This is a genomic window from Flavobacterium sp. HSC-61S13, assembly GCF_024171535.1.
Classification (GTDB): Bacteria; Bacteroidota; Bacteroidia; order Flavobacteriales; family Flavobacteriaceae; genus Flavobacterium.
Window position 1 is genome coordinate 57,672 of record NZ_JALJZV010000005.1, and the last position, 115,343, is coordinate 173,014.

The 115,343-nt window shown below is 37.1% G+C and carries 88 protein-coding genes, 3 tRNA genes and 2 other RNA genes (1 of these 93 only partly in view); 44 read left to right on the top strand and 49 right to left on the bottom strand.

Annotation, left to right across the window (positions count from 1 at the left end; translation table 11 throughout):
- The 3 genes from L1275_RS06385 to ffh all read right to left on the bottom strand — a co-directional run.
- Window positions 1-1,322: the 5' portion of a DNA mismatch repair protein MutS gene (locus L1275_RS06385; RefSeq protein WP_253470981.1), read on the bottom strand. It extends 451 nt beyond the left edge of the window; 1,322 of the gene's 1,773 nt are visible here — the first part of the coding sequence; its start codon is at window positions 1,320-1,322; its stop codon lies beyond the left edge, outside the window.
- 97 nt (window positions 1,323-1,419) lie between these two features.
- Window positions 1,420-2,307: a bifunctional 5,10-methylenetetrahydrofolate dehydrogenase/5,10-methenyltetrahydrofolate cyclohydrolase gene (locus tag L1275_RS06390; protein ID WP_253470983.1), complete on the bottom strand. Its 888-nt coding sequence runs from the start codon at window positions 2,305-2,307 to the stop codon at window positions 1,420-1,422.
- A gap of 82 nt (window positions 2,308-2,389) precedes the next feature.
- Window positions 2,390-3,727 (bottom strand): signal recognition particle protein, encoded by a 1,338-nt coding sequence (ffh, locus tag L1275_RS06395; protein WP_253470985.1) that lies wholly within the window; start codon window positions 3,725-3,727, stop codon window positions 2,390-2,392.
- Window positions 3,728-3,936: 209 nt separating this feature from the next.
- On the opposite strand from ffh, the gene L1275_RS06400 reads away from it, so the two are divergent.
- The 3 genes from L1275_RS06400 to L1275_RS06410 all read left to right on the top strand — a co-directional run bounded on the left by L1275_RS06400 (window position 3,937) and on the right by L1275_RS06410 (window position 6,636).
- Window positions 3,937-4,083, top strand: coding sequence for a hypothetical protein (locus L1275_RS06400; protein WP_253470987.1), 147 nt, complete (start codon window positions 3,937-3,939; stop codon window positions 4,081-4,083).
- Window positions 4,084-4,392: 309 nt separating this feature from the next.
- Window positions 4,393-6,084 carry an RluA family pseudouridine synthase gene (locus L1275_RS06405; RefSeq protein ID WP_253470990.1) on the top strand — a complete coding sequence of 564 codons (1,692 nt, stop codon included), beginning with the start codon at window positions 4,393-4,395 and terminating at the stop codon, window positions 6,082-6,084.
- Window positions 6,085-6,207: 123 nt separating this feature from the next.
- The gene (locus L1275_RS06410; protein WP_253470992.1) at window positions 6,208-6,636 is read left to right on the top strand and encodes a DUF5684 domain-containing protein; all 429 of its coding nucleotides are present in this window, start codon (window positions 6,208-6,210) and stop codon (window positions 6,634-6,636) included.
- A gap of 71 nt (window positions 6,637-6,707) precedes the next feature.
- Here L1275_RS06410 and L1275_RS06415 read toward each other — a convergent pair whose 3' ends face one another.
- The 6 genes from L1275_RS06415 to L1275_RS06440 form a co-directional block, all read right to left on the bottom strand.
- Window positions 6,708-7,277 (bottom strand): hypothetical protein, encoded by a 570-nt coding sequence (locus L1275_RS06415; protein WP_253470994.1) that lies wholly within the window; start codon window positions 7,275-7,277, stop codon window positions 6,708-6,710.
- 276 nt (window positions 7,278-7,553) lie between these two features.
- Entirely contained in the window at window positions 7,554-9,224 is a 1,671-nt protein-coding gene (locus tag L1275_RS06420) for an MBOAT family protein (RefSeq protein WP_253470996.1), read from the bottom strand.
- The gene (locus tag L1275_RS06425; RefSeq protein ID WP_253470998.1) at window positions 9,224-10,612 is read right to left on the bottom strand and encodes a GDSL-type esterase/lipase family protein; all 1,389 of its coding nucleotides are present in this window, start codon (window positions 10,610-10,612) and stop codon (window positions 9,224-9,226) included. Before L1275_RS06425 ends, L1275_RS06420 begins: the two co-directional genes overlap by 1 nt.
- 19 nt (window positions 10,613-10,631) lie before the next feature.
- The gene (locus L1275_RS06430) at window positions 10,632-12,074 is read right to left on the bottom strand and encodes a hypothetical protein (protein WP_253471313.1); all 1,443 of its coding nucleotides are present in this window, start codon (window positions 12,072-12,074) and stop codon (window positions 10,632-10,634) included.
- Window positions 12,075-12,133: 59 nt separating this feature from the next.
- Window positions 12,134-13,912 carry an arginine--tRNA ligase gene (argS, locus tag L1275_RS06435; RefSeq protein ID WP_253470999.1) on the bottom strand — a complete coding sequence of 593 codons (1,779 nt, stop codon included), beginning with the start codon at window positions 13,910-13,912 and terminating at the stop codon, window positions 12,134-12,136.
- A gap of 247 nt (window positions 13,913-14,159) precedes the next feature.
- A complete protein-coding gene (locus L1275_RS06440) occupies window positions 14,160-14,810 on the bottom strand; it encodes a metallophosphoesterase (protein WP_253471002.1) in 651 nt (216 codons plus the stop codon).
- Window positions 14,811-15,296: 486 nt separating this feature from the next.
- Here L1275_RS06440 and L1275_RS06445 point away from each other — a divergent pair, with 486 nt between their 5' ends.
- Window positions 15,297-16,259, top strand: a complete 963-nt coding sequence (locus L1275_RS06445) for an alpha/beta fold hydrolase (RefSeq protein WP_253471004.1) — start codon at window positions 15,297-15,299, stop codon at window positions 16,257-16,259.
- 85 nt (window positions 16,260-16,344) lie between these two features.
- On the opposite strand, the gene L1275_RS06450 is transcribed toward L1275_RS06445, so the two are convergent.
- Window positions 16,345-16,737 (bottom strand): heavy-metal-associated domain-containing protein, encoded by a 393-nt coding sequence (locus L1275_RS06450; RefSeq protein WP_253471005.1) that lies wholly within the window; start codon window positions 16,735-16,737, stop codon window positions 16,345-16,347.
- A 370-nt stretch (window positions 16,738-17,107) separates the two neighbouring features.
- Here L1275_RS06450 and L1275_RS06455 point away from each other — a divergent pair, with 370 nt between their 5' ends.
- Window positions 17,108-17,299: a cold-shock protein gene (locus L1275_RS06455; RefSeq protein ID WP_219294169.1), complete on the top strand. Its 192-nt coding sequence runs from the start codon at window positions 17,108-17,110 to the stop codon at window positions 17,297-17,299.
- Window positions 17,300-17,360: 61 nt separating this feature from the next.
- On the opposite strand, the gene L1275_RS06460 is transcribed toward L1275_RS06455, so the two are convergent.
- From L1275_RS06460 to L1275_RS06490, 7 genes are all read right to left on the bottom strand, one after another.
- On the bottom strand, window positions 17,361-17,999 hold the full coding sequence (locus L1275_RS06460; RefSeq protein ID WP_253471007.1) for an alpha-ketoglutarate-dependent dioxygenase AlkB: 639 nt from the start codon (window positions 17,997-17,999) through the stop codon (window positions 17,361-17,363).
- Between the two features lie 91 nt (window positions 18,000-18,090).
- Entirely contained in the window at window positions 18,091-18,945 is an 855-nt protein-coding gene (locus L1275_RS06465; protein WP_253471010.1) for a methylated-DNA--[protein]-cysteine S-methyltransferase, read from the bottom strand.
- A 486-nt stretch (window positions 18,946-19,431) separates the two neighbouring features.
- Window positions 19,432-21,018 (bottom strand): ABC-F family ATP-binding cassette domain-containing protein, encoded by a 1,587-nt coding sequence (locus L1275_RS06470; RefSeq protein WP_253471012.1) that lies wholly within the window; start codon window positions 21,016-21,018, stop codon window positions 19,432-19,434.
- 232 nt (window positions 21,019-21,250) lie between these two features.
- Window positions 21,251-21,877 carry a pyruvate dehydrogenase gene (locus L1275_RS06475; RefSeq protein ID WP_253471014.1) on the bottom strand — a complete coding sequence of 209 codons (627 nt, stop codon included), beginning with the start codon at window positions 21,875-21,877 and terminating at the stop codon, window positions 21,251-21,253.
- Between the two features lie 84 nt (window positions 21,878-21,961).
- Window positions 21,962-22,555, bottom strand: a complete 594-nt coding sequence (locus tag L1275_RS06480; protein WP_253471016.1) for an HPP family protein — start codon at window positions 22,553-22,555, stop codon at window positions 21,962-21,964.
- A gap of 231 nt (window positions 22,556-22,786) precedes the next feature.
- A complete protein-coding gene (locus tag L1275_RS06485) occupies window positions 22,787-24,733 on the bottom strand; it encodes an OmpA family protein (protein WP_253471018.1) in 1,947 nt (648 codons plus the stop codon).
- A gap of 14 nt (window positions 24,734-24,747) precedes the next feature.
- Window positions 24,748-25,680, bottom strand: coding sequence for a type IX secretion system membrane protein PorP/SprF (locus L1275_RS06490; protein WP_256499806.1), 933 nt, complete (start codon window positions 25,678-25,680; stop codon window positions 24,748-24,750).
- A gap of 826 nt (window positions 25,681-26,506) precedes the next feature.
- On the opposite strand from L1275_RS06490, the gene L1275_RS06495 reads away from it, so the two are divergent.
- Window positions 26,507-27,106, top strand: a complete 600-nt coding sequence (locus L1275_RS06495) for a DUF5034 domain-containing protein (protein ID WP_253471020.1) — start codon at window positions 26,507-26,509, stop codon at window positions 27,104-27,106.
- 15 nt (window positions 27,107-27,121) lie between these two features.
- On the opposite strand, the gene L1275_RS06500 is transcribed toward L1275_RS06495, so the two are convergent.
- From L1275_RS06500 to L1275_RS06515, 4 genes are all read right to left on the bottom strand, one after another.
- Window positions 27,122-27,199 (bottom strand) — tRNA-Val (locus L1275_RS06500).
- Window positions 27,200-27,264: 65 nt separating this feature from the next.
- A tRNA-Val gene (locus tag L1275_RS06505) sits at window positions 27,265-27,339 on the bottom strand.
- Window positions 27,340-27,412: 73 nt separating this feature from the next.
- Window positions 27,413-27,487, bottom strand: a tRNA-Val gene (locus tag L1275_RS06510).
- 82 nt (window positions 27,488-27,569) lie between these two features.
- Entirely contained in the window at window positions 27,570-28,787 is a 1,218-nt protein-coding gene (locus L1275_RS06515; protein ID WP_253471022.1) for a folylpolyglutamate synthase/dihydrofolate synthase family protein, read from the bottom strand.
- Between the two features lie 145 nt (window positions 28,788-28,932).
- Between L1275_RS06515 and L1275_RS06520 the strand changes: the two genes are divergently transcribed.
- Together L1275_RS06520 and L1275_RS06525 are read left to right on the top strand one after the other, a co-directional pair.
- Window positions 28,933-29,643, top strand: coding sequence for a MotA/TolQ/ExbB proton channel family protein (locus tag L1275_RS06520; RefSeq protein WP_253471317.1), 711 nt, complete (start codon window positions 28,933-28,935; stop codon window positions 29,641-29,643).
- The gene (locus tag L1275_RS06525) at window positions 29,624-30,019 is read left to right on the top strand and encodes a biopolymer transporter ExbD (RefSeq protein WP_253471023.1); all 396 of its coding nucleotides are present in this window, start codon (window positions 29,624-29,626) and stop codon (window positions 30,017-30,019) included. Before L1275_RS06520 ends, L1275_RS06525 begins: the two co-directional genes overlap by 20 nt.
- A gap of 165 nt (window positions 30,020-30,184) precedes the next feature.
- Here L1275_RS06525 and L1275_RS06530 read toward each other — a convergent pair whose 3' ends face one another.
- The 3 genes from L1275_RS06530 to L1275_RS06540 form a co-directional block, all read right to left on the bottom strand.
- A complete protein-coding gene (locus tag L1275_RS06530) occupies window positions 30,185-31,099 on the bottom strand; it encodes an energy transducer TonB (protein WP_253471025.1) in 915 nt (304 codons plus the stop codon).
- 69 nt (window positions 31,100-31,168) lie between these two features.
- A complete protein-coding gene (locus L1275_RS06535; protein WP_253471027.1) occupies window positions 31,169-32,395 on the bottom strand; it encodes a Glu/Leu/Phe/Val dehydrogenase dimerization domain-containing protein in 1,227 nt (408 codons plus the stop codon).
- A gap of 87 nt (window positions 32,396-32,482) precedes the next feature.
- Window positions 32,483-33,553 (bottom strand): anhydro-N-acetylmuramic acid kinase, encoded by a 1,071-nt coding sequence (locus L1275_RS06540; RefSeq protein ID WP_253471029.1) that lies wholly within the window; start codon window positions 33,551-33,553, stop codon window positions 32,483-32,485.
- A 280-nt stretch (window positions 33,554-33,833) separates the two neighbouring features.
- On the opposite strand from L1275_RS06540, the gene L1275_RS06545 reads away from it, so the two are divergent.
- Window positions 33,834-34,973 carry an acyl-CoA dehydrogenase gene (locus L1275_RS06545; protein WP_253471031.1) on the top strand — a complete coding sequence of 380 codons (1,140 nt, stop codon included), beginning with the start codon at window positions 33,834-33,836 and terminating at the stop codon, window positions 34,971-34,973.
- A 104-nt stretch (window positions 34,974-35,077) separates the two neighbouring features.
- On the opposite strand, the gene L1275_RS06550 is transcribed toward L1275_RS06545, so the two are convergent.
- Window positions 35,078-35,440, bottom strand: coding sequence for a helix-turn-helix domain-containing protein (locus L1275_RS06550; protein ID WP_253471033.1), 363 nt, complete (start codon window positions 35,438-35,440; stop codon window positions 35,078-35,080).
- Between the two features lie 135 nt (window positions 35,441-35,575).
- On the opposite strand from L1275_RS06550, the gene L1275_RS06555 reads away from it, so the two are divergent.
- Window positions 35,576-36,448: an SDR family oxidoreductase gene (locus L1275_RS06555; RefSeq protein WP_253471035.1), complete on the top strand. Its 873-nt coding sequence runs from the start codon at window positions 35,576-35,578 to the stop codon at window positions 36,446-36,448.
- An 83-nt stretch (window positions 36,449-36,531) separates the two neighbouring features.
- Here the strand turns inward: L1275_RS06555 and L1275_RS06560 are convergent, their stop codons facing one another.
- Window positions 36,532-37,008, bottom strand: coding sequence for a hypothetical protein (locus tag L1275_RS06560; RefSeq protein ID WP_253471037.1), 477 nt, complete (start codon window positions 37,006-37,008; stop codon window positions 36,532-36,534).
- A gap of 529 nt (window positions 37,009-37,537) precedes the next feature.
- On the opposite strand from L1275_RS06560, the gene L1275_RS06565 reads away from it, so the two are divergent.
- Entirely contained in the window at window positions 37,538-39,973 is a 2,436-nt protein-coding gene (locus L1275_RS06565; protein ID WP_253471039.1) for an ATP-binding protein, read from the top strand.
- Here L1275_RS06565 and L1275_RS06570 read toward each other — a convergent pair.
- The 4 genes from L1275_RS06570 to ffs all read right to left on the bottom strand — a co-directional run bounded on the left by L1275_RS06570 (window position 39,970) and on the right by ffs (window position 49,544).
- A complete protein-coding gene (locus L1275_RS06570) occupies window positions 39,970-41,358 on the bottom strand; it encodes a sigma-54 dependent transcriptional regulator (protein WP_253471319.1) in 1,389 nt (462 codons plus the stop codon). The two genes, L1275_RS06565 and L1275_RS06570, sit on opposite strands and share 4 nt — an antisense overlap.
- 434 nt (window positions 41,359-41,792) lie before the next feature.
- Window positions 41,793-44,096: a BamA/TamA family outer membrane protein gene (locus L1275_RS06575; RefSeq protein WP_253471041.1), complete on the bottom strand. Its 2,304-nt coding sequence runs from the start codon at window positions 44,094-44,096 to the stop codon at window positions 41,793-41,795.
- Entirely contained in the window at window positions 44,089-49,149 is a 5,061-nt protein-coding gene (locus L1275_RS06580; protein ID WP_253471043.1) for a translocation/assembly module TamB, read from the bottom strand. The genes L1275_RS06575 and L1275_RS06580 overlap by 8 nt, the downstream gene beginning before the upstream one ends.
- A gap of 296 nt (window positions 49,150-49,445) precedes the next feature.
- An RNA gene (gene ffs, locus L1275_RS06585) (signal recognition particle sRNA small type) lies at window positions 49,446-49,544 on the bottom strand.
- Window positions 49,545-49,631: 87 nt separating this feature from the next.
- Between ffs and L1275_RS06590 the strand changes: the two genes are divergently transcribed.
- Window positions 49,632-50,711 (top strand): glutaminyl-peptide cyclotransferase, encoded by a 1,080-nt coding sequence (locus L1275_RS06590; RefSeq protein ID WP_253471045.1) that lies wholly within the window; start codon window positions 49,632-49,634, stop codon window positions 50,709-50,711.
- 107 nt (window positions 50,712-50,818) lie between these two features.
- Here the strand turns inward: L1275_RS06590 and L1275_RS06595 are convergent, their stop codons facing one another.
- Window positions 50,819-51,463 (bottom strand): response regulator transcription factor, encoded by a 645-nt coding sequence (locus L1275_RS06595; RefSeq protein ID WP_253471047.1) that lies wholly within the window; start codon window positions 51,461-51,463, stop codon window positions 50,819-50,821.
- A gap of 365 nt (window positions 51,464-51,828) precedes the next feature.
- On the opposite strand from L1275_RS06595, the gene L1275_RS06600 reads away from it, so the two are divergent.
- Window positions 51,829-52,323, top strand: a complete 495-nt coding sequence (locus tag L1275_RS06600) for a hypothetical protein (RefSeq protein WP_253471049.1) — start codon at window positions 51,829-51,831, stop codon at window positions 52,321-52,323.
- Window positions 52,324-52,390: 67 nt separating this feature from the next.
- Here the strand turns inward: L1275_RS06600 and L1275_RS06605 are convergent, their stop codons facing one another.
- The 3 genes from L1275_RS06605 to dnaK all read right to left on the bottom strand — a co-directional run bounded on the left by L1275_RS06605 (window position 52,391) and on the right by dnaK (window position 55,560).
- Window positions 52,391-53,065, bottom strand: a complete 675-nt coding sequence (locus L1275_RS06605) for a DUF2461 domain-containing protein (protein ID WP_253471051.1) — start codon at window positions 53,063-53,065, stop codon at window positions 52,391-52,393.
- Window positions 53,062-53,541, bottom strand: coding sequence for a DNA-deoxyinosine glycosylase (locus L1275_RS06610; RefSeq protein ID WP_253471053.1), 480 nt, complete (start codon window positions 53,539-53,541; stop codon window positions 53,062-53,064). Before L1275_RS06610 ends, L1275_RS06605 begins: the two co-directional genes overlap by 4 nt.
- 129 nt (window positions 53,542-53,670) lie before the next feature.
- On the bottom strand, window positions 53,671-55,560 hold the full coding sequence (gene dnaK / locus L1275_RS06615; protein ID WP_253471062.1) for a molecular chaperone DnaK: 1,890 nt from the start codon (window positions 55,558-55,560) through the stop codon (window positions 53,671-53,673).
- Between the two features lie 271 nt (window positions 55,561-55,831).
- Here dnaK and L1275_RS06620 point away from each other — a divergent pair, with 271 nt between their 5' ends.
- The 12 genes from L1275_RS06620 (at window position 55,832) to L1275_RS06675 (ending at window position 67,747) form a co-directional block, all read left to right on the top strand.
- A complete protein-coding gene (locus L1275_RS06620; RefSeq protein ID WP_253471064.1) occupies window positions 55,832-57,253 on the top strand; it encodes an L-serine ammonia-lyase in 1,422 nt (473 codons plus the stop codon).
- A 69-nt stretch (window positions 57,254-57,322) separates the two neighbouring features.
- On the top strand, window positions 57,323-58,141 hold the full coding sequence (gene panB, locus L1275_RS06625; RefSeq protein ID WP_253471066.1) for a 3-methyl-2-oxobutanoate hydroxymethyltransferase: 819 nt from the start codon (window positions 57,323-57,325) through the stop codon (window positions 58,139-58,141).
- 164 nt (window positions 58,142-58,305) lie between these two features.
- A complete protein-coding gene (locus L1275_RS06630) occupies window positions 58,306-58,998 on the top strand; it encodes an RluA family pseudouridine synthase (RefSeq protein ID WP_253471068.1) in 693 nt (230 codons plus the stop codon).
- Between the two features lie 443 nt (window positions 58,999-59,441).
- Window positions 59,442-59,969 carry a c-type cytochrome gene (locus L1275_RS06635; protein WP_253471070.1) on the top strand — a complete coding sequence of 176 codons (528 nt, stop codon included), beginning with the start codon at window positions 59,442-59,444 and terminating at the stop codon, window positions 59,967-59,969.
- Between the two features lie 55 nt (window positions 59,970-60,024).
- Window positions 60,025-61,989 (top strand): Sec-dependent nitrous-oxide reductase, encoded by a 1,965-nt coding sequence (gene nosZ / locus L1275_RS06640; RefSeq protein WP_253471072.1) that lies wholly within the window; start codon window positions 60,025-60,027, stop codon window positions 61,987-61,989.
- A gap of 15 nt (window positions 61,990-62,004) precedes the next feature.
- Entirely contained in the window at window positions 62,005-62,640 is a 636-nt protein-coding gene (locus tag L1275_RS06645; RefSeq protein WP_253471074.1) for a hypothetical protein, read from the top strand.
- On the top strand, window positions 62,609-63,049 hold the full coding sequence (locus L1275_RS06650; RefSeq protein ID WP_253471076.1) for a nitrous oxide reductase accessory protein NosL: 441 nt from the start codon (window positions 62,609-62,611) through the stop codon (window positions 63,047-63,049). Before L1275_RS06645 ends, L1275_RS06650 begins: the two co-directional genes overlap by 32 nt.
- A 44-nt stretch (window positions 63,050-63,093) precedes the next feature.
- Window positions 63,094-64,332 (top strand): nitrous oxide reductase family maturation protein NosD, encoded by a 1,239-nt coding sequence (locus L1275_RS06655; protein ID WP_371923451.1) that lies wholly within the window; start codon window positions 63,094-63,096, stop codon window positions 64,330-64,332.
- The gene (locus L1275_RS06660) at window positions 64,319-65,023 is read left to right on the top strand and encodes an ABC transporter ATP-binding protein (protein ID WP_253471078.1); all 705 of its coding nucleotides are present in this window, start codon (window positions 64,319-64,321) and stop codon (window positions 65,021-65,023) included. Before L1275_RS06655 ends, L1275_RS06660 begins: the two co-directional genes overlap by 14 nt.
- A 5-nt stretch (window positions 65,024-65,028) precedes the next feature.
- Window positions 65,029-65,811 carry an ABC transporter permease subunit gene (locus L1275_RS06665; protein WP_253471079.1) on the top strand — a complete coding sequence of 261 codons (783 nt, stop codon included), beginning with the start codon at window positions 65,029-65,031 and terminating at the stop codon, window positions 65,809-65,811.
- Between the two features lie 178 nt (window positions 65,812-65,989).
- Complete coding sequence (locus L1275_RS06670) at window positions 65,990-66,850, top strand: neutral zinc metallopeptidase (protein ID WP_253471081.1); 861 nt, start codon at window positions 65,990-65,992, stop codon at window positions 66,848-66,850.
- Window positions 66,851-66,964: 114 nt separating this feature from the next.
- Window positions 66,965-67,747, top strand: coding sequence for a hypothetical protein (locus L1275_RS06675; RefSeq protein ID WP_253471083.1), 783 nt, complete (start codon window positions 66,965-66,967; stop codon window positions 67,745-67,747).
- On the opposite strand, the gene L1275_RS06680 is transcribed toward L1275_RS06675, so the two are convergent.
- Entirely contained in the window at window positions 67,748-69,283 is a 1,536-nt protein-coding gene (locus L1275_RS06680; protein ID WP_253471085.1) for a YifB family Mg chelatase-like AAA ATPase, read from the bottom strand. It lies immediately after the preceding gene.
- A gap of 356 nt (window positions 69,284-69,639) precedes the next feature.
- Between L1275_RS06680 and L1275_RS06685 the strand changes: the two genes are divergently transcribed.
- The 3 genes from L1275_RS06685 (at window position 69,640) to L1275_RS06695 (ending at window position 75,545) form a co-directional block, all read left to right on the top strand.
- Complete coding sequence (locus L1275_RS06685; protein WP_253471087.1) at window positions 69,640-70,791, top strand: efflux RND transporter periplasmic adaptor subunit; 1,152 nt, start codon at window positions 69,640-69,642, stop codon at window positions 70,789-70,791.
- A 46-nt stretch (window positions 70,792-70,837) separates the two neighbouring features.
- The gene (locus L1275_RS06690; protein WP_253471089.1) at window positions 70,838-73,990 is read left to right on the top strand and encodes an efflux RND transporter permease subunit; all 3,153 of its coding nucleotides are present in this window, start codon (window positions 70,838-70,840) and stop codon (window positions 73,988-73,990) included.
- Between the two features lie 88 nt (window positions 73,991-74,078).
- Complete coding sequence (locus L1275_RS06695; protein ID WP_253471091.1) at window positions 74,079-75,545, top strand: efflux transporter outer membrane subunit; 1,467 nt, start codon at window positions 74,079-74,081, stop codon at window positions 75,543-75,545.
- 138 nt (window positions 75,546-75,683) lie between these two features.
- On the opposite strand, the gene L1275_RS06700 is transcribed toward L1275_RS06695, so the two are convergent.
- Complete coding sequence (locus L1275_RS06700) at window positions 75,684-77,543, bottom strand: ATP-binding cassette domain-containing protein (RefSeq protein WP_253471093.1); 1,860 nt, start codon at window positions 77,541-77,543, stop codon at window positions 75,684-75,686.
- A 160-nt stretch (window positions 77,544-77,703) separates the two neighbouring features.
- Window positions 77,704-79,305 carry an ABC transporter substrate-binding protein gene (locus tag L1275_RS06705; RefSeq protein ID WP_253471094.1) on the bottom strand — a complete coding sequence of 534 codons (1,602 nt, stop codon included), beginning with the start codon at window positions 79,303-79,305 and terminating at the stop codon, window positions 77,704-77,706.
- Window positions 79,306-79,398: 93 nt separating this feature from the next.
- On the opposite strand from L1275_RS06705, the gene mtaB reads away from it, so the two are divergent.
- Window positions 79,399-80,736 (top strand): tRNA (N(6)-L-threonylcarbamoyladenosine(37)-C(2))-methylthiotransferase MtaB, encoded by a 1,338-nt coding sequence (gene mtaB, locus L1275_RS06710; protein WP_253471096.1) that lies wholly within the window; start codon window positions 79,399-79,401, stop codon window positions 80,734-80,736.
- A gap of 144 nt (window positions 80,737-80,880) precedes the next feature.
- Here mtaB and L1275_RS06715 read toward each other — a convergent pair whose 3' ends face one another.
- The gene (locus L1275_RS06715; protein ID WP_253471098.1) at window positions 80,881-81,162 is read right to left on the bottom strand and encodes a GNAT family N-acetyltransferase; all 282 of its coding nucleotides are present in this window, start codon (window positions 81,160-81,162) and stop codon (window positions 80,881-80,883) included.
- Between the two features lie 233 nt (window positions 81,163-81,395).
- Between L1275_RS06715 and L1275_RS06720 the strand changes: the two genes are divergently transcribed.
- Both L1275_RS06720 and L1275_RS06725 read left to right on the top strand, forming a co-directional pair.
- On the top strand, window positions 81,396-82,073 hold the full coding sequence (locus tag L1275_RS06720; RefSeq protein ID WP_253471100.1) for an alpha/beta hydrolase: 678 nt from the start codon (window positions 81,396-81,398) through the stop codon (window positions 82,071-82,073).
- Entirely contained in the window at window positions 82,048-82,953 is a 906-nt protein-coding gene (locus L1275_RS06725; RefSeq protein WP_253471103.1) for a lytic transglycosylase domain-containing protein, read from the top strand. The genes L1275_RS06720 and L1275_RS06725 overlap by 26 nt, the downstream gene beginning before the upstream one ends.
- Before the next feature lie 72 nt (window positions 82,954-83,025).
- On the opposite strand, the gene L1275_RS06730 is transcribed toward L1275_RS06725, so the two are convergent.
- The 3 genes from L1275_RS06730 to L1275_RS06740 form a co-directional block, all read right to left on the bottom strand.
- Complete coding sequence (locus tag L1275_RS06730; RefSeq protein WP_253471105.1) at window positions 83,026-89,661, bottom strand: choice-of-anchor J domain-containing protein; 6,636 nt, start codon at window positions 89,659-89,661, stop codon at window positions 83,026-83,028.
- A gap of 437 nt (window positions 89,662-90,098) precedes the next feature.
- On the bottom strand, window positions 90,099-90,614 hold the full coding sequence (locus L1275_RS06735; RefSeq protein WP_253471107.1) for a DUF2892 domain-containing protein: 516 nt from the start codon (window positions 90,612-90,614) through the stop codon (window positions 90,099-90,101).
- Window positions 90,615-90,761: 147 nt separating this feature from the next.
- Window positions 90,762-92,801: an LTA synthase family protein gene (locus L1275_RS06740; RefSeq protein WP_253471109.1), complete on the bottom strand. Its 2,040-nt coding sequence runs from the start codon at window positions 92,799-92,801 to the stop codon at window positions 90,762-90,764.
- Between the two features lie 507 nt (window positions 92,802-93,308).
- Here L1275_RS06740 and rpmH point away from each other — a divergent pair.
- Both rpmH and carB read left to right on the top strand, forming a co-directional pair.
- Window positions 93,309-93,470 (top strand): 50S ribosomal protein L34, encoded by a 162-nt coding sequence (rpmH, locus tag L1275_RS06745; protein ID WP_007136275.1) that lies wholly within the window; start codon window positions 93,309-93,311, stop codon window positions 93,468-93,470.
- A 136-nt stretch (window positions 93,471-93,606) separates the two neighbouring features.
- A complete protein-coding gene (gene carB, locus L1275_RS06750) occupies window positions 93,607-96,459 on the top strand; it encodes a carbamoyl-phosphate synthase large subunit (protein WP_253471111.1) in 2,853 nt (950 codons plus the stop codon).
- Window positions 96,460-96,816: 357 nt separating this feature from the next.
- On the opposite strand, the gene L1275_RS06755 is transcribed toward carB, so the two are convergent.
- Genes L1275_RS06755 through L1275_RS06765 form a run of 3 tightly spaced genes read right to left on the bottom strand, consistent with a single transcriptional unit; the run spans window position 96,817 to window position 101,754 of the window.
- The gene (locus tag L1275_RS06755; protein ID WP_253471112.1) at window positions 96,817-97,542 is read right to left on the bottom strand and encodes a hypothetical protein; all 726 of its coding nucleotides are present in this window, start codon (window positions 97,540-97,542) and stop codon (window positions 96,817-96,819) included.
- Between the two features lie 55 nt (window positions 97,543-97,597).
- Window positions 97,598-100,057, bottom strand: coding sequence for a carboxypeptidase-like regulatory domain-containing protein (locus L1275_RS06760; RefSeq protein WP_253471114.1), 2,460 nt, complete (start codon window positions 100,055-100,057; stop codon window positions 97,598-97,600).
- Window positions 100,058-100,068: 11 nt separating this feature from the next.
- Window positions 100,069-101,754 (bottom strand): M23 family metallopeptidase, encoded by a 1,686-nt coding sequence (locus L1275_RS06765; RefSeq protein WP_253471116.1) that lies wholly within the window; start codon window positions 101,752-101,754, stop codon window positions 100,069-100,071.
- Between the two features lie 186 nt (window positions 101,755-101,940).
- Between L1275_RS06765 and L1275_RS06770 the strand changes: the two genes are divergently transcribed.
- From L1275_RS06770 to rny, 4 genes are all read left to right on the top strand, one after another.
- Window positions 101,941-102,231 (top strand): hypothetical protein, encoded by a 291-nt coding sequence (locus L1275_RS06770; RefSeq protein WP_253471323.1) that lies wholly within the window; start codon window positions 101,941-101,943, stop codon window positions 102,229-102,231.
- 12 nt (window positions 102,232-102,243) lie between these two features.
- Window positions 102,244-102,537 carry a cell division protein ZapA gene (locus L1275_RS06775; protein ID WP_253471117.1) on the top strand — a complete coding sequence of 98 codons (294 nt, stop codon included), beginning with the start codon at window positions 102,244-102,246 and terminating at the stop codon, window positions 102,535-102,537.
- Window positions 102,538-102,592: 55 nt separating this feature from the next.
- Window positions 102,593-102,700: non-coding RNA, 6S RNA (gene ssrS, locus L1275_RS06780), on the top strand.
- Window positions 102,701-102,750: 50 nt separating this feature from the next.
- Window positions 102,751-104,316 (top strand): ribonuclease Y, encoded by a 1,566-nt coding sequence (gene rny, locus L1275_RS06785; RefSeq protein ID WP_253471119.1) that lies wholly within the window; start codon window positions 102,751-102,753, stop codon window positions 104,314-104,316.
- 107 nt (window positions 104,317-104,423) lie between these two features.
- Here the strand turns inward: rny and L1275_RS06790 are convergent, their stop codons facing one another.
- The 3 genes from L1275_RS06790 to L1275_RS06800 all read right to left on the bottom strand — a co-directional run bounded on the left by L1275_RS06790 (window position 104,424) and on the right by L1275_RS06800 (window position 106,291).
- A complete protein-coding gene (locus L1275_RS06790) occupies window positions 104,424-104,570 on the bottom strand; it encodes a tyrosine-type recombinase/integrase (RefSeq protein ID WP_371923447.1) in 147 nt (48 codons plus the stop codon).
- Between the two features lie 82 nt (window positions 104,571-104,652).
- Window positions 104,653-105,588: a site-specific tyrosine recombinase gene (locus L1275_RS06795; RefSeq protein WP_253471121.1), complete on the bottom strand. Its 936-nt coding sequence runs from the start codon at window positions 105,586-105,588 to the stop codon at window positions 104,653-104,655.
- A gap of 103 nt (window positions 105,589-105,691) precedes the next feature.
- The gene (locus tag L1275_RS06800; protein WP_253471123.1) at window positions 105,692-106,291 is read right to left on the bottom strand and encodes an outer membrane beta-barrel protein; all 600 of its coding nucleotides are present in this window, start codon (window positions 106,289-106,291) and stop codon (window positions 105,692-105,694) included.
- Window positions 106,292-106,464: 173 nt separating this feature from the next.
- Between L1275_RS06800 and L1275_RS06805 the strand changes: the two genes are divergently transcribed.
- From L1275_RS06805 to L1275_RS06835, 7 genes are all read left to right on the top strand, one after another.
- Complete coding sequence (locus L1275_RS06805; protein WP_253471125.1) at window positions 106,465-107,019, top strand: porin family protein; 555 nt, start codon at window positions 106,465-106,467, stop codon at window positions 107,017-107,019.
- 77 nt (window positions 107,020-107,096) lie between these two features.
- The gene (gene aroQ, locus L1275_RS06810) at window positions 107,097-107,516 is read left to right on the top strand and encodes a type II 3-dehydroquinate dehydratase (RefSeq protein ID WP_253471127.1); all 420 of its coding nucleotides are present in this window, start codon (window positions 107,097-107,099) and stop codon (window positions 107,514-107,516) included.
- Window positions 107,517-107,523: 7 nt separating this feature from the next.
- Entirely contained in the window at window positions 107,524-110,013 is a 2,490-nt protein-coding gene (locus L1275_RS06815; protein WP_253471129.1) for a DUF5686 and carboxypeptidase regulatory-like domain-containing protein, read from the top strand.
- Between the two features lie 477 nt (window positions 110,014-110,490).
- On the top strand, window positions 110,491-111,108 hold the full coding sequence (locus L1275_RS06820) for a porin family protein (RefSeq protein ID WP_253471131.1): 618 nt from the start codon (window positions 110,491-110,493) through the stop codon (window positions 111,106-111,108).
- A gap of 82 nt (window positions 111,109-111,190) precedes the next feature.
- The gene (locus L1275_RS06825; RefSeq protein WP_371923448.1) at window positions 111,191-111,829 is read left to right on the top strand and encodes a porin family protein; all 639 of its coding nucleotides are present in this window, start codon (window positions 111,191-111,193) and stop codon (window positions 111,827-111,829) included.
- A gap of 55 nt (window positions 111,830-111,884) precedes the next feature.
- Window positions 111,885-112,538, top strand: a complete 654-nt coding sequence (locus L1275_RS06830) for a porin family protein (protein ID WP_253471135.1) — start codon at window positions 111,885-111,887, stop codon at window positions 112,536-112,538.
- A gap of 63 nt (window positions 112,539-112,601) precedes the next feature.
- Window positions 112,602-113,234 (top strand): porin family protein, encoded by a 633-nt coding sequence (locus L1275_RS06835; protein WP_253471137.1) that lies wholly within the window; start codon window positions 112,602-112,604, stop codon window positions 113,232-113,234.
- Window positions 113,235-113,324: 90 nt separating this feature from the next.
- Here L1275_RS06835 and murA read toward each other — a convergent pair whose 3' ends face one another.
- Both murA and L1275_RS06845 read right to left on the bottom strand, forming a co-directional pair.
- Window positions 113,325-114,632 (bottom strand): UDP-N-acetylglucosamine 1-carboxyvinyltransferase, encoded by a 1,308-nt coding sequence (gene murA / locus L1275_RS06840; RefSeq protein ID WP_253471139.1) that lies wholly within the window; start codon window positions 114,630-114,632, stop codon window positions 113,325-113,327.
- Window positions 114,633-114,642: 10 nt separating this feature from the next.
- Complete coding sequence (locus L1275_RS06845; RefSeq protein WP_253471141.1) at window positions 114,643-115,338, bottom strand: DUF4290 domain-containing protein; 696 nt, start codon at window positions 115,336-115,338, stop codon at window positions 114,643-114,645.
- Window positions 115,339-115,343: the final 5 nt, after the last annotated feature.

Below are 115,343 nucleotides of genomic sequence, written 5' to 3' on the forward strand. Positions count from 1 at the left end.
AAAATCAGATTGACCCCTACCGTTCTTAAAAAAGTACTTTTACCCGACATATTTGATCCCGTTAGTATCACAAAACGCTGATTCGTAAAATCAATATCGTTTGAAACTCGCTTAGAAGCATCAATCAACGGATGCCCCAGATCTTTAAAATTCATTTTACCTTCCGTATTCAATACTGGAAAACAATATCCTCTATTGTTGTACGAATAATTGGCTAAAGCATTTAAAGCTTCCAGTTCTCCTATAGCATCGAGCCACTTGGGAACAGCAGGGGCATGTTGTTTTTTCCATTTCAGCAATCCGTTTAAGACGTGAATATGATATTGAAAAAATCCGTTAAACACAACCATCACAAAAACATTAGCAATGGTATTGATTTTTTCAAAGTAAGCCGAAAGTTCTTTTAATTCTTGACTAACACTGCGTTCACCTTCCGTAAAAAGAGCCACAAACCGCTGCAACTTAGCACCCTTAAATTCACTTTTTTCAATTTTACGAATGATCAAACTGTAGTTTTGAATTGTTTCATGTATTTTATCGGCTCCAACTATTTCTTTCTGAATATCTCGCGTTTTAGAAGTCGCTAAAATCAGATTGGCTGTAAACAACAGCGAAACCAAATATCCCCAAAATGTATGTTCGAGTAACCAAGTGCCAAGTATAGCAATAAGCAATAAGGCAGGCACAGCAAATGATGCGATAAGACGAACAGTTGATAGCGTTTCGGCACTATTACTTGCCCAATGCTTAATTTTCTCGTATTCATTAGCATGAATAGGTGCCATTTTAGATAGTGCACTGATATTTTGACGCCATTCAATTTGTGTCGAAAGTTCTTTAACCGCTTCCTGATTTTCAAGTATCTCTTTAGGTGTTAATACCTGATTTAGCAAGCCTGCCAACTGAAATTTCCCAACATAAGATGCCGTTCTATTTAAAAACTGAAATAGCGATTGCGCTCCAAAAATATCCAGATCATAGGCATAGGGATGTTGTTGTTGTAAAAACTCCTTGCCGTCGTCAAATGGTTTCTTTTTATCTCTTAAAAAGCCGATTTCCTCTTCATTGAGTTCCATCAAAGCTTGATGATACCTCATCTTCCACGACATACTCATGTGTATGCGCATCAGTATAATAAAAAACACGACCAAACCTAACACCACCCATAGATAACTTGATTGTTCTGTGCTTAGAAATTTATAAAACAAATAGATTATCGCGAGTACCACGACGAGTCTAACAGTACCAACAATACGATACTTTTTTCTTAAAAGGTGAAATTGAGCAGCAAACTGATCGAAAAATTTTTGATATAAATCCATGGATATACTCTTGGTTAACAACTACAAATTACATCTAAAAAAAACCATCCTCAAAGAATTAAGGATGGTTTTTCATATATTGGATTTGATTTTGTGTTTATTGTTTCATCAACGCACGTCTTTCTCTGGCCAAAAGCGTATTTTTCAACAGCATTGAGATGGTCATCGGTCCTACTCCACCGGGAACTGGTGTAATAAACGACGCTTTTTTACTGACGTTCTCAAAGTCGACATCACCCGTGATTCTGTATCCACGTGGAGCAGTTTCATCGGGAACACGAGTAATACCCACATCAATAATGACAACATCGTCTTTTACCATTTCGGCTTTTAAGAAATTAGGTACTCCCAATGCTGAAATAATAATATCTGCTTGTGAGGTTATCTGAGTGATGTTTTTAGTATGACTATGCGTTAAGGTCACTGTCGAGTTTCCAGGAAAACCTTTTCTTCCCATTAAGATACTCATCGGACGACCCACTATATGAGATCTACCGATAACTACCGTATGTTTACCTTGGGTATCTACATTATATCGTTCTAATAGTTCCAAAATTCCAAATGGAGTAGCGGGAATAAAAGTCGTCATATCCAAAGCCATTTTTCCGAAATTTTCTGGATGAAAACCATCGACGTCTTTACTTGGATCGACTGCCATCAAAACTTTTTGGGTATCGATTTGTGGTGGCAAAGGCAATTGAATAATAAAACCGTCTATATCGTCGTTTTCATTTAATTCTTGAATTTTCGCCAACAGTTCTACCTCAGAAGTAGTTCCCGACATACGAACCATAGTCGATTCAAAACCGACCCGTTCACACGCCTTAACTTTACTTCCTACATAAGTTAAACTAGCTCCATCGTTTCCTACGATTACTGCGGCTAAATGAGGCACTTTCTCCCCTTTTTCGACCATCTTAGAAACTTCGGCTGCAATTTCATCTTTGATATCGTTAGATACCTTATTACCGTCTAGTAGTTGCATTGATATAAAATGTTATGTGTTGTTGTCTAAAATAAATAAGGTTTAAACTTCGTGTTGAACCTTAAACCTTATTTAGTATATATTATTGCATTCCTTTTAAATTCCCCATCATTCTCATCAGATTTTTGCCTTTTGCCCCTTGCATCATCTTCATCATTTTACTCATTTGGTCGAATTGTTTTAACAATTGATTGACTTGTTGAATATCTGTTCCTGATCCTTTGGCAATACGCGCTTTTCTCTTAGCGTCTAATAAAACGGGTTTAGTACGTTCTTCTGGAGTCATCGAGTGGATAATCGCCTCGATATGTTTAAAAGCATCGTCTTCGATGTCTACATCTTTTAATGCTTTTCCCACACCGGGAATCATTCCAACCAAGTCCTTCATATTACCCATCTTTTTGACTTGCTGGATTTGAGAAAGGAAATCGTCAAAACCGAATTCGTTTTTAGCGATTTTCTTTTGGATTTTTCTTGCTTCTTCCTCGTCATATTGTGCTTGTGCACGTTCTACCAAGGAAATAACGTCTCCCATTCCCAAAATACGATCAGCCATACGATCTGGATAGAATACATCAATAGCATCCATCTTCTCGCCTGTACCGATAAATTTAATCGGTTTGTTGACCACCGACTTAATTGATATTGCAGCACCACCACGGGTATCTCCATCTAATTTCGTTAGGATAACCCCATCAAAATTCAAACGATCGTTAAATGCTTTTGCCGTATTTACAGCATCTTGACCTGTCATAGCATCTACTACAAACAAGGTTTCTTGCGGTTGAATGGCCTTGTGTACATTGGCAATCTCGGTCATCATTTGCTCATCAACAGCCAAACGTCCTGCCGTATCGACAATAACAACATTAAAACCATTTGATTTCGCGTATTTGATAGCGTTTTGAGCAATCTCAACCGGATTCATATTTCCCTCTTCGGTATATACTTCTACACCGATTTGTTCTCCTACAACCTGCAACTGATTAATCGCCGCTGGTCGGTAGATATCACAAGCCACCAATAAAGGTTTTTTATTCTTCTTAGTTTTTAAGAAATTGGCTAATTTTCCAGAGAAAGTAGTCTTTCCTGAACCTTGTAAACCCGACATTAAAATAATAGAAGGAGTAGCCGACAGGTTGATTCCCGCAACATCACCACCCATCAATTCAATTAACTCGTCCTTTACGATTTTAATCATTAACTGCCCCGGTTGTAGGGTCGTTAATACATCTTGTCCTAAGGCTTTGTCCTTAACTCTACTGGTAAAATCCTTGGCAATTTTAAAATTGACATCGGCATCCAATAATGCTCTACGCACTTCTTTTAAGGTATCGGCAACGTTTACTTCTGTAATCTTTCCGTGCCCTTTAAGTATATGAAAGGCTTTATCTAATTTATCGCTTAAATTGTCAAACATGAGTGTATCGTTTAATACTGAATCGACAAAGATAATATAAACTACTAAAGGCGCAAACGGCTCTATCATTAAAGTTTAGACTAAAATCACTTTATTTTTTAATTTCACTTGAATTTCAGTAAACAGTAACCAGTAATCGGTAATCAGTTTCGGGATTCGGGATTCGGAATTAGGGAGTTTCGATAAAATTATCCGTTTTGTATCAAATTATGGCTAATTCAACTATTTACTTTAAAGCATATATGCATCAAAAAGCCTATATGCCCATTCGCACATACGCGTATTCGCCCTTACACGTATCTTCTAAACCCATGCACCTATCAGCCCATGCGCCCATGCGCGTATCTGCACATTAGCACCAAAAAGCATATATGCCCATTCGCACATACGCGTATTCGCTTTATCACGTAAAAACGGATCAACCTTTCAACTTATCTGCTTCTAAAGCCTATATGCCTATTCGCACATACGCGTATTCGCCTTTACTCGTATAAAAGGATCAGTACCTACTTTTAAGCCTATTCGCCCTTGCACGTATCTTCTAAGCCCATGCGCCTATCAGCCTATCAGCGTATAGACGTATAGACGTATCTGCGTATAGACGTATCTGCATATAGACGTATTCACATATTTCGTCGTATTTTTGTCTTTTCAAAAACTTTATTATGAATGTGACTTCACTTGATCCATCCGCTATATGGCATGACTTTCACACAGACCTCACTAGTTATGATCTACCGAGCCAATTTACTTTTCCGTTTTATTACGAACCCCATCCTATAGCAAAATTGGCAGCATCCGAATTGCAGCGGTTTTTGATGGCGGAATGGAATCAGGGAACAGTCAGTGATTCATCTGCTAACGAAATATCCACGGGCAAAATGTTTGGAGTATTAGTCGTTCGAAATCGCGACAATAAATTGGGGTATCTTACCGCCTATTCCGGCAAATTGCCGAAGGGGAAAAACCAGCTGCAATTCGTTCCCCCCATTTTTGATTTATTTGCGCCCGACAGCTTCTTTTTAAATGGAGAGCGAGAGCTCAATCAAATCAATAAAGACATAGAAAATTTACAACAAAACGCAGATTTTCTATTTTTAAAGAAAGATTACGCCTTCGAACAACAAAAGGCGACTAAAATCATAGAGGCTAAAAAAGCACAATTGCGCGATTTAAAAGCCAAACGGAAGTTACAACGTTTGGAACAAGAGGTATTGCTTTCTGCGGAGGAATACTTGATCTACAATGATGACTTGATCAAGCAAAGTTTGCGAGACAAGCACGATTTGAATGTCTTAAATGCTGATTTAGCTTTACAATTATCTGTTCTTTCAGATCAAATTGTAGAATTGGAATACCCGATCAATCAATTAAAGGAGCTTCGAAAACACCGGTCTAATGCTTTACAACAGCGTCTATTTGATCAATACAACTTTTTAAATGCGCGCGGAGAATTAAAAAATGTGGTAGATGTTTTTAAAGAAACCGCTTTACTTCAGCCTCCCGCAGCTGCTGGTGATTGTGCAGCACCGAGATTGTTGCAATATGCTTATCAAAACGATTTACAACCCATTGCCTTAGCGGAATTTTGGTGGGGAACTGCTCCGAAATCTGAAATTCGTAAACACGGTTACTTCTACCCGGCTTGTCGTGGAAAATGTGAACCGATATTATCGCACATGCTTCAGGGATTAGATGTTGAAGACAATCCGTTGTTGGTTAACCCAGCACTAGGCGTGTCTTTGGACATCATTTACGAAGATGACGTCATGGTGGTTGTAAACAAGCCCGCAGAATTCTTATCGGTTCCCGGTATTTACATTCAAGACTCGGTTTATCAACGCATGAGAGCGCGATATCCCAAAGCGACCGGTCCACTTATCGTTCATCGATTAGACATGTCTACTTCCGGCTTGTTAGTCCTAGCCAAAAATAAAGAAGCTCACCAACATTTACAGTGCCAATTTATCAAACGAACGGTAAAAAAACGCTATGCGGCATTATTAAACGGCTCCATATCCAATGAAGAAGGACTGATTGATTTACCGTTGCGTGTAGATCTCGATGATCGGCCGCGGCAATTGGTCTGTTATGATTATGGAAAACCTGCCCTGACCAAATATCAGATTATCGAAAGCAGGGCGACACACACGCTTATTCACTTTTGGCCCATTACAGGCAGAACGCATCAATTACGGGTGCATGCCGCTCATTCTTTAGGACTGAATTGTGCGATTTTAGGCGATGACCTTTATGGACAAAAATCTGATCGCCTTTATTTGCATGCTGAATCTCTAGAACTCATACATCCCGTAACAGGTGAAAAACTGCACTTTGAAATAGCATCCAATTTTTAAAAAAGCCCTATTTCATCCTATTATGCTGTTTATATACATTTTTTTTTAATATTTTAAGAGCACTTAATATATTTTTGCATTAATTTTATAATTAAATTTTATTCAATAATTTAAATTCATATTATGGACGACCAAATTTACACTAACTCGGAGATGAGTACAGCGGCGGCAGCCGGAGGAATGTTGTTTTTTATTATTTATTTTGCAATTATCATTCTGTTGATTGCTTCTTTATGGAAGATTTTCGTAAAAGCCGGTAAACCGGGCTGGGCTGCTATAGTACCTATCTACAATACCGTAATTTTATTGGAAATCATAGGAAAACCATTGTGGTGGATATTCTTGTTCTTTATTCCTGGAGTAAACCTTGTCATTGGAATTTGGACTATGAACTTGCTCGCTAAGAGTTTTGGAAAAACAGAAGGTTTTACGATTGGAATGATTTTCCTACCTTTTATTTTCTACCCTATTTTAGGTTTTGGCGATGCCGTTTATGTTGGTCCTGCTGGATCAGATGGCAACACCCCAAATCAATTGACCGACCGGGTTTAAACGGTATTTGAACAAATCAAAAAGCGAGCAGAAAATTTTCTGCTCGCTTTTTTTATTTTAAAAGGTTGTTATTATATTTTTTTTTCTAAAAACTCCCCTAATTTCTTAGCTGTCATAGCATAACATTCAGAAATCATAATATTCCGATGCATAGCCATGGTTTTTCCCTCCGCTTTATCCATACCGATAACCAACACAACATTTTTAGGATTCTCCGTTTCAATAAAGACTAATTTAGAACTTAAGAGAGCCATTTTCACACCTGGAGTTCCCGGATCCAACCATTCCGATTCAACAACTAGAGTGTATTTTGCTTGGGGGTTATTGGAAAAATTAATTTTGCTGTTTTTATTGATACTAGCAAAAAACTTATTGGGAAAATTCTCGTCTTTCTGTTGCTGCCACGTTTTGTAAAAATCCTCATCAGGATTTTTCTTTCGCACATCTTCGTCTCTTTTCTTAAGGTAAGCATTTTCGGATATCTTATGTTTAGTTACTTTAAGATTCGAATAATCAAAAGTCACATTGACCTCTGTCTGATCTTTTAGAAATTCGAAACTTCCCGCTTGCAATTTTTGTCCATAAGTTGTACAAAACGACGATACAAGTAATAGTACAGTGATAAAAATATTGTTTTTCATAAAAAACACTTAAATAAGTTAATTGATATAAGTATACACAAAATACATTGGGACAAACATAAATAAAATATACAAAAAAAACATATCTTCATACATTTACCTTCCCTAAATCTATAAAAATATTGACCAATGCCCTTAAGATAAATAAATCAAAAACGACTTCAGCTGATCAAAAGTACCTCAAGGTTAGGAAGCTGTTAAAACCAAAACGATTCGTTGTTGACTTACGCCAATAACGAATCGTTTTGATATAGAATAAAATATTTTAAATTCGATTTAAAACTGGAAATATATAAACGGTTGTGGACCCGCCGCGGCTGTTGCGAAAACAACCCAGAAAATAAATCCTAATATCGCGGCCTTTATCAACATTGGCATTTTGTCAAATAATGAACGAACACCACCCATCCAACTTTTAGGTATAAAATGCCATACAAAACCAATCGCAATTAGTAAGAACACGTTTTTATAACTGATGATGATGGTTTGCCATTGTTCTAAATCCCAAGTTAGGTTTCCAATATTATAGATAACATTTAAAGCTGTGTCAAAATCTTTTGCTCTAAAGAAAATCCAACAAAAAGCTACAAAATGAAAGGTCAAAATTACCGATACGATATTCCATACCCCTAAGCTATTCACCACTCTAGTCCCTTTTTTAGATGGAAACAACTCATCAATCGTTTTATGTATCGCTAGAGCAATTCCGTGAAGAGCACCCCAGATGATAAAACGCATACTAGCTCCATGCCATAGTCCTCCCAACAACATAGTCGTAAAAAGGTTGAAATTGGTAAATAAGGTTCGTTCCTTGTTCTTGGACAATAAAATAGTCAATAGAAAAACAACGACGGAAGTTATAGCGATAGCTAAAGGAACGACGGTTTCATCATAATAATAGATCCCCCATCCAAGTATTCCAACGAAAAACAATCCAGGGAATAAGAAACCTGCAAAAGTTCCCTTTCTATTACCTCCTATTGAAATATACAAGAAGTCTTTTAACCAAGTTGACAACGAGATATGCCAACGTCTCCAAAACTCCGTAATCGATGCTGATTGGTAGGGCACGTCAAAGTTAATCGGTAAACGATACCCTAACAACAAGGCGATACCAATGGCCATGTCGGAATAACCCGAGAAATCACAATAAATCTGGATCGCATAACCGTAAGTAGCCATCAAATTCTCAAATGCGGTATAACTGTTTGGCGAGTCAAAAACACGATCGACAAAATTTACAGAGATATAATCTGAAATTACAGCCTTTTTAAGTAAACCACCAATGATTAAAAACAGTCCTTCATTGACATACTCTCTTGAAATATGTAGGCGTTGATAGATCTGAGGAATAAAGTCCTTGGCACGTACAATGGGTCCTGCTACTAATTGCGGAAAAAAAGATATAAAGAACAAATAGTCAACAAAACTCTTTGTCGGTTCGATTTCCTTTCTATACACCTCGATGATATAGCTGATCGATTGGAAAGTAAAAAAAGAAATTCCCACTGGTAAGATAATATCATTGAGATGATAACTACTTCCCGAGGCAAGATTAAAACCGTCTAAAATAAAATTGGTGTATTTAAAATACCCCAGCATCCCCAAATTAACTAAAACACTGATTGTCAATAAGGTTTTTTTCTTAACCAGACTCTTTTCTCGATAAATGATATTTGCTAAATAATAATCTATAATAGACGAACCTACTAGAAGTAAGAAAAACATACCACTCGATTTGTAATAGAAAAAGAGTGAGAATATAACTACATATATCAACCGCAGATGAAAGGTTTTTCTGATACCTATATAAAACAAATAGAATACAAGAAACATTCCGAGGAATAAACCCGAATTAAACAATAGTGGTTCCTTTGGGTTAAAAGAAAACCATTTGATGACATCAGCCATCGTGAGGACAGGCAAACTAAAATCGAGTATGGACATTAATTCTTATGAGAAATTTTAAAATTTTTAAAAGCTTCAAGTAGTGCATTTGCAAATAATTCACCTTTGTATTCGTAACCCGATTTGGAATAGTGAACATAATCTCTAGAAACCAAACCTTTATCATAATTTTCGTTTACACTATTGATTCCTCCCAATATGTGAAACACATCCCAAACAGCATATTGCTGGGCTACGGCATCCTCTATAATGGAATCGGCATAGCCTTCAGAAAAACTGTTAGGTATTTTCTTCTGAAACAAAGAAGGTGGCGGCGTTGTGATTAAAATAGTCGCCCGCGGGTTATCTTTTTTGATCTCGTCGATAAAAAAGTTCATTTGCTCTTGATAATTTGCCGTTCCCATTTTATCAAAAGCTTCATTAGTACCTAAAGAGATCACCACCAAATCCGGTTTCAATCCCTTTACTTGATTAAAAAATAAGGTATACTTATTATAATCGGAAAATTTGGCACCATTCACTCCAATGCTATGATATAAAATCCCCGCTTGATCATTTTCAAAAACCAATCCGTTTAAATTATAATTTTCCGCCTTTTTATTAGGCAACAAATAAATTTTAGACAAGGCTGAGGAATTGGTGTATTCGCGATACAAATTTTTATCCACTGTTTCAAGTGGAATAAATTCCGACCTAGCGATAGCTTTTGTTTCAACGAGATTTGACGGAATATACAATACTTTTCCCGCGTGAATCAGATTTCCTTTTAAGCTGTTGGCTTTTTTGATTTGCTCTAAGGTTACTCCATATTTTTTAGCAATCGTTCCAATGGCTTCCCCTTTTTTAATTCTGTGATTAATTTTCTGAGGCACCTTTTGCTCTACCATAATCGTTTTTGAAGCGGTGGCTACGTCAAAAATATCGTCATTACCGGGCGTAAATATTTTCATCTTGGTAAATTGATACTTCGAATCGCGCACATTAATCTCGAGAACAAAATCATCCTTCTTAGACGATAATGCAATTCCACTTAATCCTACTGACGATCCGTTTAACGGATAAATATTGCGATAACTGGTCCAATCAACATTCGACGAATACTGAACAAATGCATTGCCATTAGTCTTTGCTAACTTATACGGAAAAGAAAAGCCCAAACCACCATTTCCAAATTCACCTTGGAGTATTTCCCTGATTTTACCCGTAAATAAATCCGCTTGAATATGAGAATCCCCGATATGAACAATATTGATTTTACCTTTTTTGCTCGTTTCTAATTCGGAAAGCTTTTTGAAGAACGATTTTAAAACGGTTTCATTCAAAATTATGTTTTCGGCATGTTTGACCGAATTCAAGCTATCTGACTCTTCCTTCACGGCACTAAGCACTTGCTCTTGAGACCAACTCAACAGACCGCTTAGTAACATGCATAGGACAACTAATTTTTTAATGAACATTTACACTATCTTTTCTTTTTATTTTAATCGTATCCTTGGCTTTAGGTTTGGCTTTAACTGCAGCAGGTTGTTCTGAGTGCACAACTTCAGTTCTAGCCTTTTTATAAGCCTCATACCCTTCTTCTAACTGTTTAAAAATCAAATTAGAGATTTCTTTAGCTCCTCTATGATTAAAATGCGTATAGTCTTTATTGGCTTTGGCTGGTACTTCATCGGCCCATTTGACCATAGAACCATCCCCACCCATCAATTGATATAAATTGACAAATCCCGCTTGGTTTGAAATCGCGTATTTACGTTGCGCATTCACCAAGGGCACTACAGCCGAATCCGTTTGCATCGTTAAATCATACTTTGTTGCCTTATCCGCGGTCGAAATCACTAATATAGTTGCCGCTGGAAAGCAATTTCTCAGGTTTTCAACTACCCTACTCATCTGACGTTCGTACCAAGAATAATTATAAGAACCGTAGTTTAATACGTTCGTTCCGTAATGCAAAATAATCAATTGATACGGTATCTTTTGCTGAAACTGATTCATTAAACTCGGTTTAAAAGTAGATAAAGGCAAACCGGAATTTCCGCGATTCGAAAAATTATCTATATGTATTCCTTGTTGATCATCAAAATTAAATCCGTAAAACGGTATAGAATCGGTATGTATAAAATCTGCTTTAAACGCTTTTAGGTTCCCTTCAGACAATACGAGTGTATTGAGTTCATTAACCGGATTCAACTTTTTATATATAGTATCCTTGCCAACAATCATACGCAATTGTCCTCTACCATTATTAGATCTTCCATAAAACAAGGTCGGACGATTTAAGGAACCAAGATGCATCAATGCGGACGACTTATAACGCACCCAAGTGCTATTTATGGTGTCTTTAGTAAAAAACACATGTCCATTAACACCAAAAGGTTTTATTGGCTTTTTTACATTCAAATAGGATTGGGTTTTCCAATTTGGCGAAAATTGATGAGATACAGAGCTTCTAGATCCTGCGGACTCCGAAGTAATCGATACAAAACCAACTCCTTCACCGCCATATTTATTTTGGAAATTCTTACGTAAGTCTTGAACAATCATATCTCCATCGGTCATCGAATCGCCATAATACGCTATTCTAACCTTTCCTTTTTGTTCCATCTCTAATTGATACAACTTTTCGTAAAAGGTTTTCATATATGCAAATCCTCTAAACGTAGATGCTGGTTCGTCGGATTCGATCATCGAAAATCCCCCCAGACTATCCACTGCCAAAGAGTCAATTTCAGGATGAGCTATTTTTTTGTTGTGAGCGTCTTTTTCTTCTTGAATTGCCTCTAAAAGCAAACTATCCACTACGATATATTTGTTTTTAACTTCGGATTCTTTGAAGATTTTCTTTGGTAGATAAGTTTTAAAAACCAAGAAAAAACCAGTCGCCATTATTGCAATGGCGAATGATTGAAATGCATACGATTTAGATATCTTCACACTAATAAAAGTTACATGCGATCTGGAACGGCAATTCCCAATAGAGAAAAACCATTTTTTATAATTGTTCCTACTTTCTGAGACAATTGTACTCGGAAAACTTTTAAATCTTGGTCTTCTTCACCCAAGATAGGAATGGTTTGGTAAAAAGAATTGTATTCTCTAACCAACTCATAGATATAATTAGCTAGTAAAGCTGGACTGTGAGATTTTCCTGCATTTTGAATGACTTCTGTAAAAGATTCTATCAATTTCAAAAGCTCTTTTTCTTTACTATCTAAAGCAATATTTTCTACTTTATAAGAATAATCAAAGTTTGATTTTCTTAAAATAGATTGGATACGCGCGTAGGTATATTGGATAAACGGACCTGTATTTCCAGCAAAATCGACAGATTCCTCTGGATTAAACAATATTCGTTTTTTTGGATCTACCTTTAATATATAATATTTTAAAGCTCCTAGCCCTATGGTCTTGTATAAGCTTTGTTTTTCCTCTTCAGAATATCCTTCTAATTTACCCAATTCCTCAGATATTTGTTGAGCGGTATCCGTCATTTCTTGCATCAAATCGTCGGCATCAACAACAGTTCCCTCTCTACTCTTCATTTTACCAGATGGCAAATCAACCATACCATAAGATAAATGGAACAAGCTGTCAGCCCATTCGAATCCCAGCTTTTTAAGAATCAAAAACAACACTTTAAAGTGGTAATCTTGCTCATTACCAACAGTGTAAACCATTCCTCCAATATCATTAAAATCTTTAACACGTTGGATAGCTGTTCCGATATCTTGGGTCATATAAACCGAAGTACCATCACCACGCAAGACTAATTTTTCGTCTAAACCTTCAGCGGTTAAATCAATCCAAACCGACCCGTCTTCTTTTTGAAAGAATACACCATCTTTTAAACCGTTTTCCACCACATCCTTACCCAACAAATACGTATCGCTTTCGTAATAGTTTTTATCGAAATCAACACCCAAATTTTTAAAGGTTATCGCAAAACCATCATATACCCATTGGTTCATTTCCTTCCACAAGGCTATAACTTCTGGTTTGCCAGCTTCCCAATCCAATAACATTTGTTGTGCCTCCAAAATAATCGGTGCCTCTTTTTTTGCTTCGTCTTCTGAACGACCTGATTGCATCAATTCAGCGATCTGTTCCTTATAAACCTTATCAAAGGTTACATAGAAATTACCCACCAATTTGTCGCCTTTCAACCCAGTGCTAGCAGGAGTTTGTCCGTTTCCGAATTTCTGCCAAGCCAACATCGACTTACAAATATGTATTCCCCTATCATTTATGATTTGAGTCTTATAAACTTTTCTACCTGATGCCTTTAATATTTGAGCAACAGAATATCCCAATAGATTATTTCTAACATGACCTAAGTGCAAAGGTTTATTGGTATTTGGCGAACAATATTCTACCAATACCGCTTTTTCATCTACTAAGGTCGATTGAAAACCAAAACGCTCTTCGTCTTTAATCTCATTGAAAAAATTCAAGTAAAAAGCATCTGTGACTACTAAATTTAAGAAACCTGAAACCACATTAAAACGCTCAATTTCCTTTGCGTTTTCTACTAAATACTCGCCAATCTTAGTTCCAATTTCAACAGGATTCCCTTTAATCACTTTTAAGAATGGAAAAATCACCACTGTTGTATCTCCCTCAAACTCCTTTCTCGTACCTTGAAATTCAATTTTATCAATAGTAACCCCATATAGAGATTGTACTGCATTTTCGATTTGAGGAATTAGAATCTGATTTAATGTCATTGCTTATTAATTTTAAGGAACAAAGATAATTGTTATTTCAGTATTTTTTTACTTTTATAGGGATATAATTACAGTCGGCTCAGTATACCTATTAATCCAAGAAAAAGGAAGGTTTTAAAAGAAAGGTAGCGTTAAAATTTTTAGTTTTTAACAAGGAGTAGATCAACTGTTTCTATTTCAAAAACGATTAAAATAAGTAAACACCCTGAAAAATCAAATGCAAGCTATCCGTAAAATAATATTGTAGTTACTCGATATCTCGACAATCGGTTTTGATATGAACTTCTTCAAGAATTTTTGCCGTTTGCGAAACCTTTAAACCCGTTAAACCATACCCATAGCATGCAGCGGTATCTATATTCCAAGAATTCGACACAGGGGTATAATACGCTTGATTCACTTTTAGAGGAGTATGTCCATGAATCTGTAGTTTCCCAATATTTTTCAACGGCTCCCTATTCCACAAAACACTAGAAGGATGTGCCTCTTCAAACGGCAAAGGCGTATGAGATATCCCAGCATGAGTCACAACCAAAAAATCTGTTTCAAAAACTAAGGGACGCTCTTTTAACCATGTAATCCACGAAACGATATCGAGCTGATGCGATTTGATTTCATCTAAAGTTTTTTGACCGCATTGCCGAACCCAATTATCATTAAAAGCCACTTCAACGTGTTCTATAATCTCGGCTTCATGATTTCCTTTTAGAAAAACCGTGTTATGAGGAAAATCGCTCGAAAGCTTTCTACATTCCTCAACGACGCGAACACCGTGATTTCCTCTATCAATAAAGTCACCAACACAGATCAATATTTCTGTATCCCGATTCCAGTGCTTTAAAATTTCTAAAAAGGTAAAATAACAGCCGTGTATATCGCCAACTATAAAATAATTCATCTGTGAGTATTTAAAAAACAGCAAAGATAATTATCTTTTAAACACGAATTTTAATGTACTATCGGATTAAACATCTGGTTTTTTTTTCTAATTCACTTTTACACATCGTCCCTTCTACCTTCAATTCGGCGTTTAATCGGCTGTTATAACTTTCCACATTTCCAATCAATCCTTATTTCCAGCATCCGAATACAAAAACCCCGTTTGGACAACAGCCTATTTACTACTGGCTCTTACTAAAATAGCGTCAGTCTTTGTAAATTGTTTGATATATTTTTAACACGAGCCAGGTTGGTATCGATAAAATATGTAGAACATAGACTGTAACATGAACAGGTAGATAGTTGTTGAAAAATTAATTCAAGTTCATTGGAATAGTATTAAAATTCAAAATAGATAGCTAAAAAAACTTTAAATAAAAGTAGTCTCAAGTCAATTTTAAATTTTAATCCGTTAATATTGTAATCTACTAATCAACTACTTTATATGCAAATTAAGTCACTATTTTTAATTCTACAGTCTTTTCTGATGTTTACAGCAGGCGCTCAAACTCAAAAAGGAAAAAACATCGACAAACAAGAACAAGTGCTTATCGGCGGAATAGTACAAACGATCGAAATCAAGGGTACAGATTTCAATAATCCAATATTATTATTTCTCCACGGCGGCCCAGGCACCTCACTGATCCCTGTTTCTGAGTCGTTTACTCAAGATTTACAAAAACATTTTGTAGTAGTACAATGGGATCAACGTCAGACGGGAAGTACCCTTAAAACCAATGCGTCACCCGTTCCTTTATCAACAGCCTTATTGCAAGCTGACGCCAATGAAATGGTAACTTATTTATTAAAACACTTTAACAAGCCGAAATTGTATTTGGTTTCACACTCTTGGGGATCTATATTGGGCTTTGACATTGCTAGTAAACAGCCCGAATCCTTATACGCTTATATTTGTATTAGCGCCCTAATTGACCAAAATAAAAATGCTCAACTCACTATAGACATGCTGAACAAATGGGCTACAGAAAATACAATTGCCGAAGCTCAAACAGAGCTAGCCCGTGTTAAGGTACCCTATCAAACTCCTGATGATTTATTTTACGCCCAAAAATGGCTTTTTATACACAATGGCGTTGAATTTGCCAAAGAAGACGATTTCAAACCCACCTATTACCGTTGGTTAGATGTTTGGTTTCCGACTTGGTTAGCCTCAGTACAAAACAATCGATTTAATCAGCAACAAGAATTTCAATGCCCCATTTATTTTTTTGAAGGCAATGGCGATCAACAACAATCACATTATATAGTAGAAGATTATTATAATTGGATCAAAGCACCTAAAAAAGATTTTTTCTGGTTTACCAAATCCGGTCATACGATCTTCAATACCGAACCCGATAAAATTCAGTCCTTACTAATAGAACATATTTTACCTAAAACCAATTAGGTGTGCATCAAATAAAAAATCCCCTTGCATCAAATTGATACAAGGGGATTTTTCTTTTAGCACTGTGTTATTAAATTTCTATTAACTACACTTTTTCTGTTCCTTTATCTTTACAACAGCCATCCAATTTAGCATATACTTCCGGATCTGCTTTAACATCATCTGCATCATAACCCATTTTAGAGATCGCCTGTCTGATTTGATCTAAACTTACTTTCTTTGGACTATAATAAACCGTGATCGTATTGGCTTCTTGATCAATATCGAATTGTCTCACACCACTTAGTTTATATAAGGTGCTTTTAAAAGTTTGCCCACAAGTTTCACATTCTTTACAATGTTCACAATATATAGCCGTTTTTATTATTGCTTTCTCATTGCTTTTCGAAGTTTGCGCCTGACTAGAAGTTGCTAGTCCAAAAAACAAAAAAGACAAAAAGAAAACGTTACTGAATTTTATCTTACCGATCCCCCACATAAATAGATATTTTTTAGTGATTACTTATTAAAGCTGCTAATTTAGCAAAAACATTTTATATAACGTTAACTGATTATCTATTTTAAAAACTGTTCTTATAGTTTTAGAGCTTTCATTATAGGCAATACTTTATTGTATATTGTTAAACTAATAGCAACGATTCTCCCTATGTATTACATCAACTGTATGGCAAAAAACTAAAACACACCTATTTTAGAAAAAAAATAATTATTATAAAAACACGCATTTTTACTGGGCTCAGAAGCGTAAATACAAAAAAATATAAAATATTAATAAAAATAATCCCCCATTTACTTGTAGATATTAAATATTCATTCTATATTTGCAGGAATTAAATAACACAAAAGTAATGCAAGAAGGTACAGTAAAATTTTTCAATGAAGACAAAGGTTTCGGATTTATTACACCAAACAATGGTGATAGCGAAATATTTGTTCACGCTACAGGTCTAATGGATAATATTCGTGAGAACGATGCAGTTCGTTATGACGTAGAAGAAGGTCGTAGAGGTCTTAACGCAGTAAACGTAGTCTTAGCTTAACATACTATATAGATACAACGTAAATTAACACCTAATCCATGATTAGGTGTTTTTTTTTATATTAGTTTTTATTCGTAACTCGATTTTCGACTAACGATTCAATAGTTCTAAACGTAAGATTTACCCGAGCTGTATGTATTAATTTTGTTGGAGGCAAACGATGCAACCAATGTGCTTGCGTAGTCCCCTTCATCACTAAAAGACTGCCGTGTTCTAAAATACGCTCCACCTTTTCCAAGCTTCGTTTATGTTTAAACGCAAATTTTCGTACTGCACCAAAACTTAAGGACGCTATAGCTCCATTCTTTTTGAGATCCTTTTCCCCATCACTATGCCACGCCATACCCTCATCACCGTTGTGATACAGATTTAATAGACAGGAATTGTAAGTTTCTCCCGTTCTCTCTTCAACGATAGCTTTTAATTCTAGTAATTCACGATTCCAACCTAAAGCACGTTTAGTGGTATTCGAATACGTATATTCAAAAGGCAAATCACCGTACCAGGCCACTTTGCGTTTGGTGGTAATTTTCTTACCAAAGATAACAGCCTCATCATGGCGCCATTCGATACCATTCAACAATTTATGCAAATACGAATCCGCTTGCTGCTTATCGAACAACATTCCATAATAGTAAACTTCTCCATCAGCGGGCAGCAGGTTGATGTTTTCGTCAAGTCGGTTATCAAAAAGATCCATTTTTTAGGTTTTTAACATTATAGGTCTCTACTATAAGTTAGTGATTTTAAATTAAACCACCAAAAACAGCATCGCTTTAATTCTTTCTAGTTCATTCGTCTTGTGAGGCATTTTGCACTCCTTCCCAACCAATAATAGCGGCTTTACGAGTAGTCCCCCACATATAACCACCTAATTGTCCCGAAGCTTGAATAACGCGATGACAGGGAATTAAAAAAGCAATAGGGTTTTTACCAATCGCCGTGCCCACTGTTCTAGAAGCAGAAGGTTTTCCAATTTCCTTCGCTATATCACCGTAAGTTGTCAGTTGTCCCATCGGAATTTTCAACAAACTCTCCCAAACTTTCAATTGAAAATCCGTGCCTTTTAAATGCAATTTGACCTCGGATAATTGGCTAGAATCACTTTGAAAAAATTTTAATGCGGTTTGCTGTATCTCATCGGATTTTTGCTCCAAAACAGCATTGGGAAACCGATTAATTAAATGAGCTACAGCTTGATTTTTATCAGTTTCAAAAGCCATGTGACAAATCCCCTTAGCGGTTGATGCTAAAATCAATATTCCAAAAAGGCTATCCACTATATCATAATTAATCATCAGGTTTTCTCCTCCATTTTTAAATTCAGCCGGTGTCATTCCTTCCATTTTCACAAACAAATCATGTAATCTACTACTGCTTGATAAGCCGGTTTGAAAAGCCATCTCAGAAAGACTTATATCACGATTTTCTTGCAGCAATTGTTTTGCGTAACCGATACTGATGTATTGCAAAAATTTCTTAGGACTGGTTCCCGCCCATTCAGTAAACAGTCTCTGAAAGTGAAACGGACTTAAATGTACCGCCGCAGCAATCTGCTCCAAACTCGGTTGTTCCTTAAAATGACGATTGATATAATCAATCGCTTTGGCAATACGCGTAAATTGATGTACTTCCCCCTCTTTCATAAGCTCAGTATTTAAAGCGTAAAGATGCTATTAGTTTGACAAATAAAAAATCCAATTCTTGCTTTTAAATCAACGACCAAGAATTTTTTATTAGACCACAACTATCTAGAATCCTTTAAATTGATCTCTACGACATCGAAAAGCACAGATGATTTATTAATCAATTAAAATTTTAAAGACAAAAACACTTACTAGCCAGATCGACAAATAAACATATATTATCCTCTCCTCAGTATATAAGGCCTGCTATTAATTCATCAATATACTAGATTCCATCACCCTAAGCAAGAGTGAAAAATTTGGACATTATCCGGTTAGAATGCTCTTCAAGTCTGTTAAGAATAACCTCTAAAACAATCAAGATAATTTGATCATAATGACCAGATTCGAGTACAGACCATCATTTCCTGAATCAGCGCTGATCGTGTTCATAATTCAATTCTTTTTCTACATTTTTTACAATGAAAAACAAAAAACAACAACACTTTATAGCGCTATAAAGTGTGCTACCCCTATTTCCTGTAAAAATGAAACATCATGTGAAACAACCAATAAAGTCCCTTTATAGTCGCCAATCGCACGGGTCAAAATTTCCAGATTCTGAATATCTAAATTGTTTGTCGGTTCATCCAAAACGATCATATCTGGCGGTCTAGCACTCAAGGTTAAAGAACACAGCATCAGTCGCATTTTTTCACCTCCACTTAAAGCACTGCACGACTTACCCCAGTCTACACTACCAAACAAAAAGCGGTTCAGTCGCATCTTGACTTCATGCTCTGGCCAAAGACCTTCATTAAATATTTGCGCTTGTTCAAAAACAGTTAGGTGGTTGCTGATCAAAGAATAGTCCTGATCGATATAAATCGTTTGAACAGCCGCGCGAAATAAGCTTCCAGAAGTGGGAATCCATGTACCCAACATCATTTTTATCAAGGTGGTTTTACCCGATCCGTTTGCCCCTGTGATAGCCCAGCGCTCACCACTTCGCACTTCAAAAGTCAAAGCATTTTGCCATAGTTGACCAGCCTCATATTCGAAATTTACAGCCTCTGCGGTGATCATCACTTTACCGCGATGCAAATCAGAATCATCAAAATCTATTTTCATCGCTGCCAAGTCTGGCTGCTCCTTTCTCAGTGCTCGTAATTCGTCTACAATTGCATCTCCTTTATCCGTGTGAACTCCTTTTAACTTCGATGCAGTTTTCTCTGCCTTATTCCTAAGCGTATTCATCATGATTGTTGAGATACCCGCTTTTTCTTGTTTCTTCTTACCGCGGGCATCTAATTTTTGTTGCCGTTCCAGAGTCTCGTGTTCGACAACTTTAGCTTTCCGTAAAGCTTTTTCTTTGTTGTTGATATCTTGACACAAAGCATGGCTCTGCACTTGTTTTTGAGCGACATAAAAATCATAGTTACCACCATACATAGCGATTCCCTTAATACTCAATTCACAAACTTTATGAATTTTATTCAGCAATACCCGATCATGGCTTACCACAATTAATGTTTGCCGAGTCGTTTCTACATAGCTGTATAGAATCGCTCTACTCGTTATATCCAAATGATTACTGGGTTCATCTAGCAATACTATTTCGGGTTGATGTATGCGTATCCCCGCCAAGAAAACTCGTGTTTTTTGTCCACCGCTTAAGGTTTGCATTTTTTGATGTAAGTCTACATCTTCCAATTGCCAATGGCTCAGCGCTTCTTTAGCACGCTGTTCTATAGTCCAGTCATCGTCAAGTCTGCCTAAATTCTCTTCAGTTGCCTCACCAGCGAGTATAGCTTGTAAAGCAGCTAACTTGCCATCTATACACAAAGCTTTCGCAACGGAATCCCCATTGAATTGACCAAAGTGTTGGGGCACATAATACGGCTGGGAACGCGCAATCACGCTTCCCTTAGAGGGCTGTAACTTACCTGCTAAGATTTGTAATAAAGTGGATTTCCCAGCACCGTTATTTCCTACCAAACTGACTTTGTCGCCGGGATGAATATTAAAACTGATAGCCGAAAATAAGACGTTTTTATCGGAATGTATATAAGTGATATCTTGTAGAATAATCATGATTTCTCTCTTGTAAAGAATGAATAATAACAGTATCCAGCGAAGTCGCTAGTGCCGTTTATTTTTCGAAAGAAATGATTTACAACATGAAATTGTATTTAGATTAGAGTACAAATATAAGCAATAAAAGCGATTTACAGCCACGAATTAATATAATGCAATAAAAACAAGCATAAAACCTTTTAATTACCAGACAATAAGATGCATTTTAAGATAGCTTCTTAGTTAATTCCTAATGACAGAAAGAAATCATATCCAATTCATTTTCAATACAGAAATCGATATTAGCCAATAGTCCTTGAATGTGTTCGCTTGCGAATCCCTTTTCCTCTTCCTCTTCCTCCTCAGCATCTAAAAAGTTCTCGATCATGACATCGGAAATCACCACGTGTTTTAACCGTGCTTTAATTTCTTTGAGTTGCGCTAGGGTAAGCAATCCGATTAAAGGCCAGTCTTTTATAGTAGGAATTGGAAAGGGATTACTGTTATCGCCAAACAAAGCGTGTTCAATCAAGAAGTTCTCTACAGCATAATCATCCAGCAGAAATTTATTAATCAAATCGGTTTCATAGCCCAATTTAATTTCTTGTATATAGGGCAACTCCACACCCAATGTTGTACAAATTCCAATCAGTGCATAACCATAAGCATAATTCGATTTCTCATCACAGCTTCTGCCGTAAATAATATCATTTAATGCTTGAAGTGGTGTTTTATCCAAACCTTGGACTTCAAAATGACTATAGCCTTCAAACAAGTTGTTTTGAATTACTTTTTCCAAGATCTCGGCACTTTCACTTCCGAAAGCACGATCTATTTGAATCTTTTTTATTCCACATGAAAAAATATAATATCCCATAGTGCCTTAAGTCTTGAAATTATCCTATTTTCAAATTTACCATTTTACAACTATTAAACCAATGTAATAATTAAAAAAAAATGTTTAAGCCTTGCGGAAAATACTGTGCTTTTTTCTTTTGCTAAAGAATTTGGAGTTCTTGGGATAACTCCTATTTGAGGTGATATTATTAAAAATCAGTGCTACTAAAAACAGAATAAGTGCTCCGGAAAGAACCGGTGATAATACGTAGTAATACCCCAAGCTTTTTACTATCCCAGTATCCGCGACAGCAATTAATGCGGTTGCTCCTCCAGGAGGATGTATGGTTTTTGTTATTTGCATCCCCACTATAGATAGGGCCACCGCTAAGGGTGCAGCTATATAAATGATATCCGGAAAAATCTTGGCTACTGTCACTCCAATTAAAGCCGAAACGACATGACCTCCAATCAGATTGCGAGGTTGTGCTAAAGGGCTATCAATTGCGCCGTAAATCAACACCGATGAGGCGCCAAAGGATCCGATTAAGAAAACATTTTCCAATTGCGTAAACCAAAAACTCTGGATATAAGCAATAATCCCGATACCGACAAAAGCACCGACAAAAGACCAAAAATGCTCTTTAGAGTCAATTAAGGTTTCTTTATAAATTACATATCGTGTAATACGAGCTGTACGCTTGATATTTTTTTTCATAGATAGACTAAAACTTAAAAACGCAAAGGTAGTAGGAACACTTTTTGGATTCGCCTTTTTACAGTTAAAATATAAATCCTTTTATCAATCACTTATAACTGTAATAATACATCGATAAATCGAATAGTGTCCAAGCTTAAACAAGCCCTTTTAGTCGCAACGCAGCTAAAAAAAACAGGGATTTACCTTTAGTAAATCCCTGTTTTTAAAACCTCTGTATCTATATTCCAATTATAATTCCAATACTATAAACTCACTTCTTCTATTTTGCTCGTGCTCCTCATCGCTACATTTAACACCATTCGCACACTGATTAATCAATTGAGTCTCCCCATATCCTTTACCACTTATACGGCTTTTATCAATACCTTGATCCACGATCCACGCTATAGTAGATTTCGCTCTACGATCAGATAATTTCAAGTTGTAAGCATCTTTACCTCTACTATCGGTATGTGAGCGCACATCGATTTTCATCGTTGGATATTCTCTTAATACTTCCACTACCTTAGCCAACTCTACAGCAGCGTCAGGTCGTATATTGGACTTATCAAAATCGAAATAAATCGGTTGAAGTTTTAAAACTTTAAACAAATCATCTCCTTTTTCCACTTTCACTCTGGTTTTTTCCAATCCAAAATCAACCTGGGTCACCCCACTTTGTAAGGGTAAATCAACCGATACTTCAGCCGTATTAAAGTCTTGAATAACCGCATTCACTCGGTAACGTGTTCCACAGCTTAAAGCTGGAAATTCATAATACCCTTTGATATCTGTATGTGTCTCGGACAATATTTTAAAATTGCTATCATACAGCACTACTTTAGCATGACTCAACTTTGCTTGGCTCGACTTATCGTAAACCACACCTTGAATCAGCTGAATACATTCCAATGCGAGTTTTTTCGTTTCCAACAAGGCATAGATATCGTCTTTACCTTGACCGTTTACACGGTTTGAACTCAAGAAACCCCGTTGATTTACGGTATTGATTTGAAAGGCAAAATCATCATACGGGCTATTTGCTGGAGCTCCGATATTATGAACTTTCCCCAGTGATCCGTCGGCATTAATCTTCGTTACAAAGATATCTAAGCCACCTAAACCCGGACGACCATCTGAAGCAAAATACAGTTCATTCTCCGCACTGATAAACGGAAAACTCTCGCGCCCACCTGTATTGATTTCACTTAGATTCTGAACTGCTCCTAAACTGCCATTAGCCAAAATAGCCACTTTATACAAATCCGATTGACCTTGACCACCAGCGCGATCAGAAGCAAAGTAAAGCCACATACCGTCTGTGCTCAGAGCAGGATGAGCCGTACTAAAATTATCGCTGTTGATCGATAACTCCTCAGCATCACTCCATTTTTCATCAATGAATTGGGAGCGGTAAATTTTTAATAGCGTTACTTTATTACTGTCAATTCCGCGTCTACCATTATTATAATTATTACGTGTAAAATACATGGTATTACCGTCTTTACTAAAAACAGGGGTTGACTCATTAAATTTCGAATTAACCGTTTTGGCGAATTTAGTCACTTCACCGACTGTCCCGTCTTCTAAAATTGGAGCTTGATAAAGACTCGTAAACGATTCATTGGTCCAAGTATGTATTTTTTTAGATACGCTACCCGTATCCCGAGCAGAGGTAAAAATCAAATGCTGATTGTAAATCGAACTTCCATAATCGGAATACATCGAGTTAATCAGTAGATTATTCAATTCATAACGATTGGAGTTCGCCTCGATTTGCTTGAGATAGTCTGGATTTTCTACCACCAGTTTAGCACGTTGATCCGCCTGATCTCTCTTTGCAAATTCCTTTAAATAGCGGTCTGCAGCTTCATAATTTTGAGTGGCTTTTAAGGTTTGTGCATAGCGATAATAATACTCAGCAGGCACTTCTTGAGTCAATTCAAACAAAGCTTTATACCAGGTATTTGCCTGAGTCAATTCGCCGTTAAAATAATAAGCATTTCCCAAATGCTGAAATAATTCAGGACTGGAATGCCCCTTTTTAGCCACGTGTTCGTATATTTTAATAGCATCGATATATTCATATCGATCATATTGTTTGTCGCCCTTTACCGCTTTTTTATCTTGAGCCATAGCTGCCCAAGAAGTCAAAGCAAGCGCAAAGAAAACCCATTTAAGTAATGTTTTTTTCATAATTAGCTCAAATATTAGAAGAATCGCGGTGAAGTGATTCGGTTAAAGCGATTGAACAATTCAAAACGCAAAAATATCTCATGAGAACCCGAATTGTAGTGTGCTAATTTCGTGGTTTCAGCATCATAACTATATCCGACAAACAAACCATCGGTAACTTGGAAACCAACCAAACCACTAAATGCTGCATCCCAACGATAGGCACCACCGATAACAAATTTATCGGCTATCATAAAGTTCGCTGTTAGATCTACTTGTAGTGGAGCTCCAGAAACCGCTTTCGCCAGGAAAGCCGGTTTAAACTTTAAATTGGGACTTAAGTCAAATACATGACCTCCTATTAAATAAAAGTTCATGCGTTGCTTCATCGTAGCATACACATTATCGTCGTAACGATCTGTTTCCAAAAAGTTAGGAACAGATAGTCCGAAATAGGTTTTTTCGGAATGCAAATACAATCCTGCACCCACATTAGGAGAAAATTGATTGCGAATATTATCTTGAAACATCACATCATTAGGATTGTAAATATTCAGTTTCCCATAATCAACATCTAATAGATTAGCCGTTCCTTTAACACCAAATGACAATTTATAATTGCGATTCAAATCAATTGTATACGAAAGATCTACCGAAATATTATTCTCTTCCATCGCCCCTAAACGGTCGTTCACAACAGAAACACCTAAACCCAATTTAGAATCACCTAAAGGCGTATTGACGGAAAAAGCCATAGTCTTCGGTGCACCATCCAAGCCAACCCACTGAGTACGATGCAATCCAAAAATACTCATGACACCCCGAGAACCTGCATAAGCCGGATTTACATTTATAGTGTTATACATATATTGTGTATACTGAGGATCTTGCTGTGCTTGAACCTCAAAAAAGCTCAACATCGATAAGGCCCCTATAATAATTCCCTTGCTGATTGTAAATGTTTTCATGTGCTAGTCTTTTAGTTATGCTTTAAATGAAAGTCAACTGCTTTAAAATCACGGGTAAACCCGTGAGTGATGATATTTTTATTTCTTTATACTGTAACTATGCCAACCGCCTGCTCTTGTTTATCGACATCTTCCATTATCACCTAGTCTTACACCGTCTTTAATACAAGTAGCAGTCATCATACCTGATACAGCTGCAACAACTTGAGAAACTTCTTTGTAATTCTGAATGCTCTTTTTAAAAATCGCAAAAAGAGATTAATTTATTTAAAAATTCAAAATAATGACATTTTGAAGTTATTACAACCCGATCTTATCCTGCTCTAAAAACGGCAATATGTTATATAAAAGCCCCTTATCTTTGATAACATAGCCAGGTTGCCTTTCAAAATTACAATTTTTACCTGCATAATTTGCATTTTTTTAAAATTTTTTTTAACAAAAACCACAATGAGAGAGTTTTTAATAATACATAAAATTATATTTAATTCACTTTTTTTAAACTAAAAACAAATAAACACAATCAATAAAGATAATTTTAAAAAAAATAGGCAACAAAAATCAGCAAAAGAATCAATATCGTAAAAATAGGGTCGAATTATTTTTTACTCATTTCTAGAATAAAAAGCAAAAGAGCCAATATAATCTCATAATGAGATTATATTGATAAACTTAAAAGAAATTGAAAGACAACCAAAGAAACACAAGAGATAGCTCTTTATTATTCCGATTAATACAACATAAAATCATATATTGATCTTTTTTATTAAATAATCAGCAGTTTTCAAATAAAATCTAAAACCTATCTAAAGTCAAATTTTAAATAATGAACCCAATCATGACTAAGAAAGCAATTACACTAGCATTGGTTTTCAATATAATTTCTTTATTAAACTCCTGTCACTGCGCAACTGAACGCTATTTCGACTACAAAGGCATTGAATCTTCAGCACTGTTAAGAAGCAGTAGTGACGAACGCCCAATTCTACTGATCACTACAACTTATAAAGATACCTACCATCTAGCACAATCTAAACCTCAGTTTACATTTGGCACTAGCGCTTATGCCATGTCAGGTTGCGAAAAAGGGTATGATGGCGAGAAATATCTTGTAGAAAAAATATCTATAAAAAGCAATGCAGATATCGATGATCAACATCCAGCAGGCACAGAATTACGAGACCTTCTTAAAACCTATAATCACATAGATTATAACACAACGGACTTGGTGTATTTAAGTGAGATAGATTTCAAAAGAGCAAACAAGAACTTTTTGTATCTTGACCTGACGCCCACCGCCGCCAAACACATCTTCACCGTAGAATTTACGAAATCGAACGGAGAAGTTCTGACCGCAATTACCCCAGAAATAAATTGGAAATGGGAACTTGAAAATTTCGACACAAAAAAAGGACAAAGAAATTAATTTCTTTGTCCTTAATGGTGGGCGATGAGGGATTCGAACCCCCGACCCTCTCGGTGTAAACGAGATGCTCTGAACCAACTGAGCTAATCGCCCGATTACTGTATCAGTATTCGGTTATAATTTTAACGAGGTCTATCGTTAAAAAGCATTTCAATATGTGGGCGATGAGGGATTCGAACCCCCGACCCTCTCGGTGTAAACGAGATGCTCTGAACCAACTGAGCTAATCGCCCGAAGTACTTTAAAAGTATTCTTCGGAATAATATTCTATAATAACCAACGTGAGTTATTATCTTTTAAAGGTTGTGGGCGATGAGGGATTCGAACCCCCGACCCTCTCGGTGTAAACGAGATGCTCTGAACCAACTGAGCTAATCGCCCTTTAAAAGCTGTAATCCGTTACTTGATTACGGGTGCAAATATACAACTGTATTTGGATTCTGAAAGCTTTTATTGATTTTTTTTACAAAATTTCTGCAACGACAAAAGTACTGCCTCCAATATAGATCAAATCGAGTGGCTGCGCCACTTCCAAAGCTTTTTGATAAGCAACTGATACAGAATCACAAACCTCCCCATTCAAACCAAATTCGGCTGCTTTTTCAGACAAAACCGCCGCATCCAATCCGCGAGGAACATTTGGTCGGCAGAAAAAATATTTTGCGGTTTTTGGAAATAAAGGCAAAACACTATCGAGATCTTTATCATCTACTACCCCCAAAACAAAAAACATTTGCTCTTTATCCTCTTTTTCCAATTGTTCCAAAACAAGCTTTAAGGCATGACTATTATGAGCCGTATCAGCAATGACCTTAGGTTGCTGCTTTAAAATCTGCCAACGTCCTTCTAAATGAGTATTTGCAGTTGTATTCAACAACCCCTTGTACTCCTGTTCTGCAGTAATCTCAAAGTGGTCTCGTAAAATTGCAACGGCCTGTCTAACCGTACGAATGTTATGCAATTGATAAGACCCAGCCAAATCCGATGTATGTGTATTGCTTTTCATCAAATCGGAAGCAAAGTATATAGGCGCATGCAATTCTAAAGCTCGTTTTAAAAACACAGGCTGGGTCTCGGCATTATATTCACCAATTACAACAGGAACCCCTGCTTTGATAATTCCTGCTTTTTCAAAGGCAATCTCCGATAACGAATGACCTAAAAAAGCCGTATGATCCATCCCAATATTGGTAATAACCGAAACCAAAGGCGTAATGATATTCGTCGAATCCAAACGTCCACCCATCCCCACTTCAATCACCGCTACATCAACCTCTTGTTGTGCAAAATACTCCAAAGCCATACCCACCGTCATCTCAAAGAAACTCAAATCATTTTCTTCAAAAAAAAGCTTATTAACAGCAATAAAATCACACACAAAAGATTCGGAAATTTCCTGTCCATCGATTCTTATACGTTCTCTAAAATCTTTTAAATGGGGCGAGGTATAAAGCCCTACTTTATAGCCTGCCTCTTGCAAAACCGACGCAATCATAGAGGAAGTAGATCCCTTTCCATTAGTTCCCGCAACATGAATCATTTTTAATTGACTTTCGGGATGATTCAGATGTTCGATCAATTTTATGGTATTGGTCAAATCTTTTTTATAGGCAGACGCACCTTGCCTCTGATACATAGGCAGTTGAGAAAACATCCAATCTAAGGTTTCACGATAGTTCATCAATCATTTTATTTAGTTATACACTTCACGCTCAGCTTTATAAAATATTTCCTTATTTTTCTTAGTATATTAAAATATAGAAAATTATCTTTATTGCAAAATTGAGACATTTTTCACAATAAACACTAGAACGACATTATTTATGATGGTATTTTTTTTACAAGCTCAAAACGACACTATTACCCAGGCAACTGGTGCAATGATCCAAGGGATCTCCGGTGAAAAAGAAATTTCTGTTTTGGACTTTATTTTAAAAGGAGGGGTTTTTCTAATCCCGATTATCTTTTTATTAATTTACACAGTCTACCTAATCATTGAACGTTATTTATACATCAGAAAGACTGCTAAAACCGATACTCATCTGATTCAAGATGTGCGTACACATCTAAATTCCGGCAATCTAGACTTGGCCGTTGCATCCTCTCAACGCGATGGAGCTGCAGCAGGTCGCGTATTAAAAGAAGGTGTTTTGACTATTGGTAGACCAATTTCTGAGATAGAATCAAACATGGAAAAAGTAGCTAATATCGAAATCGGTCAAATGGAAAAGAAATTAGGTCACCTGGGATTAATCGCAGGTATCGCACCTACCTTAGGATTCGTTGGAACCATTTCTGGAGTAATTAAAATTTTCTACAGCATCTCTGTAACTGAAAATATCAGTATCGGAAACATTTCTGGAGGATTGTATGAAAAGATGATCAGTAGTGGAGCCGGATTAATAGTCGGTATTATCGCCTACGCAGGATATCACTTGCTAAACGGAATGATCGATAACTTCTCACTAAACGTTCAAAAAAATGTATTAGAATTTGTTAACATAATTCAAAGACCCAATGGCGATCAAAAGAAATAAACGATTTCAAGCAGAAGTAGCAACCTCATCTTTGAGCGATATCATGTTCTTCTTGTTGTTGTTCTTCTTAATCATTTCTACATTAGCCAATCCTAATGTTATCAAAATGACCTTGCCCAAAGCGGCAGCTAATGAAAAAACCAATAAGCAATTAATCAGCTTATCCGTCACAGAAGACAAAAAGTTTTATTTAGACAAACAAGAAGTGGCCTTCGAAGAACTTGAAGCCACCTTATTAACCAAAATAGGAAGCGAAGCAGACCAAACAGTCGTCGTTCGCATTCCATACAACCTACAAGTGCAAGACCTCGTAGATGTCCTGCAAATAGGCGTTAAAAACAATCTCAAATTCGTTATCGCTACCAGCGGTAAATAGATTAAAAAAAAGAGGCCTAATGGCCTCTTTTTTTTTGCTGATACGCTGATACGCTGATAGGCACATAGGCGAATAGGCATATAGGTATATAGGCGGGTTAATAATAAAAAAGCGGAAGTCCATATGGACTTCCGCTTTTTTATATCTATCAGTTAAATACGTTGTTTAATTCAGACTAAAATTGTAAATTATATTACCAATCTGTTTATCTGGTGCATTAGCACTAGCCTCCCATTTGGTATTAAGAGCTGCATTTCTAGCACCATCTAGCAAGCATTTGGAATTATTAGTAGTTCCTTTAACTCCAGCAACAGCTGACGTGGTTACGCCGTTTTTATCAACAACCACTTCCACGACTACCTTGCCTACTTCATTACAAGCATATTTAGGTTGTGGTTTAACCAAGGCTTTTCTACCCCCTAAAGAATAACCAATTCCTCCGCCTGAACCACTACCAGAACCGCCACCCGAACCACTACCGGTTCCACTTCCCGTTCCAGTACCTGAACCCGTTCCATTTCCACCACCAGTGCCGCCGCCAGACACTCCAGATCCATAGTAATCACCAGAACCTAGACTTCCATTAGCCTTACCTTTATTACCCGCTGTCTTATCATCACCATCACCACCTTTTTTAGATCCATTCAGCAAGTTTGCCAAAGCATCATTAGTAGTTTGTGACACCTTGGGTTTCTCCACCACCGGCTTAACCACAACTGGCTTCTTGACTTCTTCTTTTACTTTCGGTTTTACAACCGCTTCCCTTTTGGGAATAACAGCCGTTTCCTCTAAAGAATTCTCGCGAGTAATGATATTTTCTTCATCTGGAACAACAACAGCCTCCTGAGGTTTATTGTTGTCCGTAACCTGAAGAACTTCACTGGTAAAATCAGCTCCAGACCCCACTTCACTATCCCCAAAATTTACCGTAACACCTCCACCTCCGCCACCACCTGCGAAATTTTCAACAGCCGTGGGAGAAATAAAACGAATGAAAAATAAAATCAAAAACAACAAAGTACAGATCGCAAATGTGATCCCCATTGATTTTTTTTCTTCTGATGTTAGTTTAATGTTCATATAAAGAATAGCTATACAATATAATTACAACAAAAATACTGAAAATAAGTTAAGTATATACCACTAAAATTATACCAATTGTTTTAAAGCGATTTCGAAAGCAGTAGCACTGATGTTTTGCTTAGAACTATTCAATTGATGAGCCGCTTTTAAAGCATTACCAATAATTGCTGATGCATCTTCAAATATAGTTTCATCTGTTAAGTCTACTTTATTACTCATCAAGTAAGCAAATACACGAGCCATACCACAGTTCGAAATAAAATCTGGAATCAAACTGATTTTACTGTCCACCATTTCCATAATCGGTCCAAAGAAAATCTCTTTGTCAGCAAATGGTACATTAGCGCCGCATGAAATCACTTCCAATCCCGCAGTTATCATTTGATCCAATTGGTCTTTAGTCACCAATCTCGATGCAGCACATGGAGTGAAAATTTCCGCACCAATACTCCAAATTTTAGCATTGATTTCTTCAAAAGGAATCATATTATCCGCTACTAAAGTATTTCCCTTTTTATTGACATACAAAGCTTGAATCTCTTCAAATGAGAATCCATTTTCATTGATGATACCACCATCACGGTCGATAATACCCACTACTTTAGCTCCCATCTTAGACAAATAATAAGCCGCTGCCGAACCTACATTTCCAAATCCTTGGATGATAGCGCGTTTTCCAACAACAGATCCGCCGTAAATGTTGTAATAATGCAAAACCGCTTCTGCAACACCAAATCCAGTAATCAAATCAGCTACTTTATATCTTTTGTTTACTTGCGGAGAGTAAACGTCACTTTCTACATCTTTAACAACTCCCTGACGCAACTGTCCAATTCTCGTAATTTTCTCAGCTTCAGTCGGTTTGAAATGTCCGTTAAAAACACCTTCTTGCGGATGCCAAAGACCACAAGCCTCTGTCATTGGAATAACTTCGTGAATTTCATCCACATTCATATCACCACCCGTTCCATAATAATTTTTCAACAACGGGAAAACCGCTTTATACCAACGTTCTAAAACGCCTTTTTTACGTGGATCATTGGGATCAAAGTTAATCCCTGACTTCGCACCACCGATAGCTGGTCCAGAAACAGAGAATTTAACCTCCATTGTTTTTGCCAAAGACAACACTTCATTTTTATCTAAACCTTTTCTCATACGAGTACCTCCACCAGCTGCACCACCACGCAAAGAATTGATAACGGCCCAGCCTTCTGCTTCCGTTTCTGAATCTTGCCAATGAAATACAATTTCTGGTTCTTTTTCCTCGAATTTCTTTAATAAATCTTTCATTTAAAAAACTTTATTTTTTGATTAGTCTGCACAAATATAACCCCAAAACCAAATACATTCCAATCCAAATGTGCGAATAATTCCTTTTTATGGATTAAATACGTTACCCGATGAATGATTTCTCGATGCTCCAGTTACACTCGCTAAAACATTGATCTGATTTTCTAGTTTCAATACACCTAATAAAGCAAAAACCAAAGCCTCTTTATAGTTGATTTGTTGCGCAGACGGAACAACGATATCGAGATCAGGTCGATAAAAACGCAGTCGCTCCATCAAATAGTCGTGATAAGCCCCTCCTCCAGTGACCAATACATTTTTACAAGCATCCGGAATAGCGGCCGCTATCTGAAAAGCAATGTGTTCTACAAAAGTGTTCAATACATCTTCTACTGATAATGAAGCCTTTTCAATTATTGGTAAAATCACCGCATTGACCATTTCGATCCCCAAGGATTTTGGAGCGGGAAGTCCATAAAAATCCAACTGGTTTAACACGGTTAATAAGTCGCGATTAACCACTCCCCGACGAGCTAACACTCCGCGGTCGTCATACGCCATACCCAAAGTATTTGCATAATGATTTAAAACGGTGTTGACCGCAACAATATCAAAAGCCAATCGGTTGTCATTAGCGTCACTATAAGACATATTAGCAAAACCTCCTAGATTTAAACAAGCCTCATAATCCGAAAACAACAACAGATCGCCCAGGGGGACTAATGGAGCACCTTGACCACCCAATGCCACATCCTGTACCCGAAAATCACAAACAACGCGCTGCTTTGTACCGGTTGCCAATTGCGGTAAATTACCTATTTGCAGGGTATAACCCAATTCGGGACGGTGGAACACCGTATGTCCATGGGAACATATTGCATCGATTTTATCAATGTGATTGCGTTTCATAAAATCATTAAATACCGTAACCAACAAAGCTGTATACTCCACATTGAGCTCATCAACCAGTTGCTTCGGACTATAAACAGCCTTGCGCAATCTTTCTTCCCAAACTACCGAATACGGCACTGTTTCACAATGCAACAATTCGGGTTTCCACTTATTGTGTTCAAAATCCAAACGAACATGACACAAATCGATACCATCCAGAGAAGTACCCGACATCATGCCGATTACGGTATAAGTGTTTTTAATCATATATAATAGCATTAGATTGACAACGTAAAGCCTTCTTATTTAGTTATTTGTTATACTAAAAACAAACGGTCATCCGCCGGTTCAAAACAATAATTTCTTTTTTTAATAAGTGTTGGCTAACCACAAGATCCACAAGCATGTTTATTTACAACAGCTCTGGTTATAATTGCAATTTGAATGGTTAAAATTAGCAATTCCTTTTGAAGATTTGATAATTATAAAGTATATTTGAAAGCTTATAAAAGACACTCAATAATACTTTCAATAAAAAACAAATTAAATGGATTTTAAATTATCAGAAGAGCATTTGATGATTCAGCAAGCTGCGCGTGATTTTGCTCAAACAGAATTGTTGCCAGGTGTGATCGAAAGAGATGAAAATCAAATCTTTCCGACTGAACAAGTTAAAAAAATGGGGGAACTGGGTTTCCTAGGAATGATGGTTGACCCTAAATACGGGGGTAGCGGATTAGATAGCGTTGCCTATATTTTAGCCATGGAAGAAATCGCTAAAGTAGATGCCTCTGCAGCGGTAGTTATGTCTGTAAACAACTCTTTAGTTTGTGCTGGACTTGAAAAATATTGTAATGAAGAACAAAAACAAAAGTATTTAACTCCTTTGGCTTCCGGTCAAGTGATTGGTGCTTTTTGTTTGTCTGAACCAGAAGCGGGATCCGATGCAACCTCTCAAAAAACTACAGCAGTAGACATGGGAGATCACTACATCTTAAACGGAACTAAAAACTGGATTACCAACGGAGGAACAGCGTCGACATATATTGTTATCGCTCATACTCATCCAGAAAAAAAACATAAGGGAATCAATGCTTTTATCGTTGAAAAAGGATGGGCAGGATTTGAAATTGGAGCAAAAGAACAAAAAATGGGAATTCGCGGGTCGGATACACATTCTTTGATGTTTACCGATGTAAAAGTACCTAAAGAAAATAGAATCGGTGAAGACGGATTTGGATTTGCTTTTGCAATGAACGTGTTAAACGGAGGACGTATCGGTATTGCTTCACAAGCGCTTGGAATAGCTCAAGGTGCTTATGAATTGTCTCTAAAATACGCCAAAGAACGTAAAGCTTTCGGTACAGAGATCATTAACCACCAGGCTATTGCTTTTAAATTAGCTGATATGGCTACCAATATCTCCGCAGCAAGAATGCTTTGTTTTAAAGCTGCTTACGAAAAAGACAACGGCCAAGACATTTCTATCTCTGGAGCCATGGCTAAGTTATTCGCATCTCAAACCGCAATGGATACTGCTGTAGAAGCGGTTCAAATTCACGGTGGAAACGGATATGTTAGAGAATATCACGTAGAACGCATGATGCGTGATGCAAAAATCACACAAATCTATGAAGGAACTTCAGAGATTCAAAGAATCGTAATTTCGAGAGGTATCGCTAAATAATACTTTTCTCACTTATATCAGCGGTATCATTTTGATACCGCTTTTTTTTTACTCCTTGCCCTAATTGGCACAATCATCCTACCCTAACTTAGGCACCACAGCAATTACTGAAACTTCGATCGGTTTTCTAAAATCTCCGTCATATTTTGATTGGCCCAATCGGATATTGTTGCCATAAGCGGTAATAAACTTTTACCCAATGGTGTTAATTGATATTCTACTCGCGGTGGAATAACCGGAAAAATCTGTCTTGACAGCAAACCATCCGCCTCGAGCTTTCGCACAGACACCGTCAACATTTTTTGAGAGATATCACCAATTGCCTTATGCATCTCATTAAATCGCATCACCTCTTGCTGTCCTAGTAATAAAATAATCAACATCGACCACTTATCGCCAAATCGATCTAATACATTGCGAACAGGACATTGGTCGGTATTTGAAAATTCTGTGGATTTTTTTTCCATCCTAAATAACTGCTATTCAACATTAGTTACTTTGAGGTAAGTCCATTACCTAAAGTTAACTTATTGTTTATTAAAAACTTACTTTTTATCTTTGACTTACCAAAAGTAATCATTAATTTAATAAAACAAAAAAATATGTATTTAATAACAGGAGTAACCGGACACTTTGGTCGCACAGCCGCCCAAACCTTCTTAAAAAACAATAATGATCAATCCTTAGCTATATTGGTACGTGATGCCACTAAGGTTGCCGACTTAGAAGTCTCTGGAGCGGAGGTTCGCATCGGTGATTACGGCGATTACAACTCTTTACTTAGTGCGTTTGCCGGCGTGGAGCGTTTATTATTCGTTTCCTCTAACGACATGGAAAACAGAATGTCACACCATACGAACGTCATTCAAGCCGCTAAAGAAGCAGGAGTTAAGCATTTGGTTTTCACTAGTTTTCAGTTTGTATCCACTGCCAATGATTCACCTAATGCGCCATTGATGAAGGTTTATGTAGCAACGGAGAATCTATTAAAATCGAGCGGTATGGATTACACCATTCTACGAGATGGCTTATATATGGATATGCTACCAAATATTATTGGTCCTGCCATAGGACAACAGAAAACCTTATATGCGCCTGCGGGAACTACGGAAGTTGCATTTACACTAAGAGCGGAGTTAGCTGAAGCTAGCGCCTTGGTTTTAGCAGGAACAGACTATGTTAACCAAACTTTAGACCTGACCGCCAATCAAGCCATTACTTTTCCAGAGATCGCCCAACAGCTGTCCACCATCTTTAAGGAAGAAATTCATTATGTATCCCCTACCATTCCAGAATACCAAAAGTCTCTAAGCGAAGCTGGACTACCCGAGGTCGTAGTTGGTTTGTTTTCGGGAATTATGGCGAGTATAAACGCTGGAGAATTTAGAAAAACCACCACTAGCTTAGCGCAGATATTGCAAAGAGAACCACTCAGTGTAACCAATTACTTGACCGAGGTTTATTCTAAAAAATAAATCGTGCTAACACAAAGAAAACTGAGCCGTATCAAATCACAGAATACGGCTCAGTTTAAAAACAAAAAAAACATCTTTTATAACTACTTTATCTTAGTATATTCCATTTTTACATGCGTAACATTTGAGTCATAATCATACGCTTCATCTTGCGGCACTTCATGCTCTACAATCAAAACATCCCGTTCTAATAAATTTATTCTCAATTTACGATTTGTAAAGTCTTTATTAGACAAATACAAAAACTGATCTTTTATTAACCAACTTCCGATTCCTTCATCATAAAGCACACAACTGGTTTCCGTAACATCCAATTCGTAGTCGGTTACTTTTGTAGTATTATCAGCCAAAAACGCTATAATATCCATAGGACAAATTCCCCCTTCTACTTTAGTATCAACAAAAACAACGCTGTCATTACTATCTAAATAAGTAGCACTCTTTAAGTTCCATTCCCCAACCAAAAAATTTTCTGGCACCGCTTGAATATTATCGTCACTTGAACATCCTAAAGCAAACACTATTAGAAAAAGAACTATAAATTTTTTAATTTTACTCATTATTTACATTTATCAATTATGTTATGTTGCTAGTAAAAAGTACTTGAAAACGATTAAAAAAATCACAAGCCTCTCGTTTTAGTTAAAAGATAACTGAGCCATATCGGCCTAGTAGATATGACTCAGTTCACTAAACAAAAAACAAACCTAGATATTATATTGGCAAACCCTTATAGCTCTGACTGATTGTACAATACGTTGATCCCGTCGGTTAGGCTGATCACAACGATAACCTCAACAATTTATTCATTACAAAAAAAGTACATTTTCAAAGTAAAAACAGCTCGTAAACGGCAAAAAAACAGCATATAAGGTTTTAAACACTAAAAAAGCGCTCGATTTGACACAAAACCTCAATATGACACCATTCGCAATAGGGATGGACGCGGTATCCTTTTGTTTTTTTACAAAAACAAAAGATAGAGCAGACAGCCCGGGCCGAAGGCATTGCCAACGTAAATTGACTGATGATTTTTATATTTTAAATCGTTTATAGATTCTCTTACAAAAGAAATAATATCTTTATGCTATGAAAAATCCGAAGTCCATTAAGTTTAAAATCCTTATCGTTTATATCGTATTATTTGGTGCGGCATTATTTTGTGGGGCTTATATTTTTAGGCAGATGAAATTGATTACGCTACCGGAACAAAGCGTGATTGAGGAGAGCAATAAGATCTTTATGATCAGCAGTGCTATCAATAATTTGTATTCGTCGGAAGCCTCGAGTCGAAGTGCTATTTTGACGGGCAAAACTTCTGAAATAAAAAAGTACCACCAGCAACTAGATAGCGTCAATCATCAGATTGAGTTGATCAAACTCGATGTAGAAACTCCGGAATTGATTTTTAAATTAGATACTATTCAACAATTATTGCATAAAAAGAAGTCTAGTTTTGATGAGATTGTGGTTTTTAGAAAAAAAATGAATAGTTCTGAGAATTACGATTCTGCGATCAATCAAATTCATCAAGCGAAAGAGCAAATAGAAAAGGATAGCAAACCCGTTGTTCACACTACTGAAAAACAAAAGCGCTCACTTTGGGGGCGTATGGTCAAGGCATGGAAAGCAGAATCCGATACCATCAAAACAACGATCAATCAGCCTGGATTGACGGATTCCCTTGCCCTAGCTGTGGAACGCATATTTGAAGAAGCTGCCAAAAAAGAAACGAAGGTACAGCAAGAGTTGCTTAAGAAAGAACACTCTCTGTTACAGGAAAACAAAAATCTGACGGATCAACTGCGGTATATACTCGAAAGTGTAGAACACAATATATTGACGGCATCTTACCAAAAAATCAGTGATTCCCGAACTTTGATAGGTAATGCCACTACAAATATTGCTTGGATTGGAACCTCTGCACTCATCACCGTAGTTTTACTTGGATGGATTATTTTAAATGATTTGAATCAAACCCAACGTTACCGTAAAGAACTCGAAAAACTCAATGCCGAGAAAGAGGTTTTACTGCGCAGTAAAACCATGCTTTTAGCTACGGTTACCCACGATATTCAAACACCACTAGGTAGTGTTCTGGGATTTACAGAACTACTGTCAAAAACCGACTTAAACGACAAGCAGCAAACCTATATTAAGAATATTCGATACTCCTCTCAATATATAGTAAATTTAGTCAATGACTTAATTGATTTTTCAAAATTGGAAAACAACAAAATCAGCATCGAAAAGAAGATATTTAATTTCAAGGAACTGATAGAGTCCACTTGCCTACCACTACAGCAAAATGCGATTAATAAGAATATCGAATTAAAATGGACTGCCGAAGAATCTTTAAATCAGAATTATATTTCAGATCCTTATCGCATCAAGCAAGCATTAACGAACTTAATCACCAATGCCATCAAGTTTACGCAGGAAGGCATGGTTTCTATAGCCGTAACGCGACAGGACGAATGGATTGAGATCAAGGTTAGCGACTCGGGTATCGGAATTGCGCCAGATCAATTGGATAATATCTTTAAAGAGTTTAAACAGGCTCATGCAGGTATAGAGAAAAAATTTGGCGGAACGGGATTGGGATTAAATATTTCAAAGCGGATTGCGGAATTGCTCTATGGAAATATCAGCGTGAGCAGTGAACTCGGCAAAGGCTCAACCTTCACCCTGCGCTTACCCATAATGATCTCCAATAAAAAAGCAACCGATTTAGAAGACGAAATTTCGATAGACGATTTAAGTGTTTTAAAAGACAAACGCATTTTAATCATCGATGACGATGCGCTACAGCTGCAATTGATGAAGGAAGTTTTTGAACCTTTAGTACAAGAAGTCACGCTATTAAATGACGCTTCTCTGATTATCGAAGTCTTGGAGCAAAGTGCCTACGACGTGATATTGACAGATATACAAATGCCTAAGGTAGATGGTTTTGAATTGATCAGCTTACTACAGAACCACGCTGTCTTTGCATCCATACCGATTATTGCCTTATCCGGTAAACGCGATTTGAGTATTGAAGATTTTATTGAACTGGGTTTTACCAATGCGCATCCGAAACCGATTCAAATAACGGTATTGCTGAAAATGATACAGTCCTTATGGGAACAGCCCTCGAACCCCATTGCAGTGAAGCCGACAACTTTATATGCCAACGACATTCAACAGGACTATAATTTGTCTGGTTTGCGTCCTTTTCTACAAGATGACGCTGCAGCCATGCGCAATATTTTACAAATTTTTGTGGATAGTACAGCCGAAAACATCAAAGAAATGTATGAAGCCGCAGCTAAGAAAGACGAGGAAATACTGAGTGATATTGCCCATAAGATGCTTCCTATGTTTCGTCAATTAGATATTATTTCCGTTATTCCCTTATTAGAACCTATGGAAGATTATCAGTTAGATTATATCACTGCCGCTGACTTGGAAACATATATCAAGCATTTAGAACAAACGATCGAAAAGGTTTTTGAGGTACTAAAAAAAATCGAGCTCTACTAGAGCTCGATATCGTATAATTTTATTTTATTGTATAAGGTTTTCCGATCTATCCCCAATAACTGGGCAGCCTTGGTTTTATTGAATTTCACCTTTTCAAGTGCTGTGCGAATGGCATGCTCCTCATTTTTAGATGAAAACAGTTTTAGATCTTCATCCTCTTCCTCTTCCGTTTGGATTGGTCGACTAGGGTCTTTAGAAGCTTCAAACATTTCTGCAGGCAATACATCCTTAGAAATCCACTCGTCTTTGGTCAACAGCACCGATCTCTTGATTATATTTTTCATCTCACGAAGATTTCCCGGCCAATCATAACTCAAAAACAATTCTTCAACTTCCGGACTGAATCCCAAGACTCTTTTTTCCAAATCCTTGTTGGACTCGTTTAAGAAATGGTCGGCAAACATCATGATATCTTGTCTTCTCTCGACTAAACGCGGTGCTTGTATACCAAATTCATTTAATCGATGAAATAAATCCTCTCTAAACTCACCGTCCTTTACAGCACGTTGTAAGTCTTCATTCGTCGCTGCAATAACACGTATATCCACATTGACTTCATTATTACTTCCAACGGGTTTGACTTTTCTTTCTTGCAGCGCTCTTAACAACTGAACCTGTACCTCATAGGATAAGTTACCGACCTCATCCAAGAAAATAGTACCGCCGTTGGCCGCTTCGAAATGTCCGATTTTATCATTTATAGCTCCGGTAAAAGAACCTTTGATATGTCCGAAAAACTCACTTGAAGCCAAATCCTTCGGAATAGCTCCACAGTCTACCGCTATATAAGGTTTTTGTGATCTCTTGCTTTTTAAGTGAATGGAATGTGCGATATTCTCTTTTCCCGTTCCACTCTCTCCCATAATTAATACAGACATATTAGTCGGAGCAACGAGATCAATATATTCGTGCAATTGGTGCGAAGCCTTACTCTGGCCTTTTACAAACTCTAAAGTATTTGCCCCATCAGCGTCATTAACATCAGCTGTAACAGTTGTTGTCGCAGTACTTTTTTTAGCTGTTTTTTTCTCTAAAGCCTGATGTATGGTCAGCAGTATTTCATCTGGATTAATCGGTTTCCCAACATAATCGAAAGCCCCTAATTTCATGGCATTTACTGCCGTTTTAATTTCAGTATACCCCGTCATTAGAATGACCTGGGTCGTAGCAGACTTTGCTTTAACGGCTTTTAAGACCTCAATACCATCACTATCGGGTAAACGTACATCGGTCAATACAACGTCATAATTCTCTTTATTAAAGCATACTTCTGCCTCTTTGGAGTTAAATGCATTGGTGACTATATAACCCTTTTTTTCGAGAAAAGTTTTAAGCATGATACAAAAGGATATGTCGTCATCAATCACAAGAATTTTATGGCTCATATAAAAACTGATTTTAGTGTCTTTAGCTACAAATTTAGTGTTTTTATTGGACAAGACCCACTGCAATTCGATAAAAACCTTAGTAACCACAAAAGGAGGCATATAGCCTCCCTTTGCGTGAAGATTTCTCTTCATCACCTTACTAACGATTTTGTGTTATCTTTTAAGTTGATAACAAACTTTATTCTATTTTCTTTTTCAAAGCAACGTTTTTAGATTAATGCGATGCATTTACAACGACTAATAAAAAACTATTTTTCATAACACTTTTACACTTAACTATAGTATCAAAATCGTGCCATCAAAAAAAACTTAGGCAGTAAAAATACAAAATATTGATTTTTAATAATTTAGGTTAAAATCAGATTTAATATCCCACAATCCCTAAAGTGAGATTTTTCCCAAGTTGTAGAAAAACTACACAGTCGCACTCCCTAAAATGGGTAACCGATAGCTAAATTAAAAATCAGATTGTCTTTTCTCCATCGACTGTCGCCGAAATCAACCTTATCCAAGGTCCAGCGATCGCCCTCTGGTAAATAGGGAACGCGAATCGGAAAAGCCAAATCGGTTCGAACCACTAAGAAAGAAATATCGAAACGCAAACCGAAACCAGCTCCTACTGCCATTTCCTTATAAAAATCTTTTGAAATTTTACCCCCTGGCTTGTCTGCATCATCATGTAAGAGCCAAATATTTCCAGCGTCTACAAATAAGGCACCATGAACGATACTAAATAATTTTGCGCGATATTCTACGTTGAGCTCCAAAGTAATATCACCCGATTGATCCGGTACAAAACCGCCTGAAGTATTCAGAGTAGGATTAAAGCTACCAGGTCCTAATGTTCGTGATCTAAAGGCGCGTATACTGTTGGTTCCCCCAACAAAAAATTGTTTGATATAGGGCATTTGATCCGAATTTCCATAAGGAATCCCGATACCTGCAACAACTCTAGTAGCCAACTGAGAATTTTTTGTCAAACGCCTGTAATATCTAAAATCATTTTCCACTTTGACATACTGGCTAAATGGAACGCCTAAAATCGATTTTTGTTCTCCCTCTTCTTCATTGGCTTTCATCAATAAGCCCGTAAGGTTGGCAGATAAATCTAAAACCCCTTTATAGTAAATGGTGTTTTTCTTGAATTTCTGCATGGTATTGGTATACGTATAGGTGTACTTAGGCCCAAATATCAGCTGTTTGTCCAAAACCCTTTGAAGGGAAGCATTGCCTTCAATTTCTTGTAGGTATAGTTCACTGACCTTCTCTGGACTGACATAATTAATATCAATGATGTTGAGTTCGTGCTCTTTTTTGATATCCTCTTTCCACAAATACCCGAAGGATCCCTTAAAGGAATGTAAGGCATATAACTTTGTTCTGTTTTGATATTCATACCCCAAAGTTGCTTTGGTTCTCGGCACAAACCCACTGGCAGAATGAAATTTAAAAGGTGATATAATTCTAGGCCATATTAAATTGGCTTCGGTACCAAATTTATAGACGTCATAACCTTTATTAGTGGAAGACATCTGAAAATCCATACCACCATAGGCGGAAACGGTAAATAACTCTGCTCCCTTAAAGAAATTTCGGTTTCTCCAATTGACATTGATCTCAGATCCCGTATAACTAGCTGAATTGGTTTTACCCAACAATTCTAGTCGAATGGACTTGGGCTCTTCTGGTGTTAAATAGTAGAATGAATTTAAGGTATGTTTAGCCGAATCCGCAACGGTAAATTGATTTTTCACAAACTTGAATGTCCCCAAATTGACCAAGCGATTCAAGGTCAAATTGTGGTTGGTACGGTTATACAAATCACCTTTCTTAAAATATAGGGTTCGATCGTAAATTTGCGGCCGAAAGCGCTGATTGGGATCGACAATAATAAAGTCGTTGTATGGCTTGATTGTGTCCCACGAGCTCTTTTCGACATTACTTTCGTTTAGAGAGTAGTCTGTAAACACGACGACCTGATCGATGGTATAGGGAGATTTGGCTAAAGTAGGTGCCGTTTCTTTTACTTTGACAAACAGGTCTACTTGATTTTTGCCTATTGTACTATCAATTTGCACGATTAAATAGTCTGGATTAAAAAAATAGTATCCCTTTTCTTTTAAACGACTATCGATGCGCACGCGCTCATTTTTAACTACATCCAAATTGAAAGCCTGCCCTTTCTTTAATAAACTGCGCCTTTTCATCTTGAGAATTTCATTCTGAAGTGCCGTAGAATCCGATACAAAAGTAATATTACGGATCAAGAAAGCATTTTTAGTTTTAACGGTATATACCGCTTCTACTTTCTTATTTTTAACCACTGTATCAGAGGATACTATAGTATTAAAATAACCTTGATTTTCGGCATAGTTAGACATAATGGACTCATTATACTCTAAATCGACCTTACCAAATAACACTGGAGCCTCGCCCAATTTGTTGCGCATCCAATGGCGAATTCCCTTCTCTTTTTTCGGCTCTCCTGCTAAGTTATAGAAATACAACTTGGGGCGTAACCCCAATATTTTTGCATTGGGCTTAGGTCGAACCAATTCCTCCAAACTTGATTTTAGTTCTTTCTTTTGACTCTTGGATAGCGAATCATCTTCAATCTTTATATCAGCACCAACATAGAGTAATTCACCCGATTTTAAATAGCGTGTATTGCTACATGAATTTAAACCCATAGCCAATAACATCAATCCTCCGATCAGCTTATACACCTTATTCATTTGTTTCCTTTTTTGATTGACGTCTCAATGTTTTTCTCTCTTTACTGCGTTCAAACAGCTCTCTAAAATGCTCGTAATTCATCGTGATGATAAATCCGACACCCGTTTCGATGACCTGACCTTGTAAAGCAACTTGATATTGATTTTTTCGATATGCCCGCAGCATATAACGCCCGTCTTTTGACAACATGTATTCCGCAGACAAATCTCCAGCAATATTGGTCGACTGTTCGTTCTGACGTTCCGACCCCTCTAAACCAAAACTACTTCCGATAGTAACCTTTAGTCGATCATCTAACATACGCTTAGACACACCAACATTAAGATCAGTACGATTTTCCTTCTCTCCCGAACTATAATCTTCAGTCGACTGTAAATCAAAGTCCATTTCGACACCGGCAATCAAATCTCCTGCTAGGTTATTCAACTGATCCGACAATATTTTACTGACACTTTGTCTAGCCATCGATTCTGCACTCATACCTCCAGCTTCGCTTTCAAAAGGATTTTCTCCAACAAAACGGCTCAATAATAATAAGGCAAAAACCTGCTTATTCATCTCTGAAGGCTGTAGACGCAATTGCTCTAACTTTGCTTTTGTATTAGCCAAAACTTCCGATGAAACCGAATTGTTGTTTTCTGGCAAAGTAATATCAAAACTAATTTCCGGCTTAAGCAATTCCCCCTTCATCATCAAAAGCGTTTGGAAAGGTATTTTTTGCTTATAAGTGTTTTTAATCATGGGCGTTAGTCCAGAAAGCTGCGCTTCCAACAGATCAATTGGAGCTGTCTTAACGGTATAAATCGCAGTTAAGTCCAAGGTCGCCATAGTAGGCTCACCCGTCCAAACGATACTGCTGCCCTTTTGAATATCAAATTTTCTTTTGATAAAATTAAATGACATCTCGTAAGACCCCTCTGAAAATTCATATTTCCCCGTCAAAGTCGTTTTCCCAGATGGATCTATTCCTCCTGTCAAATCCGCTTCTCCTTTCAGTTTTAACATATCGCCATTAACTTTGTCTATGACCAAAATTAATTCCGCTTCTTTGTCGATTTGAATATCGACAAAAACCTCCATACCTTTTAAATTGGATTCGTTGACTTTATTTTCGATTTGTACCGTTTCCAACAATTTTTGATCGCGTTGATCAATAAACTCTACGATACCTTCCCTATCGGCAATAGAAGGATCTTGTTGCGGCATCACTACCGTAAACTTGGTGTTTTTATCAATGGCTATTTTACCGTTGACTTCTGGCTTATTCAAATCGCCTGTAATTTTTAAATTCGCATCTAAATACAGATCTCCATAAAAAAAGTCGTTGTCTTTCTCGGTTGAATTTATCGCTTTAAAATTGCTGGTCACCACACTCAAATCAAATTTAAAGTCCGCATAGTTCTTTGTATTCACTCGTCCATCTATCGTCAACTTATTATCGTCAGCGTCTTTTATTTGGAAGCGATGTAAAACGATACCCGTTGGTGTAAAATCAATCGTTTCATTGATATCCTTATAATCCGCATTTAAGGGAACAACATGTATACCCACTTTATTAAATAAAAATTTACCCAATATAGATGGTTTATCCGCACTTCCTTTTATATCCAGATTACCCGATAAAAAACCTTCAGCATTGGAAATATTCCCCATTGAAAAACCCTCGATAGTTTCCATCTGCAACTTTTCAACATTCATCTGCAAATCAAAAGTTTTATCCAATGCTTTATAAAATCCTTTCATCGTCATTTGATTGCCATGACCGGATAACGCTATTTGCGCATCATATTGATTTTCCATCTCATTGCTAACTTCAATCGACAAATTACCAACCTTCGCTTGCATGACTTCCAAATCAGTCACTTTGATATCCGACACAAAAACAAGGTCTTTCATGATATTGCGCAACTCCGCCTGACCATTTATAAACCCCTTAGCAAAAGTCACGTCTTTCTTAAACATTTCCGTGATGGTCTGAATATCAAAATCGATGAAATTGATTTGCAAGGGCGAATCAAAAGTAGTTGCAGTAGATTGTAAAGCGATCTTACTTCCCTCCTTGGATAATACAAAATCCTGAGCATTAACCCCCTCGCTTGTAAATCGAATTTGATTCTCCGGTTTAACTGTCCAGTTTTGATAGTTTAATTTTAGCGCATTAGGGTTTAATTTCACCTGCATATAGTCAGCTAAGGTTTCCAGACTCCCCTCCAAACCATATTGAACTTCATTTTCAGCGTCTTTGATTTCTAAATCGTAGTTCAGTATATTATTATGCATATCCCCATCTAAAATAACTTGATTGATTACAAAGCTTTCACTTTGCACCTGATCTACCGCAAAATTGTATTTTAGAGTTTGATTTTTAGGCAGCAATTCAAAACTGATATTAGAAACCTTGTTTTTACCATATTCTATATCGGGAACATTAGCCGTAAAAGCAATATAGTCTTGAGCAGACAAATATTTTCCGTCCGCTTGTATATTTCCAAAACTCTTTAAATCTGGCAAAAATTTCGCCAATATCGGATCGTTTTTTACGGTTAATTTAAGGTTGACTTCCTGATCTTGTTCCTGTACGAGAACTTCTTTCTTTTTTGTACTACTCTTTGACTCTGAAACAGACTTTTTCTTGTTTTTTTCGAGGTCAAAATACGTAGAAAAGGTTTTTTTCAGTGCTTCTGGAAGTTTCGTTAGCTGGTATTTCCCAGTTATTGAAGCATCTATCAATTGAGAATTAAACACTATTGAATTAGAAGATTCATTTGATATCGCCTTCAGTGACATCTTGTTTAATTTATAAACATCTTTACCATTTGCCAAAGCAAAATCGTCAACATTTAAGTCACCATTCAAATAATCCGGATTCAAATCTGAAAAATTGGCAGTAACCAAAGCTTTAACGGCCAGAGGCTGATCGGTAAGATTTAGTTTCCACAAATCGACCTTTACGAAATCACCATCCATCACCAAACTCATATTCTTTTCATCGAGCTGTCCATTCGCCTTCACGGCAAATTGAATATTTGGATCATTCATTTCTGTTTGCAATTGATAAGCACCACTTTTCACTTGTCCAGAAATCAATAAATCCTTGTAATTATATCCATTGAATTGCGCTTCTAACAAATGTCCTGACAAGGTTGCATTGGCGGTTTTCGGATTAAAACTTTCACCAGACACTACCGCTGTCAAGCTAATTTTACCTAAAGAATCATTTTTAATCAATCGGCCTACATCAAACTTGTTAACCACTGCATCTACGCGATACTTTTCCTTGTTTTTTAGACGCTGATCCAATTGAGCAATTAAAGAAACTGCTCCATAACTCGAATTCAATTTTAAATTGGTATTAAAATTACTGATACCGCCTTTAAAAGTTCCTCTTAGGGACAACAATGCCGGGAGTTGGATATTTGCAGGAACGGTGCCCTTAGGAACGATGTTCAATATATCCTTAGCAGTCGTCTGAAAATCTTTGATTTCCAGATCAAATACCGCTTTATCCATATTCGGCAATCCTTTGATATGTCCCGAAACTTGTGCGAAAGTAGAACCGAGTCCCTTTATAAAAAACTTGGTGATCTCCAAATCTTTAAGCGGTCCTTTAACCTGCGCATCTACGGTCAACACACCATTGGGGTCATTTTTAAAAAGGGGCTGCTTGATTAAATCCGGCACAAAAAGTAATATATCTTTAAAACCTATTTTGCTATCTACTAAAGAGGCATCGACAACAAGATCTTCTAAGTGACTCGTCAACTCATCCGCATTTTCATACATCAAAACGACCTCACGTTGCAATAGAGTTTGTGGCGTTTTTAAATACAAATCCTTTAAAAATGCCGTTTGTGCTCCATACATGAAATACGTTCTCAATTCTTGAATATCTAAACCACTCTTCTCCTGTATTAACGCACTTTTTATAGCCCCTGAAATATTATTGGGCGCAAAATGGAAATCGTCTAATTCTAAATTTAAAACGGGGAAATCCAAATGCTTGTAGTCCATGCCGACCTTTTGCTTGGGTGCATTCTCGTCGTCAAATTGGACAGCAAGACCCTGCAACTTTAATTGACCTAAAGTTAGATTCCAAGGATTACTGACTTCAGCTGTTTTATTTGCATCATCACTAGCCACTACAGCTTGCTGTTGCTTCTTGTTTTTTAATAAACGTACAACGGCCTTAGTATCATCAACACTCAACGCATCAATCACCACATTTTGATTAGCAAAATCTAATTTATCAACGTTCAGTTCTAAGTTTTTTAAATCGAGTTTGGAATAGATCTCCGACACGGCATCATCATACTCTACTTTGATATTGTTCAGGTTAATATCGCGAAGTTGCAAATCTAAAACTTTACCTTCTGATATGGAATCTGTTTTTTGGACAACAACACTTTCTAACGGATCTACGACAGTTCGTTTAAAACGAACATCGACACCGTCTAGGTTAATCTTTGGTACACTAAAAATGAATTGCTCCAAATCGAAGCGTTTGACTCTAGTTGAAAATCTATTCAGTTTTAAATACAAGTCATTACCTCCATACTGGTCGTCAAAGGTCACTAATATTTTATTTAATTCGATACGATCTAATGAAATAGCAAAGGGTTTAGACTCTTTTTCTGGTTCTTCTTCAGTCGCAAAGGCATCGATGATATAATCAAAATTAAATCGTTGATTTTTATCTCTAGTGACGTGTGCTACGAACTGATCCAAAGCGATGGAGTTCACTTCAACTGTATTGTTTAGCAATTTGAATAGGCTAATATCTACCGCTAAATTTTCGGCATAGAGCAAAGTATCTTGCTGTTGAGATTCTAAATAAAGCCCTTTGACTACGATTTTTTTGGGAAAGCCGATTTCTATGCGCTGAAGCGCTACTTTGGTTCCGATTTTTCCCTCTAAGTACTGTATCGCTTGATCTTTAATTTTATTCTGTACAGAAGGAATTTGTATTAAAATGACGAGCACCACAAACAACAAGAGAATAGAAAGAAGAATTCCCGCTATTATCTTGGCTGATTTTACGAATATTTTCTTCAAAATAGCTGCTTTTTATGAACAAAAATAACAAAAAAGAACTGGTAGCCAACCAAATTATTGATTTAATTAATTTTTAAGTAAGGAATTGTGAGTCGCCATTTTTATAAAATGACAGCCCGTACAGCGAAAATATTTCTAGAAAATAGGTCCTGAACAGCGGTAGTCCAGCTTATCCTAAAAAAGGCTGCTTTAATTGTAGTCGGTACTCATTACCGACTAGGGGAATCAACAAGATGTTTGTGTTTAAAAAACCGAACTGTTTTAAAGCAAAAAATCTCCCTAAGAGGAAGATTAAAAGATGGCAAGCGACCTACATCGCACCGCTACAACCACATACCTTTGCTGCGTTCCCACCCTGGAGGATTCTATAGGAGCTGGTCGTGTAGGACTTGCCAGTGCAAAGATACAATCTTTTTATATTTTTGCAAGTGATTTGTAAGATTTAAAGTAGATTTGTATCTTGTACAAAATATAAAATTGAAATGAAAAAACATAACCTTCTTATTGCCTTATCCTTAAGTGCTGCATTTTTTTCGTGTGAAGACAAAAAAAAATCTGAAGAAAATTTATTTAGCATAGATACGAGCCATTTAAAACAGGTTTACCACTCCAATGATGCGCTAAAACTGACAATCGTCAATGAAAATGAATCTTCTATTGATTCTGTAGCTTACTTTTTAAACGACAAAAAAATCGGTTCCTCACCAAAGAATGAAATACTAAATTTCCCTTTGGAGAATGAAAAGTTAGGTTCTATTTTAATTAAAGCCCTGATCTATCAATCCAACACCCCTGTTGAGGCGACTACTCGAATAGAATTAGCTTCAGCAGTAGCACCAAAAGTATTGCAGTACAAGATTGTCAATACTTTTCCGCATGACATTAAAGCCTATACCCAAGGTTTGGAATTCCTAGATGGCGTACTCATCGAGAGTACAGGAAATGGTGCTGGGAACAGCACGGGGATTAAAGGCATTTCCAGTATCCGAAAAGTAGATTATAAAACAGGTAAAGTATTAAAAATTGTAGAGCTTCCCGAAAGCGTGTTTGCCGAAGGAGCGACTGTATTGAACAACAAAATCTATCAGTTGACCTATAAAAACAACGAGGCCTATGTTTACAATACAGAAACCCTAGTTCGAGAAAAAACGATTCCCTATTTTAAAGCGATGGAAGGTTGGGGATTAACCAATGATGGAACGCATTTGTATATGAGTGACGGATCAGAAAGGGTTTATATCGTAGATCCAGAAACCTTTAAACAAGTAGACTATATTAATATCTACACCAACAATGTTAAAATTGGAGCTATCAACGAAATGGAATGGGTTGACGGAAAAATTTATGCTAATATATACGGAGAAAATGGCATAGCCATCATCAATCCTAAAAACGGTGCTGTAGAGGCAGCGATTGATCTTTCTACTCTAAGAACGATGGTCACTTATCACCCGGATATCGATGTATTAAACGGTATTGCATACAACCCCAAAACAAAAACATTTTTTGTAACAGGAAAAAACTGGGATAAAATGTTTGAGATTGAAATCTTGCAAAACTAAGTTCAAACAGTGAAAATATTACTAAACCATTACCGCAGTCTATATTGCGGTAACGGTTTACATCAAGGTGCTCTTACTACTTCTCTCCCCCTACTAAACCTTCCTAATTACAACAGCATACCTTGATGCATAGCCATCTTGGTTAGTTCCGCAACATTTTTTGCCTTACACTTATTCAGAATATTTTTGCGATGCGTATCTACAGTCAGTGAACTTAAATTTAATTCCTGCGCTATCATATTACTGGTTTTACCTTCACTGACCATCTTTAATATCTGTTTTTCTCTCTTGGTCAATTTTGAAATTCCCACTGTTGCACTATCACTAGGTTCCTTTAATATTCTTGTTACTTCTCTACAAAAAGTAAGTCGTCCACCAAGCGCCTCTCTGACCGAACAAATCAATGAATCTACTGATATACTCTTCAATAAATAACCATTAACCCCCTGCTCTAAGGTTTGTAAAATAACTCCTTTTTCTGAACAATTCGTTAGCATTAATAGGGCCATATTCGGCTGTAAAGCACGTATAGCTTTACACAATTCCATTCCAGAATAATCTGAAACATTTCTATCTAGCAGCAACAGGTCTACAGCATTCTTAGTTAAGAAAGACAAGGTTTCTGTACCGTTGTTAAAGCAGCCGATAATCTTAATATCACTTTGACTTTCCAATACTTTTTTTAATCCCTCCACTACAATCGGGTGATTATCTACAATAACCACTTTTATTTCGGACATGCGATTTACCATAGTTCAAAATTTGTATGCGTTACATTAAACGATTCACAATGTATTTTAATTTTACTTAGAAATTACAATTGCTGATTTTGATAATAGAGTAGCTCTATCTTTATAAAAATCTACTATTCATCCAGCACAATAGTCGTACGTGTAAAAAAAACACAAATTGCACTACATCTAAAATCAAAAGTTAAAAAATGCTTTAAAAAGCACCAGCTTATTAAATATAAAAAATAAATTTTAATAAAATTCAAAATATCGATGCCAAAATACAAAATAAATACCTAAAAACAGGTATTGTAAGAGAATAAACAAATAGAGAAATTCGCTCAAGTTAAAAAGCTATTAAAAAAAATCAAAAATCAACCAAAATTATGAGTACAAAAATTGCATTATCATCGTTTTTAAAGAGAGCAACTGTATTAACTAGTTTATTACTTGTTACCCTACTTAGTTTTTCTTGTAAAAGTGACGACGGAGAATCTGGAGGTAATCCAAACGAAAAAAACATCAAATTAACCATTACTACAAATGGAGTAATTGAAGAAGACTTTGCAATATTCACAGCTACTGGAAGTGTTGCTAAAAATCCATTGGAAGGAACTATTTGGAAATTAAATGGTACTGTTAAGAGCAACGAGCCCATAATCAGCCTTGAGGCAAAAGATTTTACTGGTGGCGTTAAAACTTATGTTATTGAATCTGCAAATCCATTAGCAATAGCTCAAGTTGGCATCCAATTCAGTGCTTCCGAGAAAAGATCTTATACCGTAAGCTATAAAGCAGAGGTGAATGGTAAAGTTGTTAAGGAAGACAACAACATTACGGTAAATAAAGATAAAGAGTATTCTCACATCTTTAGTTACTAGTATTTTTCAACCCTATAAAAAAAGGATTAACCCGTGGGTTAATCCTTTTTTGTTTTATATAACTGCATTAAGGATATAAACTCACTCCGTTTGCATCGGTAGTTAATACATCCGACATATAATCAAACCACGGTCGCATCGCAACAAACGTTTTTATAACTTCGGATTGAAATTCTGGGCTCATAACTTCTTGATCCGTGATGGAACGCATGACTAAAAACTGTTTCTTACGCAGTAAATCAATGGCTTTATGCTCCTTATCGAAGCCCTTAGGCGCTGTCTTCAATTCTTCACCGGTAACTGTTCCAAAGTATTCAACAAATTTTGGCTCCTGTATTATAGCTCTAAATTCACTGTCATCTTGTTCGATATCTTTTCGGATACGCAATAAATCATTTTTGTCCGGCTCCCAAAAACCACCGCCGATAAAAGAATTTCCCGGTTCGATATTCAAATAATAACCACCTCTTAACAACGGTTTTGTTCTTCCGAGATGCAAGCCAAAATAATCTTTATAAGGTGTTTTGTCTTTGGCAAAACGAACATCCCTATAAATTCGATGTACGTGAAACCGCTCTATAGAGTCCTGTGCTTTCATGTCCTCATATATTGTTTTAAAAAAACTTTTAAGCTCACCAAAAACACGGTCAAATTCGACTTTATGTTCTACAAACCAAGGTTTGTTGTTATTCTGACTTAAGTTCTTCAAAAAGGACAAAGCCTCCGGGTTTACCTTATTCATAATTGAGATATTTTTTTCCAATGTTCTATCTTTTCCTCCAAACGCATACTCGCATGCGCTCCACTGGGAGAAGGTAAAGTTACGTATTCTACATCAGGTATTTCGCTCAGGTATTTATAAAAGAATTTTTCTGCGTTTTTACTAGAAAAAACGATGGTTTTCAATTTTGGGTATTTCTGAATCAAATCCATGATATCGTTGGCTGTGGCTTGCTTTATCTTACTATCAAGGCTCCCCTCTCGTTCACAGCTGCGTAAGACATCCCATAAAGCGATATCAAACTCCATTAACAAGCTTTTGCGTGTTTCATAGTCTTCACTATATTCTCGTTGAAAAACACGGTATAATATCCTCCAAAATTGATTTTGCTTATTGCCATAATACTGCTGGCATGCCAATGACTTTTCACCGGGCATGGTTCCCAATATCAAGATACGAGAATTTGGATTTATCAACGGCGGAAACGATTGTTTCATAGGGTAATTTTTGAGGAATTAGCAAACCATTAAAGTTATAAAAATTATTACATCCTAGCTACAGGATTGACAAAACAAAAAAGCCGAACTGTTTCCAGTTCGGCTTTTAAAGATCATTTAAAGCTAGAATTACTTAACTTCTTCGTAGTCTACATCTTGCGTACCGTCACCACCTTGGTTTGGTTGTGCTTCTTGAGCACCTCCAGCTTGACCGTCGGCTTGTGCTTTGTACATTTCTTCAGACGCTGCTTTCCAAGCTTCGTTGATTTTATCTAATGCCGTTTGAACGGTATCAGCATCTTTCAATTCGTAAGCTTTTTTCAACTCTTCTAAAGCTGTTTCAACATTAGATTTGTTGTCTGCAGATAACTTATCACCAAATTCTGATAATTGTTTTTCTGTTTGGAAAATCATAGCATCCGCTTCGTTAAGCTTTTCTACTTTTTCTCTTATAATTTTATCTGCATCAGCATTAGCTTCAGCTTCTTTTTTCATTCTTTCGATTTCAGCCTCAGTCAATCCTGAAGAAGCCTCGATACGGATATCATGTGATTTACCTGTTCCTTTATCAGTAGCAGATACTTTGATAATACCGTTAGCATCAATATCGAAGGTTACTTCAATTTGAGGCACACCTCTTTGTGCAGGTGGAATTCCATCTAAATGGAAACGTCCGATAGTTTTATTATCTGTCGCCATTGGTCTTTCTCCTTGCAATACGTGGATTTCCACAGAAGGCTGGTTATCAGAAGCCGTAGAGAAAACCTGAGATTTCTTAGTTGGAATAGTAGTATTAGACTCGATTAATTTAGTCAATACTCCACCCATAGTTTCGATACCTAAAGAAAGTGGTGTAACGTCTAACAATAAAACGTCTTTTACCTCTCCTGTAAGTACTCCACCTTGAATAGCTGCACCAATAGCAACTACCTCATCAGGATTAACTCCTTTAGATGGTTTTTTTCCGAAGAATTTCTCAACTTCCTCTTGAATTCTTGGGATACGAGTTGAACCTCCTACCAAGATAACTTCGTCGATATCTGATTTAGATAAACCAGCATCTTTTAAAGCTTTCTCACAAGGAATCATTGATCTACGGATCAATTCGTCTGCCAATTGCTCAAATTTAGCTCTTGTCAATGTTTTCACTAAGTGTTTTGGTCCAGAAGCAGTTGCAGTAACATACGGCAAGTTGATTTCTGTTTGTGTAGAAGATGACAATTCTACTTTTGCTTTTTCAGCCGCTTCTTTCAAACGTTGAAGAGCCATAGGATCTTTACGTAAGTCTAAACCTTCTTCAGATTCAAACTCAGAAGCCAACCAATTGATAATTACTTGGTCAAAATCATCTCCACCTAAGTGAGTATCACCATTAGTAGACAATACCTCGAAAACTCCATCTCCTAATTCCAAGATCGAAATATCAAAAGTACCACCACCTAAATCGTATACAACGATTTTTTGATCTGTACCTGCTTTGTCTAATCCATAAGCCAAAGCTGCTGCTGTAGGCTCGTTGATAATACGTCTAACTTTCAATCCAGCAATTTCACCAGCTTCTTTAGTCGCTTGACGTTGTGCATCGTTGAAATAAGCAGGAACTGTAATTACCGCTTCAGTTACTTCTTGACCTAAGTAATCCTCAGCTGTTTTTTTCATTTTTTGAAGCGTCATTGCAGACAATTCTTGAGGCGTATATAAACGTCCGTCAATATCCACACGTGGCGTATCATTATCTCCTTTTACAACTTTATAAGGAACATGAGAGATTTCTTGAGAAATTTCACTGAATTTATCCCCCATAAACCTTTTGATAGAAGCTATGGTTTTTGTTGGATTCGTAACTGCTTGTCTTTTTGCAGGATCACCAACTTTGATTTCTCCACCTTCTACAAATGCAATCACAGATGGCGTTGTTCTTTTTCCTTCTGCATTTGGGATTACAACTGCCTCATTACCTTCCATTACAGAAACACATGAATTCGTTGTTCCTAAATCGATTCCAATTATTTTACTCATATTATATTAGTTAAATTATTTTTACTTTTTTAAACTCAATTTCTAGTAGTCAATCTTTATGCCATTAGCTTTTTATGATAATCTTGTCATTTATTTTAATTATTTCGCGTTTCAAAATGACAAACTGTCATCACATTTCCGCTTTATTTAGAATTCAAATAAATAAGCACTCCATAAATGTCATAAAAATTCGCTACATTATACAAGGCATATTCTTGTGTCTTTACAGTTTTTGACTATCTTCGTGATAAAAATATCCCCCAATTATCTTATGGAATGTATTTCAGTCTTTGATATGCTTAAAATTGGCGTAGGTCCCTCGAGTTCACATACCTTGGGTCCATGGCGAGCTGCAGAATCTTTTTTAAAAGAATTGCACCAGCAGCAAATTTTTGCTCAGATCAATCGAATTCAAATTGACCTATATGGTTCGTTATCACTTACTGGAATCGGACATGCTACCGATTTGGCCGTCATGTTAGGTCTAACTGGTGCTGATCCAGAAACCGTTCCTATTCAAAGCTTGGATCCTACTATTGCCAGTATCAAAAACAACCGGATACTTTTATTAGATGGCCAGCGAGAAATCGGATTTGACCTTTTAAAAGACATCTTATTCAATAAAGAGTTTCTTCCTTTTCATGCCAACGGTATGACTTTCACTGCATATTACGCCAACCAACAATACAGCACCACCTATTATTCTATTGGAGGTGGTTTTATCATCAAAGAAGAGCAAGAAGAAAATACCGAGAAAGAGGCCGTAAAAGGTAACTTCCCCTATCCTATAGATTTAGCTACGGAATTGTTAGCTTATTGTGCTGAACACCAAATGAGCACCTCTGAGATCGTTTATGAAAACGAGAAGTCCATGCGCTCCGAAGAAGAAATCGATTATCAACTATTGCGTATTTGGGATACCATGCTCGAATGTATGTATATTGGCTGTCATAGCGAAGGCATCTTACCGGGAGGCTTAAACGTGAGAAGACGTGCTTTTGATATGCACAAAAAGCTTATAGGCGATAGTATTTATAACAATCATCAGGAATGGATCACAGCGATTCGAAAGACCAAAGTATACTTTAGAGAAATCCTAAAATGGGTTAGTTGTTTTGCTTTAGCCGTTAATGAGGTTAATGCTTCATTAGGACGAGTAGTAACGGCACCTACCAATGGTAGCGCGGGAGTTATACCGGCTGTTTTAATGTATTATCTCGTTATAGAAAACCATAAGGCAGGTCCTAAGGAAATCAAACAATTTTTATTAGTTGCTGGAGAAATTGGCAGTATCTTTAAAAAAGGCGCTACCATCTCTGCTGCTATGGGCGGGTGCCAAGCCGAGATTGGCGTTTCGTCAGCTATGGCAGCAGCTGCTCTTTGTGAATTGATGGGCGGCTCTCCAGAGCAGGTACAAATTGCTGCAGAAATCGCCATGGAGCATCATTTAGGAATGACTTGTGATCCTATCGGTGGATTGGTTCAGATACCGTGTATTGAACGCAACACCATGGGAGCCATCAAAGCGATAAATGCGGCAGAATTAGCCTTGGAAACCGATCCTAAAAACGTAAAAGTTCCGTTGGACAAAGTGGTTAAAACCATGTGGGAAACCGCTAAAGACATGAACAACAAATATAAGGAAACCTCAGAAGGAGGCTTGGCTGTAGCGGTAAATTTAGCGGACTGTTAAATCAGCTTAAAGTCGACTTTTAAAAATAAAAATAACTACATTTACATTTCATTATAAAAGCAACACAATATGTCAATTGCAAAAAAAGACTATAAAAGAGTGACCACTAAATCACTTATAGACATGAAAGCGAATGGAGAAAAAATCTCTATGCTTACTTGTTATGACTACTCGATGGCTCGTGCATTAGAAGCAGGAGGTGTTGATGTCATGTTGGTTGGAGATTCTGCAAGTAATGTAATGGCTGGTCACGAAACGACCTTACCCATTACTTTAGATCAAATGATCTATCACGCTTCATCGGTTGTCCGTGGTGTAGAAAGAGCTTTAGTCATAGTTGATTTGCCTTTTGGTTCATATCAATCCGATCCCAAAGAAGCCCTGCGCTCTGCGATTCGAATTATGAAAGAGAGCGGTGCTCACGGAGTCAAAATGGAAGGTGGACAAGAAATAAAAGAGGGAATCAAACGCATTTTAGGTGCCGGTATTCCAGTTATGGGGCATTTGGGTTTAACACCACAGTCCATTTATAAATTCGGAACCTATACCGTTCGCGCCAAAGGTGATGAAGAGGCTGATCAATTGATTGAAGATGCTAAAATGCTCGAAAAAATTGGATGTTTCAGTTTGGTTTTAGAGAAAATACCCGCAAGCTTAGCTAAAAAAGTTGCCGAAAGTATTTCTATTCCCGTTATTGGAATTGGCGCTGGAAACGGCGTAGATGGGCAAGTTTTAGTAACTCACGACATGATCGGATTGACTCATGAGTTTAATCCGCGTTTCCTCAGAAGATACCTCAACGTTTACGACCAAATGAAAGAAGCCGTACAACAATACGTAGCCGATGTCAAAGCAGTAGATTTTCCAAACGAAAACGAGCAATATTAAAAAGCTGTTACAGCTATATACCTATATCCTTAGTTCGCTAAGGATATTTTGGTTTAAATACGAATTAAGATCATTAAAAAATTTCTTTTCCCGTTAATCGCCAAGATAAGAAACTGATATCTATGTACATACTTATTTGTACATACCCCTTAACAAATCCTATTATGAAAATCCTTTCTACACCTGATAATTTACAAATACTTTTTGAAGACAATCACCTTATTGTGATTAACAAAAGAGTTGGTGATATCTCTCAAGGAGATCAAACTGGAGATTTACCACTTAGCGAAGTCGTTAAGCTTTATATCAAAAAAAAGTACAACAAACCCGGTGCTGTTTTTCTAGGAGTAGTGCATCGTCTTGACCGTCCTACTTCGGGTATTATTGTTTTCGCAAAAACCTCCAAAGCCCTTAGCCGTTTAAACGAATCGTTTAAAAAACGCGAAACGCAAAAAACCTATTGGGCTATCGTCAAAAATATTCCCGAAAAAACCACAGATACCTTAGACCATTATCTGGTTCGAAATCCCAAAAACAATACGTCAAAAGCACATATTAAAGAAGTTCCTGAAAGTAAAAAAGCGAGTTTAACTTATAAGTTAATTCAAAAACTCGATCGATATGGAGTGTTGGAAATTGATCTACACACCGGTAGGCATCATCAAATTCGCGCCCAACTTTCCTTGATTGGTTCATCAATTAAAGGAGATCTTAAATACGGTTTTGATCGCAGTAATCCAGACGGAGGTATACATCTACATGCTAGAAAACTGCAATTTGAACATCCAGTTACCAAAGAAATCATTAAAATTATTGCCAATCCCCCGAAAGAAGTATTGTGGAATTTGGTCAAATAAAAAAGAAGCTGAAGCCTTGATATGATCAAGGCTTTTTCTTTGCGATAATGTCACCACAATAGCAATCATGCAGACCAACTAAAACCGAGTTAACCCGCCGCGCTGATAAGCAAATTTGCCCATCCAGATCACACCATCCCTTCCACGCCTATCCGATATGCCCTGGTTTTTAAACCCCTGATTTTTTACCCGAATTGCTTTGAATGAACTTAACTATTTCCAAACAGCTCTAGGTTGCACTTTATTGTAATTCTACCTCACTCCTATAAAATTCGATAAAAAGCGCACTAATTCCGTTTAAATTTAAGTTTTGTGTAATTTAAATTTCTCTTTTTTAAAATTTTATCAGCCGACAAACCAATTCATAACTACCTTATTATCTGATATTTATCATATTTGATACTCTTTTTAAAAACTAACTTTGTTTTATAAAATCAGCATTTATGTCTATTACTACAGAAGGAAAATATTTTTTAAGCATACTGATAACTTGTTTGATACTGGGTGTTGGCTGTGTCGAAAAAGAAGAAATAAAGCCAGACATCTATCCTACTATAATCGTCGACGAGGAAGAGGAAGATGATCAAGAAAATTTAGAAACGACAACTGTAGTAACCGTAAATGCATCCGAAAGGATCGATCTAAAAAACAAAGGTGTTGGCCCCATAAAAACGATCACCCTTGAAGAAATCAATCCTGTTTTAGTAACCAAGGGAATGGAGGTCTTTAAAGTAATGTGCACGGCTTGTCATAAGCCTGAAAAGAAATTTATCGGACCTGCACCAAAAGGTATTTTAAAACGACGAAGTCCAGAATGGGTGATGAACATGATTTTAAACCCTGAAAATATGATTAAAAACGATTCGTTAGCTAAAGAACTTTTAATAGAGTTTAATGGTGCTCCCATGGCAAATCAAAATTTAACTGAAGAAGAGGCCCGTGCGGTTCTTGAATACTTTCGAAGTTTATAGGCCCACTTCAGTTGCATTGCGTTAGCGCTACGTCTTAATTTTTAATATATATATTATGAAAAAAGTTTTAAGAACATTTCTTATGTTCGCTATGCTGGGAGTTATTCTCACTAGTTGTAGCAAACAGAAATCTAGCAGTTCATCACAAGGAGCTTTAAGTTCCAATGCCGCAGAGCGGGTTTATGTCGCTCCGGGTGAATATGATGAATATTACGGTTTTTTCTCTGGGGGATTCAGTGGGCAACTTTCGGTTTACGGACTGCCTTCAGGAAGACTCTTTAAGGTAATTCCCGTTTTTTCTCAAGATCCTGAGTCCGCCTATGGTTATAGTGAGGAAAGCAAACCGATGTTAATGACTTCACATGGATTTATCCCTTGGGATGATTCCCACCATCCTGATATTTCTCAAACAGAGGGAGAATTAGATGGTCGGTGGATTTTTATCAATGGAAATAATACTCCGAGAATTGCTCGAATCGACTTACAAGATTTCAGTACTGCCGAAATTATAGAAATTCCCAACAGTGCCGGTAATCACAGTTCTTCTTTTGTAACAGAAAACACGGAGTATGTAGTAGCTGGAACTCGATTTTCTGTACCTATTCCACAACGCGATATGCCTATAAAAGATTATAAAGGAAACTTCAAAGGCTCGTTAAGTTTTATCAGTGTAGATAAAACATCGGGAAATATGGATTTGGCTTTTCAAATTATGATGCCCGGATTTAATTATGATTTAGCGCATCCCGGACGCGGAAAGTCACACGGTTGGTTTTTCTTTACCACCTACAATACCGAAGAAGCCCATAGTTTGTTAGAAGTCAATGCTTCTCAAAACGACAAAGATTTTATAGCTGCCATCAATTGGAAAAAAGCCGAAGAATACATTAAGGCAGGAAAGGGTAAAAAACAAGCTGTTAAATATGCCCATAACAGACACAATACTGAAACGCACACTGCCACTTCTACCATAAAAGACGAGGTATTAATTCTAGACGCTAGTGAGTTACCGGGTTTAGTATATTTGCTCCCTACACCAAAATCGCCTCACGGTTGCGATGTTGACCCCAGTGGTGAATACATCATTGGAAACGGTAAATTATCGGCCAACTTGACGGTTCATTCGTTCACAAAAATGCTGAAAGCCATAGAGGATAAAAAGTTTGATGGGGAATCATACGGTATTCCGATCCTTAAATTTGATGATGTCTTAGCGGGAGTTGTAGAGCAGCCTGGTCTGGGGCCTTTACATACGGAATTTGACGGCAAAGGAAATGCTTATACAACCTTCTTTATTTCTTCAGAAGTGGTCAAATGGAAAATCGGAACCTGGAAAATCATCGATAGAAAACCTACCTACTACTCCGTAGGTCACTTAATGATTCCCGGCGGTAATTCGAGAAATCCCGACGGTAAATATCTGGTTGCTATGAACAAAATTACCAAAGACAGATACTTGCCTGTTGGACCAGACATGAACCATTCCGCTCAATTATATGATATTACAGGAGATAAGATGGAATTGTTACTTGATTTCCCTACAGTGGGTGAGCCGCATTATGCCGCAGCCATAAAAGCGGATAAAATTATGTCTAAATCGCGCCAGATTTATAAACTTTCCGAAAACAAACACGCCTATGTAGCCAAATCACCCAACGATGCCAAGGTCGTACGAGATGGTAAAAATGTACATGTTTATATGACTATGATACGAAGTCACTTCACACCCGACAATATAGAAGGCATCAAAGTTGGGGATAAAGTGTTCTTCCATGTCACCAATTTAGAACAAGATTTTGACGTCCCACATGGCATCAGTATGTTGGGAGCTAATACAACCGAGCTTTTGGTATCCCCAGGAAAAACAGAAACCTTTGTTTGGGAACCTAAGGAAGTTGGAGTCTGGCCATTCTATTGTACGGATTTTTGTTCGGCATTGCATCAAGAAATGCAAGGATATGCTCGAGTATCACCCGCCAATTCCAACATTGGGTTGTCTTGGTCTTTAGATGACGAATAGTTAAAATCTACAAATATGCAGAAAGCAAGTATATTAATGATTCTAGGATCCACGGCATTGCTGGGACTGTTTGCTTTTCCTTTGTGGAACATCATGTTAGGTGCTCCGCAATACCCGGTGCCCTTAGGCATGAATATTTATATTCAAGGTATCGTTGGAGTTTCTGAATTTGATCTCCAAAATATCGATGGATTAAATCACTATATCGGCATGAAAACCATACCTAAAACAGAAGACATGTGGGAATTTAAAGTGTTTCCACTGGTTATTGGCTCAATGAGCGCAATTGGAATTGCATTGGGTATAGGAGGACTGTTCAAGAAAGTACAACCGTCGCTTTTCTTGACTTGGTTTGTTGTAATGACGAGTTTAGGTCTATTGGGAATGTACGACTTTTATTTATGGCTGGTGGATTACGGTACCAATCTGGATCCACAAGCCATAATGAAAATGGTTGATGTCCATGGAAAACCATTGAGTTATCAACCGCCCTTATTGGGACATCGAAAAATATTAAATTTTGATGCTTATTCCTATCCTCAATTGGGGGCCTACCTCATGTTATTGGGGATGGGAATGACATTAGCATCCTTTTTTATCGGACAACGAGCCAAATATCATGAAAAAAAATATATCCATATTTCTAATTAGCGCTTGTATTTTTAGCGCTTGTAATAAAAATCCGCAACCGATCACTTATGGAAGTGACGGTTGTGATTTTTGTCGCATGACCATCGTTGATCAGGCGCATGCGGCCCAAGTAGTCACGGTCAAGGGGAAAAACTATAAGTTTGACGCCATCGAGTGTATGATTTATTTTTTAGACGAGAAAGATGAGTCACAATACTCGCATATACTCTGTGCCTCCCTAACGCAACCCGGAACGATGATTTCTTCAACGGAGGCTACATTTATCATTTCTCCTAAAATACCAAGCCCCATGGGTGCATTTCTATCTGCGGTTTCAGATCGGAATGAAGCGGCGGAAATTATCAAAGACAGTGGGGGCGAAATTTATAATTGGCGAGCGATCAAGACCGAGTTAAACAAAAATTTATAAGCTTAATAATCCTTAAACATCTCAAACATTTGAAAGTACATTCTATTTTTTTATTTGCGCTATTCTTTTTCCTCTCTCCCTTAGTTAGTTCTGCAGATACTTTAATTGTATGCTCAAATTGTCCGTATACTTCGATTAAAGACGCCATACGAGAATCCCAGAATTTCGATACTATTTTGGTTAAAAAAGGCATTTATAAGGAAATTGAAATTACCGTTGATAAACCGTTGACCTTAATAGCTGAAAAAGGCGCTGTAATCGATGGAGAAGAAAAAGGTGAAATCATCGTAATTAAATCGGACTGGGTAACGGTAGACGGCTTTACAATCATCAATGTTGGAACTAGCTATATCAAGGATTTTGCCGCCATAAGGGTACGATCAAGTAGACATTTTACAATTGCAAACAACACCATAAAAAACTTATTCTTTGGAATCTATATAGAAAAGTCAAAAAAAGGTGTTATCAGCGGTAATAAAATATATGGCAAAGCCATCAATGAGTTTAATTCTGGCAACGGAATTCAACTGTGGTACAGCAATGAAATAAGCATTGATAATAATGTAGTATGGCAAGTTCGAGACGGTATCTATTTAGAATTCTCCAACTTTTGTGTAATTACGCGCAATGAAAGTGCCCATAACGTTCGTTATGGGCTACACTTTATGTTTTCTAACGACGATTTAGTATCGGATAACACCTATGATAATAACGGAGCAGGAGTGGCTATTATGTTTTCAAAAAACATGCAGATGCATCACAATATTTTTAAAAACAACTGGGGTTCCGCTGCCTATGGAGTACTGCTTAAAGAAGTTAATGACACCAAGATCAACAACAATACTTTTTTTAGAAATACCACTGGGATCAACATTGAGGGATCCAATCGCATCGAATACCTTCACAATGATTTTATCAGCAACGGCTGGGCCATTAATTCGAGAGGAGCAAATTATTACAATACGATCAATTACAATAATTTTATGCACAACTCGTTCGACCTTGTATATCACGGCGGTGTGAATCACAACGATTTCCACTCCAATTACTGGAGTAGTTATACCGGATATGATTTAGATAAAGATGGCATTGGAGATATACCCTATCGGCCCGTAAAACTATTTTCATATATCGTAAATAAAACCCCCGAAGCCATCCTGTTTTTACGAAGTCTATTTGTAGATATCATTGATTTTTCAGAAAAGGTATCTCCGATTTTCACCCCGGATCACTTGATGGATAACGCACCACTTATGAAGAAAATAAAACATGATAAAAATTGAACAACTGTATAAAAAATTCGGCCATAATTCCGTTCTAAGAGGCATTGATTTGGACATCAGCGAAGGAAGTGTTTTAGCACTACTTGGACCTAATGGTTCTGGTAAAACCACTCTGACCAAGTGCATTTTAGGAATGGTTTTCCCCGATTCGGGCCAAGTTTACTTTAAGGGGCAATCGATTGAAAAACAATGGGAATACCGCAATCAGATCGATTATTTACCGCAAATTGCCAATTTTCCAAATAACCTCACTGTTCAGGAACTAATTAAGATGATCAAAGACCTTCGGAATTGTAAGGCAATAAAAGAACAAGAACTCATTGAAGTTTTTAAGCTGCATCCCTTTTTAAATAAAAAACTGAACAAGCTCTCTGGAGGTACGAAACAAAAGGTTAACCTACTGCTCACCTTTATGTTTGACAGCCCAGTCCTGATCCTTGATGAACCGACTACGGGATTGGATCCGAGTGCCTTAATTGTTTTAAAAAAATTGATTAATGATGCCAAATCGGCAAACAAAACCATCTTAATTACTTCCCATATCATGAGCTTTGTCGAAGAAATTACAGAAGAAATCATCTATATACTGGAGGGACGCATATACTTTAGAGGCCGTATAGCCGTACTAAAAGAAACGACCAAACAGTCCGATTTTGAACATGCCATTGCCTCGATTCTAACAAATTATTAAAAATCATGCTTAAAATACTCAAATACAGTTTTTACGACTTGATCCGCAGCCGTTGGAGTTATATCTATCTAACCTTTTACTTACTATTGGGGTTTGTACTGTTGTTTTTAAATAATGACCTGTCCAAAGCGGTTATCACATTGTTGAATGTCGTCATCATTTTAGTGCCGTTAATCGGTACTTTATTTGGTGTGATGTATTATTACGATTCCAAGGAATTTACAGAACTGCTATTGGCACAGCCGCTAAAGAGATCGTCGATATTTTTAGGGCAATATCTCGGTGTTTCTTTATCACTTTCGTTGAGTGTACTTCTCGGTTTGGGAATTCCTTTTATATTATACGGTTTACTAGAATCTTCTGCTATATGGAATTTTACTTTATTAATAGTGGTGGCCGTATTCCTAACGTTTATTTTTACCGCGCTATCTTATAATATTGCGCTATCCAACGAAAACAAAATAAGGGGGTTTGGGCTTTCGATTTTAATGTGGCTCTTTCTCGCAATAATTTACGACGGTATTTTTCTAATTTCGCTAATGGTATTCGACGATTATCCGCTCGAAAACCTTTCGTTAGTCGGGACACTTTTTAATCCAATCGACCTTTCACGCATATTAATTTTACTCCAATTAGACATCTCTGCCCTATTTGGCTATACAGGAGCTTTATTTAAAAAATTCTTCGGCAGTACTCTCGGATTTCTCCTATCCCTAGCTTGCCTACTTTTGTGGATACTGATCCCGATACTACGCATCAAATACATTTCCAACAAAAAAGATTTTTAAATTATACTTTTAGGCATCTAAAACACTGCTAATGATCCAATTCCACAATCGAAATACGCTATCAATACTGCAATAATTTCGCACTAGTGTTACCTAATATATAAGTTTCATTAAAAAAACACCTCATTCAGCGCAACCAATTTATTATTTCATTAAATTTATTAAAAAAAGTAAAGCTATGAAATGGAGAGGTTCAGAAGAAAGTAAAAACGTCACGGATCGTCGTGGTATGTCTGGCGGTGGTAAAGCGGTGTTAGGCGGTGGAATTATCGGGGTTGTAATTTTATTACTCAATCTTTTTGGAGGTGAATCCGTACAGCAATTGACACCCATTTTAGAGCAATTTAATCAAAATGCATCGTCAACAACCGAAGAAACGCGTACGCGAACATTAACGCCCGAAGAAGTTGAAATGGGTCAAATGGTTAAGGTAATATTTCGCTATACAGAAAACACTTGGTCTGAAGTTTTTAAGCAACACAATCAAACGTATAGAGAACCTAAGATGGAACTTTTTGAAAACAACATCAATACCAAATGTGGAGCTGCTACAGCTGATGTTGGTCCATTCTATTGTCCAGCCGATGAAACGGTCTATATGGATCTGAATTTCTTTAAGGAATTACACAGTCGATTTGGTGCTAAGGAGGGTGACTTTGCGATTGCCTATGTTATAGCACATGAAGTGGGCCATCATATACAAACTTTGCTCGGCACCTCGAATCAAGTTAGAAAATTACAGAGTCAGACCGATGCTAAGGGCGCCAATAAATTGTCTGTAGCCCTTGAGTTACAAGCCGACTTTTATGCCGGTGTATGGGCGAAACACAATCAAAAATACCTCGATGCTGGCGATATAGAAATTGCGCTTAGTGCAGCTCAAGCCGTTGGCGATGATGCTATTCAAAAACGCACTCAAGGACATGTTACACCTGATTCTTTTACTCACGGTACATCGGCACAGCGAAAAGAATGGTTTATGAAAGGTTATAATACCGGCGATATCACTCAGGGTGATACGTTTAAAGATTTGAAATAACTCGGTACTATTTAAAAAATCAGCGTATGCAAATGCCTTTGTTTACGCTGATTCTTTACTTTTAAATTAGTATTTTTGTCGCTTGATTTCAACCAAGCCTCAAAACTCTAATTCATGAAAGATATACAGCAACGATTAAAGACTATACAAACGGAAGGAATAAACATCTCGGTTTTCAACCTATTAAGTGATGCGAGTAAAATTTATCCAAAAATAGCTATAGTTGCTGGATTAACTACGATACTTTTAGCCATCATCTTTTCTACCATTGCAAGCGTTGGCCTGCTGATATACACCCAAGATCCTAAGGTTATATTTACTTTTATGACCAATTTCGATCCTCTTTTCTTACCGATCGATGGACTGATTACCTACACTTTAGTTACTAGTATTGGTACGGGTATCTCCGTAATTTTTAGTGCTGGCTTTATTAAAATGGCCGCTGATGCTTATCAAGACAAACCCATTGTATTGGGAACAGCATTTACCTACCTTAAAAACAAAGCGTGCTTACAATTATTTACAGCGCATTTCGTAATTACGCTCGTCTTCACCGTATTGTCTCTCTATCTTCAGATGGAAAATTTGCAGTATGTCGCCTTGGCAATCAACTGGATCGTCAGTTCATTAACTGTATTGGTTACCCCGCTGATTATTTTTGGAAATCTATCCGCTTTTGACGCGATTAAACACAGTGTGAATATCGTTAACAAACAACCCTTCCAAATCATTGCCTTATTGTTGTTTGGTAGTCTCTTAGCCGGTGCTGGTTTATTACTTTTTATAGTCGGTGTCATTTTTACTTTACCGTTTATATACTGTGTTTATTTTATGTTATATCAAACAACAATTGGTTACATCGAAGAAAAGGAAGAACAAGAACAAGAACAAGAATAGTTACATCCAACCTTCTCGATCGAGACTACGGTATTGTATTGCTTCTGCAATGTGATGGGATGCTACATCCGTTTTCCCTTCTAAGTCTGCAATAGTTCTGGCTACTTTTAAAATGCGATCGTAAGCCCTAGCTGATAAATTTAGTCGCTCCATCGCCTCTTTTAATAAAGACAATGAAGTATCGTTTAGCACACAATGCGTTCGAATCAATGGGGTTGACATTTGTGCATTATAATGTATACCGGGCACATCCTTATATCTTTGCGATTGAATTTCACGTGCTTTAACCACTCTCTTTCGAATGGCATTACTGTCTTCGGCTAAATCGGTTTCCGCTAATTTTTCAAAGGGCACTGGATTTACTTCGATATGAATGTCAATTCGATCTAAAAGGGGCCCAGATATTTTGTTCAAATAGCGTTGTATTTCTAAGGGCGTAGATTGTATTGCAGCATCGGGATCTTTAAAAAAACCACTGGGACTTGGATTCATACTCGCCACCAACATAAATGATGACGGATAGGTTATCGTAAATTTTGCCCGAGCAATCGTCACTTCGCGATCTTCCAAAGGTTGTCGCATCACTTCCAAAACCTCTCTTTTAAATTCGGGTAATTCATCCAAAAACAATACACCGTTGTGTGCGAGAGATATTTCTCCCGGTTGTGGGTAACTCCCCCCTCCTACTAGAGAAACCGATGAAGCAGTATGGTGTGGGTTTCGAAACGGGCGATGCCGCATCAGACCAAGGTCTTTGACTTTTCCAACTACACTGTGTATTTTTGTGGTTTCCAGAGCCTCATCCATCGTCATGGGTGGTAATATACTGGGTAATCTTTTTGCCAACATGGTTTTTCCAGAACCGGGAGGCCCTATCAAAATAATATTATGTCCCCCAGCAGCAGCAATTTCCATACATCGCTTAATACTCTCTTGTCCTTTAACCTCTTTAAAATCCATGCCTTCATAATGGTGTTGCACCTGATCAAACTCGGCTTTTAAGTCAACAGCGGTCGCTTTTAAAACCAATTTTTCTTCAAAAAAATCAATAACCTCCTGTATATTCTGTACTCCATATACCTCTAATCCCTCCACAATAGCCGCTTCTTGAGCATTTTGAATCGGTAAAACCAATCCTTTAAAACCTTCAGCTTTCGCTTGAATTGCAATGGGTAAGGCTCCTTTTATCGGCTGTAACCCCCCATCTAAAGACAGTTCTCCCATGATGACATACTGGGATTGCGTGGTCGTTTTAATTTGCTTGGAATCCATCAATACGCCTATGGCCAAGGTCAGATCATAGGCAGAACCCTCTTTTCGAAGATCGGCTGGAGCCATATTGACAATAATCTTTCGTCCCGGCCATTTATAACCGTTGTTCTTTAATGCCGCAGCAATTCTATAACTGCTTTCCTTGATCGCATTATCAGGCAAGCCCACCAAGTGATAGCCAATGCCCGTATCCATACTCACTTCAATAGTGATCGTAGATGCTTCAATTCCAAATACAGCACTTCCAAATATTTTTGTAATCATAATTTTATCTATTTTAAAGAGAATAAAATATACTATTTCCGTGAAAAGCCTCGTATTTGATATTAGAAATAGCTAAAACACGCTAAATCTTGTAGAATGACTCCACGAATCGAGAACATTGTTCACATAAAAATGTGAGAGACAAAAAAACAAGTGTAATCGCTTTTCATAATTTTAAAAATAAACATAAAAAGCTATTAAACAAATAGTTGTACATATAATTTGAAGTGAGATCGGTTAAATTCTCGCCTTATTTTCCTCTCCATTTCAAATGGCATTGTCATTGACTATGCAGTAGTACGAAGCCCATGCGGTATCGACTCACTTTTATATACTAGAATTTCAATTGCATACATATGATTACAAAAAGCAAAAACATCATCGTTGGTCTTTCTTCACTTTTATTGATCGGCACACTTATTAGTTTAAGTAGGTGTAATATGATTACCCCAAAACCGGTAGATCCAAAAGAGAATGCATTAACCTTACCGGTGCTTAAAATCGATACGACTACGGCCATAACCGTAAAGAACTATATAGGAAATATAGAGGGAAAAATCAATGTGGAGATTCGTCCACAGGTTGAGGGATCACTCGATAAAATATTTGTTGACGAGGGCGCCTTTGTCAAGGAAGGGCAAGCTTTATTTCAAATCAATCCCATGCCGTATCAAGAGATTTTAAACAACGCTATCGCCAATGAAAACGTTGAGAAAGCCAAGTTAAAAAATGCGCGATTAGAGATTGACCGATTAAAACCGCTTATCGACAATGAGGTCATCGCAGAAGTGCAATTGGAAACGGCAAAATCCAATTATGAAATTGCCAAAGCCAATTTAGCGAAAGCAACAGCAGCGGTGGGCAGTGCAAAAATCAATCTCGAATATACCTTAATCAAAGCCACAGTTAGTGGATATATCGGTAGAATCCCAAAGCGCATTGGGAATTTAGTAGCCAAAAATGACAGTCAACCGCTAACGGTTTTATCTGATGTAAGTGATGTCTATGTGTATTTTGGTATGAGTGAATCCGATTTTTTATATTTCACCAAAGATGCTCAAAAGGCTGATACAGCACGGATAACCTCATCGGGACAAATTTTACCCGAGGTTTCATTGATCCTCGCAGACGGTCATGAATACGGTGAAAAAGGTGTAGTAGACGCCATTGACGGTCAAGTGAACCGCAGCACGGGTGCCATATCCTTACGCGCCACCTTTCCCAATTCAAAAGACGTTATGAGATCGGGTAATACCGGTACTGTAAAACTACAGGAATCTCGCAATCACGTCATTTTAGTACCTCAGGTTGCAACTACTGCGATACAAGATAAAACTTTCGTCTATCTCTTGGATGCTGAAAGTAAAGTAAAATTACAAGCCATTACCATCGAGGGCAGTTCTGGAGACAACTACATCGTAACTCAAGGACTTGTTAGAGGCGACATCGTCATACAAACAGGCTTTGACAAACTTACTGAGGGTATGTATATCAAACCTCAATTATAGCGGAATAAGCGCTAAAAAACTCCTTTTTTCAATCAACAGAGAAACTATGCTAAAAGCCATTATAAATCGTCCCATCCTAGCGACAGTCATTTCGATGATGTTTATCTTATTAGGTTTAGTTGGGCTCAAAATGTTACCCATAACTCGATTTCCTGACATCGCTCCCCCTAGTGTTACCGTTTCAATGTCCTATCCCGGCGCGAATGCGGAAACCATGGCTCAAAGTGTCTTATTGCCCATTGAAGAAGCCATCAACGGTGTAGACAACATGACCTACATTTCGTCAAAAGCCAGTAACAGTGGTTCGGGATCGGTTAATATCTATTTTGAAGCCGGTACGGATCCAGATCAAGCGGCAGTCAATGTACAGAATCGCGTTTCCAAAGCTTCCAGTCAAGTTCCAGCTGAAGTTACTGAAGCGGGAATTTCTGTAACTCCCCGTCAAAATGGAAACATCATGACGATCAATTTCTTCAGCGACCATCCACAGGGAATATACGATGAAACCTTTTTACAAGCCTATTCACAAATCAATCTCAACCGCGAGCTGTTACGCGTTCCCGGCGTGGCATCAGTCAGCCGAATTGGCTCGAGAGATTACTCGATGCGTACTTGGTTAAATCCAGACAAACTCGCCTCATACAACCTGATTCCTCAAGATGTTATCGCGGCTATTAAAGATCAGAACTTTGAGATTGCTCCCGGAAAATTCGGAGAAACTTCCGATGAAGTCTTTGAAACGGCCTTAAAGCACAAAGGGAGATTTAGCCTACCCGAGGAATTTGAAAATTTAGTCATAAAAACCAATGAAGACGGATCTATTTTATTTTTAAAAGACATTGCCAGAGTCGAATTTGGCGCGTCAAATGTTGGGAGTGATAACCGAGTAAATGGTTTTCCCGGATTGACGATGAATATCACTCAAACCAGTGGTTCTAATGCCCGAGATATCGATATCGGTGTTCGAGAAGTATTGGAAAAAGTATCGAAAACCTTTCCAAAAGGAATTAAATATGAAATCAGTTATTCTGTAAAAGATCAAATTGACGAATCCATCAGTCAAGTTCGAAGTACGCTTTTCGAAGCTTTCTTCTTGGTGTTTATCATCGTTTTCCTGTTTTTACAAGATATGCGATCAACTATTATTCCGGTTTTATCGATTCCCGTATCCCTATTGGGTACCTTGTTTTTTATCTACTTGTTGGGTTTCTCGATTAATGTATTAACGATGTTTGCGCTTGTACTGGCCATTGGTATCGTCGTCGATGATGCGATTGTAGTGGTCGAGGCTATACACGAAAAAATGCACCAAACCGGTATGAAAGCCAAGGCAGCAACGGTGTCGACCATGAGTGAAATTACTCGAGCCATCCTTTCCATTACTATGGTGATGGCAGCAGTTTTCTTGCCTGTTGGTTTTAAGGAAGGTCCGTCGGGTTTGTTTTATAAACAGTTTGCCTATACCCTAGCGATTGCGATTTTAATTTCAGCCGTAAATGCGTTGACCTTAAGTCCTGCTTTATGTGCGTTGTTTTTAAAACCCCCTACCGAGCTTGAAAAACCCGAAGTTATCGATCACCGCAATAAATTTGAACGCGTTAAAGGTCGTTTTTTCTTTGCCTTTAATGTCGCCTTTGACCGCTTTACCGGAAAATACGTGTTGCTGCTTCAAAAAATCATTGAAAGAAAGAAAATTTCCCTAATAGCCCTAGCCCTTGTAATCGGCTTAGGAGTGGTCATCATGCTAAAAACACCTGCGGCTTTTATTCCGACAGAAGACGATAGTTTTATCACCTATTCCTTAGCCTTACCTCCGGGAGCTTCACTAGCGAGAACCAAAGTCGTTTTGGCCAAAGCAGACAGTATCTTGCAAAAGAGACCTGAAATTCAAGGAATGACCAATATTTCTGGTTATAATACCATTGACGGTAGTAGTAGCCCTTCATTTGCTGTAGGTTATATCAACCTCAAACCGTACAAGGAGCGAGGAAAAGTTAAAAACATCAACGTAATTATTGAAAACATCCACCGCGATTTATCGGTATTAAACGAGGCTACTTTCAACGTATTTCCACGACCGACCATGCAGGGTTTTGGTGATTTCAGCGGTGTCGAATTTGTGTTACAAGATCGTTTAGGCGGAGGGTTTGACAAATTTAGCAGTACAGCCGATTCGTTTATTAAAGAAATCAATCAACGTCCTGAAATCGCTAATTCCTTTACGTCTTTTAAAGCCAATTTCCCCCAATATGTATTGGATATTGACAACGTTAAAGCCAAGGCATTGGGCGTCAGTGTCAAGGAATTGATGACTACCATAAGATCGTATTACGGTCGTGTACAAGCTGGTGATTTTAGTCGTTTTGGACGTCAATATCGCGTCTATATGCAAGCCGATGTCGACTATAGAAACGACCCGCAATCCTTTAAATCTATATATGTAAAAAATAATAAGGGCGAAATGTTACCGGCAAATACCCTAGTTAAACTGAGAAAAGTATTGGGACCCGAAACCGTTACGCGATATAACTTATACAACGCGATTTCGATCAACGCCAATCCAGCACCGGGTTATAGTACTGGTGATGCGATTAAAGCCATAGAGGAAGTTGCCGCAAACTTACCTGGAAATTATTCGTACGAATTTACCGGTATGAGTGCAGAGGAAAAAACCTCGGGCAATCAAGCCATCATGATTTTCGGATTAAGTCTGCTGTTTATTTATTTTTTACTGGCAGCACAATACGAAAGTTATTTATTGCCGTTGGCGATATTACTATCGGTTCCAACTGGATTATTCGGCGTTTTCCTATTGATTAATATGGTGGGATTACAGAATAATATTTATGTACAAGTGGGTTTAATTATGCTGATTGGTCTCTTAGCTAAAAATGCGATATTAATCGTTGAATTTGCACTTCAACAGCGCAAGCAAGGTGCTTCTATACTCGATGCTTCCATACAAGGCGCAAAGATGAGGCTTCGCCCTATCTTGATGACTTCTTTAGCATTCGTTGCGGGCCTCACGCCATTGATGTGGACTGTTGGCCCATCGGCTCAAGGAAACCACTCGATTAGTTTTAGTGCAGCTGGTGGTATGTTATTTGGCGTCGGACTGGGTTTACTGTTTATCCCGCTTTTGTTTTATGTCTTTCAGAGTTTAGATGAAACATTAAAAAGCCGATTTACCAACGAATAATCCGTTAGTCGCCAGCCAATCAACAAGCTGTTATAGTCTGGATGTAACACCAAGCTACACTACAGTAAATATTTTAAGACCAAAACTTATGAAAAAACAAATCATCTCGTTCCAGTCCCTTATAGTAATCAGCTTTGTCGCCATAGTCGTTAGCTCTTGTGTGACCAAGTCCAAATACACTCCACCTCAATTTGAGGTCCCAACGGTATATCGAACATTAGATTCGATAAACAACGTTCAGGATTCTGTCGGAATTGCCGATATTGATTGGAAATCTTTCTTTGTCGATCCGCAGTTAATTGAATGGATTGATATGGGGTTAGCACACAATTTTGATATGCAGAAAGCCATACAAAATATAGAAATTGCCAACCAAAAGGTGCGCCAAGCTAAAATGGGTTGGCTCCCTTCGGTTAATGTTGACGCGGGAAATGTCGCCTATCAATACCGCTCGGAAAATTATTACGGTTCAGCGGCCTCGAATTGGTATGCCGACAAAGGAGAAACCGCACCTCAATCGATGTATGTCAATGCTGCGCAACATATATCAGCCTTACAAGTTAGTTGGGAAATTGATATTTGGGGAAAGATAAAAAGTCAAAAAGCAGAAGCACTAGCGCGTTACTTACAAACTTATGAAGCTCAAAAAACAGTACAAACCGAAATCATTTCGAGCATAGCCGAAGGATATTACAATTTATTACTGCTTGACGCCCAACTAGAGGTCGCTCAAACCAATTTTGAATTGAGTAACAATACGTTAAAGATCGTACAATTGCAGCGTGATGCGGGTCAGATTACTTCTTTAGCGATCCAACAAACCCGTTCACAAATGTTAGTAGCCAAAGCTTTAATTCCGTCTTTAAATCAACAAATTGCCTTACAAGAAAATGCCTTAATGCTTTTGATGGGGCAATTTCCCAAAGGATTACCACGACAAGCTAAATTAGGCGACCTGACTTATGAAGAAACTCTAAGTGCAGGGATTCCCTTGTATATGGTTAGTAGAAGACCCGATGTTCGAGCTGCAGAATTAGAATTAAAAGCTAAAAATGCCTTAGTAGGGGTCTCTCAAGCCAATCGATACCCCTCTTTAAAAATAGATGTAAGTGGAGGTCTTAACAGTATGCTTGCCGAAAACTGGTTTAATATTCCCGGATCCCTATTCGGGAGTCTTATTGGGACTCTAACACAACCGATCTTTCAGAAACGAAAACTAAAAACCGATTTTGAAGTAGCGAAACTCGAGCGAAAAAAATCGGAAATTGATTTTCAAATGACGGTTTACACCGCGATTAATGACGTCACAGATGCCTTGATCACTTTGGATCAATTAGACAAGCAACTCGAGATTGCCGAAGAACAAGTAACGACTTCTCAATTGGGAATCAAACAATCTAATCTATTATTCAACAGTGGTTTTGCCACTTATTTAGAAATTATCAATGCACAAAGAGTTGCATTGGACAACGAATTAAACCTCAACAAACTCAAACAAAACAAATTACTAGCCCGTGTAAAACTTTACAAATCACTCGGAGGAGGTTGGAAGTAACCAAGCAATCCTTATAGCTTAAACCTTAACTTAGATGAATCAACTTCTCTATATTAATATACAAAAAATCCGCAAATAAACCAAAAGTTTAGATGCGGATTTTATTATTTCAAAAGAATTTAATCGGTCTAAAATAAACTATGATTCATTTTTAGCTGAAAGCTCAAACCAACGTTCTTCCTTATCCTCCATTTTCTTTAAAATGCTTTTTAATTCACTTGCTTTCTTGGCAATCGAAGCCTCATCAGCAACTTTACCTTCGGCAAACATGGTCTCAATTTCTATTTTCTTCAACTCTAAATCTTTGATTTCGCGTTCAATTTTTTGAAATTCTTTTTGCTCTTGAAATGTCAATCCCACTTTTTTCTGAGCTTCTTTCCAATTGACTTTTTCTTTAGGCTCTTCTTTTACCGGTTCCGCACTATCTTCATAACTTCTAAAGTCAGAGTAGTTACCTGGAAAATCTTCTACTTCACCTTTTCCTCTAAAGACAAACAAGTGATCGACGATTTTATCCATAAAATAACGGTCGTGAGAAACCACTAATAAACATCCCGGATAATCCAATAAGAAACTTTCCAATACGTTTAAAGTAACAATATCTAAATCGTTGGTAGGCTCATCGAGAATCAAGAAATTAGGATTCTGAATCAAAACCGTACACAGGTACAAACGTTTTAATTCACCTCCGCTTAATTTCTCTACGAAATCGTACTGTCTTTTTCTATCGAATAAAAAGCGTTCCAACAATTGTGCTGCCGAAATCATACGCCCTTTGGACAATGGAATATATTCTCCGAATTCCTTAATGATATCAATTACTTTCTGCCCTTCTTTTGGTTGAATACCACTTTGGGTATAGTAACCTATTTTGATGGTCTCCCCAACTGTGATCTTCCCTTTGTCTGGCAAAATAGTTTGGGTAATCATATTTAAAAAAGTTGACTTTCCAGTTCCATTTTTACCGATGATACCAATGCGTTCTCCTTTGTTAAAATTGTACGAAAAATTATCTAGTATGACCTTATCTCCAAAACTCTTAGATACCTTGATCAACTCAATGACGTTACTACCGATACGTCCCATATCGATTTCCAACTCCACCTTATGTTCTTTTCTTCGGCTACTGGCCTTTTCTTTTATCACATAAAAATCGTCTTGACGCGATTTGGACTTAGTAGTTCTCGCTTTAGGCTGACGACGCATCCAATCCAATTCTTTTACAAATAGATTTTGTGCTTTGTCTATACTGGCATTTTCGGCCGCAATACGCTCTTCTTTCTTCTCTAAATAATACGAGTAGTTTCCTTTGTATTGGTATAACTTTCCGTTTTCTAATTCAATGATTTCATTACAAACTCGTTCCAAGAAAAAACGGTCGTGAGTAACCATAAATAAAGTAATATTCTCTTTGGCGAAATAATTCTCCAACCATTCGATCATTTCTAAATCCAAGTGGTTGGTAGGCTCATCCAATATCAATAAATCAGGTCTATTGATTAATATAATAGCCAAGGCCAAACGTTTTTTCTGACCTCCAGAAAGCGTTTTAACCTTGAGTTTGAAGTCCTCTAGTTTTAGTTTAAACAGTATCTGTTTGTATTGGGTTTCAAAATCCCATGCATTATGCATATCCATTTGCTCAAAGGCTTTTTGATAAGCATCTGCATCTTCCGGGTTTTCCAAAGCTTTTTCATAAGCCGAAATTACCGTTAGGATTTCATTGTCCGATGCAAAGATGCTTTCCTCAATGGTTAAATCATCTTGCAATGAGGGCTCCTGAGACAAAAATGCCATACGAATTCCCTTTCTGATAACTACTTGCCCTGTGTCGGGAGTATCTTCACCAGTAATAATTTTTAAAATGGAGGTTTTTCCAGAACCATTTTTAGCTACAAAAGCAATTTTTTGATCTTTGTTTATTCCAAAAGACAAATCTTCGAACAAGGTTCTTGCTCCGTAAGATTTGGATAAGTTTTCTACTGATAAATAATTCACGGGTAATTTCTTTTTTTACAAAAATAGGCTTTTATTTCTCATAAAGAGAATCGCAGCTTTTATTTAGCCCTCTAAACTGTTAATCAGTGAATTAAAATATAGAGAATCTACCATTCCCCAGCTAATTTTGCCATACCTCTTAAAAAGTAACCGTATAAGCTTAGTCTTTTTTTACCCTTTTTAATTGTAGGGCGTTCATCGGGTTGATTCCGAGTCCGTGCACATTCTTTTGAGAAAAACGAGCAACCCTATCATAAAACAAAACAATCACGGGTACATCTCTATAAATCCAATTATCCAGCTGTTGGTATAATTTCACTCGCTTATTTGAATCGATTTCCGAAAAGGAGGCATTGTAAACTCGATCAAAATCCGCATTGCCGTATCGGGTATAATTAGGGCCATTTGGCGCTTTATTGTTCGAATAAAACAACGAGAGATAATTTTCAGCATCGGGGTAATCGGCAATCCAACTGGCACGAAAAAAATCAACTTTACCCGTTGCAATTCCCTGTCGCAACGTGGCCGGAGGTGAAACATCGACCTGTACATCAATTCCGATTTTTTGCCATTCCCGTTGTAGATATTCTGCAATATCGATATAGGACGCATTGGTCGACAAGGTCAACTGTGGCTTTATTGCCGTATCTCGTGTAAATTCACTGACTAATTTCTTAGCTTCCAGCGCATCGAAATCCACTGTATTGTCAGCCGTAAATCCCGCTAATCCTTGCGGAATAATACCGTTCACCTTGGAAGTACCCATACCATTTCTCAAGTACAACAACATCTTTTGTCGATCAAATCCGATGTTTAAAGCGCGTCGAATTCGAATATCATTAACGGCTGTATTATTGGATTCTAGATTAAAACCCAAATACTCCGTATTGAGGTAAGGACCGGTAACCAATTGAATGCGATCGGCATACTTAGCACGCAATTGCCCTTCTTCAGTAATAATTTCATCGGTATAAGAGGGATCTAGACCCGAAATAAAATCTAATTTACCTTGTATAAATTGCAAAAACGCACTTTGTTTGTCTGGTAAAAAAGTGATGGCGATCGATTCTAAATAGGGCAATGCTTTCCCTTGCTCATCTTTTTCAAAATATCGAGGATTTTTACGCAACACTAACTTGATGTTCTCCTCCCAATATTTAAAATAAAACGGTCCCGTACCAATGGGATGTGATCTAAAATCATGTGATAAATCGTCTGCAACTTCTTTGGGCAGCACCGAAGCATACTTCATAGTGAGCAGTCCCATAAAAGCGGGAAAGGCCTCTTTTAATTCCAATTGAAATACCGTATCATTAATCGCTTTATAACGGGCTACTTTCTGTAAAATCCACGCTCCAGGTGAGGCCGTCTTGGCATCGATCAAACGGTCGAAACTGTAGGTAAAATCACTAGCGACAACGGTTCGAGTACTGTCTTTACCAAAATTGATGTGGGGGTGAAAATAAACGTCTTTACGCAAATAAAAAGTATAGTTTTTCCCTGTATTATCCACGCTCCAAGAATGAGCAATGTCGGGTTGGATTTTCAAGGAATCGTCCAATTGAACCAAGCCATTAAAAAGTTGATTACAGGGCCATAAGATCGCTTGGTTTCTCGAAAAAGCGGGGTCTAAAGTCTGTATATTAGCACTTTCATTATATCTAAAAACCTGCTGTTCGCTATTTGAATTGGCGTTTTTCCGGCAGGAATACAGCGTCAAAAGTATACAAATTATTGATATATAATGCGTTAATGATTTCATCAAATGGAATTTTGTATGTAAATTTGCAGACCTTTTTATTTTTAAAAAAGTAAATATAATTCAAAGTTACCATTTAACGAGTAGCTTACAACTATGGAAAACAGAAAAAAAGTAGCTTTTTATACTTTGGGTTGCAAACTCAACTTCTCCGAAACCTCAACGATTGCTAGAAACTTCACTACAGAAGGTTTCGATCGTGTTGATTTTGAAGAGGAAGCCGATATTTATGTCATCAATACCTGTTCCGTAACAGAAAACGCCGACAAGCAGTTTAAGCAAATAGTCAAAAAGGCTTTAAAGAAAAACGACAAAGCCTTTATTGCTGCAGTGGGCTGTTATGCCCAATTAAAACCCGAAGAACTCGTTGCCGTAGATGGTGTTGATTTGGTTTTGGGGGCTACAGAAAAATTTAAGATCACCGATTACTTACACGATTTAACCAAAAATGATTTAGGCGAGATCCATTCGTGTGAAATCGAAGAGGCCGATTTCTATGTAGGTAGTTATTCTATTGGTGACCGTACTAGAGCTTTTTTAAAGGTGCAAGACGGTTGTGACTATAAGTGTACCTATTGTACGATTCCCTTGGCACGTGGTATTTCAAGAAGTGATACTATGGAAAGTGTCTTGAAAAACGCCAAAGAGATCTCGGAACAAAACATCAAGGAAATCGTTTTGACCGGTGTCAATATTGGCGATTACGGTAAAGGGGAATTTGGAAACAAAAAGCACGAACACACCTTTTTAGAATTGGTACAAGCCTTGGATCAAGTTGAAGGGATTGAGCGCTTGAGAATTTCTTCGATTGAGCCCAACTTATTAAAAAATGAGACCATCGATTTTGTTTCAAAAAGCCGCACATTCGTCCCTCATTTTCACATTCCATTACAATCGGGAAGTAACGAAATTCTGAAAAAGATGAAACGCCGTTATATGCGCGAACTCTATACGGAACGCGTCAATAAAATCCGAGAGGTTATGCCAGAAGCCTGTATAGGTGTCGATGTTATTGTCGGATTCCCTGGAGAATCGGAAGAATTGTTTTTGGAAACTTTTAATTTTTTAAACGAATTAAACATTTCCTATTTACACGTATTCACGTATTCGGAACGCGATAATACTGAGGCTGTACTGATGGAGAATCCGGTTCCCATGAATATCAGACATAAGAGAAGTAAAATGCTTCGCGGTTTATCGGTTAAAAAACGTCGCGCTTTTTACGAAAGTCAATTAGGCCAAGTCAAAACGGTACTTTTTGAAAGCGAAAATAGAGAGGGATATATTCAAGGATTTACAGAAAACTATGTCAAAGTAAAAACCCCTTGGAATCCGGAGTTGGTCAATACCTTACATCAAATCGAGTTGACCAAAATCGACGACGACGGTTTGGTACGCATGAATTTTGTTGAACAACCCGTTTATTTACATTAAGAAAAAATCGATCGATAAATCCAGTTATCAACAGGATTTATGAATCAACAATATACAAACCATCGTTATTATAATAAACTAAAAAACGGGTTACCATTTAGGTAACCCGTTTTTGTAATGTTATTGTTGTGTTTTGACTAAAAATTAAATTCTTATCCCTGGAGGTAATAGTTCCTTATAAGCAGGATTTTTTCTAAAAAAAGACACAATCTTCGGATGAGTAGGCACTACACGCCACTTGTTTTTCTCGGCCAGCGATAAAACACCCTTTATTAAATCGATCGATTGTTCTTGTACATCATCTTCCCAGCCTTTAAGTTTGGTTAGGAAAATTTTTCTTTCCTGAAGCGAATACTCTACACTCAGCATCCCGTTTTCAGTTTGCAGCTCAAATTGGCGTAAGAGCTCATTGTTCTTAATTTCCATTATTAATAGTTTTTGTGTTTTCAACAACTTTATCACGAGTTCATTATAGGATGAATAATAAAAGCTGATCATTTTTAATCATAAACCTTAATATATTCCAAACAAACTCACCGATATTTAAGATAAATTTAATCCTTGAGAAGTGTAAATAGCTGTTTTATTAGCTTATATTTAAAGCAAATTTCGGAATTTTATTTGACAATCCCTCCCTTTTTAAAGTTAATTTATTTAGAATGAACAAAATACCCATTTATTTCATGCCGGGCATGGCTGCTAGTTCCCGAATTTTCGAGAAGATTCATCTGTCAGAAGAGCTTTTTGAGTTTTACTATTTGGAATGGCTAACACCGATAGATCAGGAGAATTTAACAGATTATACCGCACGAATCGCAAAAAACATCCATCATGAAAACCCCGTATTAATTGGTGTATCTTTCGGTGGTATTATCGTTCAAGAATTAATGAAGATCATGACTACTCGCAAAACGATTATCATTTCTAGTGTTCGTTCAAACCAAGAGTATCCGTTAAAAATGAAATGGGCAAAAACCACTAAGATTTACAAGTTGTTTCCAACGAATTGGCTTTCCCAAATCGAGGGTACACTGGTTAAATTTGGCAGTGAAAAGCAAAAAAAGAAAATTAACCTATACCAACAATACCTGTCTATTCGCGATCCTAAATATCTGGATTGGGCTTTTGAGAATGTCATCAAATGGAATCGAAATCAAGCGGACCCCTCGATCATTCACATACACGGAGATCAAGATGAAGTTTTTCCCATACAAAACATCCATCAAGCCATTATAGTAAAAGGAGGTACACACGCCATGATTATTTATAAACACCATTGGTTTAATAAAAACCTAAGTAATATTATACTATATGATACATACGAACAACTGGATTAAAAATTCCTTGCTAATTGGAGCAGTAGCTGTGGTCGGCAGTACGTTTATTTACGCAACTTCCACTGGAACCAACACCAACAGTGTCGACGTTTCAAATCACGTTTATCTGCCCAACACCATCAATTTTGCAGGAGAAAAAGCCCCGCTAAATATTGTGGATGTCAAAGAGCGTCTCGATCGCGAAATGATTGTTAATGTGAACTTACATTCTTCTACAACCTTGGCCATCAAGAGAGCCAATCGCTATTTCCCGATCATCGAACCCATTTTAAAGAAAAATGGTATTCCAGACGATTTCAAGTATTTAGCAGTCATTGAGAGTGGACTGGCCAATGTGGTATCGTCAGCAGGGGCTAGAGGGTTTTGGCAGTTTATGCCCGCAACGGCCAAAGAATTCAGTATGGAAGTCACCGATACGGTAGACGAGCGTTATGATGTTGTTAAAGCAACTGAGGCAGCCTGTGAGTATTTTAAAAGAGCTAAAAACCGTTTCGGTACTTGGACTTTAGCAGCGGCTTCTTACAATCGCGGCATGGCTGGAGTCAGCAATCAATTAACAGCTCAACAGGTTTCGGATTATTACGATTTACTCTTGACAGAAGAAACATCACGCTATGTATTTAGAATCTTGGCTTTAAAGGAAATCATGCAAAATCCAGATAAATACGGTTATGCCTTACCGCAGTCAACCCTTTATCAACCGATTAAAACCAAAAACCTCGTTGTTAATACAGACATCGAAGATTTAGCTGCATTCGCCAAAGAACAAGGTATTAATTACAAGATTTTAAAACTGCACAATCCTTGGATGCGTGACACCAAACTAATCGTGACACCATTAAAAAATTATCTGGTAGAAATACCGACAGAAGGATATTAACCATATAAAAAAAGGGATTCATTTTATGAATCCCTTTTCTTTTAATGCTTATTTATTTATTTATTTATTTATTTATTTATTTATTTGTATCCATCCCGTTCTAGACTTGCCATTTGCCATGATCACGTAATAATAAGTACCATCTGGTAAAGCTTTCCCTGCTTTGTCTTGCCCCACCCATTGGTCTTTATAGTCATCACCAGCTGTATATACTTCAATACCATAGCGATTGTATATCTTTAAACTTGATACGGTATGCTTGCTTAAATCCAGCTTGTCATTAATTCCATCACCATTTGGCGAAATCCCCTTTGGTATCGGACAATCTCTATAAGTAACTTTAAAGGAGCTTTCACTAGGACATACACCGTGTTGCGCTGCGGCATAGATGTAAATCGTTTGATCTCGGGATATAGCCGTCCCTGCGAATAATTCCACCCCTTTACCTCCAGCTTCAGTAAAATAATGATTGTGATTGGATAGCGGTTTTAAAACATAAACCTCACATTCCAACTCCTGATCCTCAAAGACATCTGCAACTACCGCTTCCAATACGGTAACCTTGTAAGAAACCTCCTCATAACAGCCTCCACCATTATTTTGCAATACAAAAATAGTGTAAGTACCCGGCTGATCTAAAGCCGAGCCAACTTGATAATTAACTCCTTGTCCTGCCGCTTTTTCATAGTAGTACTGATTGAGTTCCAGTTCTGGGAATTGATAAACACCACAAATTTCAATATTTTCAAATTTCTGAGCAGGTTCCGCCCCTTTTACAACTTTAAAAGTCCATTCAAAAATCTCCGTACAACCACTCAATTGATCTTTCACTAAAATATATAATTTTAGATCCACCCCCTTAGGCTCTATCTCGTACTCCTTTGGTTTATCAATTGCACCGATTCCTTGTTGTGCATCTTCCTTCGTCTTATAATAGGTAAAATCATAAGTCTTTTGCTCTACTTTAGACAACATCTGCTCTCTTACTAAGGTTAAATCTACCTTAACAGCATTCAGAGATTTTCTACAAACATCTAAAGGTAATGGCGCATCAATAATTTGTGAAATCGGCTGGTAATATTCTATTTTGATTGTACCACTAGATTCACAACTCAAATCTTGATATTTTAAAATCACTTTATAATCACCGGCAGCATTGACCTCTAAATCAGCCGCTGTTGCGCCTGAAATCAAAACACCATTTTTATACCATTGGATCTGTGCTTTCAATTCTCCTAAAGCGACAACTTTATCTAAGCCCGATTTAATAATATGTTTTTCACCGGCGCAAAGCGCGTTATTATCTTCAATCAGTCGATCACCACCTTCGATTTCAATCACGGGCAAATCAAATACAGAACGATCAACAAATACAGCCGTACCGTGACCATGATCTGCACATAAATCTAAAACTCCAACTTTAATATGATACTTTCTACCCGGTACCGTTTCAAAAGGAACAGTGGATAAAGGCACAGATAATCCTATATAGTTTACCGCTGCTTCCATCGGGTTATCGATATCATAGTAGTAATTCTTCCAAAAATAATCCGGGTTTTCACTTTGACACGACATCGCAAAGTTTCCTGCTTTTCTAATTGTTGACGTAGAAACCGGACTATTTGTACCGGGAACCAAAGCTACATTGGTTGTTTGACCCGTGGTTAAGTCGGTTACCAAAATAGCTGTTAAACCACCACCTTCACTACATTGATAAGAACAGTAAGAATTATAAATATCAGAAGCAAATAGATAATTAAATTGTAGCGTATCCGTTATTGGAATATAATCAAACTCCAAGATTGAAGTCTGTTTCATACTCGTCGTTCGATTACTTCCCATTTCTTTTAATATCTGATTCATCTGAACGTCTCCAACAGCACTTTTAACTTTTGTTCGGTCCTGCCCACTTAAATCTCTCGGTCCATGACTATTCTTAACATCATGAGTAGCCAATACAATTCCCTGTTCAAAAGGCATTAGTGAATTGTTCTTTTTAAATCCACCCATAGCATTGACCAGATTATCATCGCCAAATTGATGAGTGATATTCGAAATCAAATCGCAATTCGATTGGATTAGAAAATCTCGCGTCAATTGCTCAACACTCTGCCCAGTTCCACTTGGAATAACTTCAATACCCGATGCTGGTGTCGTAATACAAATACTAAAAGCCAAATCAGAATTTCTCTTCGGAATCCCCAAACGCATATAATATTTTTGACCAACAATCAAATCATTAACTACAGAATATGGATTAAATCCGTTTTGAAATGACGCACATAACGGTACTGTAGCTGCTGTAATTTGCTCACAACCCACTTCATACAAGGCCAGTTCTATAGGCCAGGTGATATGCGTATTATCGCTATAAATATCACTGATACTAATCATATGTGTTTTTGATTTTGCCGTAAATTCAAACCAAGCATCTGAGCCTTCTACCGTTACAAATGTCCAACAAGGAGGTATCGGCGCAGCAGATAGGGCCGCACCTAAAAAGGATGAGGACACGATTTGCGTACATTCCAATCCATCATTTACCGGTACGGTTATAGCACCAGCACATTCCTTATTAGCTTCCATACGCGTCGAAGTCCGAACCGGACCTACCCAAGTGCTTTCATTTTGCTTGGCACAAATTGCACGCACATATACCTCATAATACACTGCCGGTTTTAATCCGGTAATTGTGGTATTCGGGTTGCCACTTACCGGTTTTACTACAGCTGAGGCACTAGTTACTGCTTGTCCTTTTTCGACAACAACTACTTCCCAATCTGTAACCGCACCCGGTTGTGTCCACTGCACATCAAAACCATCAGTGGTTTGTTTGGATATCTTTATCGCTGTCGGTTCCAAACAATCCGATGCCTTTACAACAAAAACATTATCGAGTTGCAGACTAACCGACCCGGTTGCTACAACATGCCAAGCGATATTTACTTGGCCTTTTATTCCTTTGATATAAGCAACTTCCTGTATGTATTTGTCATTGGTATAAGTCTTTTTAGGCACTACAACTGTAGTGAATTTATTGGTTTCTACTCCGGTAGAAGACACTAACACCTCAAAGTCATTGCTATAAAACGAATCTCCCTTATAGTGGTATTTCAAGATGTATGTCCCGCCATCCATTTCTATGGTTGGTGAAATCAAATAATCGTCATGAGTAACTTTATTATCGCGATCATGCGCTACATAACGCACCTCTTGATCTCCTTCATAAGGACCATACTTATTGATTTGCCAAGTGACATTATCCTTGTTTTGATCTGTAAACGTCCAACAAGACAAGGACTCTGATTTATATTTCCAATAATCACTATTAAAGCCCTCCCAGAACGGTACTTGAAATATATTGCACAAGGTTCTGAATCGGTACGGGCCGAGCCAAAGGCTCTTTTTACCCACATCACAACTCGACCTAACATAAATCTCATATTCCGTATTCGGCTGTAAGCTTCCTCCTGCGTTAAGACTGCTAATCGTTACATCTTTAGTTTTAACAACAGTTCCTGCACCAGTTGGTATACTTCCCCAAGCTGGCTGTATAACATATTCCCAACCATTTGGCACATTAGCCCAAGTTGCCTTCACCTCATTGGTTTTAATATCCGAAAGAACCAATTCTTCTTTTGGAGGAATACAATCAACCTCTTCGACAGTAATATTATCTATAAATAAAATCGTCTCCCCTTTTGTTGTGGCATGCCAAGCAATATTTACACTGCCCGTAATATTTTCAATATAAATGGTTTTCCTAACATATTCTTGCTCTCTATGGACTTTCTTCGTCTGAAGCACCGTAGTAAAACTCTTTATATCGATTCCTTTAGTCGACAGCAAAATTTCGAATTCACTGTCTTTGATCTCTTTGGGAAATCCAACCAGAGCGCTGGTTGTTCCGGTTTTATAATAGTAAGTCAGTGCATATTTTTTACCCTCAAATTTCAAGGCTGGACTGATGTACCAATCGTCATGCTGGGTATCCGTTCCAAAAAAGGTAGCCACCTTATCTCCCTCATAGCGATCATAAATATACGATCCCCAAAAATTCATATTTCGCGGAGGTAAAAACCAAGTATGACCATCTTGGGCTACATCAATTTTTCTCCAGCAATCCACAGAAGGGGAATTCGAATTAAATCCTTCCCAAAAAGGCAATGTATATTCCTTACACTGTGTAAGGATCGTTAAAGGACCAATCCACTTACTGTACTTGCCTACCGCACAATTTGATCGGATATATAAGTGGTATTCGGTATTAGGCAGTAAATTATTACCCGCTGCATCTTTGGTAATTGTAGCTTTTGTAGTCGTAGCCAATTGTCCACTTCCCACCGGAGCACCACCATTTGAAACATAATATTCCCATCTGGTATTGACATCGTCTTTCCAAGATATATCCACCGCATTATCCTTTACATTGGATATCACTAAATCATCTGGAGGAATACAGTCCACCGCTTCAATGAGTATATTATCAATATTTAGAATCGAATTTAACTTCGTGTTCGAAGTCACGCGCCAAGCAATATTGACATCGCCCGTAACCCCTTGCACATAAACCGTTTTTTTGACGTATTTACCAAAAGTGAAATAGGTTTGACTTGGTTGTACTACATGAGTAAAATCATTGATATCGACACCGTCTTTTGAAAGTAAGATATCAAAAGTAGATTCACCCGTTAAGTCGCCACCTGTGGCGTAATAATATGAAATCGCGTAAACACCACCAGTAAAACGAAGTGCTGGCGAAATCAAGTAATCATCGTGCTTGATGCCGAAATTTCCTGAAAACGTAGCATTACCATCTCCTTCTTGAGGACTTTTACCTTTAAGATCCCATATATTCCCTCCATACATCGCCTCCTTATCGTTGTTAACATCAATAACCCTCCAGCAATGCAGAAGTTCCGAACTGGAATTAAAACCTTCCTTAAACGGTAAAGCAATAGGTTTACAGGCCGTTACAAAATCAAATGGTCCAATCCATTCGCTAAAAACCGCACCGTCTTTACAACGAGCACGTACATAAAACTCATAATCCGCGTTATCAACTAACGGAGCACCGGCCACATCGGTATTTAATACTAGATTTTTTGAAGTGGTTACCTTACCGGTAACCGGCATAGGAGTTCCCGCTTTTTGTAATACATATTCCCATTCAGAATTAAACTGATCCATCCACGATAAAGTAACCTCATCAGACTTAATCCTTGTCGCCTGAATATTTGTCGGGTCCACGCAATCCATTTTGACCAAAGACACTTTATCGATATTCAAGCTGGTAGATCCTACAGTAGTAGCGTGCCATGCAATATTAACTGGACCAGTAATGTTGTTGATATAAATTATTTCCTCCTTATAATTATTGTTTTGGTAAAGTACCGGAGCCAATAAAGTAGTGGTGAATTTACTAACTTCCGTTCCAGCGGTTGACAACAACACTTCGAACTTATTGTTGTTCGCATTATCTGCTTTATAATAATAACGCAATGCATAAACCCCTCCATCCAAATCAAAAGTAGGTGATATCAGATAATCATCATGTTGTAAAACTTCCGTATCATCATAGGCATAAAAAAACATCGATTGATCTCCTTCATAACTATCATTAGGACTGATATTCCAAAAATTAAGACCCAAATCTTGAAAGGGCGCTATAAATCCATCGTTATTATTATCGATTACTGTCCAACAATTTAGCGTCGGAGATCCCGTATTGAATCCTTCCGTAAAAGGCAAAGGCAGAGCATCACAGATCGTCGAAAAAACAAAAGGTCCTGACCATATACTCGCCGTTTTATCCGCACAGACCGTGCGTACATAAAATTCATACGCTGTATTTGAGGCTAAATTATTTGCTGTATTGTCTTTGGTTATTACATTATCTTTGGTCGAAGTTGCAACACCTTTAACCTGAGGAACGCCTTTGCCTTGCTGTTGCACAACATATTCCCATCCTGTAGCACCAAGATCATCTTTCCAACTGATTTTGGCTTGATTCACTCCTATTTCTTTAACACTTAACGAAAGAGGCTCCGGACAGTTTACAACTTCATCAATAACGACAAAATCCAAATTCATAATTGTCAAACCGGCAGCATTTATACGCCAAGCTATATTCACATCCCCACCAACCCCAGATATAAAGAGCGTTTCTGCAATCCACAGTCCCTCATTTGCACTTCTTTTGGTTTGAAGTACTTTAGTGAAATCAGTTAATTTAGTACCTTTAGTTGACAATAAAACATCATAGTCAGCCGGATACATTGCATTGGTTTGCACATAATATTTTAATCTATAAACCTTAGTCGCATCGAATTTAATGGTAGGAGAAATGAGCCAATCATCATTATCCGGCCCACCCATAAAAGAATAGGTCTGATCGCCTTCATACATACCATATCCGGCAGTTTGCCAAACATTCATAAACCCCATATCATCTCCATTATTGTCCACAGTTGTCCAACAATTAAGAGAGGTCGAGCTCGAATTAAAACCTTCTGTAAAAGGAACGGAATATATTCCACAAGCCGCTACAGCCTTAAACTTAAAATAGGGTTGTAAATACAATTCTGGCGAATAAGCTTTCGCCTTCCATCCAGAATTTGATTTTACACTTTCTTTTTGTGCAGATGCAAATGTTGCCTGATTAAAAACAAACAACATTACAAACAAAACCAAAGCTACTTTCTTCATACCTCACGAATTATTTTAGTTACCGCCCAAATTTACATTTTTAAGCACAAAACAAACCATATAGATATAACTATTTTGCAAAAAAATTAAGTAAAAAAAGAATTTTATTCAATAAAAAATAGATTATAAAGAATATAAACCAATATTATAGCAATTGATTTTTAAAAAAAACACACAATCAAAAGTTAAAAAGCCAAAAAATAACCACTGATAAATCATATAATATCACTTTTTAATAAATTCTTGATATCTTTTTCCCCGTAGCGGTTTTCTTCTCATAAAATTACGTTCAAAAACAAGCAAAACACAGAAGGTCTAAATCACAAAGCGTGCAACCCCGAAATAAAAAACAAAAAAAAACAGCAGTAAGCTCTTGCTTACTGCTGTTTATCTATACTATTTTCGTACTGAATTTTTATGGTAAATGGTTAAAGAAACTAAATTTTCTTCAACTGATCTTTCATCATTTTGATTTGATCTTTCAACATGTTTTGTTTGTCTAATTTCTTTGCTTCGTTCAGCAATTTTGTCGCCTCAACCTTTCTTCTTCTAGTCATGGCAATACCGGCCAATTGAAGCTTGGTCATTGCGATATCCTGATCCATGTTTAACCCCAATTCCAAAGCGCGTTTTAAGAATTTTTCCGCTGCGTTTAAATTGGTTTGAGAAATCATGATTCCCTGCAAATAATTATAATAACCGTTTTGCTTTCTTATCAAGGCCGTATCGGGATTTTTAATATAACTCAACCATTTCTGAGCCCCTTCAAAATCTTGTTTACGCAACTTTAAAAAAGCCAATAAAATGAACTCGTTTTTAAAGTACAACAAGATAAAAATTAAACTGATAAAAATTAAGAAAATACCGTTTCCAATATTGCTCTCTGTAAATTGCCAAATAGCTACTGCAAAGATCAAACCTGCAATAATTAACTTGATATTTCTATGAAACATAATTATAAAATTATTTTAAGAATACAAAGGTAACAAAAATCTATGGACGAAGGAAATACAAAAAAATTAGATTTTTATTTTATATCCAATTCTTCAAGCCCTAAATGTATTCGTCCTATACCCCAAGGCAACAACGCTTTAACCGACTTATTTTTTCTTCTGCCGTTCTATATCCTGATAAATCTTGGCTGTTTGAAGCATTTTATAGGATTTGAATTTCTTATTCATATACAAAGCATGTTCGCTAGCCGCATCAGCCACTTTTAACTTCTGCCGCTTAGCATCTGTCCATTGATAATAATACATTTTATCATTATCATAAGAAATTGCTCCTACGGAATCGGCCATATAGTTATATTCATTCACCGCAAAGCGATATCCTTTTTTAGGAGAAAACAAATTATCTCCAGAATACACATATTTTTGATTAGACAAACTCAAATTAAAAAGGGTCGGAAAGATATCTTTGTGAGCTGCCAGGATATTTTTATCATAAACTGCTGGCTTATAAGCCTCAGGTATATACATTAAAATCGGCACACTTCGCTTTAAAAAAGACGTTTCTTCGTTATATTCAAAAACCTGCCTGATGTTATGATCTCCTGTAGCTACAATAATCGTATTTTTTCCCAATGGAGAATTGCGCACATCTCGAATCAATTTAGCCAATTGAGAGGCAGCATATTGGTGAGCTGCAAAGTTATCAGATGCCAATTGTTCATCAATACGAATCGCGTTTTTCAAGGAATCACTAAGGTGAATCGGATAGCTCTTATGATGTTTTGGAATTTCATAAGGGGTGTGATTACTAATGGTCAATGCAAAAATAAATTTTGGTTTTTTAGTATTTTCCTTTAGTTTATCTTCGATATAATCAAATAAATATTCGTCATGAGCACCCCATGCAAACTCTTCCGCATCCGGATATCGTTTTAAGATATGGGCTTTTCCTTGTACGATATCAAAATACTGATTCAGCAAAAAATTGTCCACATTTCGCCAAGACGTATTGGCACCAGACAAAAAATAGGTTTGATACCCCTGCTCCTTAAAAGGCTTTGCCACCGCGCCTGAATAATTCACATCAAAATATTCGGACTGTGAAATAATATTCTTAGGTGTATTGATTGTTAAATTCTCCAAAGAATAGATTGTACCATTAAAAGACGATAGCGCATGATTAAATTGATACAAATAAGGCAATTCCTTTTCTAAATCACCCAGCAAGTTCAATTCTTTAGAGTGCAATTGAAAATAATGATAACTCATACTTTCCATCAATACAAACACCACATTAGGAGGATTCTTTTCTAAAAAGTCATTCTGCGCTGTTTTAGAAATAAACTCATTATCAAAACTGTCAATCGCTTGAGGGCGGTAATCAATATAAGCTTCCTCTAAACTATTAAACTGATTCGCTACTAATTCCTCCTTTAAATCGGCCGCAAAACTATTGGTATTTAATTCAGATTTAGCAAATTTCAACGCATAAATCCCGTTATAACTCAAAGCATTAATAAAGGCAACCGTAGAAACGTTGGTATGATCCCTTCTTAAGGTAAAAAGGCCAACACTTCCACGTAACCCTATAAAAAACAAAGGCAATATTAATAGGTACAACCAAGAAACCTTCGATACTTTACTATTTGAAAAACGTTGTAAGCTGTTATTGACAATTTTACTAGACACTAAAAGGAAAAGTCCAAGGGTTACGATATAAATCAGCAGTATACTAAAAATCGGATAATCCTTCCAAACCGAATCCAACACCGCTGTAGTATCGTCTTTAAAAATACCGAAAAACAGCACATTGATATGAGATTGAAAAAACTGGTAAAAGAAATAATCAATCAACAACAAAGATAAAAAAACCAATAGCGGTATAAGCAAATAGTATTTACAGAACGATGCAAAAAAACGCAAATAGCCCAAGCTTCGTTGTTGCGGTATAAACAATCCTATCAAAGCTGTCAACAAAACAGGTAGGAAACCATAACAAATAACAGAAATATCAAACCTCCCTCCCATTATAAATGCTACAATCACGTCTAAGTAATTAGCCGATAATTCTTCCGAGTTCCCATAAGACCAAACAAATAGCAATCTACTAACAAAAAACAGCACTAAAAAAAACATAAAGTTTTTAGCTAAAATTTGTATTAAATTCTTAAACAGCTTGATATTCATGTGTACCATATTTTTTTATTTACCAAAAACAGCCCTCAACATGAGATTATACTAATGATAACGATTTTAACAATTTGCAAAACTACTAATTACCTTTAAATAGAATCATTATATAATCACTTATTTTACATAATTCAAATATTTAGTGAAAAACAATTATTCAAGAAGTTGGTCTAAAAAGTACTAATCCTTATCTGTTTCGGCATAGAATTACTATAATTACGTATAATCACGGGTAGCTTTACAGTATTCAACATTTAAAAAAAATCTTTTTTAAACAGCAAAAAGCCGAGCCCTTAAAAGCTATATCGTTAGGACTTAAGCGCTTTAAAAGTTATTTCGTTCGTGGTATGTGTCGTTAATGACGGTATGATCAAAATAAAATCAAATATTTATGCAAAAGGATTTGTAAGAGACAAAAGACTTTGTATATTTGCACTCGGTTTTGAGGTGACTGACTTTCAAAGCTGAAATTTTGTAAAATTCTAAGATTTAAAAATAAAAGCAATGAGTAAGAGAACGTTTCAACCATCGAAAAGAAAAAGAAGAAACAAACATGGTTTCATGGACAGAATGGCTAGTGCTAACGGAAGAAAAGTGTTAGCTCGTAGAAGAGCCAAAGGAAGACACAAATTGACTGTTTCTTGCGAACCAAGACATAAAAAATAATGTTTTTCTAAAACATACCTAAAGGTGTTACTATTTATTCGTAACGCCTTTTTTTATACATTTTTTTGCCCTACATTGATCTTATACTAGTTTAAAGGGTATTTTTACAACAACCAACGCAACACACATCATTGAAATGCCTAAAGATACAACTATCAAAACCGTTTTAATAATTGGTTCCGGACCAATTGTTATTGGTCAAGCTTGTGAGTTTGACTATTCTGGATCTCAATCTGCTCGCTCTTTAAGAGAAGAGGGAATCAAAGTTATTTTGATCAATTCGAATCCAGCTACGATTATGACCGACCCCTCCATGGCGGACCATATTTACCTAAAACCTTTAACTACAAAATCATTAATCGAGATCTTGAAAGAGCATCCGGAGATTGACGCTGTACTTCCAACAATGGGAGGTCAAACCGCGTTAAACCTATGCTTAGAGGCCGACGAAAAAGGAATTTGGAAAGATTTTGACGTGCGTTTAATCGGTGTTGACATCAATGCGATAAACATCACTGAAGATCGCGAGCAATTCAAACAATTGCTTCAAAGAATCGACGTTCCTACAGCTCCTGCCAAAACCGCTACTTCCTTTTTAGAAGGAAAAGAAATCGCTCAGGAATTTGGTTTTCCCTTAGTAATACGCCCGTCGTTTACCTTAGGAGGAACCGGTGCTGCTTTCGTTCATAAAGCAGAAGATTTTGACGACTTACTTACTCGTGGATTGGAAGCATCTCCAATACATGAAGTACTGATCGACAAAGCCTTGTTAGGATGGAAAGAGTACGAATTGGAATTGTTACGCGATAAAAACGACAACGTCGTTATTATCTGTACTATTGAAAATATGGATCCTATGGGAATCCACACTGGAGATAGTATAACCGTAGCTCCTGCCATGACTTTATCTGATAGAACTTTTCAAAGAATGCGTGATTTATCGATCAAGATGATGCGCAGTATCGGAAATTTCGCCGGAGGATGTAATGTGCAATTTGCCGTATCACCAGACGAAAAAGAAGATATTGTTGCCATCGAGATCAACCCTCGCGTTTCTCGTTCATCAGCCTTAGCTTCTAAAGCCACTGGATATCCAATTGCGAAAGTTGCAACTAAATTAGCACTGGGATATTCTCTTGACGAATTACAAAACCAAATCACCAAATCCACTTCCGCTTTATTTGAGCCAACTTTGGATTATGTGATTGTAAAAATACCTCGTTGGAATTTTGATAAGTTCGAGGGCGCAGACCGTACCTTAGGCCTTCAAATGAAATCCGTAGGAGAAGTTATGGGAATCGGACGTTCATTCCAAGAAGCCCTTCACAAAGCTACACAATCCTTAGAAATCAAAAGAAACGGATTGGGCGCAGACGGAAAAGGCTATACCAACTACGATCAAATCATCGACAAATTAACTCACGCTAGCTGGGATCGCGTATTCGTCATCTACGATGCCATCCAACACGGTATACCGTTGAGCAGAATCCACGAAATCACGAAAATTGATATGTGGTTCTTAAAACAATACGAAGAGTTATACCTATTGGAGAAAGAGGTTTCTAAATACACTATAGAAACACTTCCAAAAGAATTGCTCTTAGAAGCCAAACAAAAAGGTTTTGCCGATCGTCAGATTGCACATATGCTCAACACCTTAGAGAGTAAAGTACACACTTTGAGAGATGAGATGAAAGTAAACCGTATCTTCAAATTAGTAGACACTTGTGCAGCTGAATTCCCTGCAAAAACACCTTATTACTACTCCACTTTTGAAGCGGAAATCGAAAAACCAGACGGTACCAGATATGTTTCTAATGAAAGTATTGTATCAGACAAAAAGAAAATCATCGTTCTGGGATCGGGTCCAAATAGAATTGGCCAAGGAATCGAGTTTGACTACTCTTGTGTTCACGGTGTTTTAGCTGCAGAAGAATGTGGTTACGAAACCATCATGATCAATTGTAATCCAGAAACGGTTTCTACCGATTTTGACACATCAAATAAATTGTACTTCGAACCGGTTTTCTGGGAACATATCTATGATATCATCCGCCATGAAAAACCAGAAGGAGTTATCGTTCAACTCGGAGGTCAAACCGCTTTAAAACTAGCAGAAAAGTTAGAACGCAACGGTATCAAAATTATCGGAACCAGCTTTGACGCATTAGATTTAGCGGAAGATCGCGGGAGATTCTCTGCCCTACTTGAAGAATTGAAGATTCCTTTTCCTCAATTTGGTATCGCTCAGACTGCCGACCAAGCTTTAGAACTTGCTGATAGCTTAGACTTTCCATTGTTGGTTCGTCCATCTTATGTATTGGGCGGTCAAGGAATGAAAATTGTCATCAACAAAAAAGAATTAGAAGAACACGTAATTGACCTACTCAACTCCATCCCTGGAAACAAGTTGTTGTTAGATCATTATTTGGATGGAGCAATAGAAGCGGAAGCAGATGCTATCTGTGACGGTGAAAATGTATACATCATCGGTATCATGGAGCACATCGAGCCATGTGGTGTTCACTCTGGTGACAGCCATGCCATGTTACCTCCTTTTAACCTTGGAGAATTTGTTTTACAACAAATCAAAGACCATACTCATAAAATTGCTATCGCATTAAAAACAGTAGGTCTTATCAACATACAGTTTGCTATTAAAGACGATATCGTTTACATAATCGAAGCCAATCCAAGAGCCTCTAGAACAGTGCCGTTTATCGCAAAAGCTTATGGCGAACCGTACGTGAATTACGCGACCAAAGTCATGCTTGGCGATAAAAAAGTCACGGACTTCGACTTTAACCCGCAATTAAAAGGATACGCTATCAAAAGTCCTGTATTCTCTTTTGACAAATTCAGAAATGTCAATAAAGCATTAGGTCCTGAGATGAAATCGACTGGTGAAAGCATCTTGTTTATTGACGACTTAAAAGACGATCAATTCTACGAAATCTACTCCAGACGTAAAATGTACTTAAGTAGATAATACCATACCACTTAAAAAAGGTTGCATCGAGGGATGCAACCTTTTTTGCTTTATACCTGCCCGAGATTGTAATCCAACACATTGACACCTCATAGAAACACCTAATACCTCTTAAAACAAACCAGATACAAACTAGGTACAAACTAGATACAAACTAGATACAAACTAGATACAAACTAGATACAAACTAGATACAAACTAGATACAAACTAGGTACAAACTAGGTACAAACTAGGTACAAACTAGGTACAAACTAGGTACAAACTAAGCCAACACTAAAGAGTTTGAGTTAAATATTCTAAAGCATAAAAAAGGGCCATTCTCTTGAAGGCCCCTTTATATATTTCGTTTCAATTATCAATTTTTCATCGGATTATAGCTTTCTATTTTCCATTGATTCTTACTCAAATCTACATAGAAGTAATCGATGGCATCATTCTTATCAAAAGCCCCATTTTTATTGATGTCTTCTATGGTTCTAAAATACAATCTATTTTGAGTTTCAATCACACTCCAATCCAAAAGTTCGTGCAAGTCCTCTGATAGCTTAGTGAATTTCGTCCCATCATTCATACTGATATACAAAGACTTAATATCATTGGAGTCGATTTTCCCGTCTTGATTCGTATCGAGATCTGCAATACTGTATACCAAAATTTTCTTTTTCGTTTTATCGGCTATGGTATTCAAATACGTAACCGTTTGGATCTGCATAACCTGATCGGTTAAAGGTCGCAAAGCGGTAGAGTCTATATGTTGAAACATCAGATTCTGAAAATAGCCCGTCAATTCGAAGCGGTTATAATTCGAAATCGTATAAGAAACTTGATTAACCTTAGTCGAGCCGTATTTTGAAGAAACATCATAAACACGCACATCTCCTATGGGATGAATCAAATAATTGGTCCCCTCCATCAAAATCGGTAAATCAGCTATTTTAATCTGAGTACTATCTATTTTTTGAGGTTCGCGTACGGAAATCTTTTTCGCTTCATAAATCACTTTGGGTTGCTCTTCTTCATTTTTACATGAATACAAACTCATCAATACCAAGATCACCACAGCACCTTTTAATTTTTTCATCATTTACTTTTTATCCTATCAAATATAAAAATAATTACGCTAGCTTTCAAAAAAATTATAAGCGCATATTTACTTTTAAATTAAAAGTCCTAGTCGTCATATAATTTGGTATACCATACTGCACTTTAGTATACACATCGCGTACCCAAGTATTGGTTATGGCATTCTGATTATCAAAGAGATTATATATTTCAACACCTATGGCTAACTCATCAAAAGGTGACAACCACTTTTTATGCAATCCTATTTTCGCATCTTTAAACACATAAGAAAAACCCGCATCGGCTCTGCGATAATCCTTTAATCGCAGCTGATATTGATACGGATCAGCATAAGAAGGCGACCCTCCCGGCAATCCTGTGTTGTAAACCAAATTCAAATACATTTTTAAATTGGGAATCTGAGGCATATAATCCTGAAACAACAATCCGAATTTTAAACGTTGATCGGTAGGTCTTGCAATATAACCTTGTTCTCTATAATTCTCTTCCGTTTTGAGATACCCCACACTTAACCACGATTCGGTTCCCGGTAAAATCTCACCGTTCAAACGCACATCTGCTCCAAAAACATAGGCCTTTGCATCATTATCGGCATGATAACGAATTCGCACATTCTCTAAGGTATAGGTATTGACATCCGTTAGGTTTTTATAATACACCTCCGTTGTCAATTTAAAAGGGCGCTGACCCAACTTAAAGCTATAGTCATTACCCAATACCAAATGTATGGATTGTTGCGCTTTTAAATTTAGATTTACCGTCCCATCCATAGCCCTCATCTCTCTATATGATGGCGGTTGCGCATACCAACCACCCGAAACACGGAACACCATATCCGCTGTCCAGTTTGGCTTAATGGCAATTTGCGCACGCGGACTAACAATCATCTTTGCATCCGACTTTTGATCGTCGGAACCAGCCTGCCACCAATGTCCACGCACACCAGCATTTAACCAAAGTTCGTTTTGACCAATTTCAGTTCTATAATTCCATTGTACATATCCCGACAAACGATCTATGACTACATCATTTCTAGAGCGCACATTTTGGAAGGGCAATAATGGCCCATAATAGGGTTGGTAAGGCTGATCATTACGCAAATCAACTAGAGGCGACGGCAAGGAAAAACCCGCAGAATCAACCACTTCCCATTCAGACAGTCTGTCTTTAACATCCTCTCGGCTAAACTTTAATCCCCATTCAAATTGTTGTTGATCTTTATCGTGAAACCCCTTGACTTCAGCATTAAAAATAACGGCATCATAATCATTTCTAGCGTGATTTAGCTGCGAACCCACACCTCTACTATAACTGACTCCTCCAAAATTTTCAGACCCCAAATTAGTATCTACCTCCCCCAAACGGTATGAAGCTAATATGTCAAAATGCTCTTTCTCTCGGGTTTGATAACCCGAAGCAATAAACTTCAACTTCGTGTAATCATTCCATTGATACACCCCTTTTAACGCACCAAACAAAGTTAAATACTCATCTTTTTCCTGCCCTTGATAATACACCAATAAAGCCGTAGGATTATCGATAGTACCAAAATTTGTTTGTCGAGTTAAGGGTTTATAGTGATATTTGTTCTGAGATATATTTCCCAAAAAACTCCATTGCCATTTGGTCGAAGCATTAAAATTAATCAAGGTTTGAAAATCCACAAAAGCTGGATTGAAATTGGTTTCCGTCTCCTGACTGTTAACCAACAACTTATTATCGCGATAACGAACACCTGAAATGGCACTCCATTTTTGATTTTTAGAAACCCAATCAACCGTAGCTGCAACACCTAAAAAACTAGCTTCTACAGCCGCTTTAAAAGAGGTTGGAGTACGATAGGTTATATCCAACACAGATGCCAACTTATCTCCGTATTTCGCTTGAAATCCCCCAGCTGAAAAATTAACTTTCTCAACCATATCGGTATTGGTAAAACTCAAACCCTCTTGCTGTCCAGAACGAATCAAAAACGGTTTGTATATCTCAATTTCATTGACATAGACCAGATTTTCATCATAATTTCCTCCACGAACCGCATATTGCGTACTTAGTTCATTATTAGAATACACTCCCGGCAAGGTTTTTAAGATATTTTCTATACCCGCATTGGCGCCGGGAATCCGCCGCAACAATACAGGCGAAATCACAGTTGCACCAACAACGCGATCATCAGTTTTATCAATTACAATTTCACTCAGAGTTTGAGAATCGCTATTCAATACCAAATTCAATTCAAAATCCTCCTTGTTTTTCAAACGAACCATCACCCTAGCTGTTTTGAATCCGATATGAGTGTAATTTACTTGATAATCCTGTTCTGATTCGATATGCAGCACATAAAAACCATTGTCGTTGGTCGTTGTCTGAAAAGCTCCAGCAACAACGGTCACTCCCACTACAGGTAGTTGCTTTTCATTCAAAACAACTCCTTTTACCCTTGCTTGTTGCGCGTAAAAATGAACGCTAAAAAACAGCCCTATTACGATAGAAAACGCTTTGAATTTTTTCAAGTTGATCTGGTTTATTTTATAAAAAAGTGGCTTTCAAATACAGTGCTATTTCCGATTCGATCCGTTGCTATAATCTTAATCTCGTTTCGTCCAACCACAGCGACATCATCACTAATATCATGTACTATTAGATTGGTTTTATAGTCATAATCCAATAAAATCCAGCACCCATTGATATATCCCTCTATCGTATTAAGACCGGACAAATCATCGGTCACCACAAAGCTCAAGCGCTTGGTTTTATCCAATTCCGCTCCAGCAACAAAGTTCGGTTTAGCAATCAACGGAGCGATATTATCCTCAAAAATTTGATATTCGCCAAAATCGCGTGTTCTAATGGAAAACGTCTTGTTTTTTTTCTGTGTACTAAAATATTCTTTTTTCCCATTACTAACTCTACCGATAAAAGCTTTTTCGAGATTAACCCCCTCTAACTGACTAACGTCAAATTTGATGGTAATATTTTTATGCAAGGCTACGGTTTCATCATGCAGATACAAAACGCGGTCTTTTACTTCCATCTTGAGATAAAAATCGTCGTAAAAAACTCCGGAAGGAAACTCCACAACCACTTGGTCTTTCTCAAAAATATACTCGCGATCCGTTTGAATAAACCTCGGTGTTATTTCTTTCTCCGCACGGATTACCAAAGCCTCCTCCGCATAGTCGATCGGAACATGAACAACGGTTTTATTGCCGTTAAAGTCACAAATTTCAATCATATAATTAAAATTCATCAACGTGTCTACGTCGATTTGGCCGTTGTTTTTATAGGAGTTGATCAAAGACAAACCGTAAGGTTTTTTATAAAACAATTTTTGAAAACGCTGCTTCGTCTTTACAAAATGCTCATAGTCAATCAAAGCATTCACATACCTCGATTCATCAAAGGCAAAAGTATCGAACTGAAAACTATAAAAAGGCGTACCATTCAAATATGTTTTTATGTAATAGATTCCGTTTTTAGCATAATTATTATCAGAAACATCGTGGGTATTGACCGAAAAGCCAATCTTTCCCTTGGCACGGACGCGATCAGCGATGTAAGTTCCATCTTTTTGTTTTGTCAGTGGCACCTCTATGGGTTTTTCAGATTGATTGACCACCGCAGCATCACCTAATGGATAAGCCAACAAACCGTTTAAAACAGGAGCTTTCGTATCTTTTACTTTTATTTGAGTTCCGAAATGCAACGGATTAATAATCTTTTCGGTTTTAGTGTCTCGAAATTCAAAATGCAAATGTGGGCCACCCGACCCACCTGTATTACCGGTAAAAGCAATGAGGTCCCCTTTTTTCACCAGCAACTCACCTGCTTTCGGAAAAAGTTCTATTTCAAATTTATTTGATTTGTATTGTTGATTTTTAACAAATGCACCGATTTTGTCATTATAGGCGTTCAAATGTCCATAGACTGTAGTATAACCACCGGCGTGATTGATATACAAAGCTTTACCGTAACCAAAGGTCGAAACCTTGATACGCGAAACAGTACCATCGGCTGGCGCATAAACGGGTAATCCAATTCGCTGCTCTGTGCGTATATCCAGACCCGCGTGAAAGTGATTGCCCCTCAATTCTCCGAAAGTACCCGAGGGAATTAGATCGATTTTCAAAGGACTAAGAAACTGATCTTTAGGAAAACTCTGTGCAAAAATACAACTGGTTGAAAGTAAAAATAAGAATAGTGATTTCATCTTGGCAATTTGTGCTAATTTATAAAAATAACTAATGAGTTATAAGCGGATTATTTAAAAATAAATTAAACTTAAAGATCTACAATATATTTAACAATAAAGAATTTTCGATTTTTTATCATATTTTTTTTTTATTTAGAAATAGTAATATTAACTTTGTAAAATCATGTAATGAACAATAGTATAATGAGTGAGCTTAACGAAATCATAGATTCTCTGGAAAGTAAGTTTACAAAACTTGTACAAAAGCTTGAAGCTTTGGAAGTTGAGAATGCAACATTATTGCAAGAACTGAATAAGTCTAGAGCGGAAATTCATAATTTGAGAGATACGCATAGCGGTTTGGAAACCCGATACGATTCACTCAAGTTAGCCAATTCATTACTGGGCAACGAAGAAAACAAAAGAGATACGAAACTCAAGATAAATTCATTAATACGAGAAATAGACAATTGTATAGCACAACTCTCTGAATAATAAAGAGTTATTATGGATCAGAAATTAAAGATTAAAGTTTCGATTGCCGATCGAATATACCCCCTTACTGTAGATTATTCACAAGAGGAAGGGCTAAGAACGGCTTCAAAAAAAATTGAGACGATGATCCATCAGTTTGAAGAAAACTATGCTGTTCGCGACAAACAAGATGTTCTAGCGATGTGTGCCTTGCAATTTGCGGCACAGACCGAGCAGAAGAAAATTGATATTTCAGACAACTATACACAAGCTATTGATCGCTTACAAGAAATGAATTCAAAATTGGATAAGATTCTTTCAAAATAAACACGTTCTTTAACATAAAACTAAGATACTGCCCACATTAGTACCTGTTTGATAAACTCAACGCTAACAAATTCAAATGAGTGAATCGTTGCTTCTAAAGCATGCTGCCTTGCGCAGATCCTTGAACAGCAAGATAGCTCAAAACTTGTCATATTACGAGTTTATACAACCACCCCTAATGTGGGCTTTTTTTATATAATTACACAAACAAATATGGATACAATAATATTAATTATCGGGGGATTAATACTTGGAACAGGAATAGGCTTTGCCGTTGCAAAGTACTTGGAAAAAAACAACGCATCTTCCATTTTAAAGAATGCGAAAAACGAAGCTAAAACGCTTTTAAAAGATGCCAGAGCCGATGGGGAGACGTTAAAGAAGGAGAAGATGCTCCAAGCAAAAGAGAAATTCATAGAGCTTAAAGCAGAACACGAGCAAGTGATTCTATCGAGAGATAAAAAAATTGCAGAAGCAGAAAAAAGAACTAGAGACAAAGAATCTCAAATTTCAAGCGAATTGGCTAAGGCCAAAAAATCGAATGAAGAAGGAGAAAAAAAGATAAAGGATTACGAGACCAAACTAGAGCTTGTTGAGAAGAAACAAGAAGAAGTTGAAAAGTTACATAAAAGTCAAGTAGAACAACTAGAAATCATTTCGGGACTTTCTGCTGATGAGGCCAAAAACCAAATCATTGACAGTTTAAAAACAGAGGCCAAAGCCAATGCGATGTCTTTTATTCAAGACACTATTGAAGAAGCCAAAATGACCGCTCAACAAGAAGCCAAAAAAATCATCATCAACACCATTCAACGTGTAGGTACTGAAGAGGCCGTTGAGAACTGTGTTTCGGTATTCAACATCGAATCCGATGACGTCAAAGGTCGTATTATCGGTAGAGAAGGAAGAAATATCCGTGCTATTGAAGCTGCAACTGGAGTAGAAATCATTGTCGATGACACACCAGAAGCGATTATTCTTTCTTGTTTCGATCCGGTTCGAAGAGAAATTGCTCGTTTGTCCTTACACCGTTTGGTAACAGATGGCCGTATTCACCCAGCGCGTATTGAAGAAGTGGTTGCTAAAACCGCTAAACAAATCGATGAGGAAATCATCGAAATTGGAAAACGCACGGTAATCGATTTGGGAATTCACGGATTACACCCAGAATTGATCAAGATTATCGGACGTATGAAATACAGATCATCTTACGGGCAAAACCTACTACAACACTCTAGAGAAGTAGCTAAACTTTGTGGTTTAATGGCTGCAGAATTGGGACTAAACGTAAAACTAGCTAAAAGAGCCGGTCTTTTACACGATATTGGAAAGGTTCCAGAAACGGAAAGCGAACTTCCTCACGCGATTTTAGGAATGCAGTGGGCGGAGAAATTCGGAGAAAAAGAAGAAGTGTGCAACGCGATTGGAGCTCACCACGATGAAATTGAAATGACTTCCCTGATCTCTCCAATCATCCAAGTTTGTGATGCTATTTCAGGAGCAAGACCAGGAGCAAGACGCCAAGTATTGGATTCGTATATTCAGAGATTAAAAGATCTTGAAGGAATTGCTCAAGAATTCAATGGTGTTAAAAATGCTTATGCCATCCAAGCTGGACGTGAACTAAGAGTTATTGTTGAAAGTGAAAAAGTTTCTGATGAAATGGCTTCAACACTTTCATTCGACATCTCACAAAAAATACAGACAGAAATGACCTATCCGGGTCAAGTTAAAATAACAGTAATTCGAGAAACTCGAGCTGTAAATATCGCTAAATAAAAAAAAGCCTCATTTTCATGAGGCTTTTTTTTTCGAAAGTCGTAAGTCGATGTTCGAGAATCGATTTACGAATCACGATTTACGAATCACGATTTACGAATCACGATTTAAAACTCCTTTGGATTCCTCGGATAGCAATCAACCAACACCTTACGCAGCTGTTCTCTATTGTCATGGGTATAGATTACAGTAGTTGTAATCGACTCGTGTCCCAACATCAGCTGTATTGCTCTAATATCAGCTCCGCGCTCCAAAAGATGGGTAGCGAACGAATGTCGTAAATCGTAAGTCGATGTTCGAGAATCGATTTACGAATTACGAATTACGAATCACGACCTAAAACTCCTTAGAATTCCTTGGGTGACAATCAACCAACACCTTACGCAGATGTTCTCTATTGACATGGGTATAGATTTCAGTAGTTGTAATCGACTCATGCCCTAACATCAGCTGTATTGCCCTAATATCAGCTCCGTGCTCCAAAAGATGGGTAGCGAACGAATGTCGAAAAGTATGCGGACTAATGTTTTTGTCTATGGAAGCTTTTACAGCTAATCTTTTAATGATAGTAAAAATCATCGCTCGACTCAACTGCCCGCCACGTCTGTTTAAAAAAACAATATCAGAAGCCTCTTTCTTTATTGACTGATGGGTCCGAATTTCATCGATATAACGACTTAAATAGCCGATGGTATCCGGAGCGATAGGAACTAAACGATGTTTACTCCCCTTGCCTATTATACGGATAAATCCTTCATCAAAAAACAAATCAGACAAGCGCAAAGTCACCAATTCTGTAACCCGAAGACCACAACCATAAAGCGTTTCAATAATCACGCGATTTCGATACCCCTCATCAGTGGCCTGATCGATTTGCTCTACCAACAAATCAATTTCCTCTAAAGAGAGTACTTCCGGAAGCGACCTTCCCAACTTGGGAATTTCTATCAAATCCATCGGAGATTGTTGGATATACCGCTCTAAAACCAAAAAATTAAAAAAGCCTTTTAAGCCCGAAATAATCCGAGATTGAGTCGCTGGAGCAATCACAGATGATATCGCGTATAAAAAATGCTGAACCTCCTCCTCACTGAGAATCTCAAGATCCACCATCAAATCATGTGTATGTAAATAACGATAAAATTTTAAAACATCCAATTCATAACTGATCATCGAATTTTCGGATAAGCCCCGCTCGAGCTTTAAATAGTTTTTATACAGTCTTATATACTTCCCCCAATGATCTGGCTCTTTTTGCTGATCGAATTCCATAAACGCTGTTAAATAAGATTCACTGTAAATTTCAACTAAAAAAAACAGTTATACAAAAAAAGGCTTCTCAATAGAGAAGCCTTTTTACAAATAAGTAATTTTATTAGAATTTATAAACTAAACCTAATTTAATATTTGTTAAGTCAACAGCAGCATTAAAGCTTGAAGCTGTTTCAGCACCGTCGAAATCAGGTTTTGAGTTCGTGTAGTTGATCAATCCCCAAGTTGCTTCTAAAGCGAAGTTACTGTTTAGGAAATAACTAACACCTGGAGCTAATTCAACTGAAAATGCATTAACTTTATAATCGTTTGATTTGTAATCAACTGATGCATAATCTGCAGCTAATTGACCGAATAAAGAGAATTTGCTACTTGGAGTAAAGTAATATCTACCAAATGCTCCGATTGCTAATTCATTTACTTTGAAAGCTTTGTCACCTTCATTAGCCGTTACTTTTGAATTGGCAACTCCCAATCTCAAACCTACTGCGATATTGTCATTTACAAAATAACCAGCTTGAGGAGCAAATGAGAAACTATTTTGTTTATAATTGTCTCCTACAAATTTATTAGAACCAAATCCAATTGAACCTGAAAGGAAAACATCTCCTTTAGAATATCCAAATCCTTCTCCTACTTCTTGCGCTTGAGCAGCAAATCCGAATGCGAATACAGCTGCAACTGATAATACAATTTTTTTCATTGTTAGTGATTTTTGAATTATTAACAAGACAAATTTACCTATCTTGCAGGTGTAAAGGTTTTTTTTTTACTTAAAAATAACATTTGGATAACACAAAACAGCTTATTTTTACATTAACATATTATCAAACAATATCTTATAACTTTAATTAATATTCTTAAAAAACAGTTAAAATGGCTCAAAAAACAGTTTTATTTATACTTATCTTCCTTAGTGGATGGCAAATTCAGGCTCAAATTTTAAAATTCGGAATCAAAGGCGGCGTTAACTACGCTAATTTTACAGGAAAAGATATTTCATCCGATGCGATAACCAGTTTTCATTTTGGCGCTACTGCAGAATTGCGCCTAAGCGAAAAGCTAGCTATTCAACCGGAATTATTGTATTCTACCGTTGGTGCTAACTATGACAATACCCTAGGAGACATTACCAAGGAGATAAAAAGCAAATTGGGATATATAGCGATACCGGTATTAGCCAAAATTAATTTAAACCGCAGTATCACTTTAGAGGCTGGACCACAATTCTCTTTTTTAATGAGTAAAAAAAACGAATTCAAACCCGGAGACACCAATTCTTATGAAACCGCTATAGTAGCTGGATTGGGTTTGCAATTAACCAATAGCGTATTTATTCAAGCCAGATATGGTTTTGGATTAAGTAAAGTAGCCGAAAGCAGTAATGTTAAAAATGCTGTTGGACAGTTATCTCTAGGGTTTTTATTGTAGTTTCACATCTTAGATATATCTAAAAACAAATACGCTTACCAATTAGGTGTCTTTTCCACCAATACACTTCAAAAAATATGAAAATACTAATCCTTAATGGTCCTAATTTGAATTTGTTAGGAAAAAGAGAACCTACTATATATGGGAATACGAGCTTTGATAGTTATTTTGAACAATTGCAAGCGCGTTTTCCACAGCTATCCTTAATCACTTTTCAAAGCAATATAGAAGGGGAATTAATTGACAAACTTCAGGAATATGGTTTTGAGTACGATGGGATCGTTTTAAACGCAGGAGCCTATACTCACACTTCTATAGCTTTAGCCGATACCATTAGAGCCATTACAACACCTGTAATTGAGGTCCATATATCCAACACCTTCGCCCGTGAACAGTTTAGACATCATTCTTATATATCACCAGTCTGCCAAGGAGTTCTCGTCGGATTTGGTATTCGTGGATACGAATTAGCCCTCTCATCATTTCTAATACGCTAATGAATTTATGAGAAAAACACTCCCCTTATTTCTCTTATTTTTCACTATTTACGCTAACGCACAAATTAAAGGTAAAGTAACTGCTCTAGATGGCACGCCTTTAGCGGAAGTTTCCGTTTATATTGAGGATTCGACCATAGGTACTTCTACAAATGAGGAGGGTAAATACGAACTCAATACGCTAAAAAAAGGTAATTTCACCATCATTTTTCAGGCACTGGGTTACCAATCCAAATCAGCCAAGATCAAAATCACCAAAGAGATTCAAAAACTAAACATTCAACTTCTAACAGAAACCACTGAGATACCTGATGTTTTAACTCGCAGCAAAAAACCCATAAATCCGGCTGTAGCCATCATCAAAATGGCCAGTAAGAACAGGGAGCTCAATGGTAGCATAATGAAACAACACACTTTGGACTTCTATTCCAAAGGCTATATCCGTCTAGACACCAATAAAGACACCTTTTTGGGTCAGAAATTAAAGGATATCGACCCGCAGTTATTTTCAGATTCCTTAAAACGCAACCTGATTTACCTATCTGAAACCGTTTCTAAAATTTCTGTTCAAAAGCCCAGTAAAATGAAAGAAGAAATTACCGCCTCTAAAGTCAGCGGTAACAACAAAGGTTTTTCTTTTAATTCTGGCATCGCCGTTCATTTTGATTTTTATAAAAGTGAAGCCAATTCATTAATCCGCTTAATATCGCCATTAGCACCTATAGCACCTAGTTATTATAACTTTGTTTTAGAAGGCAGTTTCAAAGATGCCAATGATCATATCATTTATAAAATTAGCGCTACACCCAAACGCAGTAGCGAGCCCGTTATCGATGGGCACATCTATATCGTAGATAAGAGCTGGGCCATTTATGCTGTAGACGCAAAGATTAGCGGTAGTAGTATCAACTATCCGATGGTCGACAGTTTTGAATTGCAGCAAAATTTTATCTACAACGACTCATCCAACAGTTGGAGCAAAAACAATCAATCCCTTTTTTTTAAAGGTAAAATTTTAGTTTTCGACTTTTCAAGTAAATTCAACTACGTCTATTCGAATTACCATGCCGTAGACACCTTTCCAAAAAACACTTTTAACCAAGAGTTAATTCTATTTGATAAGGAATCGAATAAAAGAGATAATGCATATTGGGAATCCATCCGTCCAATACCGCTTACAATGGATGAGAAATACAATTACGAATATAAAGAGAGCCTCTTAGAAAACAAAAGCACGAAGGTCTATTTAGACTCCACCGATCAATTGAGCAACCGCTTTACGCTTTTAAAATTAATTAAGGGTTATGAACACAAGAACTCCTTTAAAGGCACTAAGTGGTCGTACCGAGGACTATTGTCTACCTTTGCCTTTAACGCCGTACAAGGCTTTAATGTCACTACAGGGGTCGCTTATATCACAGAAGCTAGCGATACCGAAAAAACCGAAGCTGGTATTTTACTGAATTATGGAATTGCGGAAAACAAACCGCGTTTCTCAGCCTATGTATCCCATTTATTTAACAAAGTCAATTTTAATAAATTTAACCTGTCTGGGGGAATGACCGTAGAGCAATTTGGTCAAGACAAAGCACCGATCAAAAACCTCATCAATTCTATTGGCTCTTCCTGGTTTGGAGAAAATTTTGCTCGATTCTATCAAAAAGATTATATTAAATTTGAATATGAACAATATGCTTTCACTGGAATTAAAATCAATACTTCCTTAGAATATGCCAATCGTATTCCCTTGTTTAATTCCATGTTGCGTTCGCCTTTTATCAAAGACAAATATTTTGAATCCAACAATCCGATGGATGGATCCGATTTTATCGATCCCGGATTCGAACAAAATAACATATTAAAAGTAAAGCTGGGCATGGATATTGTTTTCGACAAAAAAATTGTCAGTTACCCCAATAAACGAATTTATATCCCGAGTTCAGACTATCCTGTATTGTCGTTAAACTATGAAAAGGGATTTTCATCGAGTTTATCTAAATACGATTTTGACTTTTTATCGGCTTCCACCAAATACAGTCGCACTATATCCAATTTCGGCCGCCTGAATATCGGAATGGATGCTGGAAAGTTTTTCGACGGCAATGAAGTAGCCTTTATGGACTACAAACACTTCAACGCCAATCAAAGTTTCGTCGGTTCCAACACCATTTATGACAATCAATTTAACTTATTGCCCTATTACGACAACAGCACAAACACTTCTTATTTTCAAGCCCATATTGAACACGATTTTAAAGGATATATATTAAATAAAATTCCCCTACTCAATCAATTAAAATATTCGATCGTCATCGGTTCGCATCAGCTGTATATACCAGACAAAAAACCTTACCATGAAATAAGTATCGGTCTAAACAATTTTGGCTTTGGAAAGTTTCGCGTATTCAGAATCGATTATTTCAGATCCTATCAAGGCGGTTTTCAAGATCAAGGTGTAGTTATAGGCATAAAATTCCTAGACCTCATTCAAAAATAAACACTCATAAACTCCCTTCATTAAAGCATATTTATATATTTTTATAAATATGCTTTACTTTTTTTAAAGAGTTTCAAAAGTCTTTTTTCCATGTACTAAATTTTAATAAAAAAAATTATTAATCAAAAAAAATACACCAGAAAGAATTAAAAACAACGATTAATTAAAATATTTAACTATTTTTAGCACCGATAATAAAAAGCAATCGAATACTATTTAGATGGCACGAAGTATAAGACAGCAACACCTTAGGTTTTACAACTCAAATACGATGCTTAGAAATATATTGTAGTCCGATTGAAAGACTATTCGACTTAGTACCACAGATAAAACTGAAATTCAAAAAATATGTAATAAATTTTACTATTTGATAAAATAAAAACAAAAAAAAAGCCGAAAATTCAGCAATATGACTAAATTTTGTTTTTATTTGAAAAATAATTTAGTTAGATTTGAGATTAATTAAAAAACCAAATTATGAAAAAAACTATTTTTACTTTAATGGCAATTACCGCTTTTAGCAGCGGTATTTATGCACAGACTCCCGACGTTAAAATTGGTGTAAAAGCCGGTGTTAACTTTGCCAACCTAACAGATGGTGATATGAAAACAGGATTCCACGTTGGTGGTTTGGCTGAAATTTTTATCAGCGAAAAATTCTCTGTTCAACCGGAGGTACTTTATTCTACTCAAGGATCCAAAACATCGTCGAGTACTAGTATTCCAGGATTGGTGACAACCTCGTCTAAAACCAAAACGAATTTAGATTACATCAATGTGCCAATTATGGCTAAATATTATGTAGCTGAAGGTTTTAACGTTCAAGCAGGACCACAAATTGGTTTCTTGATGAAAGCAGAAGCAGATATTGACGCAAGTGTAACAGGCTTAGGAGGCATTAGTGGAAGCGGTGACATCAAGGATCAAATGAATTCTATTGACTTTGGATTAAACTTCGGACTGGGATACGAGCTTCCAATGGGAGTATTCGCTGAAGCGAGATACAATCTTGGTTTGACTAAGGTTCCAAAAGAAAAAGAATTCGGTGATTATAAAAACTCTGTAATTCAAGTATCTGTTGGTTATAAATTCTAATTAAATAATCTTTAAAGAGGCTAGAAAAACTAGCCTCTTTCCATTTTTTACGCAATACATGAAAAAAATTACTTTTACACTAATGGCTTGTACGCTATTTAGCGGAGCTATTTATGCACAAACACCTGATGTTAAAATCGGTGCTAAAGCAGGACTTAACTTTGCCAATTTTTCAGGAGGAGAAGCCGATACAAAAATGAAAACAGGATTCCACGTTGGAGGACTTGTTGAAATCTTTATCAATGAAAAATTCTCAATTCAACCAGAACTTTTGTATTCCTCCCAAGGAGCAAAACTAGAAACTCAAAGAATAGAGATGTTTGAGGGACTAGATCAACTGATTGGTAAGGTTGATCAAAAGATGACGCTAGACTACATCAACGTGCCTATTATGGCAAAATATTATGTAGCTGAAGGCTTTTCTATTCAAGCAGGACCGCAGCTTGGTTTTTTAGTAAAGGCAGAGAGTGTCCTAAAAACAAGTGCGTCTTTAAATGGTGTTGACATACCCTTACCTGCAGAATACAATGAAACTGAAGATTTAAAAGACGAAGTTAAATCTGTTGATTTTGGTCTAAACTTTGGAATAGGCTACGAACTACCAATGGGAATCTTCGTTGATGCTAGATACAATTTAGGATTGAGCAAACTCCCTGAGGACAATTACGGCGATAAAGTTAAAAACGCTGTTTTTCAGATCTCTGTAGGTTACAAATTCTAACAAAAATATCATGTGGCTAACTATTCATTAGCCACATTGTTTCCCCAATAAAAACATGAAAAAAATTACTTTCACGCTACTGGCGTGTACACTATTTAGTGGTGCTATCTATGCACAAACTCCAGATGTTAAAATAGGCTTTAAAGCTGGAGCGAACTTTGCTAAACTTACCGATGGTGATCTGCATACCGGTTTTCACCTTGGTGGATTAGCTGAAATTTATATCAATGAAAAATTCTCCATACAACCGGAACTGCTCTATTCAGCCCAAGGTTCCGAATCATCCTCCAGCGCGAGCACAACTGCTTTTGGGGTCACAATGTCTGGAAAAGGCGATTCAAAACTCAAATTAAGCTATATCAACATACCTATTATGGCCAAATACTACGTATTAGAAGGTCTTAGTATTCAAGCTGGTCCGCAAGTTGGTTTTTTAGTCAAGGCTGAAATGGATTATGTCGGTACAACAACCAATCCCCATTTTAGCGATCAGCTAGAAATTTATAAGGCTAGCAGTGCAGATGTAAAAAGTCAGCTAAACCCTATCGATTTTGGTATCAACTTCGGTGTCGGATATGAATTTATGTCAGGAATGTTTATCGATGCCCGATACAACTTGGGTTTATCTAAAGTTCCCAAAGAAAGTATTGGTATAGAAAACAACTATAAAAACCAGGTTATTCAAATTTCACTAGGTTATAAGTTTTAATACAAATACTGCTCCTAGCGAACAGGAATAAAATATTTTTGATATCACTTTTACAACGATCAAATGAAAAAAATTACCCTTACTATAATTTTACTTACAACGGGATTATTTCACCAAAGTACCATTGCACAAGATGTTTATACTGGTTTTAAATTCGGTTTAAATTTTGCCAATCTAAAAGAAGATGGAAGCAGTACAAAAGGCAAGGTAGGCTTCCACGGTGGCGTTTTTATCGAAGCGGCTTTAAATGAAAAATTCTCGATACAACCCGAATTGCTTTATTCGAGTCAAGGAGCTAAAGAAGAAGTACCAAAAAATATGGGGTACAATTTTTCAGGAGAATCTACACTTAAATTAGATTACATTAACATCCCCATAATGTTTAAATACTATCCTATAGAAAATCTAAGTATCACGGCTGGTCCACAAATTGGTTTCTTAGTGAAGTCAAAGTTTACCATTGACAGTCCTAGTTATCAGCCTCAAGCTATTATTGATAATTCAAAGGTGAATGATCTATTTAACAAACTCGATTATGGAGTGAATTTTGGATTGGAACTTAACACTGCTGGATTTTTCTTTGGCGCCCGCTATAATCTAGGATTGGCTAATATTTATAAAAACTCAGGTTTATTCACTTTGGAAAACAAGGCGTACAATAGAGTTTTTCAACTCTCGACTGGTTATAAATTCTAATTAAGAAAATCCATTCAACTGAGTTGAATGCAACCAACAAAAAAGGCTATCTAAACAGATAGCCTTTGTTATTCTATATATTTTTATTTGCTAAACGCGTTCAATTCGAGCACCTAAAGCTCTTAATCTTTCATCAATACGTTCGTATCCGCGGTCGATCTGATCGATATTCTGGATCACACTCGTCCCCTTGGCAGATAATGCTGCAATCAACAACGAAATACCTGCTCGGATATCCGGCGATGACATTTTTGTCGCCTTTAATTGCGATTTAAAATCATGCCCAATAATAACAGCTCTATGCGGGTCACACAAGATGATCTTAGCGCCCATGTCAATTAACTTATCGACAAAGAACAACCGGCTTTCAAACATTTTTTGATGCAATAAAATCTCTCCTCTTGCTTGGGTCGCGACTACTAAAATAACGCTCAATAAATCGGGTGTTAATCCAGGCCATGGAGCATCAGAAACAGTAAGTATGGATCCGTCAATAAAATTTTGAATTTCATAACCGTCTTTATGCGCAGGAATGTAGATATCATCTCCTCTACGTTCTAGAGTTATACCCAGTTTTCTAAAAGAACTTGGAATTACACCTAAATAATCCCATCCAACATTTTTAATGGTAATTTCACTTCGCGTCATCGCTGCTAAACCAATCCAAGAACCGATTTCGATCATATCGGGCAATATAGTGTGCTCACATCCATTAAGTGATCGAACACCTTCAATCTCTAAAAGATTAGACCCTACACCCGATATCTTAGCTCCCATGCTAATCAACATTTTACACAATTGTTGAATATAAGGTTCACAAGCCGCATTGTAGATTGTTGTTTTTCCGGTAGCCATCACTGCAGCCATCAGTATATTTGCAGTTCCCGTTACGGAAGCTTCATCCAACAACATATAGGTCCCTATAAGTTCGTCTGCCTCTACACCGTAAAAATGCTCTTCTTTATTATATCTAAAACGCGCACCTAAGCTAATAAAGCCTTCAAAGTGCGTATCCAATCTGCGTCTACCGATTTTATCACCACCTGGTTTAGGAATGAATCCTTTACCAAAACGCGCTAATAATGGCCCCACCAACATGATCGAACCACGCAATGATTTGCCTTCTTCTTTAAAATCTTCCGACTCTAAATAATCGAGTTTTAACTCATCCGCTTGAAACGACATTTTATTAGGAGACAGTTTTTCGATTTTCACACCCAATTTTTTCAATAAACTGATCAATTTATTGATATCTATAATATCCGGTATATTGGATATTATTACTTTTTCAGGTGTTAATAATACTGCACATAAAATTTGTAATGCTTCATTTTTAGCTCCTTGAGGTATTACCTCTCCTTGAAGAGAAATTCCTCCTTCAATTTCAAATGTACTCATGCAATGGGTTTTAAGCTTTTTTGGCTTTATTTACTGTATTGTTGTTTGTTTTAACAAATTTTGCTTTAGGCTTGGCCGGATTTGTATGAACCGTCTTATTGGATTGTTTTTTATTTACACGAATTAAATCAGAGGTTGTAGATAATTCTTCTTCCGATTTGACCAAGTTAATCTTCCCCTTGGATAGCTCGTATAAATGTTCAAATATCACTTCGTCTTTTACCGTATCCTTATTCCAACTCAAATAACTTTTTTTCATGTGATTGGCAATCACCATGATTAAAGCATCTTTCATCTCACCGTCATCCCACTTATTAGCCTCGTCAATCATATATTTTATGTTGTTACCATAAAAGCGATATTTTGGAAAATTCTGGGGATATTCTAAATGATCCGGTTTAATTGTAACTGTTTCTCTACTAGCTATTGGGTATGGTGAGTCCACATCCAAACGAAAGTCAGACATCATAAAAAGCTGATCCCAAAGCTTGTGTTGAAAATCAGGCACATCACGTAAATGCGGATTAAGACTCCCCATAATACCAATTACATAATGAGCTGCTTTATTACGCTCTTCTTTGCTTGCAATTTTAACCACATGGTCAATTAATTTCTGCAAATGACGTCCATATTCAGGGATCAACAAGTGATTTCTTTCTGCATTGTATTCCAATTCGGCAACTGCAGCTTGAGAGTTAAATTTCATTCTAA

What these genes read in the sequence shown, in the direction of transcription:
- L1275_RS06390 (WP_253470983.1), bottom strand. Translation starts at nt 2,307, where the DNA reads ATGCAACTACTAGACGGTAATAAGGTATCTAACGATATCAAAGATGAA.
- ffh (WP_253470985.1), bottom strand. Translation starts at nt 3,727, where the DNA reads ATGTTTGACAATTTAAGCGATAAATTAGATAAAGCCTTTCATATACTT.
- L1275_RS06400 (WP_253470987.1), top strand. Translation starts at nt 3,937, where the DNA reads ATGGCTAATTCAACTATTTACTTTAAAGCATATATGCATCAAAAAGCC.
- L1275_RS06405 (WP_253470990.1), top strand. Translation starts at nt 4,393, where the DNA reads ATGAATGTGACTTCACTTGATCCATCCGCTATATGGCATGACTTTCAC.
- L1275_RS06410 (WP_253470992.1), top strand. Translation starts at nt 6,208, where the DNA reads ATGGACGACCAAATTTACACTAACTCGGAGATGAGTACAGCGGCGGCA.
- L1275_RS06415 (WP_253470994.1), bottom strand. Translation starts at nt 7,277, where the DNA reads ATGAAAAACAATATTTTTATCACTGTACTATTACTTGTATCGTCGTTT.
- L1275_RS06420 (WP_253470996.1), bottom strand. Translation starts at nt 9,224, where the DNA reads ATGTCCATACTCGATTTTAGTTTGCCTGTCCTCACGATGGCTGATGTC.
- L1275_RS06425 (WP_253470998.1), bottom strand. Translation starts at nt 10,612, where the DNA reads ATGTTACTAAGCGGTCTGTTGAGTTGGTCTCAAGAGCAAGTGCTTAGT.
- L1275_RS06430 (WP_253471313.1), bottom strand. Translation starts at nt 12,074, where the DNA reads ATGGCGACTGGTTTTTTCTTGGTTTTTAAAACTTATCTACCAAAGAAA.
- argS (WP_253470999.1), bottom strand. Translation starts at nt 13,912, where the DNA reads ATGACATTAAATCAGATTCTAATTCCTCAAATCGAAAATGCAGTACAA.
- L1275_RS06440 (WP_253471002.1), bottom strand. Translation starts at nt 14,810, where the DNA reads ATGAATTATTTTATAGTTGGCGATATACACGGCTGTTATTTTACCTTT.
- L1275_RS06445 (WP_253471004.1), top strand. Translation starts at nt 15,297, where the DNA reads ATGCAAATTAAGTCACTATTTTTAATTCTACAGTCTTTTCTGATGTTT.
- L1275_RS06450 (WP_253471005.1), bottom strand. Translation starts at nt 16,737, where the DNA reads ATGTGGGGGATCGGTAAGATAAAATTCAGTAACGTTTTCTTTTTGTCT.
- L1275_RS06455 (WP_219294169.1), top strand. Translation starts at nt 17,108, where the DNA reads ATGCAAGAAGGTACAGTAAAATTTTTCAATGAAGACAAAGGTTTCGGA.
- L1275_RS06460 (WP_253471007.1), bottom strand. Translation starts at nt 17,999, where the DNA reads ATGGATCTTTTTGATAACCGACTTGACGAAAACATCAACCTGCTGCCC.
- L1275_RS06465 (WP_253471010.1), bottom strand. Translation starts at nt 18,945, where the DNA reads ATGAAAGAGGGGGAAGTACATCAATTTACGCGTATTGCCAAAGCGATT.
- L1275_RS06470 (WP_253471012.1), bottom strand. Translation starts at nt 21,018, where the DNA reads ATGATTATTCTACAAGATATCACTTATATACATTCCGATAAAAACGTC.
- L1275_RS06475 (WP_253471014.1), bottom strand. Translation starts at nt 21,877, where the DNA reads ATGGGATATTATATTTTTTCATGTGGAATAAAAAAGATTCAAATAGAT.
- L1275_RS06480 (WP_253471016.1), bottom strand. Translation starts at nt 22,555, where the DNA reads ATGAAAAAAAATATCAAGCGTACAGCTCGTATTACACGATATGTAATT.
- L1275_RS06485 (WP_253471018.1), bottom strand. Translation starts at nt 24,733, where the DNA reads ATGAAAAAAACATTACTTAAATGGGTTTTCTTTGCGCTTGCTTTGACT.
- L1275_RS06490 (WP_256499806.1), bottom strand. Translation starts at nt 25,680, where the DNA reads ATGAAAACATTTACAATCAGCAAGGGAATTATTATAGGGGCCTTATCG.
- L1275_RS06495 (WP_253471020.1), top strand. Translation starts at nt 26,507, where the DNA reads ATGAACCCAATCATGACTAAGAAAGCAATTACACTAGCATTGGTTTTC.
- L1275_RS06515 (WP_253471022.1), bottom strand. Translation starts at nt 28,787, where the DNA reads ATGAACTATCGTGAAACCTTAGATTGGATGTTTTCTCAACTGCCTATG.
- L1275_RS06520 (WP_253471317.1), top strand. Translation starts at nt 28,933, where the DNA reads ATGGTATTTTTTTTACAAGCTCAAAACGACACTATTACCCAGGCAACT.
- L1275_RS06525 (WP_253471023.1), top strand. Translation starts at nt 29,624, where the DNA reads ATGGCGATCAAAAGAAATAAACGATTTCAAGCAGAAGTAGCAACCTCA.
- L1275_RS06530 (WP_253471025.1), bottom strand. Translation starts at nt 31,099, where the DNA reads ATGAACATTAAACTAACATCAGAAGAAAAAAAATCAATGGGGATCACA.
- L1275_RS06535 (WP_253471027.1), bottom strand. Translation starts at nt 32,395, where the DNA reads ATGAAAGATTTATTAAAGAAATTCGAGGAAAAAGAACCAGAAATTGTA.
- L1275_RS06540 (WP_253471029.1), bottom strand. Translation starts at nt 33,553, where the DNA reads ATGATTAAAAACACTTATACCGTAATCGGCATGATGTCGGGTACTTCT.
- L1275_RS06545 (WP_253471031.1), top strand. Translation starts at nt 33,834, where the DNA reads ATGGATTTTAAATTATCAGAAGAGCATTTGATGATTCAGCAAGCTGCG.
- L1275_RS06550 (WP_253471033.1), bottom strand. Translation starts at nt 35,440, where the DNA reads ATGGAAAAAAAATCCACAGAATTTTCAAATACCGACCAATGTCCTGTT.
- L1275_RS06555 (WP_253471035.1), top strand. Translation starts at nt 35,576, where the DNA reads ATGTATTTAATAACAGGAGTAACCGGACACTTTGGTCGCACAGCCGCC.
- L1275_RS06560 (WP_253471037.1), bottom strand. Translation starts at nt 37,008, where the DNA reads ATGAGTAAAATTAAAAAATTTATAGTTCTTTTTCTAATAGTGTTTGCT.
- L1275_RS06565 (WP_253471039.1), top strand. Translation starts at nt 37,538, where the DNA reads ATGAAAAATCCGAAGTCCATTAAGTTTAAAATCCTTATCGTTTATATC.
- L1275_RS06570 (WP_253471319.1), bottom strand. Translation starts at nt 41,358, where the DNA reads ATGAGCCATAAAATTCTTGTGATTGATGACGACATATCCTTTTGTATC.
- L1275_RS06575 (WP_253471041.1), bottom strand. Translation starts at nt 44,096, where the DNA reads ATGAATAAGGTGTATAAGCTGATCGGAGGATTGATGTTATTGGCTATG.
- L1275_RS06590 (WP_253471045.1), top strand. Translation starts at nt 49,632, where the DNA reads ATGAAAAAACATAACCTTCTTATTGCCTTATCCTTAAGTGCTGCATTT.
- L1275_RS06595 (WP_253471047.1), bottom strand. Translation starts at nt 51,463, where the DNA reads ATGGTAAATCGCATGTCCGAAATAAAAGTGGTTATTGTAGATAATCAC.
- L1275_RS06600 (WP_253471049.1), top strand. Translation starts at nt 51,829, where the DNA reads ATGAGTACAAAAATTGCATTATCATCGTTTTTAAAGAGAGCAACTGTA.
- L1275_RS06605 (WP_253471051.1), bottom strand. Translation starts at nt 53,065, where the DNA reads ATGAATAAGGTAAACCCGGAGGCTTTGTCCTTTTTGAAGAACTTAAGT.
- L1275_RS06610 (WP_253471053.1), bottom strand. Translation starts at nt 53,541, where the DNA reads ATGAAACAATCGTTTCCGCCGTTGATAAATCCAAATTCTCGTATCTTG.
- dnaK (WP_253471062.1), bottom strand. Translation starts at nt 55,560, where the DNA reads ATGAGTAAAATAATTGGAATCGATTTAGGAACAACGAATTCATGTGTT.
- L1275_RS06620 (WP_253471064.1), top strand. Translation starts at nt 55,832, where the DNA reads ATGGAATGTATTTCAGTCTTTGATATGCTTAAAATTGGCGTAGGTCCC.
- panB (WP_253471066.1), top strand. Translation starts at nt 57,323, where the DNA reads ATGTCAATTGCAAAAAAAGACTATAAAAGAGTGACCACTAAATCACTT.
- L1275_RS06630 (WP_253471068.1), top strand. Translation starts at nt 58,306, where the DNA reads ATGAAAATCCTTTCTACACCTGATAATTTACAAATACTTTTTGAAGAC.
- L1275_RS06635 (WP_253471070.1), top strand. Translation starts at nt 59,442, where the DNA reads ATGTCTATTACTACAGAAGGAAAATATTTTTTAAGCATACTGATAACT.
- nosZ (WP_253471072.1), top strand. Translation starts at nt 60,025, where the DNA reads ATGAAAAAAGTTTTAAGAACATTTCTTATGTTCGCTATGCTGGGAGTT.
- L1275_RS06645 (WP_253471074.1), top strand. Translation starts at nt 62,005, where the DNA reads ATGCAGAAAGCAAGTATATTAATGATTCTAGGATCCACGGCATTGCTG.
- L1275_RS06650 (WP_253471076.1), top strand. Translation starts at nt 62,609, where the DNA reads ATGAAAAAAAATATATCCATATTTCTAATTAGCGCTTGTATTTTTAGC.
- L1275_RS06660 (WP_253471078.1), top strand. Translation starts at nt 64,319, where the DNA reads ATGATAAAAATTGAACAACTGTATAAAAAATTCGGCCATAATTCCGTT.
- L1275_RS06665 (WP_253471079.1), top strand. Translation starts at nt 65,029, where the DNA reads ATGCTTAAAATACTCAAATACAGTTTTTACGACTTGATCCGCAGCCGT.
- L1275_RS06670 (WP_253471081.1), top strand. Translation starts at nt 65,990, where the DNA reads ATGAAATGGAGAGGTTCAGAAGAAAGTAAAAACGTCACGGATCGTCGT.
- L1275_RS06675 (WP_253471083.1), top strand. Translation starts at nt 66,965, where the DNA reads ATGAAAGATATACAGCAACGATTAAAGACTATACAAACGGAAGGAATA.
- L1275_RS06680 (WP_253471085.1), bottom strand. Translation starts at nt 69,283, where the DNA reads ATGATTACAAAAATATTTGGAAGTGCTGTATTTGGAATTGAAGCATCT.
- L1275_RS06685 (WP_253471087.1), top strand. Translation starts at nt 69,640, where the DNA reads ATGATTACAAAAAGCAAAAACATCATCGTTGGTCTTTCTTCACTTTTA.
- L1275_RS06690 (WP_253471089.1), top strand. Translation starts at nt 70,838, where the DNA reads ATGCTAAAAGCCATTATAAATCGTCCCATCCTAGCGACAGTCATTTCG.
- L1275_RS06695 (WP_253471091.1), top strand. Translation starts at nt 74,079, where the DNA reads ATGAAAAAACAAATCATCTCGTTCCAGTCCCTTATAGTAATCAGCTTT.
- L1275_RS06705 (WP_253471094.1), bottom strand. Translation starts at nt 79,305, where the DNA reads ATGAAATCATTAACGCATTATATATCAATAATTTGTATACTTTTGACG.
- mtaB (WP_253471096.1), top strand. Translation starts at nt 79,399, where the DNA reads ATGGAAAACAGAAAAAAAGTAGCTTTTTATACTTTGGGTTGCAAACTC.
- L1275_RS06715 (WP_253471098.1), bottom strand. Translation starts at nt 81,162, where the DNA reads ATGGAAATTAAGAACAATGAGCTCTTACGCCAATTTGAGCTGCAAACT.
- L1275_RS06720 (WP_253471100.1), top strand. Translation starts at nt 81,396, where the DNA reads ATGAACAAAATACCCATTTATTTCATGCCGGGCATGGCTGCTAGTTCC.
- L1275_RS06725 (WP_253471103.1), top strand. Translation starts at nt 82,048, where the DNA reads ATGATACATACGAACAACTGGATTAAAAATTCCTTGCTAATTGGAGCA.
- L1275_RS06730 (WP_253471105.1), bottom strand. Translation starts at nt 89,661, where the DNA reads ATGAAGAAAGTAGCTTTGGTTTTGTTTGTAATGTTGTTTGTTTTTAAT.
- L1275_RS06735 (WP_253471107.1), bottom strand. Translation starts at nt 90,614, where the DNA reads ATGTTTCATAGAAATATCAAGTTAATTATTGCAGGTTTGATCTTTGCA.
- L1275_RS06740 (WP_253471109.1), bottom strand. Translation starts at nt 92,801, where the DNA reads ATGAATATCAAGCTGTTTAAGAATTTAATACAAATTTTAGCTAAAAAC.
- rpmH (WP_007136275.1), top strand. Translation starts at nt 93,309, where the DNA reads ATGAGTAAGAGAACGTTTCAACCATCGAAAAGAAAAAGAAGAAACAAA.
- carB (WP_253471111.1), top strand. Translation starts at nt 93,607, where the DNA reads ATGCCTAAAGATACAACTATCAAAACCGTTTTAATAATTGGTTCCGGA.
- L1275_RS06755 (WP_253471112.1), bottom strand. Translation starts at nt 97,542, where the DNA reads ATGAAAAAATTAAAAGGTGCTGTGGTGATCTTGGTATTGATGAGTTTG.
- L1275_RS06765 (WP_253471116.1), bottom strand. Translation starts at nt 101,754, where the DNA reads ATGAAATCACTATTCTTATTTTTACTTTCAACCAGTTGTATTTTTGCA.
- L1275_RS06770 (WP_253471323.1), top strand. Translation starts at nt 101,941, where the DNA reads ATGAGTGAGCTTAACGAAATCATAGATTCTCTGGAAAGTAAGTTTACA.
- L1275_RS06775 (WP_253471117.1), top strand. Translation starts at nt 102,244, where the DNA reads ATGGATCAGAAATTAAAGATTAAAGTTTCGATTGCCGATCGAATATAC.
- rny (WP_253471119.1), top strand. Translation starts at nt 102,751, where the DNA reads ATGGATACAATAATATTAATTATCGGGGGATTAATACTTGGAACAGGA.
- L1275_RS06795 (WP_253471121.1), bottom strand. Translation starts at nt 105,588, where the DNA reads ATGGAATTCGATCAGCAAAAAGAGCCAGATCATTGGGGGAAGTATATA.
- L1275_RS06800 (WP_253471123.1), bottom strand. Translation starts at nt 106,291, where the DNA reads ATGAAAAAAATTGTATTATCAGTTGCAGCTGTATTCGCATTCGGATTT.
- L1275_RS06805 (WP_253471125.1), top strand. Translation starts at nt 106,465, where the DNA reads ATGGCTCAAAAAACAGTTTTATTTATACTTATCTTCCTTAGTGGATGG.
- aroQ (WP_253471127.1), top strand. Translation starts at nt 107,097, where the DNA reads ATGAAAATACTAATCCTTAATGGTCCTAATTTGAATTTGTTAGGAAAA.
- L1275_RS06815 (WP_253471129.1), top strand. Translation starts at nt 107,524, where the DNA reads ATGAGAAAAACACTCCCCTTATTTCTCTTATTTTTCACTATTTACGCT.
- L1275_RS06820 (WP_253471131.1), top strand. Translation starts at nt 110,491, where the DNA reads ATGAAAAAAACTATTTTTACTTTAATGGCAATTACCGCTTTTAGCAGC.
- L1275_RS06825 (WP_371923448.1), top strand. Translation starts at nt 111,191, where the DNA reads ATGGCTTGTACGCTATTTAGCGGAGCTATTTATGCACAAACACCTGAT.
- L1275_RS06830 (WP_253471135.1), top strand. Translation starts at nt 111,885, where the DNA reads ATGAAAAAAATTACTTTCACGCTACTGGCGTGTACACTATTTAGTGGT.
- L1275_RS06835 (WP_253471137.1), top strand. Translation starts at nt 112,602, where the DNA reads ATGAAAAAAATTACCCTTACTATAATTTTACTTACAACGGGATTATTT.
- murA (WP_253471139.1), bottom strand. Translation starts at nt 114,632, where the DNA reads ATGAGTACATTTGAAATTGAAGGAGGAATTTCTCTTCAAGGAGAGGTA.
- L1275_RS06845 (WP_253471141.1), bottom strand. Translation starts at nt 115,338, where the DNA reads ATGAAATTTAACTCTCAAGCTGCAGTTGCCGAATTGGAATACAATGCA.